The sequence below is a fragment of the Polaromonas sp. Polasp52 genome, assembly GCF_059491565.1.
On sequence record NZ_CP168513.1, the window covers coordinates 4,067,909 to 4,178,622 of the forward strand.

105 protein-coding genes, 1 tRNA gene and 1 pseudogene (2 of these 107 running past the window's edge) are annotated in these 110,714 nt (G+C 64.8%); 41 read left to right on the forward strand and 66 right to left on the reverse strand.

Annotation, left to right across the window (positions count from 1 at the left end; genetic code table 11):
- The 3 genes from katG to ACEN9P_RS19090 form a co-directional block, all read left to right on the forward strand.
- Positions 1-1,384: the 3' portion of a catalase/peroxidase HPI gene (katG, locus tag ACEN9P_RS19080; protein ID WP_495620154.1), read on the forward strand. The gene continues 827 nt to the left of window position 1, outside the view; only the last 1,384 of its 2,211 coding nucleotides appear in the window; its start codon lies beyond the left edge, outside the window; it ends in the stop codon at positions 1,382-1,384.
- Positions 1,385-1,547: 163 nt separating this feature from the next.
- Positions 1,548-1,877, forward strand: a complete 330-nt coding sequence (locus ACEN9P_RS19085; protein WP_495622197.1) for a carboxymuconolactone decarboxylase family protein — start codon at positions 1,548-1,550, stop codon at positions 1,875-1,877.
- Positions 1,874-2,371 carry a GNAT family N-acetyltransferase gene (locus tag ACEN9P_RS19090; RefSeq protein ID WP_495620155.1) on the forward strand — a complete coding sequence of 166 codons (498 nt, stop codon included), beginning with the start codon at positions 1,874-1,876 and terminating at the stop codon, positions 2,369-2,371. The genes ACEN9P_RS19085 and ACEN9P_RS19090 overlap by 4 nt, the downstream gene beginning before the upstream one ends.
- Before the next feature lie 797 nt (positions 2,372-3,168).
- Here the strand turns inward: ACEN9P_RS19090 and ACEN9P_RS19095 are convergent.
- Positions 3,169-4,194 (reverse strand): zinc-binding alcohol dehydrogenase family protein, encoded by a 1,026-nt coding sequence (locus ACEN9P_RS19095; protein WP_495620156.1) that lies wholly within the window; start codon positions 4,192-4,194, stop codon positions 3,169-3,171.
- Between the two features lie 123 nt (positions 4,195-4,317).
- Here ACEN9P_RS19095 and ACEN9P_RS19100 point away from each other — a divergent pair, with 123 nt between their 5' ends.
- Positions 4,318-5,220 (forward strand): LysR family transcriptional regulator, encoded by a 903-nt coding sequence (locus tag ACEN9P_RS19100; protein ID WP_495620157.1) that lies wholly within the window; start codon positions 4,318-4,320, stop codon positions 5,218-5,220.
- Positions 5,221-5,408: 188 nt separating this feature from the next.
- Positions 5,409-5,777 (forward strand): HPF/RaiA family ribosome-associated protein, encoded by a 369-nt coding sequence (locus ACEN9P_RS19105; RefSeq protein WP_495620158.1) that lies wholly within the window; start codon positions 5,409-5,411, stop codon positions 5,775-5,777.
- Between the two features lie 6 nt (positions 5,778-5,783).
- Here ACEN9P_RS19105 and ACEN9P_RS19110 read toward each other — a convergent pair whose 3' ends face one another.
- The 3 genes from ACEN9P_RS19110 to ACEN9P_RS19120 form a co-directional block, all read right to left on the reverse strand.
- On the reverse strand, positions 5,784-6,263 hold the full coding sequence (locus ACEN9P_RS19110; protein ID WP_495620159.1) for a GNAT family N-acetyltransferase: 480 nt from the start codon (positions 6,261-6,263) through the stop codon (positions 5,784-5,786).
- Between the two features lies 1 nt (position 6,264).
- Complete coding sequence (locus ACEN9P_RS19115; RefSeq protein WP_495620160.1) at positions 6,265-6,813, reverse strand: hypothetical protein; 549 nt, start codon at positions 6,811-6,813, stop codon at positions 6,265-6,267.
- Between the two features lie 87 nt (positions 6,814-6,900).
- Complete coding sequence (locus ACEN9P_RS19120) at positions 6,901-7,407, reverse strand: DUF1993 domain-containing protein (RefSeq protein ID WP_495620161.1); 507 nt, start codon at positions 7,405-7,407, stop codon at positions 6,901-6,903.
- A gap of 164 nt (positions 7,408-7,571) precedes the next feature.
- Between ACEN9P_RS19120 and ACEN9P_RS19125 the strand changes: the two genes are divergently transcribed.
- Positions 7,572-8,324 carry a metallophosphoesterase family protein gene (locus tag ACEN9P_RS19125; protein ID WP_495620162.1) on the forward strand — a complete coding sequence of 251 codons (753 nt, stop codon included), beginning with the start codon at positions 7,572-7,574 and terminating at the stop codon, positions 8,322-8,324.
- Positions 8,321-9,763 carry a protein kinase domain-containing protein gene (locus tag ACEN9P_RS19130; protein WP_495620163.1) on the forward strand — a complete coding sequence of 481 codons (1,443 nt, stop codon included), beginning with the start codon at positions 8,321-8,323 and terminating at the stop codon, positions 9,761-9,763. Before ACEN9P_RS19125 ends, ACEN9P_RS19130 begins: the two co-directional genes overlap by 4 nt.
- Here ACEN9P_RS19130 and ACEN9P_RS19135 read toward each other — a convergent pair.
- Positions 9,760-10,317 carry a PAS and helix-turn-helix domain-containing protein gene (locus ACEN9P_RS19135; protein WP_074575460.1) on the reverse strand — a complete coding sequence of 186 codons (558 nt, stop codon included), beginning with the start codon at positions 10,315-10,317 and terminating at the stop codon, positions 9,760-9,762. The two genes, ACEN9P_RS19130 and ACEN9P_RS19135, sit on opposite strands and share 4 nt — an antisense overlap.
- Before the next feature lie 79 nt (positions 10,318-10,396).
- On the opposite strand from ACEN9P_RS19135, the gene ACEN9P_RS19140 reads away from it, so the two are divergent.
- Together ACEN9P_RS19140 and ACEN9P_RS19145 are read left to right on the forward strand one after the other, a co-directional pair.
- A complete protein-coding gene (locus ACEN9P_RS19140) occupies positions 10,397-11,104 on the forward strand; it encodes a CoA transferase subunit A (RefSeq protein WP_477663591.1) in 708 nt (235 codons plus the stop codon).
- 2 nt (positions 11,105-11,106) lie between these two features.
- Positions 11,107-11,742, forward strand: a complete 636-nt coding sequence (locus ACEN9P_RS19145; RefSeq protein ID WP_007868823.1) for a 3-oxoacid CoA-transferase subunit B — start codon at positions 11,107-11,109, stop codon at positions 11,740-11,742.
- An 80-nt stretch (positions 11,743-11,822) separates the two neighbouring features.
- Here the strand turns inward: ACEN9P_RS19145 and ACEN9P_RS19150 are convergent, their stop codons facing one another.
- From ACEN9P_RS19150 to ACEN9P_RS19160, 3 genes are read right to left on the reverse strand one after another with little or no spacing between them, the layout of a single operon-like run.
- Positions 11,823-12,404 (reverse strand): MarR family winged helix-turn-helix transcriptional regulator, encoded by a 582-nt coding sequence (locus tag ACEN9P_RS19150; RefSeq protein ID WP_495620164.1) that lies wholly within the window; start codon positions 12,402-12,404, stop codon positions 11,823-11,825.
- Positions 12,401-13,600: a Gfo/Idh/MocA family protein gene (locus ACEN9P_RS19155; RefSeq protein WP_495620165.1), complete on the reverse strand. Its 1,200-nt coding sequence runs from the start codon at positions 13,598-13,600 to the stop codon at positions 12,401-12,403. Before ACEN9P_RS19155 ends, ACEN9P_RS19150 begins: the two co-directional genes overlap by 4 nt.
- Positions 13,597-14,583, reverse strand: coding sequence for a PDR/VanB family oxidoreductase (locus tag ACEN9P_RS19160; RefSeq protein WP_495620166.1), 987 nt, complete (start codon positions 14,581-14,583; stop codon positions 13,597-13,599). The genes ACEN9P_RS19155 and ACEN9P_RS19160 overlap by 4 nt, the downstream gene beginning before the upstream one ends.
- Before the next feature lie 165 nt (positions 14,584-14,748).
- Between ACEN9P_RS19160 and ACEN9P_RS19165 the strand changes: the two genes are divergently transcribed.
- The 4 genes from ACEN9P_RS19165 (at position 14,749) to ACEN9P_RS19180 (ending at position 19,284) form a co-directional block, all read left to right on the forward strand.
- Complete coding sequence (locus ACEN9P_RS19165; RefSeq protein WP_495620167.1) at positions 14,749-16,056, forward strand: Rieske 2Fe-2S domain-containing protein; 1,308 nt, start codon at positions 14,749-14,751, stop codon at positions 16,054-16,056.
- 65 nt (positions 16,057-16,121) lie between these two features.
- Entirely contained in the window at positions 16,122-17,102 is a 981-nt protein-coding gene (locus ACEN9P_RS19170) for a Bug family tripartite tricarboxylate transporter substrate binding protein (protein ID WP_495620168.1), read from the forward strand.
- A gap of 149 nt (positions 17,103-17,251) precedes the next feature.
- The gene (locus ACEN9P_RS19175; RefSeq protein WP_495620169.1) at positions 17,252-18,244 is read left to right on the forward strand and encodes a substrate-binding domain-containing protein; all 993 of its coding nucleotides are present in this window, start codon (positions 17,252-17,254) and stop codon (positions 18,242-18,244) included.
- A gap of 53 nt (positions 18,245-18,297) precedes the next feature.
- Positions 18,298-19,284, forward strand: a complete 987-nt coding sequence (locus ACEN9P_RS19180) for a DMT family transporter (protein WP_495620170.1) — start codon at positions 18,298-18,300, stop codon at positions 19,282-19,284.
- Between the two features lie 98 nt (positions 19,285-19,382).
- On the opposite strand, the gene ACEN9P_RS19185 is transcribed toward ACEN9P_RS19180, so the two are convergent.
- The gene (locus tag ACEN9P_RS19185) at positions 19,383-20,390 is read right to left on the reverse strand and encodes a zinc-dependent alcohol dehydrogenase family protein (RefSeq protein WP_495620171.1); all 1,008 of its coding nucleotides are present in this window, start codon (positions 20,388-20,390) and stop codon (positions 19,383-19,385) included.
- A 96-nt stretch (positions 20,391-20,486) separates the two neighbouring features.
- On the opposite strand from ACEN9P_RS19185, the gene ACEN9P_RS19190 reads away from it, so the two are divergent.
- The gene (locus ACEN9P_RS19190; protein ID WP_495620172.1) at positions 20,487-21,389 is read left to right on the forward strand and encodes a LysR family transcriptional regulator; all 903 of its coding nucleotides are present in this window, start codon (positions 20,487-20,489) and stop codon (positions 21,387-21,389) included.
- A gap of 166 nt (positions 21,390-21,555) precedes the next feature.
- On the opposite strand, the gene ACEN9P_RS19195 is transcribed toward ACEN9P_RS19190, so the two are convergent.
- Positions 21,556-22,173, reverse strand: a complete 618-nt coding sequence (locus tag ACEN9P_RS19195) for a TetR/AcrR family transcriptional regulator (protein WP_495620173.1) — start codon at positions 22,171-22,173, stop codon at positions 21,556-21,558.
- A 122-nt stretch (positions 22,174-22,295) separates the two neighbouring features.
- Between ACEN9P_RS19195 and ACEN9P_RS19200 the strand changes: the two genes are divergently transcribed.
- The 8 genes from ACEN9P_RS19200 to ACEN9P_RS19235 are packed head-to-tail and all read left to right on the forward strand — an operon-like array spanning position 22,296 to position 29,391.
- Positions 22,296-23,594, forward strand: coding sequence for an NAD(P)/FAD-dependent oxidoreductase (locus tag ACEN9P_RS19200; RefSeq protein ID WP_495622198.1), 1,299 nt, complete (start codon positions 22,296-22,298; stop codon positions 23,592-23,594).
- Positions 23,591-24,391 carry a DUF1365 domain-containing protein gene (locus ACEN9P_RS19205; RefSeq protein ID WP_495620174.1) on the forward strand — a complete coding sequence of 267 codons (801 nt, stop codon included), beginning with the start codon at positions 23,591-23,593 and terminating at the stop codon, positions 24,389-24,391. Before ACEN9P_RS19200 ends, ACEN9P_RS19205 begins: the two co-directional genes overlap by 4 nt.
- A 40-nt stretch (positions 24,392-24,431) precedes the next feature.
- On the forward strand, positions 24,432-25,715 hold the full coding sequence (locus ACEN9P_RS19210) for a class I SAM-dependent methyltransferase (protein ID WP_495620175.1): 1,284 nt from the start codon (positions 24,432-24,434) through the stop codon (positions 25,713-25,715).
- A 5-nt stretch (positions 25,716-25,720) separates the two neighbouring features.
- On the forward strand, positions 25,721-26,296 hold the full coding sequence (locus tag ACEN9P_RS19215) for a chalcone isomerase family protein (RefSeq protein ID WP_495620176.1): 576 nt from the start codon (positions 25,721-25,723) through the stop codon (positions 26,294-26,296).
- Entirely contained in the window at positions 26,293-27,600 is a 1,308-nt protein-coding gene (locus ACEN9P_RS19220) for an MFS transporter (protein ID WP_495620177.1), read from the forward strand. The genes ACEN9P_RS19215 and ACEN9P_RS19220 overlap by 4 nt, the downstream gene beginning before the upstream one ends.
- Positions 27,597-28,145: a DUF3833 domain-containing protein gene (locus ACEN9P_RS19225; protein WP_477663348.1), complete on the forward strand. Its 549-nt coding sequence runs from the start codon at positions 27,597-27,599 to the stop codon at positions 28,143-28,145. Before ACEN9P_RS19220 ends, ACEN9P_RS19225 begins: the two co-directional genes overlap by 4 nt.
- 6 nt (positions 28,146-28,151) lie before the next feature.
- Positions 28,152-28,943, forward strand: coding sequence for an SDR family NAD(P)-dependent oxidoreductase (locus ACEN9P_RS19230; RefSeq protein ID WP_495620178.1), 792 nt, complete (start codon positions 28,152-28,154; stop codon positions 28,941-28,943).
- 7 nt (positions 28,944-28,950) lie between these two features.
- On the forward strand, positions 28,951-29,391 hold the full coding sequence (locus tag ACEN9P_RS19235; RefSeq protein ID WP_495620179.1) for a nuclear transport factor 2 family protein: 441 nt from the start codon (positions 28,951-28,953) through the stop codon (positions 29,389-29,391).
- Positions 29,392-29,400: 9 nt separating this feature from the next.
- On the opposite strand, the gene ACEN9P_RS19240 is transcribed toward ACEN9P_RS19235, so the two are convergent.
- On the reverse strand, positions 29,401-29,655 hold the full coding sequence (locus ACEN9P_RS19240) for a tyrosine-type recombinase/integrase (protein ID WP_477663351.1): 255 nt from the start codon (positions 29,653-29,655) through the stop codon (positions 29,401-29,403).
- Positions 29,656-29,684: 29 nt separating this feature from the next.
- Positions 29,685-30,014: a phage integrase N-terminal SAM-like domain-containing protein gene (locus ACEN9P_RS19245; RefSeq protein ID WP_495620180.1), complete on the reverse strand. Its 330-nt coding sequence runs from the start codon at positions 30,012-30,014 to the stop codon at positions 29,685-29,687.
- A gap of 151 nt (positions 30,015-30,165) precedes the next feature.
- On the opposite strand from ACEN9P_RS19245, the gene ACEN9P_RS19250 reads away from it, so the two are divergent.
- From ACEN9P_RS19250 to ACEN9P_RS19275, 6 genes are all read left to right on the forward strand, one after another.
- Positions 30,166-30,639: a lysozyme inhibitor LprI family protein gene (locus ACEN9P_RS19250; RefSeq protein ID WP_495620181.1), complete on the forward strand. Its 474-nt coding sequence runs from the start codon at positions 30,166-30,168 to the stop codon at positions 30,637-30,639.
- Positions 30,640-30,740: 101 nt separating this feature from the next.
- Positions 30,741-31,196: a hypothetical protein gene (locus ACEN9P_RS19255; RefSeq protein WP_495620182.1), complete on the forward strand. Its 456-nt coding sequence runs from the start codon at positions 30,741-30,743 to the stop codon at positions 31,194-31,196.
- Between the two features lie 146 nt (positions 31,197-31,342).
- Positions 31,343-31,570, forward strand: coding sequence for a hypothetical protein (locus ACEN9P_RS19260; RefSeq protein WP_495620183.1), 228 nt, complete (start codon positions 31,343-31,345; stop codon positions 31,568-31,570).
- Between the two features lie 423 nt (positions 31,571-31,993).
- Positions 31,994-32,407: a hypothetical protein gene (locus tag ACEN9P_RS19265; protein ID WP_477663356.1), complete on the forward strand. Its 414-nt coding sequence runs from the start codon at positions 31,994-31,996 to the stop codon at positions 32,405-32,407.
- Positions 32,408-32,628: 221 nt separating this feature from the next.
- Complete coding sequence (locus ACEN9P_RS19270) at positions 32,629-33,231, forward strand: cytochrome c oxidase assembly factor Coa1 family protein (RefSeq protein ID WP_477663357.1); 603 nt, start codon at positions 32,629-32,631, stop codon at positions 33,229-33,231.
- A 68-nt stretch (positions 33,232-33,299) separates the two neighbouring features.
- Complete coding sequence (locus ACEN9P_RS19275) at positions 33,300-33,584, forward strand: hypothetical protein (RefSeq protein ID WP_477663358.1); 285 nt, start codon at positions 33,300-33,302, stop codon at positions 33,582-33,584.
- A gap of 77 nt (positions 33,585-33,661) precedes the next feature.
- Here ACEN9P_RS19275 and ACEN9P_RS19280 read toward each other — a convergent pair.
- Both ACEN9P_RS19280 and ACEN9P_RS19285 read right to left on the reverse strand, forming a co-directional pair.
- Positions 33,662-33,735: transfer RNA gene (locus ACEN9P_RS19280), tRNA-Gly, on the reverse strand.
- A 90-nt stretch (positions 33,736-33,825) separates the two neighbouring features.
- Positions 33,826-35,313: a CYTH and CHAD domain-containing protein gene (locus ACEN9P_RS19285; protein WP_495620184.1), complete on the reverse strand. Its 1,488-nt coding sequence runs from the start codon at positions 35,311-35,313 to the stop codon at positions 33,826-33,828.
- A 193-nt stretch (positions 35,314-35,506) separates the two neighbouring features.
- Between ACEN9P_RS19285 and ACEN9P_RS19290 the strand changes: the two genes are divergently transcribed.
- Genes ACEN9P_RS19290 through ACEN9P_RS19300 form a run of 3 tightly spaced genes read left to right on the forward strand, consistent with a single transcriptional unit; the run spans position 35,507 to position 38,531 of the window.
- Positions 35,507-36,187 (forward strand): methyltransferase, encoded by a 681-nt coding sequence (locus ACEN9P_RS19290; RefSeq protein ID WP_495620185.1) that lies wholly within the window; start codon positions 35,507-35,509, stop codon positions 36,185-36,187.
- A 9-nt stretch (positions 36,188-36,196) separates the two neighbouring features.
- A complete protein-coding gene (locus ACEN9P_RS19295; RefSeq protein ID WP_495620186.1) occupies positions 36,197-37,885 on the forward strand; it encodes a transporter substrate-binding domain-containing protein in 1,689 nt (562 codons plus the stop codon).
- A complete protein-coding gene (locus ACEN9P_RS19300; protein WP_495620187.1) occupies positions 37,878-38,531 on the forward strand; it encodes an ABC transporter permease subunit in 654 nt (217 codons plus the stop codon). The genes ACEN9P_RS19295 and ACEN9P_RS19300 overlap by 8 nt, the downstream gene beginning before the upstream one ends.
- Positions 38,532-38,554: 23 nt before the next feature.
- On the opposite strand, the gene ACEN9P_RS19305 is transcribed toward ACEN9P_RS19300, so the two are convergent.
- The 14 genes from ACEN9P_RS19305 to gabT form a co-directional block, all read right to left on the reverse strand.
- Positions 38,555-38,986, reverse strand: a complete 432-nt coding sequence (locus ACEN9P_RS19305) for a DsrE family protein (RefSeq protein ID WP_495620188.1) — start codon at positions 38,984-38,986, stop codon at positions 38,555-38,557.
- A gap of 109 nt (positions 38,987-39,095) precedes the next feature.
- Complete coding sequence (locus ACEN9P_RS19310) at positions 39,096-40,670, reverse strand: tripartite tricarboxylate transporter permease (RefSeq protein WP_495620189.1); 1,575 nt, start codon at positions 40,668-40,670, stop codon at positions 39,096-39,098.
- Between the two features lies 1 nt (position 40,671).
- Positions 40,672-41,100 (reverse strand): tripartite tricarboxylate transporter TctB family protein, encoded by a 429-nt coding sequence (locus tag ACEN9P_RS19315; RefSeq protein ID WP_477663417.1) that lies wholly within the window; start codon positions 41,098-41,100, stop codon positions 40,672-40,674.
- A gap of 245 nt (positions 41,101-41,345) precedes the next feature.
- Positions 41,346-42,884, reverse strand: coding sequence for a sensor histidine kinase (locus ACEN9P_RS19320; protein ID WP_495620190.1), 1,539 nt, complete (start codon positions 42,882-42,884; stop codon positions 41,346-41,348).
- The gene (locus ACEN9P_RS19325; protein ID WP_477663419.1) at positions 42,865-43,566 is read right to left on the reverse strand and encodes a response regulator; all 702 of its coding nucleotides are present in this window, start codon (positions 43,564-43,566) and stop codon (positions 42,865-42,867) included. Before ACEN9P_RS19325 ends, ACEN9P_RS19320 begins: the two co-directional genes overlap by 20 nt.
- A 38-nt stretch (positions 43,567-43,604) precedes the next feature.
- Positions 43,605-45,083 carry an NAD-dependent succinate-semialdehyde dehydrogenase gene (locus tag ACEN9P_RS19330; protein WP_495620191.1) on the reverse strand — a complete coding sequence of 493 codons (1,479 nt, stop codon included), beginning with the start codon at positions 45,081-45,083 and terminating at the stop codon, positions 43,605-43,607.
- 214 nt (positions 45,084-45,297) lie between these two features.
- A complete protein-coding gene (locus tag ACEN9P_RS19335; RefSeq protein ID WP_477715543.1) occupies positions 45,298-46,380 on the reverse strand; it encodes an ABC transporter substrate-binding protein in 1,083 nt (360 codons plus the stop codon).
- Positions 46,381-46,397: 17 nt separating this feature from the next.
- Positions 46,398-46,679, reverse strand: a complete 282-nt coding sequence (locus ACEN9P_RS19340) for a cupin domain-containing protein (RefSeq protein WP_477664717.1) — start codon at positions 46,677-46,679, stop codon at positions 46,398-46,400.
- A complete protein-coding gene (locus ACEN9P_RS19345) occupies positions 46,676-47,071 on the reverse strand; it encodes a nuclear transport factor 2 family protein (RefSeq protein ID WP_477715542.1) in 396 nt (131 codons plus the stop codon). The genes ACEN9P_RS19340 and ACEN9P_RS19345 overlap by 4 nt, the downstream gene beginning before the upstream one ends.
- A gap of 35 nt (positions 47,072-47,106) precedes the next feature.
- On the reverse strand, positions 47,107-47,934 hold the full coding sequence (locus tag ACEN9P_RS19350) for an ABC transporter permease (RefSeq protein ID WP_477664715.1): 828 nt from the start codon (positions 47,932-47,934) through the stop codon (positions 47,107-47,109).
- A 69-nt stretch (positions 47,935-48,003) separates the two neighbouring features.
- Positions 48,004-49,257: an ABC transporter permease gene (locus ACEN9P_RS19355; protein ID WP_477664714.1), complete on the reverse strand. Its 1,254-nt coding sequence runs from the start codon at positions 49,255-49,257 to the stop codon at positions 48,004-48,006.
- 18 nt (positions 49,258-49,275) lie between these two features.
- Positions 49,276-50,313, reverse strand: coding sequence for an ABC transporter substrate-binding protein (locus ACEN9P_RS19360; RefSeq protein WP_477664713.1), 1,038 nt, complete (start codon positions 50,311-50,313; stop codon positions 49,276-49,278).
- A 71-nt stretch (positions 50,314-50,384) separates the two neighbouring features.
- Positions 50,385-51,470, reverse strand: a complete 1,086-nt coding sequence (locus tag ACEN9P_RS19365; protein ID WP_477664712.1) for an ABC transporter ATP-binding protein — start codon at positions 51,468-51,470, stop codon at positions 50,385-50,387.
- Between the two features lie 26 nt (positions 51,471-51,496).
- Positions 51,497-52,789, reverse strand: a complete 1,293-nt coding sequence (gabT, locus tag ACEN9P_RS19370) for a 4-aminobutyrate--2-oxoglutarate transaminase (RefSeq protein WP_495620192.1) — start codon at positions 52,787-52,789, stop codon at positions 51,497-51,499.
- 183 nt (positions 52,790-52,972) lie between these two features.
- Here gabT and ACEN9P_RS19375 point away from each other — a divergent pair, with 183 nt between their 5' ends.
- Positions 52,973-54,388: an aminotransferase-like domain-containing protein gene (locus ACEN9P_RS19375; RefSeq protein WP_495620193.1), complete on the forward strand. Its 1,416-nt coding sequence runs from the start codon at positions 52,973-52,975 to the stop codon at positions 54,386-54,388.
- A gap of 32 nt (positions 54,389-54,420) precedes the next feature.
- On the opposite strand, the gene ACEN9P_RS19380 is transcribed toward ACEN9P_RS19375, so the two are convergent.
- The 10 genes from ACEN9P_RS19380 to ACEN9P_RS19425 all read right to left on the reverse strand — a co-directional run bounded on the left by ACEN9P_RS19380 (position 54,421) and on the right by ACEN9P_RS19425 (position 63,636).
- A complete protein-coding gene (locus tag ACEN9P_RS19380) occupies positions 54,421-55,089 on the reverse strand; it encodes a GntR family transcriptional regulator (protein ID WP_477664709.1) in 669 nt (222 codons plus the stop codon).
- Positions 55,052-56,059 (reverse strand): branched-chain amino acid ABC transporter permease, encoded by a 1,008-nt coding sequence (locus ACEN9P_RS19385; RefSeq protein ID WP_495620194.1) that lies wholly within the window; start codon positions 56,057-56,059, stop codon positions 55,052-55,054. The genes ACEN9P_RS19380 and ACEN9P_RS19385 overlap by 38 nt, the downstream gene beginning before the upstream one ends.
- A gap of 4 nt (positions 56,060-56,063) precedes the next feature.
- Positions 56,064-56,966 (reverse strand): branched-chain amino acid ABC transporter permease, encoded by a 903-nt coding sequence (locus tag ACEN9P_RS19390; protein ID WP_477664707.1) that lies wholly within the window; start codon positions 56,964-56,966, stop codon positions 56,064-56,066.
- Positions 56,967-57,029: 63 nt separating this feature from the next.
- The gene (locus ACEN9P_RS19395; protein ID WP_495620195.1) at positions 57,030-58,232 is read right to left on the reverse strand and encodes an ABC transporter substrate-binding protein; all 1,203 of its coding nucleotides are present in this window, start codon (positions 58,230-58,232) and stop codon (positions 57,030-57,032) included.
- A gap of 59 nt (positions 58,233-58,291) precedes the next feature.
- Positions 58,292-59,017 carry an ABC transporter ATP-binding protein gene (locus ACEN9P_RS19400; RefSeq protein WP_495620196.1) on the reverse strand — a complete coding sequence of 242 codons (726 nt, stop codon included), beginning with the start codon at positions 59,015-59,017 and terminating at the stop codon, positions 58,292-58,294.
- Positions 59,010-59,768 (reverse strand): ABC transporter ATP-binding protein, encoded by a 759-nt coding sequence (locus ACEN9P_RS19405; protein WP_074575426.1) that lies wholly within the window; start codon positions 59,766-59,768, stop codon positions 59,010-59,012. The genes ACEN9P_RS19400 and ACEN9P_RS19405 overlap by 8 nt, the downstream gene beginning before the upstream one ends.
- A gap of 18 nt (positions 59,769-59,786) precedes the next feature.
- Positions 59,787-61,079: an FAD-dependent oxidoreductase gene (locus tag ACEN9P_RS19410; protein ID WP_495620197.1), complete on the reverse strand. Its 1,293-nt coding sequence runs from the start codon at positions 61,077-61,079 to the stop codon at positions 59,787-59,789.
- Complete coding sequence (locus ACEN9P_RS19415) at positions 61,076-61,357, reverse strand: 2Fe-2S iron-sulfur cluster-binding protein (RefSeq protein ID WP_477664702.1); 282 nt, start codon at positions 61,355-61,357, stop codon at positions 61,076-61,078. The genes ACEN9P_RS19410 and ACEN9P_RS19415 overlap by 4 nt, the downstream gene beginning before the upstream one ends.
- 192 nt (positions 61,358-61,549) lie before the next feature.
- Positions 61,550-62,683: a branched-chain amino acid ABC transporter substrate-binding protein gene (locus ACEN9P_RS19420; protein WP_477664701.1), complete on the reverse strand. Its 1,134-nt coding sequence runs from the start codon at positions 62,681-62,683 to the stop codon at positions 61,550-61,552.
- A 38-nt stretch (positions 62,684-62,721) separates the two neighbouring features.
- Complete coding sequence (locus ACEN9P_RS19425) at positions 62,722-63,636, reverse strand: dihydrodipicolinate synthase family protein (protein ID WP_495620198.1); 915 nt, start codon at positions 63,634-63,636, stop codon at positions 62,722-62,724.
- A gap of 369 nt (positions 63,637-64,005) precedes the next feature.
- Here ACEN9P_RS19425 and alaS point away from each other — a divergent pair, with 369 nt between their 5' ends.
- On the forward strand, positions 64,006-66,630 hold the full coding sequence (gene alaS, locus ACEN9P_RS19430; RefSeq protein ID WP_495620199.1) for an alanine--tRNA ligase: 2,625 nt from the start codon (positions 64,006-64,008) through the stop codon (positions 66,628-66,630).
- Positions 66,631-66,714: 84 nt separating this feature from the next.
- On the opposite strand, the gene egtD is transcribed toward alaS, so the two are convergent.
- Both egtD and ACEN9P_RS19440 read right to left on the reverse strand, forming a co-directional pair.
- Entirely contained in the window at positions 66,715-67,743 is a 1,029-nt protein-coding gene (gene egtD / locus ACEN9P_RS19435) for an L-histidine N(alpha)-methyltransferase (RefSeq protein WP_495620200.1), read from the reverse strand.
- 273 nt (positions 67,744-68,016) lie between these two features.
- Positions 68,017-68,529 carry a GNAT family N-acetyltransferase gene (locus tag ACEN9P_RS19440; protein WP_477664679.1) on the reverse strand — a complete coding sequence of 171 codons (513 nt, stop codon included), beginning with the start codon at positions 68,527-68,529 and terminating at the stop codon, positions 68,017-68,019.
- Positions 68,530-68,623: 94 nt separating this feature from the next.
- Here ACEN9P_RS19440 and ACEN9P_RS19445 point away from each other — a divergent pair, with 94 nt between their 5' ends.
- Together ACEN9P_RS19445 and ACEN9P_RS19450 are read left to right on the forward strand one after the other, a co-directional pair.
- Positions 68,624-69,169: a TlpA family protein disulfide reductase gene (locus tag ACEN9P_RS19445; protein ID WP_495620201.1), complete on the forward strand. Its 546-nt coding sequence runs from the start codon at positions 68,624-68,626 to the stop codon at positions 69,167-69,169.
- A gap of 102 nt (positions 69,170-69,271) precedes the next feature.
- Complete coding sequence (locus tag ACEN9P_RS19450; protein ID WP_495620202.1) at positions 69,272-70,393, forward strand: transglutaminase-like domain-containing protein; 1,122 nt, start codon at positions 69,272-69,274, stop codon at positions 70,391-70,393.
- On the opposite strand, the gene ACEN9P_RS19455 is transcribed toward ACEN9P_RS19450, so the two are convergent.
- The 12 genes and pseudogenes from ACEN9P_RS19455 to ACEN9P_RS19510 form a co-directional block, all read right to left on the reverse strand.
- Positions 70,390-71,529, reverse strand: a complete 1,140-nt coding sequence (locus ACEN9P_RS19455) for a DUF2827 domain-containing protein (protein ID WP_495620203.1) — start codon at positions 71,527-71,529, stop codon at positions 70,390-70,392. The two genes, ACEN9P_RS19450 and ACEN9P_RS19455, sit on opposite strands and share 4 nt — an antisense overlap.
- 10 nt (positions 71,530-71,539) lie before the next feature.
- Entirely contained in the window at positions 71,540-72,658 is a 1,119-nt protein-coding gene (locus tag ACEN9P_RS19460) for a DUF2827 domain-containing protein (RefSeq protein ID WP_495620204.1), read from the reverse strand.
- A 19-nt stretch (positions 72,659-72,677) separates the two neighbouring features.
- Complete coding sequence (locus ACEN9P_RS19465) at positions 72,678-73,283, reverse strand: hypothetical protein (protein ID WP_495620205.1); 606 nt, start codon at positions 73,281-73,283, stop codon at positions 72,678-72,680.
- Positions 73,283-74,437, reverse strand: a complete 1,155-nt coding sequence (locus ACEN9P_RS19470; protein ID WP_495620206.1) for a DUF2827 domain-containing protein — start codon at positions 74,435-74,437, stop codon at positions 73,283-73,285. The genes ACEN9P_RS19465 and ACEN9P_RS19470 overlap by 1 nt, the downstream gene beginning before the upstream one ends.
- Entirely contained in the window at positions 74,434-75,579 is a 1,146-nt protein-coding gene (locus ACEN9P_RS19475) for a DUF2827 domain-containing protein (protein ID WP_495620207.1), read from the reverse strand. The genes ACEN9P_RS19470 and ACEN9P_RS19475 overlap by 4 nt, the downstream gene beginning before the upstream one ends.
- 136 nt (positions 75,580-75,715) lie before the next feature.
- Positions 75,716-85,720 (reverse strand): ESPR-type extended signal peptide-containing protein, encoded by a 10,005-nt coding sequence (locus ACEN9P_RS19480; protein WP_495622199.1) that lies wholly within the window; start codon positions 85,718-85,720, stop codon positions 75,716-75,718.
- A 147-nt stretch (positions 85,721-85,867) separates the two neighbouring features.
- Positions 85,868-85,951 (reverse strand): annotated as a pseudogene (locus ACEN9P_RS19485) (ESPR domain-containing protein); the annotation flags it as partial.
- Positions 85,952-86,450: 499 nt separating this feature from the next.
- Positions 86,451-87,395 (reverse strand): RluA family pseudouridine synthase, encoded by a 945-nt coding sequence (locus ACEN9P_RS19490; RefSeq protein ID WP_495620208.1) that lies wholly within the window; start codon positions 87,393-87,395, stop codon positions 86,451-86,453.
- The gene (gene trmB / locus ACEN9P_RS19495; RefSeq protein WP_495620209.1) at positions 87,396-88,049 is read right to left on the reverse strand and encodes a tRNA (guanosine(46)-N7)-methyltransferase TrmB; all 654 of its coding nucleotides are present in this window, start codon (positions 88,047-88,049) and stop codon (positions 87,396-87,398) included.
- 97 nt (positions 88,050-88,146) lie between these two features.
- The gene (gluQRS, locus tag ACEN9P_RS19500; protein ID WP_495620210.1) at positions 88,147-89,037 is read right to left on the reverse strand and encodes a tRNA glutamyl-Q(34) synthetase GluQRS; all 891 of its coding nucleotides are present in this window, start codon (positions 89,035-89,037) and stop codon (positions 88,147-88,149) included.
- 20 nt (positions 89,038-89,057) lie between these two features.
- Positions 89,058-90,134 carry an NAD(P)/FAD-dependent oxidoreductase gene (locus tag ACEN9P_RS19505; RefSeq protein ID WP_495620211.1) on the reverse strand — a complete coding sequence of 359 codons (1,077 nt, stop codon included), beginning with the start codon at positions 90,132-90,134 and terminating at the stop codon, positions 89,058-89,060.
- Positions 90,135-90,313: 179 nt separating this feature from the next.
- The gene (locus ACEN9P_RS19510) at positions 90,314-91,267 is read right to left on the reverse strand and encodes a LysR family transcriptional regulator (RefSeq protein WP_495620212.1); all 954 of its coding nucleotides are present in this window, start codon (positions 91,265-91,267) and stop codon (positions 90,314-90,316) included.
- A 118-nt stretch (positions 91,268-91,385) separates the two neighbouring features.
- Between ACEN9P_RS19510 and ACEN9P_RS19515 the strand changes: the two genes are divergently transcribed.
- The 5 genes from ACEN9P_RS19515 to ACEN9P_RS19535 all read left to right on the forward strand — a co-directional run bounded on the left by ACEN9P_RS19515 (position 91,386) and on the right by ACEN9P_RS19535 (position 94,573).
- Positions 91,386-92,087: a pirin family protein gene (locus ACEN9P_RS19515; protein ID WP_477664019.1), complete on the forward strand. Its 702-nt coding sequence runs from the start codon at positions 91,386-91,388 to the stop codon at positions 92,085-92,087.
- A gap of 103 nt (positions 92,088-92,190) precedes the next feature.
- On the forward strand, positions 92,191-92,601 hold the full coding sequence (locus ACEN9P_RS19520; RefSeq protein WP_007872570.1) for a DoxX family protein: 411 nt from the start codon (positions 92,191-92,193) through the stop codon (positions 92,599-92,601).
- A 103-nt stretch (positions 92,602-92,704) separates the two neighbouring features.
- Entirely contained in the window at positions 92,705-93,259 is a 555-nt protein-coding gene (locus ACEN9P_RS19525) for a flavodoxin family protein (protein ID WP_477664020.1), read from the forward strand.
- A gap of 25 nt (positions 93,260-93,284) precedes the next feature.
- Positions 93,285-93,692: an OsmC family protein gene (locus tag ACEN9P_RS19530; RefSeq protein ID WP_477664021.1), complete on the forward strand. Its 408-nt coding sequence runs from the start codon at positions 93,285-93,287 to the stop codon at positions 93,690-93,692.
- Positions 93,689-94,573, forward strand: coding sequence for a pirin family protein (locus tag ACEN9P_RS19535; RefSeq protein ID WP_495620213.1), 885 nt, complete (start codon positions 93,689-93,691; stop codon positions 94,571-94,573). Before ACEN9P_RS19530 ends, ACEN9P_RS19535 begins: the two co-directional genes overlap by 4 nt.
- A 12-nt stretch (positions 94,574-94,585) precedes the next feature.
- Here the strand turns inward: ACEN9P_RS19535 and egtB are convergent, their stop codons facing one another.
- Positions 94,586-95,920 carry an ergothioneine biosynthesis protein EgtB gene (gene egtB, locus ACEN9P_RS19540; RefSeq protein ID WP_495620214.1) on the reverse strand — a complete coding sequence of 445 codons (1,335 nt, stop codon included), beginning with the start codon at positions 95,918-95,920 and terminating at the stop codon, positions 94,586-94,588.
- Positions 95,921-96,006: 86 nt separating this feature from the next.
- Complete coding sequence (locus tag ACEN9P_RS19545; RefSeq protein WP_495620215.1) at positions 96,007-96,813, reverse strand: sulfurtransferase; 807 nt, start codon at positions 96,811-96,813, stop codon at positions 96,007-96,009.
- Between the two features lie 86 nt (positions 96,814-96,899).
- Between ACEN9P_RS19545 and dnaE the strand changes: the two genes are divergently transcribed.
- Complete coding sequence (gene dnaE, locus ACEN9P_RS19550) at positions 96,900-100,382, forward strand: DNA polymerase III subunit alpha (RefSeq protein ID WP_495620216.1); 3,483 nt, start codon at positions 96,900-96,902, stop codon at positions 100,380-100,382.
- A 59-nt stretch (positions 100,383-100,441) separates the two neighbouring features.
- On the opposite strand, the gene tolA is transcribed toward dnaE, so the two are convergent.
- From tolA to ACEN9P_RS19610, 12 genes are all read right to left on the reverse strand, one after another.
- Positions 100,442-101,353, reverse strand: coding sequence for a cell envelope integrity protein TolA (gene tolA, locus ACEN9P_RS19555; RefSeq protein WP_495620217.1), 912 nt, complete (start codon positions 101,351-101,353; stop codon positions 100,442-100,444).
- 24 nt (positions 101,354-101,377) lie between these two features.
- Complete coding sequence (locus ACEN9P_RS19560; RefSeq protein WP_477664027.1) at positions 101,378-101,818, reverse strand: biopolymer transporter ExbD; 441 nt, start codon at positions 101,816-101,818, stop codon at positions 101,378-101,380.
- A 17-nt stretch (positions 101,819-101,835) separates the two neighbouring features.
- Complete coding sequence (tolQ, locus tag ACEN9P_RS19565) at positions 101,836-102,528, reverse strand: protein TolQ (protein ID WP_477664028.1); 693 nt, start codon at positions 102,526-102,528, stop codon at positions 101,836-101,838.
- The gene (gene ybgC, locus ACEN9P_RS19570) at positions 102,525-102,959 is read right to left on the reverse strand and encodes a tol-pal system-associated acyl-CoA thioesterase (protein ID WP_495622200.1); all 435 of its coding nucleotides are present in this window, start codon (positions 102,957-102,959) and stop codon (positions 102,525-102,527) included. Before ybgC ends, tolQ begins: the two co-directional genes overlap by 4 nt.
- Before the next feature lie 115 nt (positions 102,960-103,074).
- Entirely contained in the window at positions 103,075-104,271 is a 1,197-nt protein-coding gene (locus ACEN9P_RS19575; RefSeq protein WP_477664029.1) for a pyridoxal phosphate-dependent aminotransferase, read from the reverse strand.
- 10 nt (positions 104,272-104,281) lie between these two features.
- A complete protein-coding gene (gene nusB, locus ACEN9P_RS19580; protein WP_074575392.1) occupies positions 104,282-104,809 on the reverse strand; it encodes a transcription antitermination factor NusB in 528 nt (175 codons plus the stop codon).
- A gap of 59 nt (positions 104,810-104,868) precedes the next feature.
- Positions 104,869-105,333, reverse strand: a complete 465-nt coding sequence (ribH, locus tag ACEN9P_RS19585; protein WP_495620218.1) for a 6,7-dimethyl-8-ribityllumazine synthase — start codon at positions 105,331-105,333, stop codon at positions 104,869-104,871.
- A gap of 48 nt (positions 105,334-105,381) precedes the next feature.
- The gene (ribBA, locus tag ACEN9P_RS19590; RefSeq protein ID WP_495620219.1) at positions 105,382-106,488 is read right to left on the reverse strand and encodes a bifunctional 3,4-dihydroxy-2-butanone-4-phosphate synthase/GTP cyclohydrolase II; all 1,107 of its coding nucleotides are present in this window, start codon (positions 106,486-106,488) and stop codon (positions 105,382-105,384) included.
- Positions 106,489-106,491: 3 nt separating this feature from the next.
- The gene (locus ACEN9P_RS19595) at positions 106,492-107,133 is read right to left on the reverse strand and encodes a riboflavin synthase (protein WP_495620220.1); all 642 of its coding nucleotides are present in this window, start codon (positions 107,131-107,133) and stop codon (positions 106,492-106,494) included.
- 86 nt (positions 107,134-107,219) lie between these two features.
- Complete coding sequence (gene ribD / locus ACEN9P_RS19600; protein ID WP_495620221.1) at positions 107,220-108,344, reverse strand: bifunctional diaminohydroxyphosphoribosylaminopyrimidine deaminase/5-amino-6-(5-phosphoribosylamino)uracil reductase RibD; 1,125 nt, start codon at positions 108,342-108,344, stop codon at positions 107,220-107,222.
- 41 nt (positions 108,345-108,385) lie between these two features.
- The gene (locus ACEN9P_RS19605; RefSeq protein ID WP_495620222.1) at positions 108,386-108,871 is read right to left on the reverse strand and encodes a type IV pilin protein; all 486 of its coding nucleotides are present in this window, start codon (positions 108,869-108,871) and stop codon (positions 108,386-108,388) included.
- A 37-nt stretch (positions 108,872-108,908) separates the two neighbouring features.
- Positions 108,909-110,714 carry the 3' portion of a pilus assembly protein gene (locus ACEN9P_RS19610; RefSeq protein ID WP_495620223.1) on the reverse strand. The gene runs 1,893 nt beyond the window's last position, so only the last 1,806 of its 3,699 coding nucleotides appear in the window; its start codon lies off the right edge, out of view; the stop codon is at positions 108,909-108,911.

Sequence of the window (110,714 nt, forward strand, 5' to 3'; positions counted from 1 at the left end):
CAAATACGTCGGCCCTGAGCCCGAGGGCGGCAGCCTTGAGGACCAGGGCTTTGGCTGGACCAACAAGTTCGGCGGCGGCCACGGCGTGCACACCATCACCAGCGGCATCGAAGGCGCCTGGACCAACAACCCCATCAAGTGGGACAACGGCTACTTCGAGAACCTGTTCGGCTATGAGTGGGAACTGAGCAAGAGCCCCGCGGGCGCCCACCAGTGGAAGCCCAAGGATCCCGCCGCGGCGACTGCGGTGCCGGACGCCCATGATCCCGCGCAGCGCCATGCACCCATGATGACCACGGCCGACATGGCCATGCGCATGGACCCGGCTTACGAAAAAATCTCGCGGCGCTTCATGGCCAACCCGCAGGAGTTTGCGGACACTTTCGCCAAGGCCTGGTACAAACTCACGCACCGTGACATGGGGCCGGCCGCGCGCTACCTGGGCCCGCTGGTTCCCAAGGGCCAGTTGCTGTGGCAGGACCCGATTCCCTCAGTCGACCATGAACTGGTCGGGGAAAACGACATTGCCGCGCTGAAGGCCACGCTGCTCGCGTCCGGGCTTTCCATTGCCCAACTGGTCACGACGGCCTGGGCATCCGCCGCCACATTCCGCGGCAGCGACAAGCGCGGCGGTGCCAACGGTGCGCGCATTCGCCTCGCGCCGCAAAAGGACTGGGAGGTCAACCAGCCGGCCGAACTCGCAAAAGTGCTCAAGGTGCTGGAGAAGGTCCAGGCCGAATTTAACGGCGCGCAGTCCGGTGGCAAGAAGATTTCGCTGGCCGACCTGATTGTTCTGGGCGGCTGCGCCGCCGTCGAGGCGGCCGCCAAGCGGGCCGGGCATGACGTGAAAGTGCCTTTTTCGCCGGGGCGCACGGACGCTTCGCAGGAGCAGACCGATGTGCAGGCCTTCGCGGTGCTGGAACCGACCGCGGACGGTTTCCGCAACTACGGCCGCAAGGGGCAGGAGGCGAGGGCGGCCGAACTGCTGGTGGACAAGGCCAGCCTCATGACCCTGAGCGCTCCCGAGATGACGGTGCTGGTCGGCGGCATGCGTGCCCTCAATGCCAACGTCGGCCAGGCCCCGCACGGTGTCTTCACCAAGCGGCCCGGCACCTTGAGCAATGACTTCTTCGTGAACCTGCTTGACATGCGCACCAAGTGGCAGAAGTCGGCTGCTGACGCCGGCGTGCTCGAAGGCCGCGACCGCGCGAGCGGTGAGCTCAAGTGGACGGCGACCGTGAACGACCTGGTTTTTGGCTCCAACTCCCAGCTGCGCGCCATCGCCGAGGTCTATGCCTCCAGCGATGCACGGGACCTGTTCGTACGCGACTTCGTGGCCGCCTGGAACAAGGTCATGAACCTGGACCGTTACGACCTGGCCTGACCCCAGCTGAACGAAGTTGATCTTGCCCGCCCTGGTGAAAGCCCGGGCGGGCTTTTTTGTTTTCCACTACGCTTGGGCTTTCAAGAACCTGTTCCAAGGAGCTCACGTGACCGCTACATCTTCCAGCGACTTCGACAAAGGCCTGGCCACCCGCAAGCAGGTGATGGGCGAAGACTTTGTGGCCAATGCCTTCGGCAAGGCGACCGACTTTTCGATGCCCATCCAGCAGTACATCACGCGCAATGCCTGGGGCGACGTCTGGCAGCGGCCGGGGCTGGACCTGAAGACACGCAGCCTGGTCACCGTGGCCATGCTGACCGCCCTGGGCAAACAGCATGAACTCAAAGGCCATGTGCGCGGCGCGCTGAACAACGGCGTGACGCCGGAGCAGCTCCAGGAAGTGCTGCTGCACGCCAGCATCTACTGCGGCCTGCCCGCCGCGGTCGAGGCCTTCCGCACGGCGGCCGAAGTGGTGGATGCGCCCAAGCCATGAACCAGGTGCAGATACGCCGCTGCGAGGAAGCCGACTGGCCGGCCGTCTGGCCGCTGTTGCGCGCTACTTTTGAAGCCGGCGACACCTACGCCTTTTCGCCGCAAAGCACCGAAGCCGAAATCCACGCCGTATGGATGGAGGCGCCGCGCGCCACCTACGTGGTGCGCGAAGGTGAGGGGCCCGTGCTGGGCACCTATTTCATCAAGCCCAACCAGCCCGGCCTGGGCGCGCACGTCTGCAACTGCGGTTATGTGGTCGCCCCCGAGGCCCAGGGCCGGGGCCTGGCGTCGGCCATGTGCGAGCACTCGCAGCGCGAGGCGCTGACGATGGGATTCCTGGCGATGCAGTTCAACCTGGTGGTGTCGACCAATGAGCGGGCTGTCCGGTTGTGGAAACGTTTGGGGTTTGAGGTGGTGGGGATTTTGCCGAAGGCTTTTCGGCATTCGCGGTTGGGGTTGGTGGATGCTCTTGTGATGTTCAAGACTTTGGGGTGAGGCGGGTCTTGCTCCGGCCGGGCGCGCTCTTCCTCCGCTTTCCTCTTCTTAGTTCAGCTGGCCGGGTCTCGCCCCGGCGGGCGAGGCACTTTTATCGAAACCCGCAAAGCGGGTTTTCTTTGTTCGCCAAAGGCGCGCTACGCGCGCGGGGTTTGCTCACTTCGCGCAGCGAAGTTACGCAAACACCAAAAGTACCCAAAAGAAAGGCGACCCGCAGTCTGGGTCCCCTGCGCTTCGCTACGGGGCAATCTGCGGTGCTCGAGCCAAGCGGGGTCCGGCTAAACTCGCCTTCGGCTCAGACAACGCCGGCCCTGATCCGCTTGTCTCTGCGCTCCTCGGCCCAGCCAGGACGGGGCAATCGGGAGCGGGAGCCAATACAAACAAGGACACGCCATGGCGTGTCCTTGTGGATTTCTGTATTGGTATTTTTGCCCTCACCCCTTCTGGATGCGCCGAGGAGCGCAGGGCCAGACGGATCAGGGATCGCGTTGTCTGAGCGAAGCGAGTTTAGCGAGACCCCGGCTGGACCGAGCACCGCAGGTTGCCCGCAGCGAAGCGGAGGGACGCAGCAAGTAGGGTCGCCTTTTCTTTTGCTTACTTTTGGTGTTTGCATAACTTCGCTGCGCGAAGTGAGCAAACCCCACGCGCGTAGCGCGCCTTTTGGCGAACAAAAGAAAACCCGCTTTGCGGGTTTCGATAAAAGTGAGCAGCTGCCGGGCTACCCCCGGCCAGCAGAACTCAACAAAAAGCGCAAAGGCCGGAGCAAGAACCGGCCAAACCAAGCCCGACCGGCCAGGTCAAATAAACCCTTCCAACACCACCTTGCCGCGCGACTTGCCCGATTCAATCAGCGCATGCGCGCGCCGCAAATTCGCGGCATTGATGCTGCCAAAACGTTCGGTCAGTGTGGTGCGGATCAAGCCCGCATCGACCAGCTGTGCAATCTCGCTCAGCAGCCTGTGCTGCGCCACCATGTCGGCTGTGCCGAACATGGAGCGGGTGAACATGGACTCCCAGTGGATGGAGATGCTTTTGCGTTTGAACTTTGTCATGTCCACGTTCTTCGGGTCGTCGATCAGGCCGAAATGGCCTTGAGGCGCCAGCGCCTCGACGACCTGGTCCAGGTGCGAATCGGTTTGCGTGAGGCTCACCACATAGTCGACTTCAGGGATGCCTATGCGCTTGAGTTCCGCGGCAAGCGGCTGGCTGTGGTCGATGACGTGGTGGGCGCCCAGCTCCTTCACCCAGGCCTGGGTTTCGGGGCGGGAGGCCGTGCCGATCACCGTGAGGGACGTCAGGCGCACGGCCAACTGCGTCATGATGGAACCCACGCCGCCCGAGGCGCCGATGATCAGCAGTTTTTTGTGTGTGGGCTTTTTGCCCGGCTGCAGGCCGAGGCGGTCGAACAGCATTTCCCAAGCGGTGATGCTGGTCAGCGGCAGGGCGGCGGCCTGTGCGAAGTCGAGCGAGGCGGGCATGCGGCCCACGATGCGTTCGTCCACCAGGTGCAGTTCGCTGTTGGTGCCGGCGCGCGTGATGGAGCCCGCATACCAGACCTTGTCGCCGGCCTTGAACAGCGTCACGTCTGGGCCCACGGCGCGCACGATGCCGCTGGCGTCATAGCCCAGCACCTTGTAGTCCTGGCCCGCGGCGCGCGAAACACCCGCGCGCACCTTGGCGTCCACCGGGTTGACGGAAATCGCCTTGACCTCCACCAGCAGGTCGTGACCCGTGGGTGTCGGGTCGGGCAGGGTGATGTCGGCAAGGCCGGTTTGGCCTGCCTGATCGAGCGTGTGGGCTTGGGTGTAGCCGATGGCTTTCATGGGATGCTCCTTGAAGATGGTTAGGACGGAAATGAAACGAAAGTCAGGTCTTGAACTGTATGAATTTTGAAAATCAAGATAAACAAGCTGTCAATTGAAGATATTTACAAATAAAATTTGTAAATGAAAGCACTGCAAGACCTGGAAATCTTTGTCCGTACCGTGGATTCGGGCAGCTTGTCGGCCACTGCGCGCGGCCTGGACCTGACACCGGCTGCCGCCAGCGCCGCGCTCAAGCGGCTTGAGGCGGAACTGCAGGCGCCGCTGTTTGTGCGTTCCACCCGCAGCCTGCGCCTGACGCGCGAGGGCGAGGTCTTCCTCGCGCATTGCCGGCCCGCGCTGGCCGCCTTGCGCGATGCGCAGCTGGAACTGGCCAGCGGCCGGCAGCAGGTCAGCGGCATGCTGCAGCTGGCCGCGCCTTCCGACTTCGGCCGCAACCTGCTGCTGCCCTGGCTGGAGGCGTTTCAGCAACAACACCCCGGCATCCGCTACCGCCTGCATTTGTCGGATCGCGTCACCAATGTCTACAGCGACCTCGTCGATGCCGCCTTTCGCCAGGGCGAGCCGCCCGATTCCAGCATGCTGGCGCTGCCCGTGCACCTGACCAACCGCCGCGTGCTGTGCGCTTCGCCCGCCTACCTGCAGGCGCATGGCACGCCCACGACGCCGCAAGTCCTGGCCCAGCACAGCTGCCTGTGTTTCATGCTGGGTGAAGAGGTGTATGACCGCTGGAGGTTCTGGCGCAATGGCGAGGAAGTGGTGGTGCGCGCCAGCGGCGGCAATATCTCCAATGACGGCGACGTGGTGCGCCTGTGGGCGCTGGCCGGGCGCGGCATCATCTACAAATCGCGGCTGGACGTGGTGGCCGACCTGGCTGCGGGCCGGCTGGTGGCGCTGTGCACCGATTGGCAAACCGAGGCTTCGCCGATGTACATGGTGTTACCGGGGCGGCGGCAGCTGACACCGGGCCTGCGTTTGCTGCGGGAGTTTATTGAGCAACGTTGTGCAACATTGACCAAGGCCTAGTTTGCGGCCAGGCGCCTGTATTGGCAAGCGAAGCGCCCAAACCCGCCCTTACTTGAGGGTTGCGTTCAGGACTACAGACCTGGGAGCCCATCGCGCGCACAATGAATTTTCCAGCCGCCATCCGGCGGATCATCAGGCAGCCCGGCCCGCAGGCCCGCGCGCTGCAACCCCTGAAAGGAAAAACGCGCATGCAAATCCAGGTCAATTCCAATCACAGCCTGCACACCGGCGAATCTTTCGAACGCTGGGCCAGCGGCGAACTCCACCAATCGCTGGGCCGCTTCAAAGGCGACATCACACGCATCGAAATTCACATGAGCGATGAGAACAGCGACAAAACCGGCCCCGACCAGAAACGCTGCGTGATGGAGGCGCGGCTGGCGCACCACGAGCCGCTGGCCGTCAACCACAACGCGCCCAACCAGGACCAGGCTTTCCGCGGCGCGAGCGACAAACTCAAGCGCATGCTGGACCACACGCTGGGCAAGCTGCGCGACCATCACCGCGACCGCGAAACCATACGGCACGAACCCGCGCCGGAATCCGGGGCGCCGTAGCCCGCGCTAGGATTTGTCCAGGGCCTTGACCATGACAAAGCGGCGCAGTTGGGCGCCGCGCCGCTCGACGAGCTGCTCTCCCTTGACCGTGAAGCCCTGGTGCGCAAAAAACGGCTGGCCCACCAGGCTGGCCTCGGTGTAAAGCTGTGCCACGCCGATGGCGCGCAGCGCGGCCTCGGCGCGGCCCAGCAGTTGTGAGGCCACACCGCGGCGCGCCGCCAGCGGTGAGCTGAACATCAGGTCGATATGGCCGTCGTCTTCGTAGGCGACGAAACCCAGCAGCGCGTCGCTGTTTTCGGCCTCCTGCGCCAGCAGCACCTTCAGGGGCTTCAGGCGCGTTTCCCAGATGCCCAGGTCGGGCGGCTGCGGCGCCCAGGCCTTGCGTTGGGCTTCGTCGTAGTGGCTGGCTGTGAGGCCGTGCACCGCATCGGTGTAAAGCTGGGCGATGGCGGCCAGGTCTGCGTTTGTGTAGGGCCGGATGTGCATTTCAGCGAGGAGCTTCGGGCGGTTCCTGGTCTTCCGGGTCTTCGCGCGGCGCCTCAGCCACCGGAACCACGAGGTGGGCAAATGCACCTGCCTTGACAATCAGCACGACCGCCAGCAGCAACTCAAACAGGGCGACGGAGATGTCCACCTTGGCGTCCGGTGTGATCGATGAGAAGGCGGCACTGGATGCCACGAACAGAAAGCTGCGGAAGATAAGCCATACCAGGGTCGGCGCCGCCTTGGTGATCAGCCACAGGCCCAGCAGCGCCGAGCCGACCTTGGCAAGCTCATGGGGCTTGGCGGACAAACTGTTCTGGTAGTGCGTGCGGGGCAACAGCTTGTGGGCGATCGCCATGGGGAAAAACCAGAACAGCAGCGCTGCGGCCACGTAAGCCACCCCGATGGCATAGGAAACAATGCTGGGGGTGTTGCCCAGGTTGGCGGATGCCAGAAGGGTGGCGGGAATCGTCGCCCAGTAGGCCACGCTCGCGATGGCAAGCCAGACGGCGAACAAACGAACACCCAGGCCAACGAGTTGTTGAGGAGTCATGAAATTCCTGTTGTAAGGCGAGGTGTCATCCCGCCTGTCCGGCCACCGTGGCCGGGAGCGCTGGTTTTACCATGCCCTGTCCGGAATTCAAAAGCTCCCCAGGTAATCCATCTTGCCCAGCGGCACGCCCTGGTGGCGCAGGATGCCATACGCCGTGGTCAGGTGGAAGAAGAGATTGGGCAGCACGAAGTTCAGCAGGTAGGGCTCGCACTCGAAATTCATTTCCTTGCCGCGCACCTTGAGCGTTACGGTGCCGCCCGCGCGCGCATTGATTTGCGCCTCGTTCACGGTTTTGAGGAAATCCAGCGTCTTGGCGATGCGGGCCTGCAGTTCTTCAAACGTGGTTTCGGTGTCGGCAAAGCTGGGCGGGGTGACGGCGGCCAGGCGCGCCGCGCCGAACTTGGCGGCGTCGCTCGCGCCCTGGACCTGGCCCGAGAGCGGGTACATGTCGGGCGCCAGGCGGGCATTGACGTAGGTGGAGAGGTCGATGTTGTTGGCCGCAGCATGAGCCTTGGCTTTTTCAAGCACGGCCGACAGGTTGGCAAAGCCGCGGATAAAGACGGGTATGGAAGCCTGGTAAAGGGTGAGCGCCATAAAAGCTTTCGTGGGTTGAATGAGAGGGCTGTGTGGTGGGGTGATGGGGTGGCGCCAAAACGCCGGTCCCGATTTTGTTCCTGCTGCGAAAATTTTGCTGCCATCTGGTGCAAACTTGCCGGAAAGCCGTGTTTCACGGTGAATTAAAAACTGCTCCTTAGTCCATGAAAATCGCCCTGCTGTCGGATGTACACGCCAACCTGCGCGCGCTGGAGGCCTGCCTGGCCCATGCCGCCGCGCAGGGCGCCGGCAGGCTGGCCGTGCTGGGCGACCTGGTGGGCTACGGCGCGCAGCCGGCAGAGGTGGTGAGGCGCATTCGCGGACTGGCAGGCGAGGGCGCCATTGTGCTCAAGGGCAACCATGACGGGTACGCCGTGGCGCCACCCAGCCAGGCCCATTCTCTCGACCAGAGCGGCGCTGCATGGACCCACGAACGGCTGGACCCGGACGCGCTGGATTTCCTGGCGGCGCTGCCGCTGACGGCCACCGTTGATGCGGCGCTGCTGGTGCATGCCAGTGCCGACGCGCCCGAGCGCTGGTCTTATGTCGACAACGAACACCGCGCCCAAGCCTGCCTGGACGCCGCCTGCGCGAACCCGTCCGTGCGTTATGTGTTCTGCGGCCACGTGCACGAACAGGCGCTTTATTTTCGTGGCGCTGGGCAAGGACTGATGCGCTTTGCGCCCACGCCGGGTGTGCCCATCCCGGTGCCGCCGCACCGCCGCTGGCTCGCCACCGTGGGGTCGGTGGGCCAGCCGCGCGACGGCGACACCCGGGCCATGTATGCGCTGTTCGACGCAGACCGGGCCGAGCTGACATTCCACCGTGTGGCCTACGACCACCTGGCCGCCGCGGCCGATGTGCGCGCGGCGGGTTTGCCCGGCCATTTCGCCTCGCGGCTGGAGGCGGGTTTGTGAGGTTGATGGCGCCCGGCACCGTGGTCGACGGCTTTGTCGTCGGTGAATGCCTGCATGCGGGCGGCATGGCGCATATCTACCAGGTGGGCTATGCCGACCCGTCGCGGGCCGCGCCTTTTCCCATGGTGATGAAGGTGCCGCGCATGACGGCCGGCGACGGCGCTGAAAACATCGTGGGCTTTGAAGTGGAGCTGCAGCTGCTGTCGGCGCTGACCGGGCCGCATGTGCCGCGTCTGGTGGCGGCCGGAGACCTCGAGAAACTGCCCTACCTGGTGATGGAATGCGTGCCCGGCCGCACCCTGCAACAACTGCTGGACGACAGCCCGGGGCCTGTGCCCGCGCCGGAGATTGCCAGTCTGGGCGTGGCCGTGGCCCAGGCGGTGCACAGCCTGCACCTGCAGGAGGCCTGCCACCTGGACCTGAAGCCGGCGAATGTGCTGCTGCACCCCGATGGCAGCGCGGTGCTGCTGGACTTCGGGCTGTCCTGCCATGCGCATTACCCGGACCTGCTGGCCGAAGAGCTGCGCCCGGCTGTCGGTTCCCCCGCCTGGATGGCGCCCGAGCAGGTGGTCGGTGTGCGGGGCGACCCGCGCAGCGACATCTTTGCCGTCGGCGTGATGCTGTATGAGCTGGCCGTGCGCGAGCTGCCCTTTGGCAACCCGCAGACCCGGGGCGGCCTGCGCCAGCGCCTGTGGATGGACCCGGTGCCGCCGCGCGCCTTGCGGCCGGAGCTGCCCGAGTGGCTGCAGGAGGTGATCCTGCATTGCCTGCAGGGCGAAGCCGGCCGGCGTTATGCATCGGCCGCGCACCTGGCGCTGGATTTGTCGGACCCCTCGCAGATCGCCGTGACGGAGCTGGGGCGGCGCTTGCAAGCCACGGGTTTCTGGGCGCATTTCAAGCGCTGGCTGCACGCGGCGGGCAAGCACTACCGGCCCAGCCCTTTGCCTTCGCGGCAGCTTGAGGCGGCGCCCATCGTCATGGTGGCCCTGCCTTACCGGGACGTGAGCGATGCCACGCTGTATTCGCTGCGGCGCGCCGTGATGCGGGTGCTGGGCACGGCGCCCGGCGCGCGGCTGGCCTGCGTGACGGTGATTGACGCGGCAAAGGCGGCCGGCAACGACAGCGAAGCCAATGAGACCACCTTGCACCGGCGCTACCTGGGCATGCTCAGGCAATGGGCCCAGCCGCTGAACCTGGACAACCGGGCGCTGTCTTTCCACGTCATCGAATCGGGCGACGTCGCGCAGGCGCTGCTGCACTATGCCAGGGGCAACCAGGTCGGCATCATCGTCATGGGGGCGGCAACGCACGGCTTGCAGATGCAGCGCCTGCTGGCGACGGTGCCGATCAAGGTCGCCATGGCGGCGCCGTGCACGGTGATCCTGGTCAAGCAGGCGCTGTCGTTCGATCGGCTGGCGGGGGAGGGCGAAGAGAGCTAGGAACCTGCCATCAGCTTGTGCACCAGGTCGGCCGTGGTGGAGGCCTTGTATTTGCGCATCAGGCGCGCGCGGTAAATCTCGACGGTGCGGTGGCTGATGACCAGCGCGCGGCCGATTTCCTTGGAGGTCAAACCGTCCATCAGGTGGGCGGCCACTTCGCGTTCGCGCGCGGTGAGTTCGGCCGTGACGGGGCGGCGCGAACTGAGGTCTTCAAAGGTCCAGATGCCGGCCTCATGCGGCGCGCTGCGGTTGAGGGCGCGGCCGGTGACGTGGCACCAGAAGGTTTCGCCCTTGTTGCGGCCGTCCACGCGCTTCATGATGCGGTCGTCGGAGTACAGTCCCTTGGCATTCAGGATGGGAATCATGCGCGCGCCTATGCGCTCGTACTCATCCGCGCTGGGGTAGAGAATGAGGAAGGACTGGCCCGCGAGTTGCTCGCGCGTGGCGCCGAACATCTCGCATAAATGCTGGTTGCAGTCCACAATCGAGCGGTTGCGGGACAGCACCAGTCCCACCGGCGCCAGGTCGAATGCGAGCTGGTAATCCACTTCCACAGTACAAACCTTTAGGGAAAACTACGTAACTTGATAAGTAGTATCGTAATGGATTGCCTGGAACACAAGGAGATGATTTGTGAAGAAACTTTTTCCCTCCGCCGCGGAGGCCCTCAAGGGCGTGGTCAAGGACGGCCAGTTGCTGGCCGTGGGCGGCTTCGGCCTGTGCGGCATTCCCGAGGCGCTGATTGACGCGCTGCGCGATAGCCAGGTGAAGAACCTGACGGTGATCTCCAACAACGCGGGCGTTGACGGCTTCGGCCTGGGCAAGCTGCTGGAAACCCGGCAGATCAAAAAAATGATTTCCAGCTACGTGGGCGAGAACAAGGAGTTCGAGCGCCAATACCTGGCCGGCGAACTGGAGCTGGAATTCACGCCCCAGGGCACGCTGGCCGAAAAGCTGCGCGCCGGCGGCGCCGGCATCCCGGCTTTTTTCACCAAGACCGGCGTGGGCACGCAGGTCGCGGAGGGTAAGGAATTGCGCGACTTCGACGGCGAAACCTATGTGATGGAGCGCTCGCTGGTGCCCGACGTGGCCCTGGTCAAGGCGCATGTGGCCGACAAGTCCGGCAACCTGCGTTTCAACCTCACGGCGCGCAATTTCAACCCGGCCGCCGCGATGGCCGGCAAGGTCTGCATCGTCGAGGTGGAGAAGGTCGTTGAAGTCGGCGAACTGGCGCCCGACGACATCCACCTGCCGGGCATTTATGTGCACCGCATCGTGCTCAATGCGAATCCCGAAAAACGCATTGAGAAACGGACCATCACCGAGAAAGCAGGAGTTTGACCATGCCCTGGACCCAAGACCAGATGGCGGCGCGCGCCGCCCAGGAACTCGAAGACGGTTTTTACGTGAACCTCGGCATAGGCATCCCGACCCTGGTGGCCAATTTCACCGGCGACAAGGAAGTCTGGCTGCAGTCGGAAAACGGCATGCTGGGCATAGGCCCCTTCCCGACCGAAGACCAGGTCGACGCCGACCTGATCAACGCGGGCAAGCAGACCGTCACCACCATCAAGGGCTCGTCCATCTTCGGCAGCCATGACAGCTTTGCGATGATTCGCGGCGGCAAGATCAACCTGTCCATCCTGGGCGCCATGCAGGTCAGCGAAAAAGGCGACCTGGCCAACTGGATGATCCCGGGCAAGATGGTCAAGGGCATGGGCGGCGCGATGGACCTGGTGGCGGGCGTCAAGCGCGTCATCGTCCTGATGGAACACGTCGCCAAAAAGAAGGACGGCACCGAGGACCTGAAGATACTGCCCAAGTGCACCCTGCCGCTCACCGGTGTGGGCGTGGTGGACCGCATCATCACCGACCTGGCCGTGATGGACGTGACGCCGCAAGGCCTCAAGGTGGTGGAGCTGGCGCCCGGCGTGACGCGCGAAGCGCTGCAGGCCAAGACCGGCGTCACGCTGGTCTGAGGCCCTAAAAAAACAAAAGCCGCCGGCCTTTTCAGGCGGCGGCTTTGGCTTTACCGGATCTCGCGGATTTCCCCCCGGGTTTATCTGTTTCCGGATATCTTTTTTTCGGTAATTTTCACCTTTTCGGTTTTCTCCTGCGGATCGCTCCCGGCGGCGGCCTTGCGCCTGGCGGGCGCGGCCTTTTCCTGCAGCAATTCGTCCCGGGCCAGGTTCTCGATCATGGCCAGCAGCACGGTGCGCGTCATCTTGATGTGTTCGGGCTCTATGCCCTCTATGCTCACATTGTTGGTCTCTTCGGCCAGGGGCACCAGCAGCTGCTTGAGCGCGCGGCCCTTGTCGCTGAGGTAGACATACATATTCTTTTTATTGGTGGGCAGCTGTTTGCGCTCTATGTAGCCCAGCGCCTCCATGGCCTTCATGGCGGTGAAGGTGGTGGGCTCCATCACGCCGGCGCGTTCGCTGAGCTCTTTTTGCGTCAGGCCGTCGGATTCCCAGAGGATGCGCAAAAAGGTCCAGTGGCCGAAGGGCACCCCGTGCCGCGCCAGCCGCACCTGCAGCGCGCGGTGGAAGGCGCGTGAGGCATCGCGGATCAGGTGCGCGAGGCGGTCATTGGGCACGGCTTCACGCCAGTGGCGGATGATGTTTTGGGTGTCGTTGCTCATGACCCCGCATTGTGACCGACTTGGTGCGGGGGAGCGCAATCCCGGCCGCTGCGCGCGGATTCCAGCAGCGCCAGGCAGACCGCCGTGGTGGCGCGAGCCCACTCGCCGCTGTGCACCGGGGGCTTGCCATGGACTACGGCGGCATACAGCTCGTCAATCACCTCCTGGCGCGGGATCGTCGGTACAGGCAGGACTTCCATGGTTTTTTCGCTGTCGGTATAAATGCTTATTTCCGACGGCCCGGGCCGCAGGTCGGCCTTTTCGCAGCTCACGATGATGTGGCCGAAGTGCTGGTGCCGCTGGCCCGCGGGCAGGGCGCTGCCGGCCGTGTACAGGCGGCCGCCGTAGTTGCGCGCCGCCTTGAGCGCGCTTTCTTCGGCGGAGGTAGCCGCACCCTGCAGGCGCTTGCGGGCCGCGCCGTAGTCGGCCGGGTTTTTGAGCTGGCCCATCTCGCCGATGTTGCCCAGCAGCTCGTCCGAGTCGTAGTGGCCGTAGCCACTGTAGCTGGCCGAGGCAAAGGCGCCGCCCTCAAAGCCCAGCAAGGCGCTGTAGGCGCCCTCGGTGGGGCGGCTCACGTCCCAGGCGCCGGTGTGGGCGCGCACGCTGCGCACCAGGCCGCCGCCCAGCAGGCGCACGATGTCCATCTGGTGGGTGGCCTGGCTGTGGACCACGCCGCCGCCGGCGGCCGTGTCCAGTTCCTCGGGGCGGCGCGGGCGGTAGAGAAAATCGGTGAAGTTCAGCGCGTGGATCATCTTCACCGTGCCGTAGCGGCCGCTGTCAATCAGTTCGCGCGTGCGCCGTATCGGCGTGTTGAAGCTGTGGCTGTGGCCCACGATCAGGTGAACGCTCGCGCTGCGCGCCGCGTCAATCATGGCGCTGCATTCGTCCACCGTGAGCGCCATGGGTTTTTCCACCATCACATGTTTGCCGAAGGATGCGGCCAGGCGAACGTGCTCGGCGTGGAACTGGTGCGGCGAGGCGATGTAAAGCGCCTCCACCGCCGGATTGGCGCACAGGGCCTCCATGGATGCGTAGCTGGGCGCGCCGAAGTCTTTTTCGAACTGCGCGCGCGCGGCGGCGATAGGGTCGGTCGCGCCCACCAGCTTCACGCGGCCGTCGTGCACAAAGGTGGGCAGCATCAGCGTGAAAGCCCGGCCCAGGCCGACGATGCCGAGTTTGAGTGTGCGCCCAGTCATAAGTCCAGTACCAGTTCCGGCGATTTTGCGCGCGAGACGCAGACCATGATGTGATGGGCCTTTTCCTCCTCGCTCAGCACCATGTCGCGGTGCTCGGCCTCGCCTGCCAGCAGGCCTGTCTTGCAGCTGCCGCAGGTGCCGCTTTCGCAGGAGCTGGCCACGCGCACGCCGCTGCCGCGCAGGGCCTGCAGCAAGGTCTGCTCCGCGCTGACTTCCACCGTCTTGCCGCTTTGGGCCAGGCGCACGCTGAAGGGCGTGTTTTCCGCAAACACCGTGGCGTCGACGCCGAAGCTCTCGAAATGCACCTTGCCCGAGGGCCAGTGGCCCGACATGTCCGCCACGCTGTCCATCAGGCCCCTGGGGCCGCAGCAGTAGACATGGGCCGCGCCCGGCTTTTCAAACACCGGCCAGAGGTCCAGTGCTTCTTCGATGTTGCCGTTGTCGTGGTGGATCTGCACCTGGCCCGGAAATTCGGATTGCAGTTCGTTGATGAAAGCTGTGCCCGCGGCGTCGCGTGTGCAGTAATAAAGCTTGAAGCCGGCGGCGCCTGTGCGCTTGAGCTGCCGCATCATGGAAAGAATCGGTGTGATGCCTATGCCGCCCGCGATAAAAATGAAGTCGCTCGCTTGCGCGGCCAGTTCGAAATTGTTGCGCGGCGCGCTGACGGTCAGCAACTGCCCGGCCTGCACCTTGTCGGCCATGCTGATGGAGCCGCCGCGCCCGCGCCCGTCGCGCTTGACGGCGATCTGCCAGGCGCCGGTGTCGGCCGGGTCGCTGCACAGCGAGTAATTGCGGCGCACGCCGCTGGGCACTTGCACCGTGAGATGCGAGCCGGCCATGAATGCCGGCAGGGGCGCGCCTTCGGGGTGGCGCAGCTCGAACAAATAAATGCCTTGCGCGACCTCCTGCTTGCGCGCCACCGTCAGCGGGAAAAAATCCGGCTCCGCAACCGGGACGCCATCGGCCCTGGGGTTAACGCTCATTTTTGTCTCCACAAATTTTCTTGACAAACCGCCAAATCACGATAATCTTAGTCATCTAAGAATAATTGGATTGCCCCGGATTGGCAAGTTGTTTTTAAACCTGTTTTGATTGACGGCTACCGACCACGGGGCCATGACCGATAAACCGATAAAAGGACATTCGCGATGTTGACCGCCGAAGAAAATGAACTGCTCTGCCGTGTTGAGGGCCAAGCCCCCATGGGCCAGCTGATGCGCCGCCACTGGACGCCGGTCTGCCTGATCGAGGAGGTCAGCGAGCCCGACGGCACGCCCGTCAAGGCGCGCGTGTTCGGTGAAGACCTGGTGGTGTTCCGCGACACCAAGGGCCGTGTCGGCGTGATGGACGAATACTGCCCGCACCGCCGCGTCTCGCTGGTGTTCGGCCGCAATGAGGACTGCGGCCTGCGCTGCCTCTACCACGGCTGGAAGATGGACGTGGAGGGCAATGTGCTGGAGATGGTCTCCGAGCCCGCCGCCAGCGGCATGGCGCAAAAGGTCAAGCACCTGGCCTACCCGGTGAAAGAGTGGGGCGGTTTTGTCTGGGCCTATATGGGCCCCAAGGAAACCCAGCCCGAGTTCGAACCGCCGGCCTGGGCACCCACGGCCGATGCCCGGGTCACCATCGCCAAGGCGCTGATCCCCTGCAACTGGGCGCAAATCCTTGAAGGCGCGATCGATTCGGCCCACAGCTCCAGCCTGCATTCCTCGGACATGGTGCCGGCGCGCGTGGACGGCGCCGAAGCCACCGACACCAACTGGCTGCGCCCCTCCACCGACAAGGCGCCGCGCATGCAGGTGGAGCGCGGCGGCTACGGCTTCCGGTATGCCGCCATCCGCCGCCCCATCAAGAACGCGGCCGCCAACGACTACATACGTTCCACCGTGTTCGTCGCGCCGGCCACCGCGCTGATACCGCCCAACAACCTCTACAACGTGGCCAATATCAACGTGCCCATGGACGACACCAACACGGCCTTTTATTTCATCGCCTGGGGCCACCCTGAGCAGACGCCCGATACCGACACCTGGCGCAGGTTCCTGGGCCAGCAGCTGGGCCCCGACCTGGACGCCAGCTATGCGCCGCTGCGCAACCGCGCGAACAACTTCTGGCAAGACCGTGAAGCCATGAAGGCCGGCAACTTCACCGGCATCACCGGCTTTCCCAACCAGGACATCGCGATGTGGGTCACCATGGGGCCGATCGCCGACCGCACGCACGAGCGCCTGGGCGCCAGCGACATGGCGGTGGTCGAATTCCGCAAGCAGATGCTCGAGGCCGTGCGCGCTTTCCAGGCCGGCGGGGCTGCCATAGGCACGGGCGCATTGCGCATTCCGTCCAGTGTGGTCGCTTTCCAGGCCATCGTGCCCAAGACCACCGACTGGCGCGCCTACCAGGCCTCTTATGTCTGGGACACACGCGAGCCGGCGCTGGAGCCGTCCTACTCCACCTAGGCCCGCCTTTCCGCATTGGCTTTCCGCCCGCAACGTCAGCAAAAAATTATCAGGAGACAAGTCCCATGAAATTCCCACGCCGTTCCCTTTTGCTGGCCAGCGCGATGCTGCTGGCCGGCCTGCTGCCCCAGCTCGCCGGGGCCCAGGGCGCCTACCCCAACCACGCCATCAAGTTTGTCGTGCCCTATGCGGCCGGCGGCCTGCCCGACACGGTGGCGCGCATCTACGCGCAGCGCCTGGGCGACAAACTGGGCCAGGCGGTGGTGGTCGACAACCGGCCCGGCGCCAACGGCGTGGTCGCCGCGCAGGCGCTGGCCACGGCCCCCAGGGACGGCTACACCTTTCTGGTGACCGATGGTTCGATGTTCTCCATCAACCCCGCCATCTACAAAAACCTGGGCTATGACTACAAGCGCGACTTCGTGCCGGTCTCGCTCGCGGCGCGCGCGCCGCTGTACATGGCGGTGAATCCCAAGGTGCCGGTCAACAGCTTCCAGGAATTCATCGCGCTGGCCAAGGCCAAGTCCGGCACGCTGAACTACGGCTCCTCCGGCATAGGCAGCACCCACCACCTGACCATGGAAGCCATGAAGGCAGCGCTGGGCCTGCAGATCACGCATGTGCCCTTCAAGGGCACCGGCCAGTCGGTGCCGGCCTTGATAGGCGGCCAGGTCGAGGTGCTGTTCTCGGCGCTGCCCTCGCTGTCCGGCTTTGTGAAGAGCGGGCAGGTCAAGCTGCTGGCCACCAACGCGGCACAGCGCTCCAGCCAGGAGCCCAATGTGCCGGCCATCGCCGAAACTATTCCAGGCTTTGACTTCGCGCCCATCGTCGGCGTGCTGGCCGCCACAGGCACACCGGCCAGCGCCATCGAGCGCATCAGCCACGAGATGGCGCAGATCGCCAGGATGCCGGACGTCATCGCCACGCTCAACAACGCCGGCATAGAGCCCATAGGCAGCAGCCCGGCCGATTACGGCAAAGCCATCCTCGGCGAAAACGAGCGACTGGCCAAGGCTATCGCCGCCTCGGGAATCAAGCCCGAATAGGAGCCGTCCACAAAACCCTCCTGGCGTTGTTGGGCCGCCTTGCCGTGCTGGTGCACTGTCTGCGGCGGCCCGCCTAGCCAGGACCGCTTCGCTGGGTTTTGTGAACGGCTCTGCCTCCATCCACTCTCCCTCAAGGAATACACCCCCACATGTCAAAACTGAAACTGAGCTTCGGCTGCTGGAACTACGACCGCACCCGCGCCCTGATGGACGGGAGCGTGCAGCCCGACGGCATAGACCTGAACTACCTCAACATGCCGGTGGAGGAAACCTTCTTTCGCATGCTGCGGCACCGGGAGTTCGACGTCGCGGAAATGTCGCTCTCCTCGTACACGGTCTCCCTGTTCAAGGAGCCGCGGCCCTTTGTGGCGATCCCGGTGTTCCCCTCGCGCTTTTTCCGCCATTCCTGCATTTATGTGAATGCCAACGCCGGCATCCGCGAAGCCAAAGACCTGATAGGCAAGCGCGTCGGCAACCCCGAGTACCAGATGACGGCACCGGTGTGGATACGCGGCATCCTGTCCGACCATTACGGCGTGCCCGTCGACAGCGTGACCTACTTCACCGGCGGCGAGGAAGAACCCGGCCGCTCCGAAAAAATCCAGCTCGACCTGCCGCCCAACATCAAGGTCCAGCGCATAGGCCCGGACCAGACCCTGGCGCAAATGCTGCTCGACGGCGAGATCGACGCGCTCTACACCGCGCGCATGCCCTCGAGCTTCCTCAAGGGCGGCGGCAAGGTGCTGCGCCTGTTCGAGGACTACGAACAGGTCGAGCGCAACTACTTCAAAGAGACGGGCATCTTTCCCATCATGCACACGGTGGCGATACGCCGCGAGGTCTACGAGGCCAACCGCTGGGTGGCGCGCTCCATGATGAAGGCGCTCGAAGAGTCGCAGCGCCGCACCTATGAAGACCTCTACGAAACCGCGGCCCTCAAGGCCATGCTGCCCTGGCTGACCTCGCACGTCGAGCAGGTCAGGCGCGAGATGGGCGAAGACTTCTGGCCTTACGGCTTCGAGAAAAACCAGGCCACGCTGCAGACCTTTCTGCGCTACTCTTTCGAGCAGGGCTTGTCCAAGCGGCTGCTCAAGCCCGAGGAGCTGTTCGCACCCGAATCGCTGGAGGCCTTCAAGATCTAGGCGTGTTTGCAAGGCGCGCGCTTTTTCCGCAAAAGACCACAAGATGAGGCTGGATGTCTGACACCTACCTGGGCTACTTGGGCTACATCCTGGCCGGCGCCGCCTTGCTGCTCTTCACCGCGTCCATCCTGCTCACCAAGCTGGCTTCCCACAGGCTGGATCTCGGCCTGGGCTTTCTGGTCGCCACCACCGCCAACGTCGTTTTCTCCGCCCTGGCCTTTGCGGTGCAGATGGGCTTGCGCGGCGACGCGCTGCTGTGGAACGCCCAGGCCTTCTGGCTGTTCGCCGCGGCGGGCGCCTTCGCCACCTACTTGGGGCGTTTCTTTTTTTATGAGTCCGTCGTGCGCTTCGGCCCGGCCAAGGCCAGCATCTTCCAGATCAGCAGCCCGCTGTTCACCGCCCTGATGGCCTGGCTGCTGCTAGGCGAGCGCCTTAGCGTGCTGGCGGCGCTGGGCATGCTGATGACCATCGCCGGCCTGATGCTGGTGAGCTACAAGCCCGGTTTCTTCTCGCGCCGCAATGCGGTGGTCGTGATGCCGCCCGACGGCGGCCCCGCGCCTGCGGCCCTCAAGTCCAGCGTGATGCAGCGGGCGATGGGGCGTGTGATGCAGTCGGTGTTTCTGCTGGGCGTGGGCAGCTCCATGGCCTATGCCATCGGCAATGTGCTCAGGGGCTCGGCCGTGCGCGGCTGGAACGAACCCGTGCTGGGCGCGCTGGTCGGGGCGCTCAGCGGCCTGGCGCTGCACCTGCTGTTCAGCACCGGCAAGCGCGAGATCATGCAGCGCCTGCGCACGGCCGATCGCGGCGGCCTGGCGCTGTTCGCACTGATAGGCGTCTCGACGATTTCCGCGCAGATCTGCGTGATAGGCGCCATGCGCTACATACCGCTGTCCGTGGCCACGCTGGTGACGCTGTGCACGCCCATCCTGGTGTTTCCGCTCAGCCACCTGCTGTTCAAAAACCAGGACAAGATCACGGCGGTGACGCTGGCCGGCAGCGGGCTGACACTGCTTGGCATCGCCATCATCGTGATGCGGTAACAGGCCCTAAGTCGCCGACCCACTGCCCCCGATTTTTAGAACAATCGGGATAAATTCTGGTGGCAAGGTCGCAAATTGGCTTGCCTGAACGAAATGTCTCAGAAAGACAAAATGACCTTGCCAAAGTGTTTTCCCGAATGAAGGCGCTGAAGCGCCTCCGCGGCATTTGTCCAGTGGGTGACGGAATCAATCATCGGTTTTGTCTTCGTCGATGCCATCGCTTGGACCAGTTCTTGCAGCATTCGGCGTGAACCGACCGGAATTCCTCGAACGGTCGCCTGCTTGCGGAAAATATCCAGGGGATTGATCCCCCCATCGACGCCGCCCAGATAGCCGATCACGTTAACTTGGCCTCCTGGGCGAATCGATTTCAGTGAATGTTCGAAGCTTTGGGGGCCGCCGACCTCGAGAACGTGATCGACACCCCGGCCGTTCGTCAGTTTGAGAACCTCAACTGACCAGTTGGGATATCTCTTGTAATTTACTTTCCCCAATATGCCCGGCGTGGTCAGTTTCTCCAACTTCTCATCGCTGCCGGAAGTAATCACAACCTGAGCACCCGCCATCGCGGCGAATTGCATGGCAAACAAGGACACCCCGCCGGTTCCCTGCACCAGTACCACCTCGCCCGGCTTTACGCCTCCAGAAGTGACAAGGGCATTCCACGCCGTGGATGCAGCGCAAGGAAGGCTTGCCGCCTCGATGTCGCTAATTTCCGGTGGCACGACCACAAGCCTGTCTTCGCTTGTCAGAAACTGCTCGCTCAAAACACCGTCTGAGGGGCCGCCCAGCGGCGCTCCCGCGACACTCGCATCAAAGGAACCGTCGTGCCACCTTTCCCAAAATGCCACAACGGCCCGGTCGCCCTTTTTCACGCGCGTGACGTCCTTCCCGACCTCGATCACCTCCCCCAAGCAGTCCGACATCGGCACGAGCGGAAACTTGAAGGGTGTGTGATAGGAGCCGAGCACTATTTCAACGTCGCGGTAATTCAGCCCGACCGCCCTGACACGCAAAAGAACTTGCCGAGGCCCTGGCAGGGGGGCTTCCTGGCTGATCAACTTCAGTCCGTCAAAGCCATTCTTTTCGATCACTATGGATTTCATGCTTTCTCCTGTTGGTTTTGTCCAGGCGATGCACTATCCTTCAGTGATTGACATTAATCAAATTCATTATTTTGATAATTTTTATTCCAAAGGTGCATGATGCTTGCCGAGTTAAAGGCCTTTGTTCTTCTTGCTGAAACCGGCTCAATTCAAGCGGTCGCAAATCGCATTCCGTTGACGCAGCCAGCTGTCACGCGGCAATTGCAGCGCCTGGAAGAAGTACTCGGCACCACGCTGCTGGATCGTCGCGCAAAACCGGCGCGTCTAACCTCCGCTGGTCTGGCCGTGTTGGGGCACGCCAGAAAGGTTCTTGCCGCGTTTGAGGAACTGAAGAACGCTGCCGCTGTTGATGCAAGCCCCGCCGGGGATTTCAGAGTTGGAATAGCGCATGCCCTGGCGGAATCCGGCGTGGTAAACAGCCTTCAATATCTGAAGCAAAATTTTCCGGACCTGAACCTGCGATTGACTGCGGGATGGACAAACGAACTCATTCCAAAAGTGGACAAAGGCGAGCTGGACGCCGCCCTTGTCATGGTGGCGGGAGCGAGAGACAGCTTGGCCATGTTGCCCGGCCCGGTATTGGCGCGCGACGACCTTATCTTTCTTGCCTCGCGCAACCTGGCTCTGCCAAGAACGCCCTCCCTTGGCGAGCTAAATAGATTCGGCTGGATTCTCACACCGGATACCCTGTGCGGGTCGCGCGCCTCTTTGCGTGGCGCAGTAGAGAAGAATGGCGCGCAATTTCGTATCTCGGCGGAGGTCCACGACATGGCCCTGCAGGCATCGCTTATCGAAAGAGGCCTGGGTATCGGAATGCTTCCTAAACGCAAGGCAACAAGGTTGAAGCGCTCCGGGTTACGCGCCATCAGCGTGCGCGGCCTGGATTTACAGATGCAGATCGCACTCGTCAGGGCGCCATACCTGGGAAGACTTCAAGCTGTGGTGGACGGCCTGCAAGAAAGCCTGGCGGTTGAATTTCGTCGAAATCAGAGCCGTTAGAGCGCTCATTCCGCTGACCCCGTAAGTGCGCCCCTCCTGGGCGCCAGATATGCGACAAGACGCCTGCAGATCTCTTCAACGGCATCGAGAGATGGCCAGCGCTGGCCATAACACTTTTCGGTGACCCGCTTGCTGATCTTGCGATCCGGCACGCGTGACGGTGCCCTTACCTGGTTTCAAGACCCTCAAAGCAGGTGCTAAGTACGAAAGCGATGATCTGATCGTTGGTGTAGAGCTCGCCCATTTTCAGGAACTCCAGAACCGGATCGCAGGCGCGGGCGTATAGCGTGTACAGCACGACGACGGGCGGGAGCTTGGGGTTCAGGGCGCCTTGGGCCTGGGCCGCCTCAATCCAGGCGCCCAGGCGGTCGCTCACGTCCATGAGCCCGTCCATATAGTCTTTGTTGGCCATCAGCGCGGCGCGCAGGCTGGAGTTCTGGCTGGGCAGCGAAGGCATTTCACCCGCCAGCTTCAGGTCCATGGTCCACGCCACGACTCTGCGCAGCTTGTCCACGGCGGACAGCTCAGTGGGCAATGTGTCCAGAAAGGCCTGCGCCCGGCGCATGACCGACACCATGGCCGCCGCCGCCAGGTCTTCCTTGCTGGGGAAGTGCTTGTAGAGGCTGGCCTTGGCAATGCCCACGTCGGCGGCCACTTCGTCCACCGTCATGGATTCAAAGCCTTTTTCAGCCAGCAAACGGTTTACCGACTGGATGATGGCGTCTTCACGCGCCAGCAGCATTTGCGCCTTGAAGGAGGCCTTAGGGGGGAGGGTGCTCGTCATGGCTTGATTTTAGCCAGTTTGGTTTGAAAAAAGAATTGCGAGGAAATATTAATACTGAATGGTATTAATAAATACCATGTAGTATATAATTGACCTGAGCAATTCAAGGAGTGCCGGTGTCGATCAAAGTAGCCATCGTGGGTTCGGGTATTTCAGGCCTGGCGGCCGCCCATGCCCTCAGGGGCAAGGCGGACATCGCGCTGCTGGAGGCGGGCGCCTGGTTTGGCGGGCACACCCACACCGTTGACGTGACGCTTCCCACGCCGCGCGGTGAGGTCACCCACGGGGTGGACACGGGGTTTCTTGTCCTTAACGAGCGGACCTACCCGCAACTGATCGGTCTGCTGGCGGAACTGAACGTGGCGACCGTCAAGTCAGAGATGTCGTTTTCGGTGCGGGCCCAGGATGTCGCCAGCGGCCATGTCCTGGAGTGGAGCGGCTCCAGCCTGAACACCGTGTTTGCGCAACGCGCCAACCTGCTGAACCCGCGCTTTTGGGGCATGCTGCGCGACCTGCTGCGCTTCAACACCCTGACCACCCGCATGGCTCAAGACGCAAGCGACGTGCAACTGCGCCAGCCGTTGGGCGCGTTTCTGGACGAGCACGGCTTCAGCACCGCGTTTCGCGACTGGTATTTCCTGCCCATGATGGCCTGCATCTGGAGCTGTCCCACCGCGCAGATGCTGCAGTTCCCGGTCGCTACCATGGTGCGCTTTTGCCACAACCACGGCCTGCTGCAAATCACCAACCGCCCGCAGTGGTGGACCGTGCAGGGCGGCGCCCGGCACTATGTCGAAAAAATCACCGCTGGCATTGCGGACAAGCGGCTGAACACCCCGGTGCGCCGTATCGAGCACCTGGACGGCACGCCGGACGGCAGAGGCGGCGTGCGCATCCACACCGATGCGGGCGTCGAGCTGTTTGACAAGGTCATCATCGCCACCCATTCCGACCAGGCCCTGCACATGCTGGCCGCGCCAACGGTGCGGGAGCGTGAAACGCTGGGCGCCATCCACTACCAGTCCAACAAGGCTGTGCTGCACACGGATGCCTCCGTCTTGCCGGCATGCAGGGCGGCATGGGCGGCCTGGAACTATGAGCGCTCGGCGCTGCCCCGGCAGGAGGGCGCGCGCGTGTGCCTGCACTACCTGCTCAACCGTTTGCAGCTCCTGCCTTGGGAGCAGCCGGTGATCGTGTCCCTGAACCCGGTGCGCCCCATCGCACAGGACCGCATCATCGGCGAGTACGACTATGCCCATCCGGTGTTTGACCCGGTCGCCGTGGCTGCACAGCACTGCATGCCGGCATTGCAGGGAAAACACCATCGCTACTTTGCGGGCGCCTGGATGGGCTACGGCTTTCATGAAGACGGCCTCAAGGCCGGGCTGGCTGCCGCGGCGCAGCTGTTGGCGGACGCATGAGCCAGCCCGTGCCGCTCATCGGTTTTGGCCAGGTGCGCCACAGCCGCCTGCGCCCGCGGCGCCACGCATTTGTTTACCCCACCTACTTCCTGATGCTGCCACTGCGCAGCCTGCACAGGCAGGCGCCCCAGCCCGGCCAGTGGGACATCAACCGCGGGGGCCCGCTGAGCTTTTTCGAGACAGACCACGGCGACGGGCGCGCGCCGGAGCAGGGCGGCGCCATCGCGTGGCTGGACGAAGTGCTCAAGCGCGAGGGCATTCATGACGCGACCGGCGAGGCCTGGCTGCACACTTATCCGCGCGTGCTGGGCTACACCTTCAAGCCGGTGAGCTTCTGGTATTGCCACCGCGCGGCGGGCGACCAGGACGGCAGCCTGCGCGCCATCGTGGTGGAAGTCAACAACACGTTTGGCGAGCGGCATTGCTATGTGCTGGACGCGCCCCGCTACGGCGTGGAGCAGCGTGCGGACAAGGTATTTCATGTCTCGCCCTTCAACCCCGTGCAGGGCCACTACCGTTTTCGCTTTATGCGCAGCGAACAAGGCGAACAGGCTCGCATTGTCGCCCGCGTTGATTTTTACGACGACATCGTTGCCGACGCCGCCGTGCTGCAAACCAGTGTGAGCGGCACGCTGCGGCCCATCACGCCGGCCGTCCTGCGCAGTGCCGTGTGGCGCTATCCCGCGATGACCCTGGGTGTGGTGCTGCACATCCATGTCCAGGCGCTGCGCCTGTGGCTGAAAAAAGTGCCTTTCTTTCGAAAACCCCCGCCGCCGCAAACCTTTGTCTCGCGCTAGATGCCCAGCGCGGGAGATATGCCCCATTGAGGAGTCCGACATGAACGCCGTTACCCGCACCGCCCAAGGCCTCGCGTTTCCAGAGAATGCGCCGGCCGCCGCCCGAAGCGCGCTGCGCCTGCTGCAAAACTTGCGCCACGGCGCGCTGACCTTGCACCTGCCCGACGGCTCGCAGCGCCGCTTTGGTGAGCACCCGCAGCAGCATGACATGCACATGCCTGGGCACCCCAGTGCCAGCATCACGCTGCACAACTGGAAGGTGTTCGGTGCCGCGCTCAAGTCCGGCGACATCGGCTTTGCCGAGAGCTATATCGCCGGCGACTGGAGCACGCCCAACCTGACCGAACTGCTCAAGCTGTTCTCCGCCAATCGCCGGGAGATCGATGCCATGATCTTCGGCACATGGTTCGGGCGGCTGCTGTACCGCGCCCGGCACCTGCTGCACCACAACAGCCGGGCCAACAGCCGCAAGAACATCCACGCCCACTACGACCTGGGCAACGCGTTTTACAGGCTGTGGCTGGATGAGACCATGAACTACTCCGGCGCCTGGTTCGACGGCGACCTGTCCCGCCCCTTGCCCGAGGCGCAAAACGCCAAGGTGCGCCGCGCGCTCGACATGGCCGGCGTGAAGCCCGGCGACCGTGTGCTGGAAATCGGCTGCGGCTGGGGCGCGCTGGCCGAGCAAGCCGCCATTGAACGGGGCGCGACCGTGGTGGGCGTGACATTGAGCACGGAGCAGCTGGCCTATGCCGACGAGCGCATGCGACGCCTGGGCGTGAGCACCGGCGCGGGCGGGCGCGCCGATCTGCGCCTGCAGGACTACCGCGACATCCCGGACGCGCCGTTTGACGCGATCTGCTCCATCGAGATGGTGGAGGCCGTGGGGCAAGCCTATTGGCCCACCTACTTTGCCGCCGTGAGCCGCCTGCTCAAACCCGGCGCGCGGGCCTGCGTGCAAAGCATCGTCATCAACGACGCGCTGTTCGACCGTTATGTGAGGTCGACCGACTTCATCCAGCAGTACATCTTCCCCGGCGGCTGCCTGCCCTGCCCGCGGGAGTTTCGCCGCCAGGCCCAGGCCGCGGGGCTGGAGGTGGTGGACGAATTTGCCTTCGGCGCGGACTACGCCGAGACCCTGCGCCGCTGGCGCGACGCCTTCATGGCGCGCAATGCCGAGGTGGCGGCGCTCGGCTTTGACGAGCGCTTCATGCGGATCTGGGCGTTTTACCTGGCCTACTGCGAGGCCGCCTTTGACACCGGTGACATCAACCTGATGCAGTTCACCTTGCGCAAGCCCGCCGCGCTTTCGCCTCCGGCATGACTGGCATGAAAAACGCGGCTGCCTGCGCGGTATTGGCGGCTGCCGGCTGCCTGCCTGGCGTGTCCGCCCAGGCCTTGCCGCAGGAACTGCGACCCAGCCTGCCCTCGGCCAGCCTGTCCGGCCAGGCCAGGTTCAGGTTCTGGGGCTTTGAGGTCTACCAGGCCACCCTCTGGGTCGCCCCCGGGTTTGCCGGGTTGGGTTATGAGCAAAGTCCGTTTGCGTTGGAGCTGGCCTACCTGCGTGACTTCAAGGGTGCGGACATCGCCAAACGGTCCATTGCGGAGATGCGCCGCCAGGCGAGCATCACCCCCATGACCTCGGCGCAGGAAACCGCCTGGGAAAACCAGATGCGTGCGCTGTTTCCCGATGTCAGCGCCGGCGATCGTATCACCGGTTTGAACCAGCCCGCCACGGGCGCGGTGTTCTGGAGCAACGGCCGCCTGATCGGTGAAGTGCGCGACCCGCTGTTTGCCAAACTCTTCTTCGGCATCTGGCTGTCACCGCAAACCTCCGAGCCGCAGTTGCGCCGCGCGCTGCTGGCGCAGGAAAAATCACCGGTCCCGGCGGGCGCCGCACCATGAATCTCCGCGCGGCAGTCCAAACCGAAACGACACCCCAGGCCTGGAGTGTGGGTGACGGCGTGCGCTACGGCCTGCTGGGTGTGCCCCTGGCGTTTTGCGCACTGCCCCTTTATGTCTTGATGCCCAATCTGTATGCGCGCCATTGGGGGGTGTCGCTGGCGGCTTTGGGCGCCGTGCTGCTGGGCGCGCGCCTGCTCGATGCGGTCATTGATCCGCTGCTGGGCCGTTTATGTGATCGCTTGTATGCCGCCTCGCTGCGCGCGGTGCTGGCAATGGGCGCGGTGGCGGCCGCCGTGCTGGCCGTGGGATTTTCTTTTTTGTTTGTGCCGCTGGTGAGTGAACCCGGGGTCTTGCTTTGGTGGGCAGGGTTCTGGCTGGTGGTGACCTATGCGGCCTACAGCGCCTTGTCGGTCGCGCATCAGTCCTGGGGCGCCATGCTCGGCGGTGACGCGCTCTACCGCAGCCGGGTGGTGGCCTGGCGCGAAGGGCTGGGCCTGGCCGGGGTGCTGCTCGCGTCGGTCACTCCCGCGCTCCTGGGCCTGCCCGCCATGCTGGCCCTGCTGTTCTTCGGCCTGGCCGGGGGCTGGTGGGCCTGGCGCGCAGCGCCTCAGCCAGCGCGGCATCGCCATGCGACCATGACCGCGGCACCCCACACGCTCTGGCACCCGTGGCGCAACCCCGGCTTTCGCCGGCTCCTGGGCGTCTACCTGCTCAACGGCATTGCCAGCGCCATCCCGGCGACGCTGGTGCTGTTCTTCCTGCAGGACCGCCTGCAGGCCAGCGGGGCCATGCAGTCCGCCGCGCTGGCGGTGTACTTTGTGTGCGGCGCGCTGTCCATGCCGCTATGGCTGCGCGGGGTCAAGCGCTGGGGGCTGGTGCACAGCTGGCGCTTCGGCATGCTGCTGTCCATTGCCGTTTTTCTGGGCGCGAGCCGGCTGGGCGCGGGCGATGCACCCTGGTTTTTGCTGGTGTGCGCCTTGTCGGGCGCGGCTTTGGGCAGCGACCTGGTCCTTCCCGGCGCATTGCTGGCAGGTGTCATCGCCAGGGCCGGTGACCGCGGCCGCGCCGAAGGCGCTTACTTTGGCTGGTGGAACTTCGCCACCAAACTGAACCTGGCGCTGGCCGCCGGCCTGGCCCTGCCTTTGCTGGGCTGGCTGGGTTATGTGCCCGGTGTGCGGGATGCCAACGCGTCCGCCTTGCTCACCGCCGCCTACTGCCTCCTGCCCTGCGCGCTCAAGGCTCTTGCGGCCGGCGCGCTCCATTTTTTCATCCTCCCACCGACGGCCCAGCCGCAAACCCCATGACACAACGCAGCTTCTTCCACCGCCCACTTCTTCTTGCCGCCCTGGTGTGCGCCGCCTTGCTGGGCGCATGCAGCACGCCGCAAGTCCAGGACTACGCCAAAGAAACCCCGGTGCTGGAACTGCGCGACTACTTCAACGGCACGCTCGATGCGTACGGCATCTTCACCGACCGCTCGGGCAAGGTGGTCAAGCGTTTTACCGTGGTGATGACATGCACCTGGAAGGGCGACGCCGGCGTGCTCGACGAAGCCTTCAGCTATTCCGACGGAACCACCCAGCGGCGCATCTGGCGCCTGACGCGCCACGCCGACGGCCGCTACAGCGGCCAGGCGGACGACGTGGTGGGCACGGCCGAGGGCCGGCAAAGCGGCAACGCCTTCAACTGGGCCTACACCCTGGCCTTGCCGGTGGACGGCCGGGTCATCAACGTGCAGTTTGATGACTGGATGTACCTCATGAACGACAAAGTCATGCTCAACAAAGCCGCCATGCGCAAGTGGGGTGTGGGCCTGGGCGAAGTGACACTCTCCTTCATCAAGCGGTAAAACGCCATGGCCCTCAACTCTCGCATGGAAGACTGGCACGGCCGCTCGGTCTGGCTGGTGGGCGCGTCCACCGGCATAGGCCGGGCCACCGCATCGGCGCTGCACGCCCAGGGCGCCAGGGTGGTGGTTTCGGCCCGCGGCGCGGATGCCCTCAACGCCTTTGTCGAAGCCCACCCCGGCGCCCTGGCCCTGCCGCTGGACGTCACCGACGCGCGCGCCGTCAAGGCCGCGGCTGCGGACCTGGCCGTGCGGGATGCGCTCGATTGCGTCGTGTACTGCGCGGGCCACTACCACGCCATGGACGCCGCCCACATGGACCTGGGCGACCTGCTGCGCCACAACGAAGTGAATTACCTGGGCGCGCTCTACCTGCTGGATGCCGTGGTGCCGCAGCTGCTGGCGCGGCCGCCCCATACGCGCACCGGCCAGCGCGGCCACATCAGCTTGATGGGCAGCGTGGCCGGCTATCGGGGCCTGCCCAACAGCCTGGCCTACGGCCCGACCAAGGCCGCTCTCATCAACCTTGCCGAGACCCTGTACCTGGACCTGCATGCACAGGGTGTGGGCGTGTCCATCATCAACCCCGGCTTTGTGAACACGCCGCTAACGCAACAGAACCAGTTCAAAATGCCCGCCTTGATCACGCCCGAACAGGCGGCACGCGAAATCCTGAAAGGCTGGGCATGCGGAGAATTTGAAATCCACTTCCCCAAACGTTTCACCCGCTGGATGAAAGCCCTGCGGCTTTTGCCTTACCCTGTGTTTTTCGCGGCGACACGCCGCCTCAGACAGGCCTAGAAATTCCATGAACCCCGCCGACTCCGCTGTCGACCGAATCGTCGACGCCTTCCAGACCCTCACGCCCGCCGGCGTGGAAACCCTGGGCGCCCTCTACGCGCCCGATGCGCGCTTCAAGGACCCCTTCAACGACGTGCAGGGCCTGGCCGAAATCCAGCGCATTTTTCGCCACATGTACGTGAGCCTGGAGAGCCCGCGCTTTGTCATCACCGGGCGTATCGTGCAAGGCGAGCAATGCTTCCTGACCTGGGAATTCCACTTTGCCTTCAAGCGGTTCCAGCGGGGAAAGGCCCAGTGCATTCTGGGGGGCTCGCACCTGGTGCTGGATGGCGAAGGCCGCATCACGCTGCACCGGGACTATTGGGATGCGGCTGAAGAACTGTACGAGAAGTTGCCTGTGGTCGGCGGCTTGATGAGATGGTTGAAGCGGCGTGGCGGTTCGTCATAGATGACTGCCTCACCGCAAAGCAGACATTCCTTGCTCACCAGTGATCGAATCCAGCGGACTCATTGTCTGCCTGGCCTCAACCTTCAGCACATGCGTGTAAATCATGGTGGTGCTCACATCAGAGTGGCCCAGCAGTTCCTGTACCGTGCGGATGTCGGTGCCCGCCTGCAGGAGATGGGTGGCGAAGCTGTGGTGCAGCGTGTGCGCCGATACCGGCCTGACGATGCCGGCAAGCTTGAACGCCTGCTTCAGGCTGCGCTGCAATCGCTCTTCATACAGATGATGACGGCGCTCTATGCCACTGCGCGGGTCGGTCGGTTGATGTTGTCGAGCCAGGGCAGATCGACGCCAAGCACCTCCCGGTATAAGAACAGCAACGCGCTCAGGGCCTGGTTGTGTGTGGATGCTGAAACCTTGCGTTCCGTGGCCAACATAGTCAGAAAGTCCTCAATCTCCTTCGCCCCCATGTCGCGCGGATGCTTCAAACCATGCCAGCGGATGAAAAAACGTACCCAGTACACATAGAGCTTCTCGGTGCTGAAGCTATAGTGAAGACAGCGAATCCGCTCCCTGACCTGGTCGAGCAAGCAGGTCGATTGCAGCGCTGGGTTGCCGGGTTTCATGGAAGTATTTATACCTGTATGAAAATACAAAATATTTGCCAAAACCCCAATAAACAAGAGGCTTTCGGACGATTTTTATGGCCAAGTTAAACCTCAGCCGCCAAGTTAAGCCACAGGTTTTGCGGTCTAAATTACGTTAGGCGCCTAGAGCATGACTACGCATTACCGGCATTTGTTGCCACTTCTCTTTCTGATCATTTCGTGCGGTTCAAAAGCTGGAGACGAGACTACCGATCACGAACTGATCTCGAAGATCGCTAAACGGGAAGGTACGACCGTTGAAGAGGTCAAGAAATCGCTCGAGGAGGGCTGCAGTAGCGGAGTAACTCCGTACATGCGGCAATGCGCATACCTCAATGCGGTTGGCGAAGACATCAAACTCAACGAGACGTATCAGAAGCTGCTGCGCAGTCTGGAAACTCCCGCTGCAAAGCAAAAGTTGATAAAGGCTCAGAGAGCTTGGCTCAGCTTCCGCGACGCCACGTGCGAGTACGAAGCCATCGCTTGGACGGGCGGCACCGGCTATGGCGTAGTCCATTCAGGATGTTTGGCAACAATGACCAGCCGCAGAAACCAAGACTTGCAGTCCTATGCATCCTGCGACGGCTCGGGTTGCCCTCGATGATTCCACTTGCTTCAAGCGAAGAGGCGCTTAACCCTTCCATCGAGAGGACGCTTTCCAGCCTTCGGCCTCCGAGCGCCTCTCATGTCAAACGTTAGCCATCTATGAACACCGCACTCGCCAAGCTCAATCACCAATTCTGCGAGCAGGATTTCATCGACTTTCCGGTGTGGGCGACCTACTACGAGCCCGATGACATTGATGCCTTTGTCGACTTCGGATACAACCGTCAAGAAGTCGAACAGCTCGTCTTGCTCATCAGGAACAACGACGAATACTCTTTCCCACTTCCTCCGCTGGCCGTGACTTCTCCATTCAACTACCTATACCTCGGTGTTCGAGCAACCACGCGAGGTGGCAAGAGCCTTGTGGGTTACATCACCGGGCCATGCTTCGGTGTCTTTCATAGCGGAAAGTCCTACCAGTTCAACAGCGCCCTTCATGCTTTGGCTTTGCAGGCTGCCAAAGAGCTCTCAGCGGCCCTCGGTGAGCAGGCCGTGTTCCCCATGCAAGTTGAGGTCATGGCAACTGGTGAGCGCAAAGAGGAAGACCTGTGGTGAACGGGCAGATGGCTAACCCCTCCGTCAAGGGGCATCTTGCGCGTATGCGCAATCCGCCCCTTACGTCGAACGTTAGAGCCTTTGGCAGACACTCTCGGCTTCTTGTGTGATACGGCCAGTTCACAACCTTTTCTGTAGGAGGAATTATGAGAAATCAGATCGCCGGTGGAGGCGCAGTCTTAATTGGCATTGCTATCGTACTTGTCGTCCTGCTCAGTGACGGACCTGTACCGGTTAAACCTCTATTGAGTGGGCTTGCATTCATCGGTGTCGGAGCGTACTACCTCTTAGTGGGAAAAAAAGCCGCATCGCTGAAGGAATTCGTAGTGGACGGAAAGATGGTGACCGATGAAACCGACGGCAAGAAGCTCTAACTGGTCGCTCGACACGGAAACGCACCTGCGGGGGGGGCGCTGCGCGGCATGCGTTGCGTTCCGGTCAGCTTCGACGTTAGGCCTCACATGTAAGACAACCCGAACGCCGCCGCCGTGAATGCACTGTTAGCCGAGTTGAGCTCTGTTTTGGGCTTCAGTAAGGCTGCGAGAGATAGCGGGAGCTTCATCACCTTAGCGAAGGACGTCGATGGGTTTACTGACAGAGTGTTCGTTACGGAGGGAATGGACCCTCGCGGCGATTCAGCGCTTAGAGAAAAGGTAAGGGCGCGTGTTTCAAGGCGTCTTGGCTCCGAGGACTAAGGTGTGAGTCTTAACATTTCAATCGACACGGACCCACAACAGCAGGAGCCGGCTTCGCCGCAACTGTTGGTGGTCCGGTCATTTCTACGTTAGGGTGCCCACATGCAAGTTGCAAAGATTCTCGCGTGCACGTTGATCAGCCTTCTGGCGGAAGCTGCCATGGCTTGCTCGCCACCGCCGCCAAAAATTGGTCCGGATGGCAAAATGATGGTTGACCCCTACAAGTACAACTATGTTGCCGAGGTCGTTGGCTTACGCGAGGTCATCCTTCCATTTGGGCGAGAGCGCGTGCCTCAGGCCATGCTGGCTCTTGAATTGAACGTGATAGCGAGTTCGAGCGCGGAGGTCGCCGTCGGGTCTCGCCAGTTGGTGGTTTATCCTGGCGTTGGCTCAGACTGTTCATCTGAGCCACGCTCTTATGATGCCGGTCGTCGGTGGGAGAACTTTCCAGTTGGAGCCAAAGTGTCTGTCCGTGGCAATAGGCTTGATGCCGCGTTTGTCGAGAATGCGCCCTAACTGGTCAGTCAACACGGACGCCCAGAGGCGTCTGGCCGCTGCGCGGCCACCTTGGGTGGGCGCCGGTTCCCTCCGACGTTAGAGCTCATGGGAAGATTCGGCCCTCAACTCCGCGTGTTCCGTCTATGGAATCACATCGCCATGGCGGCTCTCGCGGCAGGTTTGCCCCGGCAAGCCTTTCATCTCCAACGTTAGATCACTCGATGCGCGAGGAGGCGCCAATGGAAAACACATCAGGCCAAGGAGCGTTAGCGAACGTTCCCGCAGAGATCGATCGCTGGAACTGGGGAGCATTCCTGCTGAATTGGATCTGGGGTATAGGAAACAGCACATTCATCGCGTTGCTGGTGTTCGTTCCGTTTGTAGGCTTCGTCATGCTCTTTGTACTTGGCGCCAAAGGCAGTTCCTGGGCGTGGCGAAACAAGCGCTGGGAGAGCATCGAACACTTCAAGGCAACCCAAAGAAAGTGGGCTAGGTGGGGCGCCATAGCCTTTTTCGCTTTCATCGCTTTGTTCATCGCTCTCTTCTTTGTAATCGCAGCGTCGATAAAGAGTAGTGATGCATTTCAGCTGTCTCTGTCTAGGCTGCAGGCAAGCCCGGAAGGCGTTCAACAGATCGGCCGCCCGGTGGAGACCGGTTTTCCTATGGGGAGCATGCAGGTTTCGGGTCCGCGAGGAAACGCAAGTCTCTCCTACAGCGTTAGCGGTCCAAACGGGAAGGGAACAGTGTTTGTAGAAGCCACGAAAGACATGGGGCAATGGAAGATCGATCGTATGGTCCTAGAGCAAGAAGGAACTGGCCGCCGTACCGAGATCAACCAGTGACCTAACCCTTTAATCGAGAGGACGTGCCCCGGCGAGCCGGGCCACGCCTCTCATCTCCAACGTTAAACATGATCTATCGAGCCGTTCTCGTATGCGACGGTGTTCCGAAGGATGCTGGCTCGGAGGCTGCCATCGACATCGCGAAGGAGTTTGCGGAACATCGCAAATGGCACGCGAACCTTACATGCGCCTGGGACGGTTCGCGACTCACACTTGCCGCCGAGAACGACCACGACCCGAAAGGGTTGGCGCTCCTCGACGAGTTCTCAGATTGTTTGTCTGCGTACATGGCTGGCAGATTTGACGGTGATCTGAAAGTCAAATCGATCGATGAAGTGAGCGATCATGTCTAACAGGCTCGTCGAATGGACCCGCAACGGCGGCCAGCGCGGTCGCCATTCTTGAAAGAAATCAATCAATGACAGAGATATGGAGCGGGTGAAGGGAATCGAACCCTCGTATGAAGCTTGGGAAGCTGCCGTTCTACCATTGAACTACACCCGCGTTTGGGTGGCTGCTGACGAACCACTTAAGCGCTGGAGCCGCGCCGTGGGCGGGCTCGCGGCGATTTTACACCCCGGTTTTGGCGTTCATTCAAGCGCGCCAGTACGGCCCGGGCAAGTCCGGCAGCGAAAGCTCAGGCTGCTCCCGCTCCCGCAGCGCCGCCTGCAGGCTGTGCTGCAGCTTGCTGGGCTGCTCCATGCCGGCGCACAGGGTTTCGATGTGCGCCCGCGCCGTCACGCGGTCGTTGTGCAGGCCAAAAACAGTTTGCGCTTTTTTGAGCCAGTCCAGCCAGGCTTCGGTGGCTTGCGGCTCGTAACGGCCGGCGATGAACTCGGTGAGGTAGCGCAGCTTTTTGGCGGTGATGCGCAGGCGATGCAGGCGCGTGGGGCTTAGCTGTTCCAGCCTGGGCAGGGCCTGCCGCAGCCTGTGGGCGAGTTTTGCCAGCCGTGCCGTGAGCGCGTCAAAGGGCACGGGCTCGCCGTCGCCGTCCGGCTGCGCGAGGCAGCGGCCCAGCTGCAGCAACAGGCGCTGGGTCTCGCGTTCTTCCAGGGCGGCCTGGGCCTGCAGGTGCGCCGTGGCCTGCTGCAGGGCGGCGGCCTCCTGCAGCTTCTGGCGCAGGGCGGCATCGTGCAGGCTGTCCGCCAGCGCCGGCCAGGTTTCTTCCATAAAGACATCCCAGTCGCGCGCCGCGCCCAGGCGCTGGCCCAGGGCGCGCAGGCTGTCGTGCAAGGGCGCCAGCGTTTCCTGCCGCCATTGGGCTGCATCGGCCAGCGGGCCGCAGGCCACCCGCAGCCGCCGCACCGCGACGCGCAGCTGGTGCAGGTATTCGCTGTCGTAGTGCCCGCCCTGGGGCTGGGCGATAAAGCCGGCTTCATTGGCCTGCCAGTGGGCCAGGGCGGCTTCCAGCGCCGCGCGCACGGCGGCGCGTGCGTCCCTGCCCGGCGGCTCAGCCATTGCGGCCGCCTTGGCGGGCGGCGCCGGCGGCCGGCCCTGGGCCAGGCGGTCGCCGCGCTCGGCCTTGCTGCGGCTGTCCAGCACCAGCGGGTGGCGTTCCACCAGCAGCAGGGCCAGCGCGAAGAGTTCGTCCACAGGCCCGTCCAGCAGTTCAAGCTCGAGCTCGCACAGCGGCTCGCGGCGTTCCCGGGCCAGGATCTCGCCCTGGTCGATGGCGACTTCAATCACGCCGCCAGCGGGGCCGGTGACTCGGCGAATCTCGCGCTTGAAGCGGGTCTGGAACTGCGGCTGCAACCGGTCCTTGAGGGGCTCCAGCACGGGCGCAAAAGCCGTGCCCGCCAGCGGCCCCCATTCGAGCGCCGGGCCGGCGACCGCGAACTCGATTTCCTCGCGCTGGTGCAGGCCGGCGCGGCTGCTGCCGCCGCCCTTGGCGGTCTGCAACCAGTGCTTGCCGTCGCTGCGCAGGCGCAGGCCTATGCCGGCGCTGGCCAGCGCGCGCTGCGGCGTGTCAAAGTAGATATTGTCCAGCTGCTTGTGCGTGGCATGGGTGCCAGCCCACAGCGGGTCGGCGCGCAGCGCGGCCAGCGCCTCAGGGGGCAGCCTGAGCTTGAGTTCGATTTCCATGGTGCTTGCTTGGTGCGGTGATGCCTCGCGGCGCGGCCAGCCATGGTACTGCGCGCCTGCCTGCCTGGCGAGGCGGCGGCCGGCCCGGATGTAGTCACAAAGGTGTATCCATAGGTTACTATCGCTCGAGCCGTGCCTCCAGCCGGCCGCATCACTTGCGATGCCCGCGGTTTTGGGATTCAAGAAGGCTCATTTGAACGACCATAACTTATTCAGTCCTAGCGAGTACACCGCCGCCTTGCTGCTTTACCTGCGCAAGAACCCGGCGCGCGTGCTGTCGTCCCGGGCGCTGGAGATGGGGCCGGGCAGCGGCGTGGTGATGGCGACGCTGCTGGCGCTGGGGGCGCAAAGCGCGGTCGGCATTGAACTCGAAGCCCTTGCTGTGCGGGCGGCGCAGGGGCTGCTGGACCAGGAAGGCCTGCGGGCCAGGGCCAGCCTGGTCCAGGGCGATATGTGGTCGGCCTGCGGGGACGACTGTTATGACCTGGTGGTCACCAACCTGCCGCAGTTCGCGGCCGAGCACATCGAAGGCGACGGCCGCCTGCCGAGCTGGAGCGCGGGCGGCATAGACGGCCGCCGCAGTGTGGACCCGTTTTTGCAGGGCCTGGGCCGCCACCTGGCGCCCGGCGGCCTGGCCGTGATGACGCACAACGTGTTTCTCGATTTCAGCAAGACCGAGGCCATGGCCGATGCGCTGGGCTTGCGGGCCCGTATTGCCTATTGCGCTTCGGCGCCTTTGCCCGCGCACAAGCTGGCCTGCCTGAGCCCTCAGGTGCGGGCGCGTTTTGAAGGGCGGGGCATTCACAGGGTCGGCGACTACTGGTTTGTCGACTTCGACCTGGTGGAAATCAGCTGGAAGCATGATGAGGCATAAGGAAGCTTGATGGCGATCTGCAGCGTGGATCAAGGCAGCCCCGCCCTGCAAGCCGGGGTGCTGCTGCGCCGCTCGATGGTCCTGGCCCTGGCGCTGCTGCTGAGTTTTGGCGCCGCCGGCCAGGACAGCCGGCCGCCGCAATCACCGCCGGCACAGGCCGCCGCATCAAAAGCCAAAAAATGCGACGACGCGGTGGACGTGCTCGCGCGCGTGCTGTGCAGCAAAACCCTGAGGGTGGGTGTGCGCACCGGCTACCCGCCGTTCGCGTTTGAGGACGCCACCGGCGCGCTGCAGGGGTTTGAAATCGACCTGGCGCACCAGCTGGCGGGCTCGCTCGGTGTGGAGCCCGTGCTGGTGGTGGTCACGCCGGCGAATCGCCTGGCCTTGCTCGGTGAGGGCCGGGTCGACCTGGTCATCGCCACCATGGGCCACACCTTGCAGCGGGACCGCGAAGCGCTGTTTGTGCGGCCGCATTATTACCAGTCGCAAACCATTGTGCTGGGCCGCAAGGAGCTGCAAATCGGCGGCCTGGTCAAGCTGCGCGGCAACACCGTCTGCGTGACGGTGGGCAACAGCACCAATGCCGAACTGTCGGTCAACGGCGCGCGCCTCAAGCTGTTTGACAAAGCCTCCAGCCTGGTCGACGAGCTGCGCCTGGGCGGCTGCTCGCTGGTCGCGCAGGACGACAGTTTTTTTGCGTCCTACCTGCAGCAGCCCGCATTTGCCGCGGCCTATGACAGCAAGTTCGGTTTCGCGCCGCTGCCCTGGGGCGTGGCCGTGGCCCGTGACGGCGGCGAACGCCTGGCCGACGTGCTGGCGCTGTCGATGCAGCAGCTGCACATCTCGGGCGCCTTGCAGGCCCTGGCCCAGAAACACGGTGTGGACTCGCCCTTCCTGGCGCAGCAGCGCAAGCTCTGGTCCAGCAGCACCTGCGCGCAGATCAGCGCCCTGAACGACCCGGCCTGCGTGAAAGCGCCGCTGGACAACCAGCTGCCGCCCACTTCCTTCGCCGCCAAGGTCGACCAGCTTGAACACTTGATCTACCAGGCCACCGGTACGCGGGTCACCCTGGCCATGTTCAAGACCTGGGTGGCGCTGGACCTCCTGCTGGAAGGTGTGTGGTTTTCCCTGCTGCTGGTGGTGGGCTCCGTCTTCGCGACCTGGGCTTTCGCGCTGGCCTTCGGCGCAGGCCTGACCTCGCACACGCCGTGGCTACGCTGGTCCATGCGCTGCGTGCTGTGGCCCATGCAATCGACGCCGCTGATCCTGCTCATGATCCTGGCCGGTGCGGTGGTCGGCGCCATGGGCGCGACCTCGCCGCTGGTGGCGCTGGCCGCGGCCGTGCTGGTGCTGGGCCTGTTCAACGGCAGCAATGCCGGGCAGGCCGTCGCCGAGGCCATGCTCACCTTGCGCGAGGAGCGCGCGCCGGCCCAGCCCGCGCTGAGCGCCGCGGTCTACCGGGCCAGGGCGCAAATGGTGGCCTTTGTCGTGAACGCCACCCGGGGCAGCCCGGCCGCGTCGGTGATGGGTGTGCCCGAGCTGCTGGCCGCGCTGACCGACGTCGCCTCGTTCTCGAGCGAGCGCATCACCACCTACACCTTCTTGCTGGTCTTCTACATGCTGCTGGTCGCCGTGGTGCACCGCCTGGCCGACATCTGGCAGTCGCGCCTGGCCCTGAGCGGGGGCGCCTATGCTTGAGCTGCTCCCGCACTTCTTGCCGGATTTCCTGCGCGGCCTGCTGGTGAACTTCCAGATCGCGATCTGCGCCTTGCTGGGCGGCATGCTGCTGGGCGCGCCGCTGGCGGCCGCGCGCTTTCACAACGGCCTGGCCGCCACGCCGGCCGCCTGGCTGGTCGCGCTGCTGCGGACCGTGCCCACTTTTGTGGTGATGTTCTTCCTGGTCAATGTGGTGCCGGACTTTCACGTCGGCCAGCGGCAGCTCGCCATGACGCCCTGGCTGGCGGTGGTGCTTTCACTGACGCTGTATGCGGCGGCCTATGTATCCGACCACGCGGTCGAGGCCATGCGCCAGCTGCGCAGCGGCTCGCCGGTCGCGGCCATGCTGTTTGTGATGGGCCTGGTGCGCGCCTTTTTTGTCATGGTGCTGTCCTCGGGCTTTGGCGCCGCCGTGGGTGTGGTCGAGGCCACCACTGTCACGCTGCGTGCCATCGAAACCCTGCCCAAGGCCGGCGACAGGCTGCTGCTGATTGCCCTGGTGATCGTCATCTTCACCGTGTGTTTCCAGCTGATCTACCACCTGATCAACCACTGGCGCGGCAAGCTCAACCAGCGCTTTCACCGGCCCGTGCAGGCGGCGCGGCTGGAAGGGGCTGAGCAGCCCTGAGGCTTGTGTGCGGGCCGTAGGCCTTAAGGCCGCAGGTAAGCCCAGCCTTCGTGCTGCTTCTTCATGATTTCAGTCACGCCCGCGGGCACGTAGCTGATGCCGGCCAGCATGTCGTCCTTGGTCAGCTTCTGGGCGCGCATGGTGTTTTCGCAGGCGCTGATCTTGACGCCGGCCTTGGCGGCATCGGCGATGCGCGAGCCGGTGGGCGACTCGAGCTTGAGCATGCCTATGCCGGGGCCGTAGGCGACGATCTCGATCTCGACATTGGCCGCGCCCACGTCGTCCTGCAGGTTTTTGGCGTTGTTGAGCGCCAGGTTCCATTTGGCCGGGTCGTTGTCGCTGACCTGGATCACGATGCCCTGGCGTTTGGCGCCCGCGGACTGGGCGAGGGCGAGCGGCAGGAAGAGGGCGAGGGCCGCCGTGGCGCCGGCCTGGACGAAGAGTCTGCGGTTCATGTTCTAAGGTCTCCTCAAAGAGAGGCTTATTTCAACACAACGGCCGCATGAAACAAGCCCCCGGAACCGCCGCAAGGGCAGTTTCGGGGGCTTGTGGTGGGGGAGGGCCTTATTCGCCGGAAGCCAGCGACCCGGAGGTGGCCGCCGCCGCGACAGGCGTGGGGGCCTTGGCGCTCTCGTTGTCCGAGTGGATGTGGTGGTCGGGCGACTTGATCAGCTTGCGGATAAACACCACCGTCTGCCACACGACCAGGATGCCGATGACGCTCAGCAGGGTGCCGCTGATGGGGCGGTTCACGAAGACGTTGAAGCTGCCGCGGCTCAGCAGCATGGCGCGGCGGAAGTTCTCCTCCAGCATGGGGCCCAGGATAAAGCCCAGCAGCAGCGGCGCGGCCTCCATGTCCAGGCGCAGGAAGAGGTAGCCGATGAAGCCGAACACGGCGGTGGTGTAGATGTCGTCCAGGCTGTTGTTGATGCTGTAAGTGCCTATGCAGCAGAAGAACAGGATGGCCGGGAACAGCACGGTGTAGGGGATCTTGAAGACCGACAGCCAGTAGCGCACCAGGGGCACGTTGAGGACCAGCAGGAAGCAGTTGCCTATCCACATGCTGGCCACCAGGCCCCAGAACAGGTCGGGGTGGGTGGCGATCATGTTGGGGCCGGGCTGTATGCCCTTGACCACAAAGGCCGCCATCATCAGCGCCATGACGGCGTTTTCGGGAATGCCGATGGCCATCAGCGGGATGAAGCTGGTGCGCGCGGCGGCCTCGTCGGCGGCGGCCTGGCCGGCCACGCCTTCGATGCAACCGGTGCCGATTTCGTGCTTGTACTTGCTGAGCTTCTTGTCGGCGGCATAGGCGGCGAACTGGGCGATGGTGGGGCCGCCGCCGGGCAGTATGCCCAGGATGGAGCCGATCACGCTGCCGCGCAGCGCGCTGGGGATGATGCGCTTGAACTCGGGCCAGGTGGGCATGAGCTTGATCTTGCCGTTAAAGGGCGTGAGCACGTTTTTGTTGTCGAGGTTTTTCACGACCTCGGCAATGCCGAAGCAGCCCAGCGCGATGCTGATCAGGCCTATGCCGTCCATCAGGAAGGGCAGGTTCATGGTGTAGCGCGCCACGCCGCTGTTGACGTCGGTGCCGACCATGCCCAGCAGCACGCCGACCATGGCCATGGCAAGGCCGTTGAGCAGGCTGCCGCTGCTGACAAAACTCACGCAGAAGAAACCCAGCAGCATCAGCGCGCAGTAGTCGGCCGGCCCGAACAGGAAACCGACCTCGCCCAGCGCGGGCGCCATGGTCGACAGCACCACGATGGCGACCGTGCCGCCAATGAAGCTGGAGACGCCGGCGGTGAAGAGCGCCAGGCCGGTCTTGCCTTTAAGCGTCATCTGGTAGCCGTCTATGCAGGCCACGATGCTGCTGGCATGCGGGATCTTCATGGTGATGGCGCTCACGCTGTCGCCGTATTGCGCGCCGTAGTAAATGCCGGCCAGCATGATGAGGGCGCCGCCGGTGGGGATGGAGTAGGTCAGCGGCAGCAGCAGGCTGATGGTGGACAGGGGGCCCAGGCCGGGCAGCAGCCCGATCAGCGTGCCCACCGTGCAGCCCAGGGCGCAATACAGCAGGTTTTGCAGCGTCAGCGCGTGTTCGAAACCGAACGAGAGGTTGTGAAGGACTTCCATATCAGTACAGCGGCAGGCTCAGGCCGAGAAATTGTTTGAAGGCAAAGGCCACGGCGACCAGGCCGATGGAGATCTTGACGTTGCGCACCAGCGAATACGAGGTGCCGGCCAGCGTGGAGCAGAACACCAGGAAGACGATGCCCAGGATCATGTTGACGAACTGGGAGATCACCGAGAAGCCGACCAGGCTCACCAGGATGATGGCGATGTTCTTGACGCTGTAGTCCAGCGGCACGGGGTCGACAAAGTGCGAGCGCACCACGGTGAGCACGCCGATGACGAACAGGAAGGAGCTCACCAGCAGCGGAAACAGGCCGGGCCCGGAGCGGCTCAGCTCGCCCAGCGTGTAGTTGAAGGACACCCCGCCAAAGACCAGGGCGATGGCCATGAGGCACAGGCCCCGTACGAAATTGCGGTTGTTGAAGTTCATCGTGGGGCGCTCCATGGCTGGGCCGCGAAGGGCCTTGTCGCAAACGGGGGGTGTGTCATCCGTGTCTCCTTGGGGTGATGTCCCGGCCCCGGGCCGCTCGGGAAATGCGGCCTGGGGGCGTTCGGGCTGGAGGGGATGTTAGGAAGCGAGGCTTCCAATCGGCTTTCGTTTTGCGCGGCCGGGGCCAAAATACGTGTTATCACTAACGGGTAGGAACCCGCTGGTGCGGCCCCCGGCGCGGGCTGTCAGCGCTGCGGCGAGGGCGCCAGCGGCAGGCGCAGGACGGCGCGCAGCCCGGTACCGGAGGCCGGGTCGGCCAGCTCGATGTCGCCGCCGTTGCGCCTGGCGTAGGCGCGCGCGATGGACAGGCCCAGTCCGGCGCCGCGCGAGCCTTTGCCGGCGCCCGGACCGGCCGAATGAAAGCGCTCAAATACCTGGTGGCGGCGCGCCTGGGCAATGCCGGGGCCGTTGTCGCGAACCTCGGCCAGCGCCATGCCGTCCCGGCTGCCCGCCATCACGGTGATCTGGCCGCCGGGCGGCGTGTAGGCGATGGCGTTGTGCACCAAATTGGAAAGCGCCTCGTGCAGCTCGGGCTCCCGCGCCAGCACCGGGACCGCGGCCACCGGCGCATCGTCCGCCGCCGCCGTGTCCGCTGAATCCCCGCGGGCGTCCACCCAGCCCAGGTCCAGGTTTTTTTCATGGGCCAGCGCCAGGTGCTGCAGCACCACCTCGCGGGCGACGGCGTTCAGGTCGACCAGGGTGGGCGTGCCGGCGGGCGGGGCACTCTCGCTCGCGTGGGCCAGCGAGAGCAGCTGCTCGCACAGGCGCCGGCTGCGCGCGATCTGGGCGACCATGGCGCGCAAGGTGGTGTGAATCTGCTCGGTATCCTTCTCGCGCAGCGCCACGCCGGCCTGGGTCAGCATGATGGCCAGCGGTGTGCGCAGCTGGTGCGAGGCATCGGCCAGGAACTGCGACTGCTGCTCGAGCAACTCGCGGTAGCTGGCCAGGTGCTGGTTCAGGGCCTCGACCAGCGGCGCCACCTCATGCGGCACGCCGCTGGTGTCCAGCGGCTTGAGCTCGTCTCCCTTGCCCTGCAGCACCGACTTGCGCAGGCGCTCCAGCGGCTGCAGCGACCAGGTCACGCCCAGCCAGACCAGCAGCACCATCACCAGCACCATGCGCGCGTCGCGTATCAGCTCCTGCCGCAAGGTGGCGTCCTGCGCGCGGTCGCGCGGGACCGTGCTTTCGGCAACCTGGACCAGCAGGCTGAAGGGCCGGCCCTGCCCATCCCGCACCTGGCTGCGCAGCGCCACCATACGCACCGCATGGCCCGCGTGGAAGCTGTCGTACCAGACGGGCGAGCCCGCGGCGGGGGCGTCGGCCCCGGGTGTTGACAGTTCGGGCGGCGGCGCCGGCAGCTCTGTTCCGCCCAGCAGGGTGAGTCCAGGTGGGTTGGTGTTGCCGGCCTGTGCCGGCGCCTGGGGCAGGGGCACCAGGCTCACCTGCAGGTATTTTTGCAGGGGATAGTCCGCGCCGAATATGGCTTGCACCCCGGCCGGCGTGTTCAGCCGCAGCGAGCCGTCCCGCGCCGGTGTCACGCTGCTTTGCAGCGCGTGCGCGGCCTCCAGCATGCTCTGGTCGTAGGCCTCCTGCACCTGGTTTCTGAGGGCGCTGTAGTCGTTCCAGCTGTCCAGGGCCAGCAGGCCCAGGATGGCCGGCAGCAGCAACGTGAGCAGGCGCGCGCGTATGCCGAAGCGGTCGGGGTCAGTGCGCAGTATCTTCATGCGCGGCGCTCTCTGGCGCGATGGCCTCCAGCATGTAGCCCAGGCCGCGCACGGTGACGATGCGCACGTCGCCGCCTTCAAGCTTGCGGCGCAGCCGGTGCAGCACCAGCTCGATGGCATCGGGGCCGGCGTTGCTGTCGGCCGGGAAGACCTTGCCCGAGAGCTGCGATTTTTCCACCGGCGTGCCGCTGCGCGCCAGCAGCACGGCCAGGGCCGCGCTTTCGCGCGGCGTGAGCTGCAGCAGTGTGCCGCCCAGCGTGAAGGCGCGGCTGTCATGCGGGCACGAGAGGGACCCGCACTGCAGCGGCGCGTGGGAACGGCCGCGGCTGCGCCGCACCAGCGCGGCGAGGCGGGCCTCGAGTTCCTCGATGGCAAAAGGCTTGCTCAGGAAGTCGTCGGCCCCGACGTTCAGGCCCTTGACCCTGTCCTGCAGCGAGCCCTGGGCGGTCAGCACCAGCACGGGTGTGCGGTTGCCGTCCTTGCGCAGCTCGGCCAGCAGTGCCAGCCCGTGTTTGTCGGGCAGGCGCAGGTCAAGCACCACGGCGTCATAGTCGTTGCCGGCCAGCAGCGACTCGGCGGTGGCGGCGTCGGGCGCGTGGTCGGACACATAGCCGCTTTGCTTGAAGGCGCGCAACAGCCACGCCGCCATTTCGGCTTCGTCTTCAACAAGCAGCAATCGCATAGGGGCGTGGTGGGCGGGCGAGTGTAGGGGGAACCAGTTTAGCGCTGGATGTCGCCCAGGCACAGGTACTTCATCTCGAGGTACTCGTCCATGCCGTGGCGTGAGCCCTCGCGGCCCAGGCCCGACTGCTTGACGCCGCCGAAAGGTACGTGCTCGGTCGCGATCACACCCGCGTTGATGCCCACCATGCCGTATTCCAGCGCCTCGGCGACGCGGTAGATGCGGCCTATGTCGCGGCTGTAGAAATAGCTGGCCAGGCCGAACTCGGTGTTGTTGGCCGCGTCAATGGCTTCCTGGTCGTTCTTGAAGCGGAACACCGGCGCGAAGGGGCCGAAAGTTTCTTCCCTGGCGCAGAGCATGTCGGCGGTGGCTTCGGAGATAACGGTCGGCTCGAAGAACTGGCCCTTGATCTTGTGGCCGCCGGCCAGCAGCTTGCCGCCCTTGGCGAGGGCGTCGGCCACGTGGCGCTGCACCTTCTCGACGGCGGCGTCCTCGATCAGCGGGCCTTGCACCACGCCGTCCTCAAAGCCGTTGCCGACCTTGAGGCCCTTGACCTTGGCAGCGAATTTCTCGACGAACTGGTCGTACACGCCGTCCTGCACATAGATGCGGTTGGCGCAGACGCAGGTCTGGCCGGCGTTGCGGTATTTGCTGGCCATGGCGCCTTCGACGGCGGAGTCCACATCGGCGTCGTCGAACACGATGAAGGGCGCGTTGCCGCCCAGTTCCAGCGCGAGCTTCTTGACGCTGGGCGCGCTTTGCGCCATCAGGATGCGGCCGACTTCGGTGGAGCCGGTGAAGCTGATGTGGCGCACCACGTCACTGGCGCAGAACACCTTGCCCACGGCGATGCTGTTGGCGCTGTCGGCCGTGAGCACATTGAGCACACCGGCCGGGATGCCGGCGCGCACGGCCAGCTCGGCGGCGGCCAGGGCGGTCAGCGGCGTGAGCTCGGCCGGCTTGATGACCACCGGGCAGCCGGCGGCCAGGGCCGGGGCCACCTTGCGGGTAATCATGGCCAGCGGGAAGTTCCAGGGCGTGATGGCGGCGCACACGCCGATAGGCTGCTTGATGACCATCAGGCGGCGGTTGTTGTCGAACTGCGGCAGGGTTTCGCCGTTGACGCGTTTGGCTTCCTCGGCAAACCACTCGACAAAACTCGCGCCGTAGGCGATTTCGCCCTTGGCCTCGGCAAAGGGCTTGCCCTGCTCGGCCGTCATGATGCGGCCCAGGTCTTCCTGGTTGGCCATCAGCAGCTGGAACCACTTGAGCAGGATGGCGTGGCGCTCCTTGCCGGTCTTGCTGCGCCAGGCGGGCCAGGCGGCGTTGGCGGCGGCGATGGCGGCTTTCGCGTCCTGCGAGCCCAGGTTGGCCACGTCGGCCAGCTTGCGGCCGGTGGCCGGGTCGTTCACGTCGAACCGGGCCTTGCCCGCAACCCATTGGCCGTTGATCAGCGCATCGGTCTTGAGGAGGCTGGGGTCTTTGAGCAGGGAAATGGGGGAAGTTTTCATGTCCATGAGCGGGAATCCTTAAAGCGGGGGAGGAAAGAAGGAGGAATGCAGAAGGAGAGCGGAAAGCCGAAGCGAAAAGAGAGGGAGCTATTGGATGATTTTGACAGCATTCGAGTGGAAGCTGCGGGCGGCAGGCGTGTATGCGACCCGGGGAAAGGGTTTCAGCGCGTAGGGCGCTCGAAGAGCGCCAGGAGTGTCAAAGGCCTCCTGGCGTGCGGCGCTATTTCATGTTCTGGGCAAACTGCTTTTCCAGCGCCGCCCCGCCGGAGCGTGTCCAGAAGGCGGGGTCAAAGGCCAGCGAACGGCGCATGTTGCCGGGTGCCGAGGGCAGGTCGCTGCCTGCCATGGACAGGTCCGTGACCGGTGCGCTGGCAGCCGGGCGGCTGCGGCCGGTGTCATAACGCAGGATGGCGTTGAAGTGTGTGGGGCCGTAGGGAATCTCGCGCGAAAAGGCCAGTTGCGCTTCTTCCGAGGTGGCGAAGCTGATGAAGGCGCGTGCCAGATCCAGCCTGGGCGTGCCCTTGATGATGACCCAGTAATCCAGCTCGTACACGGCGTCGGCCCATGAGATGGCCAGCGGGCTGAGGCGTTCGCGGTTGGCCGCGGCGATTCGGCCGTTGAAGGCGGTGGACATTGTGGTCTCGCCGGAGGCCAGGCGCTGGGGCGGCTGGGAGCCCGACTCCCACCAGATGATATGGGGCTTGAGCTGCTCGAGCTTGGCCAGGGCGCGCCTGGCGCCCGCTTCGGTGGCCAGCAGGGTGTACACGTCGCGGCGATGCACCCCGTCGGCCATCAGTGCGATTTCCATGTTGTAGCGCGCGCCCTTGCGCAGGCCCCGCTTGCCGGGAAAGCGCTTCACATCCCAGAAGTCCTGCCAGTTTCGTGGCGCTTCCTTGAAGCGGCCCGGTTCGTAGGCCATGACGGTGGCCCACACAAAAGCGCCGACGCCGCACTCCTGCACCGTGCCCGGCAGCAGCATGCCGGCGTGCGGAATGGTGCCGCGGTCCATGCGTTCGAACAGGCCGGCATCGCATCCTGCTTTCAGGTCGGCGGATTCCACTTCGGCCACGTCCCACTCGTTCTTGCGTTCCTTGACCATGTTGCGAATGGCCGGGAGGTCGCCGGGATATTCAACCCCTCTGGCTTCGGTTTTGTAGGCCGCCTTGAAAGGCTGGATGAAGGCCGCGTCCTGCGCCTTGCCGTTGGCCCCGCCGAAGTTGGCGACGGTCAGTCCTTGCGCCGGCGTTTGAGCGGGGGTCTGGGCTTGTGCCGGCAGCACCAGGCTGAAGGCTGCAACAAGCATGGATAGATGATGCGCTTTCATGGGAGCATGCCTTTCAATTCGATTTCCACAAACCGGAATTCGTTCGTGCCTGTGTTGATGACGTTGTGCGCCACGCCCGCGGGCCGCGCATACGCTTGTCCCGCGCACAGGGTGACGTCTGACCCGCCTATGCCCAGGGTGCCGTTCGTCAGTGGTACCACCACGTAGGGACGGGTGTGGACGTGATGGCCCGTCTCGGCGCCCGGCGCAAAGCGCCATTCGGTCACGACGACCCGCTCATCGTCGACATGCATGAGTGCGGTGGCTTGGAGCGTCATGGTGCGCTGCCCTCCAGGTAGAAGGCCTTGGAGGTGATGCGCCAGCCCTCATCGGTGCGAAGGTAGCCCAGGTGGTCGACAAACACTTTCTGGTTGATGCGCACTCGCACCTTGACCATGGCCTGCCGGCTCGACACCACGTCGATCAGCAGGATTTCCTGCTCCCGCGGCGCGCCTGAATTCATCGGAGAGATGCGGGTCGCCAGAATCTCCCGGTAGGCTGAGGTGGGCCATACCACCAGCGCATCATCCGTGAAGCCATGGAGTTGCGCCGTGGGATGAAAGACGTTGTCGAACTGCGCGAGGTCGCAGTCGTACATGAGTTGGAAATATCGCTCGACTGCGGCGGGCAGGTTGCCGATGACCTCGGCCCGGGTGTTGTGTTGCTGCATGCTTATCCTTTCATGAAGAAGAGGCCGCAGTGCGGTCAGCGGCGCCGCCCGCGCAGCCACTCCAGCAGCAACAGGAGGGTGGTCGTGAAAATGATCAGCAAGGTGGCCACCGCCGCGATCGTTGGGGAGATGTTTTCCCGGATGCCGTTGAACATCTGGCGGGGCAGGGTAGCCTGGTCCGTGCCGGCCAGGAACAGCGTGACCACCACTTCGTCAAAAGAGGTGGCAAATGCGAACAGCGCGCCGGAGATCACGCCCGGAGCGATGACCGGCAGTGTGATCCTGAAGAAGGTCCGCAAGGGCGTTTCGCCAAGGCTCAGTGATGCCCTGACCAGGTTGTGGTTGAAACCCGCAAGCGTTGCCAGCACGGTGGTGAGCACGAAAGGCGTGCCCAGCGCCGCGTGCACGGCGATCAGGCCCAGGTAGCTGTCGGCCAGGCCGAGCGGCGCGAAGTAGAGATAGGTTGCCACCCCCACCACCACAATGGGCACCACCATGGGCGCGATGAGGATGCCCATGAGCAGGCTCTTGAAGCGAAAGTGCGTGCGCGACAGGCCCACTGCGGCCATCGTGCCGAGCGTGGTGGCGATCAGCGTGGCGGCGGGCGCCACGATGAAGCTGTTTTTCGCGGCGCGGGCCCATTCGGGTGAATCCATCAGGTTGCGGTACCACTTCAGGGACCAGCCCGGGATGGGATAGGCCAGGAAGGAACTGTCGGAAAACGACAGCGGCACCACGACCAGGATAGGCGCCAGCAAAAAAGCCAGTATGGCCACGCAAGCCGCGCGCACCAGCCACCAGCCGGCTTTGTCGGCCGTGGTGGCATAGCGCGGGAAGGCGGGGCCGGTGATGATTTTGGGCATGGTGGATAAAGGTGCGAAGAGGTACGAAAAGATGCGGGACGGAGCTGAAGGTTGCGTCGTGAAAAGGCATCAACCCATGCTGAGCTCGGCCTTGCCGATGCGCCGGTAGACGCCGTAAAGAACCATGGTGGCGGTCAGCAGCAGCGCGCCCAGCGCGCAGGCCATGCCCCAGTTGACCTGCACATTGGTGTACCGCGCGATGTAGTAGCTCAGCATCTGGTCGTCCGCACCGCCCAGCAGGGCAGGGGTCACGTAGTAGCCGATGGACAGGATGAACACCAGCAATGCCCCGGCGCTGATGCCCGGGTAGGTTTGCGGCACGTAGACGCGAAAGAATGCGGCCAGGGGCGCGCTGCCCAGTGAAACGGCGGCGCGCACGTAGGTCGGCGGCACGTTTTTCATCACGCTGTACAGCGGCAGGATCATGAAGGGCAGCAGGATGTGCACCATGGCGATCACCACGCCGGCGCGGTTGAACAGCAGCGGCAGCGGGCTGTCTATGAGGCCCATGCCCATCAGCCCGCGATTGACCAGGCCCTCGGACTGCAGCAGCACGATCCAGGCAGCTACCCGGACCAGGATGGAAGTCCAGAAGGGCACCAGCACCAGGATCATCAGCAGGTTCGCCTTGCGCGCCGGAAGCGAAGCCAGCCACCAGGCCAGGGGGTAGCCCAGCGCCAGGCAGAAGAGCGTGACGATAAAACTGATCTGGAAGGTGCGAAGCAGGATGGGGCCGAAGGCGCGCAGCTCGGGCGGCATGCGCTCGATATCGCCCTGGCTGCCCCGCCGCAGGTCCACCGATGCCAGCAGGTAGTCGGGCGTCCAGCGGGAACCGTTTTTGGCGATCGCTTGCCAGAAGGGCGGGTCTGCCCAGCGCGGATCGAGCTGAAGCAGCCTGTCCCGGATTTCCTCGGCTGAACCTGTGATGGGCAAGGCGCGAAACGCGCCCATGACCAAGGAGCGAGCGCCGGGCACTTCAGAGTTGAGCCTTCGCGCAAGCGCACCGGCATCGGAGCTGTCTGAAAGGTGGCCCAGGTCTTGCACCAGCGCCGCATAGCTTGCGGCGGCCGGTGGCGCCTCGGGGTTCCAGCCCTCAAGGCTTTTCACCGTCCGGGGCAGCGCTGTCGCCACCTCCGGGTTTTCAACGGCGCGCTGAAGCAGCGCCGCGATAGGAATGAGCAAGGTCAGCAGAAGAAACACCAGCAGGGGCACTGTCAGGGCGAAGGCGCGCCATTTGCGCCGCGCCTCGGCCCGCGACAGCGCCTGGCGCAGCGCGCGGGCGTCTTCGCCCGTCAGGGCTGCTTTGCTGGTGGAACTGGTCATGCTGGCTTGCTCCGGGTTTTACTGCGTGGCCCAGGCGGCGAAACGTTTTTCCAGCGCTTCGCCCTGGTCAGCCCAGAAGCCGACGTTCATCTGGATGGCTTCTTTGGCGTTGGCCTGCGAGGTCGGCAGGTCGTCCAGCACCTTTTTGTCCAGTTTGGCCAGGGCCTTGGTATTGACCGGGCCGTAGGCGATGTTCTGCGCGTACACGGCTTGCGTGGCGGGCTGGCTGGCGAAGGCGATGAATTTCATCGAGGCGTCCTTGTTCGGTGCGCCTTTGGGGATGACCCAGTAGTCCAGGTCGTAAATGCCACCGGGCCAGTAGATCTTCAGGTTGCGGCCTTCGCGGTTGGCGGCGTCGATGCGGCCGTTGTAGACCGTGCTCAGGGCGACGTCACCGGCCACCAGGAATTGCGCGGGCTGGGCGCCGGCTTCCCACCACTGGATGCTGGGCTTGAGTTCGGTCAGCTTGCGGAAAGCGCGATCCGCGCCATCCTTGGTGGCCAGGACCTTGTAGACATCGGCCGGCTTGACGCCGTCGGCCATCAGTGCGAACTCCAGGTTGTAGCGCGCGCCCTTGCGCATGCCGCGCTTGCCGGGAATCTTTTTGGTGTCCCAGAAATCAGCCCAGCTGGTGGGGGCGGACTTGACCTTGTCGGCGTTCCAGGCCATCACGGTGGACCAGACAAAAACGCCGACGCCGCAGTCGTGCACGGCGGCGGGAAGGAAGTCCGCCTTGGCGCCGATCTTGCTGAAGTCGATCTTTTCGAACAGGCCTTCGTCGCAGCCACGCTGCACGTCGGGCGACTCGACCTCGACCACGTCCCAGGTGACCTTCTTGGTCTCGACCATGGCCTTGATCTTGGCCTGCTCGCCGTTGTATTCGCCGGCGATGACTTTGGTGCCCGTCTTTTCGTAAGGCTCGTAATACGCCTTCTTTTGCGCGTTGGCGTTGGCGCCGCCGAAGTTGATGACGGTGATCTGCTGCTGCGCCAGGGCTGGCAGGGCCAGGCAAGAAGCCGCCGTGATGGCGATGATGTTTTTCTTCAGGGTAGTCATGGGGTGAGTCCTCGGTGGTTGATGAAAGAAACGCGTGAAAAAGAAAGGCAAAAAGTGTGGTGCGGGTGCGGTCAGGTGCCGTAAATCCGCGTGAATGCCGCGGGGAATTCCAGGTGAACGGCCTCCCCGGGCTGCGGCGACGCCAGGCCGTCCAGCGCGATCAGGGGCAGCTTCACCGTGGCTTCCGCCTGGCCTTCGCCAAGGTCGCAGAGCAGGCGCAGGTGGTCACCGAAATAGATGACCCGCGCGACGCGCGCGGCGAGCACGTTCGCCAGCGCGGGCAGGGGCTGGCGGTGCAGCACGATGCGCTCGGGCCGGATGTAGGCCTCAACCTGCGCACCGGCAGGCGCCTGGTTGACGTTGATGCCGCCCAGGACGCGGCCGTCCGGCAATTCGATGCCGGCGGTGCCGGCTTTGCCCTTGAGTACCGTGCTGTCACCGACGAAGCCGGCGACAAAACGGTTGGAGGGCGTCTCGTACAGCGCCTCCACAGGGGCCAGTTGCTGGATCACACCATCGTTGAACACCGCCACGCGGTCGCTCATGGTCAGCGCTTCGCCCTGGTCGTGGGTGACGTAGACAAAGGTCACGCCCAGCTGCTTGTGCAGCTCTTTCAGCTCGATCTGCATGTGCTCGCGCAGCTGCTTGTCGAGTGCGCCCAGGGGCTCGTCCATCAGCACGAGCTGGGGCTCGAACACCAGTGCGCGCGCCAGGGCCACGCGTTGCTGCTGGCCGCCGGAAAGCTGGCCGGGCAGGCGGTCGGACATGCCCGACAGGCGGACCATGTCGAGCGCGCGCTGCACGCGGCTTGCCTGGTCGGCCTTGGAGACCTTGCGCACCGTGAGCGGGTAGGCCACGTTCTGTCCCACGGTGAGGTGCGGGAAGAGGGCGTAATTCTGGAACACCATGCCGAAGTTGCGCTTGTGCGGCGGGGTACCCGTGATCTGCGCGCCGCCCAGGAAAATCTCGCCGGCCGTGGGGGACTCGAAGCCGGCAAGCATCATCAAGGTCGTGGTTTTCCCGGAGCCCGAAGGGCCCAGCAGGCTCAGGAACTCCCCGCGATGGATGTCGAGGTCAAGCTGCTGCACGACAAGCTGCTCGCCGTCATAGGTTTTCTGCACGCCTGCAAAGCGTACGAGGACATCGTGATCAGTCATCGTTTTTCCTGAGCTGGTCACGGAGATCAACGCGTTGCGGCGAAGCTGTCGGCCAGGATTTTCAGGCCTTCGTCGAGCAGCGCGTCGGGCGCCGTGAGGGGAACGAGAATGCGGATCACATTACCGTAGGTGCCGCAAGAGAGCAATATCAGCCCGCGCCGGGCGGCCTCGGCCACCACGCGCTTGGTCAGTGCCGCGTCAGGGCGGGCGAGGTCCCCGTTTTCGAAGAGCTCTATGGCGATCATGGCGCCCAGCCCGCGCACGTCGCCTATGGACTTTTCCGTTTCGGCGATGGCGCGCAGGCCTTTGACCAGGTGGGCGCCCAGAGTTTTGCTGCGATCCAGCAGCTTTTCTTCCTGAAAGGCCTTGAGCACGGCAAGCGCCGCGGCGCAACCTACGGGGCTGCCGGCATAGGTGCCACCCAGGCCGCCGGGGCCGGGGGCATCCATCACCTCGGCGCGGCCAACCAGGCCCGAGATGGGGAAACCGCCGGCCATCGATTTGGCGATGGCGATCAGGTCGGGGGCCACCGGCCACTGTTCGCTGGCGAACCAGGTGCCTGTGCGTCCCGCGCCGGTCTGGACCTCATCGGCGATCAGCAGGATGCCGTGGCGGTCGGCCAGCGCCTTCAGGCGGCTGATGAATTCGGGCGGGGCGACGTAAAAACCGCCTTCGCCCTGCACCGGTTCAATGATGAAGGCCGCCACGCGCTCGGGTTCGACGTCGTTCTTGAGGATCTGCTCCACCGAATGCAGCGCCTGGTCGATGCTCACGCCGTGCAGGGCGTTGGGGAATTCGGCGTGGAAGACTTCGCCGGGGAAGGGGCCAAAGCCCAGCTTGTAAGGCGCCACCTTGCCGGTCATGCCCAATGTCATGTTGGTGCGGCCGTGGTAGCCGCCGGTGAAGGCGACGACGCCGGGGCGCTTGGTGTAGGCCCGCGCCACCTTGACCGCGTTCTCGACCGCCTCGGCGCCGGTGCTCAGCAGCAAGGTTTTTTTGGCGAAGTTGCCGGGCGCCAGGGCATTGAGCTTTTCCGCCAGTTCGACATAGGGCTCATAGGCGACGACCTGGAAGCAGGTGTGCGTGTAGAGGTCGAGCTGGGCCTTGACCGCGGCGATGACTTCGGGATGCAGGTGGCCGGTGTTGAGCACGGCGATGCCGCCGGCGAAGTCGATATAGCGGCGGCCTTCCACGTCCCACAGTTCGGCGTTTTTCGCCCGGCTGGCAAAAATCTCGTGTGCCTGGCCGACGCCGCGCGTCACGGCGGCTTGGCGGCGCGCCATCAGGGCGGCGTTGGTGGTAGTCTGGTTTGGCTGCATGATGAAGGTGGTTTCAAGGTTTAAGTAGGGAACGGGGTGGACTTTAAAATTCGGCGCCAGCCCAGTCCATGTACAGCTTTGCGTGCTTTTCAACACACTGTGCGGGTCTAGAATCCTGTACATGGATTCCCCAACCCGGTGCATGAGGATTGCGATGCACAATCTGCCTTTTTTGGTTTTTTGATGCTCACACTGCGCCCGGAACTACAGACGCCCCTGGTGAGCCAGATCGTTGACGGCCTGCGCGGCATGATTGCCGGGCAGGCGTTGAAACCGGGGGTCAAGCTGCCTTCCATACGCGGTTTTGCCGCCATGCATGGCGTCAGCGTCTTCACGGTGGTGGAGGCCTACGACCGCCTGGTAGCCCAGGGATGGCTTGTTTCCCGGGCCAATGCCGGGTTTTTCGTCAAGCGCCGGGGTGACGAGGGGGCATCGGGCACGCCCTATGCGCAGCCCCCGCAGCCGAAATTCGACGCGCGCTGGTACCTCAAGCAGATATTCGAAAACCGCAACCTGCCGATGAAACCCGGCTGCGGCTGGCTGCCCCACGATTTCCTGTTCGGGGACGCGCTGCGCCGCAGCATGCGGCAGCTGTCGGTGGACGGCTCTTCCCTGGAGGGTTACGGCCTGCCCCATGGGCATATGGCGCTGCGCATGGTCATCGCGGAGGCCCTGGCCGAAAACCAGATACCGGTTGAGGTGAGCCAGGTGCTGCTGACGCAGGGCTCCAGCCAGGCGCTGGACCTGGTGGCCCGGCAGCTCCTCAAGCCGGGCGACACCGTGCTGGTGGACAACCCGGGTTATCCCAACCTGATGTTCATGCTGCGTTTCCTGGGGGTCCATCTGGTGGGCGTGCCGCGCACCCCCACGGGCTACGACCTCGCCGCGCTGGAGGCGCTGCTGGCCGAGCACAAGCCCAAGGCCTTTTTCACGCAGCCCCGCCTGCAGAGCCCGACCTGCTCGATCGCCTCGGCGGCCCATCTGCACCGCCTGCTGCAGCTGGCCGAGGCGCATGATTTCACGCTGGTGGAAAACGATATCTACGCCGACATGGACCCGACCTCGCGCTCCACGCTGGCCAGCCTGGACCAGCTGCAGCGCGTGGTGTATATCGGCAGCTTTTCCAAAACCATTTCCCCGAATCTGCGCGTGGGCTACCTGCTGGCGCGGGGCGACCTGATCGAGGACCTGGCCCAGCTCAAGATGATTTCCGGGCTGACGTCCTCGGACATCGCCGAGCGGCTGACCTTCGGGGTGGTCACCGACGGCCGCTGGCGCAAGCACCTCAAGTCGCTTCGGGAAAAGCTGGCCCTGGCGCATCGCAAGACCGAAAAGAATCTAACCAGCCTGGGATTCGAGCTGTTCCATGAGCCGGGGGCCGGCATGTACCTGTGGGCCCGGCATCCGGACCTTCCGGACGGCGCCGTGCTGTCCAAGGAGGCGACGCCAGAGGGCATCATGCTCGGCCCGGGGCAGCTGTTCCTGCTGGAGCCCCATCCCACGGGGTGGCTGCGCTTTAACGTGGCTTTCAGCGACGACGAGCGCATATGGCGCTTTTTGGCCCAGCGCATCGAGCTGGGCCAGCAAGCCGCCCAGTAGCCGGCCGGTAGCCGCCTGGCGGCCGGGGGCCGTCAGATCTCGATGACGCGGCGGGCAAAGCCCTCAAGATAGTCCATGAGCTTGTTGGCGCCCAGCACCGCGGCGGCCTCGTCGCCCGTGGCGATGCCCTGGGCCAGCTCCATGTGAAAGCGCGCGCCTTCGGCGATCTCGCCCTCATGCTGGTAGGCGTACCAGAAGCGGCGGCATTGCACGATCAGCGGCACCACGCTCTTGACGGCCGAGCTGTTGCGGCAGGCCTCGTGGTTGACCAGGTCCAGCTCGTGGTCGGCCGCCATATAGGCCTCGAGGTTGGCGCGCTCGGCGGCCTTGACCATCTTGGCCGCGCAGCCGACGATGGCCTTGCGCTGGGCCGCCGTGGCGCGGCGCGCCGAACACGCGGCGATCACGCCCTCGAGCACGCGCCGCGTGAGGATCACGTCCAGGTGGTCGGCCAGGTCGATGTTGGAGACCAGCAGGCCGCGCCGGGGCTGCTGCACGATCAGGCCTATGGAGACCATGCGCAGCAGCGCCTCGCGCACCGGGGTGCGGCCCAGCTGGGTGCGCTGGGCCAGGTCGGCCTCGACCACGGGCGCGCCGGGTTGCAGCTGCAAGGTGGCGATCATGGCTTCGATCGCGTCATAGGCGACGTCGGCGGCCCGGCGTTTAGGGGCGGTTGGCGGTGCGGTCGTGGACAGGGACATGGTGTTGTTGGGCATCTCGGCGTTGCAGCAGGGCCTGCCATTCGCCGACCAGGCCGCGCCGGAAGAACGATACACAGACGATGAAGGTCAGGCCTATGAGCACGGTTACCACGCCGCCCAGGGCGGCGAGGTGGTTCTGCAGGCTGACCACCAGTGTGGAGCCTACCACGGGCCCCCAGCTGGTGCCTAGCCCTCCGAGCAGCGTCATCAGCAGCACTTCGGTCGAGGTGCTCAGCATCACGTCGTTGAGCGCCGACAGCTGCAGCACCAGCGCCTTGAGCGAGCCGGCCAGCCCGGCCAGCGCGGCCGACAGCATGAAGGCGTAAAGCTTGCAGCGGTCGGTGTCGTAGCCCAGCGAGACGGCGCGCGGCGCGTTGTCGCGCAGCGCCTTGAGCGCCTGGCCGAAGGGCGAATGCACGATGCGGTGTATGGTCAGGAAGGCCGCCACGAACACCGCCAGCGTGAAGTAGTACATGTTGTTGTCCACCGAGAGGTCGACCAGGCCCAGCAGCTTGCCGCGCGGTATGCCCTGCATGCCGTCCTCGCCGCCGGTCCAGGGAATCTGCACCGCCAGGAAGTAGGCCACCTGCGAGAGTGCCAGGGTGATCATGGCGAAGTAGATGCCGGTGCGGCGTATCGCCAGCGTGCCGATCAGCCAGCCTATGGCGGTGGCCACGGCCATGCCCGCCAGGATGGCCAGCTCGACGGGAAAGCCGGCCGCGCCGAAGCGGATCATCAGGATGCCCGTGGTGTAGCCGGCCCAGCCGAAGAAGGCCGCGTGGCCGAAGGACACCAGCCCGGTGAAACCGATCAGCAGGTTGAAGGCCAGCGCGAACAGCGCGTAGCACAGCACCTTCATGATAAAGACCGGGTAGGCGATTTCGGGGAAGGCCGGCACCAGCAGCGCGGGCAGCAGCAGCGCCAGCAGGATGCGCACGGGCATGGGGATGTGGGTGAGCAGGGATTTCATGGCTTCAGTGCTCCTTGCCGAACAGGCCGGCGGGGCGCGTGAGCAGCACCACCGCCATGATGACGAACACTACCACGGTGGAGGCCTCGGGGTAAAACACCTTGGTCAGGCCCTCGAGCAGGCCCAGGGCCAGGCCGCTGACCACGGCGCCCAGGATGGAGCCCAGCCCGCCTATCACCACCACCGCGAACACGATGTTGAGCAGGTTGGCGCCCATCAGCGGGTTGACCTGCATGATGGGTGTGGCCAGCACGCCGGCGATGCCGGCCAGGCCCACGCCGAAGCCGTAGGTCAGCGTGATCATCAGCGGGATGTTGACGCCGAAGGCCTGCAGTAGCTTGGGGTTCTCGGTGCCGGCGCGCAGCAGGGCACCCAGCCGGGTTTTCTCGAACAGGAACCAGGTGCAGCCGCAGATCAGTATCGAGGCCACCACCACGAAGCCGCGGTACAGCGGCAGGTACATAAAACCCAGGTCGACGCCGCCCTGCAGCAGCGCGGGCGGGTCATAGCTGGCGCCCGAGATGCCGTAGAAATGGCGGAACACGCCTTCGAGCACCAGCGAGACGCCGAAGGTCAGCAGCAGGCCGTAAAGGTGGTCCAGGTGGTAGAGCCGCTTGAGCAGGGTTTTTTCAAGCAGCACCCCCAGGCCGCCGACGATGATGGGCGCCAGCACCAGCGCCGCCCAGAAGTTGATCTTGAACTCCGGGCCCAGCAGCAGCGGCAGCTGCGAAAAACCCATCCAGGCCAGGAAGGCGGCCACCATGAACTGCGCACCGTGCGCGAAGTTGATGATGTTGAGCAGGCCGAAGATGATCGCCAGGCCCATGCTCAGCATGGCGTAGAAGCAGCCGTTGATCAGGCCCACCAGCAACTGGGCCAGCAGGGACTGCATCGGGATGTCAAACATGATGTGTGTTTCGTCGGTGGCGCGGCGGCCGCCCCCTGGCATGCCGCCGCGCGCGGGATGGAATTACTTGCCGGCCTGGCAGGCGGGGTTGATGGGCGGGAACACGTCGGCGCCCTTGAGCACGGACTTGACCTTGTAGTAGTCCCAGGGCGCCTTGGACTCGGCCGGCGTCTTGACCTGCAGCAGCAGCATGTCGTGCACCAGCGCGCCGTCCTCGCGCAGCTTGCCCTTGCGGATCACCGCGTCGTCGATGGTCATCTTGCGCAGCTGCGCCATGACGGCCTTGGCCTCGTCGGTGCCGGCGGCCTGCACGGCCTTGAGGTAGCTCAGCGTGGCCGAGTAGACGCCGGCCTGGGCGGCGGTAGGCATGCGTTTTTGTATCTCGAAGAACTTCCGGGACCAGGCGCGCGAGCGCTCGTCGTAGTCCCAGTAAAAGGCTTCGCTCAAATACATGCCCTGCGCCTTGTCCAGGCCTATGCTGTGCACGTCGGAGATATAGGTCAGCAGCGGCGCGACCACCTGCTTGCGTGTGATGCCGTATTCATTGGCCTGCTTGATGGCGTTGACCGTGTCGTTGCCGGCATTGGCCAGCGCGATGACGTCGGCCTTGGAGGCCTGGGCCTTGAGCAGGAAGGACGAAAAATCGTTGCCGGGGAAGGGGTGGCGCGAGCTGCCGACCACGCTGCCGCCGTCGGCCTTGATGACCTCGGTCGCGTCTTTTTCGAGCGAATGGCCGAAAGTGTAGTCGGCGGTGACGAAGTACCAGGTCTTCTTGCCTTCCTTGACCAGCGCGCGCGCCGTGCCGGCCGCCAGCGCGTAGGTGTTGGTGGTCCACTGCGCGGTCAGCGGCGTGCATTTTTCGCCGAGGATGGCGGTGGCCAGGCCCGAGGAGGGCATGACCACGCGGTTTTTCTGCCGGGCGATTTCCATCACGGCCAGCGCGGTGGAGGTGGTGGGGAAGTCCGTCACCATGTCGACCTTGCCCTGGTCGAACCAGCCGCGCGCCAGGTTGGCCGCCACGTCGGGCTTGTTCTGGTGGTCGGCGAAGACCAGCTCGACCGGCTTGCCCAGCACCTTGCCGCCCATCTCCTCGATGGCCATGCGCGCCGCCGTGACCGAGCCCTGGCCGGACAGGTCGGAATAAATGCCCGAGAGGTCGTTGAGCACGCCTATCTTCACGACGTCATCGCTGACCTGGGCGTGGACGGAGAAAGACGAAAGGGCCGCGCAGGCCGCCAGGCAGACGGAGAGTTTGCGAAATTGCATAAAGGGCTCCATGGGTTAAGGAAAAAAGCAAAGGGAAGGGGAGGGGCGGGGTGAAAAACTCAGATGCCAAGCAGTTCGTCCAGCCGGCTTTGCCGGGATTCGACCTCGCGCTGCGCCATGACTTCGACGACCTGTCCGTGCTCGATCACGTAGTGGCGGTCCGCCAGGTGTTTGGCGAAACGGAAGTTCTGCTCCACCAGCACGATGGTGAAGCCGCGCGCCTTCAGTTCGCGTATCACCTGGCCGAGCTTTTGCACGATCACGGGCGCCAGGCCTTCGGTGATCTCGTCGAGCAGCAGCAGCTGGGCGCCGGTGCGCAGGATGCGCGCCATCGCGAGCATCTGCTGCTCGCCGCCCGACAGCCGCGTGCCGGGGCTGTTGGCGCGCTCTTTGAGGTTTGGAAACATGGCGTAGATCTGCTCCAGCGACATACCGCCTTCGCCGACCTTGGGCAGCAGCAAGAGGTTTTCCTCGGCGGTCAGCGAGGCATAGATGCCGCGCTCCTCGGGGCAGTAACCGAGGCCCAGGCGGGCGATGCGGTGCGGCGGCAGGCCGATGGTTTCCTTGCCCGCCACGCGTATCGAGCCGGTGCGCTTGCCGACCAGCCCGAGGATGGCGCGCAGCGTGGAGGTGCGGCCCGCGCCGTTGCGGCCCAGCAGGGTGATGCATTCGCCGGCCTTGACGTCCAGGTTGATGCCCTGCAGCACATGCGATTCGCCGTACCAGGCGTGCAGGTCGCGGATGGCGAGCATGGCCTCGCCGGTGGGGTGGAGGGGTTCAGGCATCTTCTTCGACTCCCATATAGGCTTCACGCACGGCCGGGTTGGCCGAGACCTCGGCATAAGGGCCCTCGGCCAGCACCTCGCCGCGCTGCAGCACGGTGATGGTGTCGCTGATGTCGGCCACCACCTTCATGTTGTGCTCCACCATCAGCACGGTGCGCTGCGCGGAGACCTGCTTGATCAGTTGTTTGATGCGGTCCACGTCCTCATGGCCCATGCCCTGCGTGGGCTCGTCGAGCAGCAGCAGTTCCGGGTCCAGCGCCAGCGTGGTGGCGATTTCCAGCGTGCGCTTGCGGCCGTAGGGCAGGTCGCCGGCGAGCAGCGCGGCAAAACGCGCCAGGCCCACCTGCTCGAGCAGGGCCATGGCCGGCGCGTCGAGCTTGCGCATGGCCGCGATCGACTGCCAGAAGTGGTATTCCACGCCGAGCTTGCGCTGCAGCGCGATCTTGACGTTCTCCAGCACCGTGAGCTGCGGGAACACGGCCGAGATCTGGAAGGAGCGCACGATGCCGCGGCGCGCGGTCTGCGCGGGTTTTTCCTGCGTGATGTCGGTGCCGTTGAAGAGGATTTTTCCTTCGGTCGGCGTGTGGAACTTGGTCAGCAGGTTGAAGACCGTGGTCTTGCCGGCGCCGTTGGGGCCTATCAGCGCGTGTATGCTGCCGCGCCGCACGCGCAGGGCGACGTTGCGCACGGCGACAAAACCGCGGAACTCCTTGGTCAGCCCCTGCGTTTCGAGAATGATGTCCTGTGGCATGGTGGTGGGTGGGTGCTTTCAGTCAGGGGTGTGGGGACTTGCCAGCGTGGCGATGCGCGCGGGCGACAGCGGCGGCCTGGGCGCGGGCGGCGTCCAGCCGAACAGAAAATTCGCCGCCGCGCCGCAGACGCGGCCCTGGCAGGCGCCCATGCCGCAGCGCGTGTGCAGCTTGGCCTCGGTCCAGCCGCCGCAGCCGGCCAGCGCGGCCTGCGTCACGTCTTCGCAGCGGCAGACCAGGGTCTCGGGCCGCGCCAGGGTCTTGAGCGAGGGCGCCAGCGCGAAGTGCCGCTGCAGCTGCCCGGCAAAGGCTTGCCAGTGCGCGCGTTCCGCGTGGTGGCGCTGCGCGGCGGCGCTGTCCCCGATGGCGGCCAACCCGGCGATGCGGCCCTGCGCGAGCGCGCGCTCACTGCCGCCCACGCCTGTGCATTCGCCGGCCGCGTAGACACCGGCCACGCTGGTCGCCTGCAGGCCGGCGACGGCCAGGGCCTGCGCGCCGCCGCCGGCCGGCGCCAGCGCGCAGCCCAGCAACTGGCCCAGCTCGGTGTTGGGCACCAGGCCGAAACCGCAGGCCACGCGATCACAGGGAATCTGGGTCTCGTGGCCGGCATGCAGCAGGCGCGCGGACTGCACGCGGCCCTCGCCTTGCGCCGAGACCACGCGGGTGCCGGTGCGGTAGCGCGCGCTGGCCAGGCCCAGGGCTTGGGTCGCCTTGCCGGGCCAGCGCAGCAACTGCGCCGCAAAACCCGCGACGGCCGGCAGGCCGGCCTGCTCGGCGATGCGGACCACTTTGGCGCCGGCGCGCCGCGCCGTGTCGGCCGCCACCAGCAGCAGCGGGCCGCTGCCGGCGATCACGATGCGTTCACCCTCCACCGGCAGGCCGGCCTTGACCAGGGCCTGCAAACCGCCGGCGCCCGTGACGCCGGGCAGCGTCCAGCCGGGGAAAGGCAGCAGCAGCTCGCGCGCGCCCGTGCACAGGATCAATTTGTCATACGGCTGAACCCAGCCTTGTTTGGCGTCTTCCAGCAGCAGCGCGCCGCTGCCAGCCAGGCTGACCACGCGCGTGCCGCAGAGCAGGCGCACATTGGCGCAACGCGCCAGCGCCTCGCGCATGCGCAGCGCCTGCGGCGTCAGATGGGCGCCGGGGCCATCGCGCCAGATCTGGCCGCCCAGGACCGGGTTGTCGTCCAGCAGCGTGATGCGGGCGCCGCTGGGCGCGGCGGCCAGCGCGGCCGCCATGCCGGCCGGGCCCGCGCCGACGATCAGCAGCTCGCACGGGGGTGCAGGGGGTGGGGGCTTGCCAGCAGCGTTCATGGATTCTGTCCTTCCGCTTGAAGTCCGGTGTCCACGCGCAGGCCGTCGCTGCACAGGGTCTGGCAGGCCAGGCGGCGCCGGCCATCGATGTCGACGCGGCATTCCTGGCAGATGCCCATGCCGCAGAACGGCGCGCGGGCTTCGCCGTGCACGGAGCGGCGTGCCACGCCCATGCACGCGGCGTCGGCGATGCGCAGCGCCGCGGCCACAGACGTTCCCGTCTTGACCGACAGTGGCCGGCCGTTGACGTGGATCGTCACGGTGCCTGGTGTTTTCATGGCTGTGCGGTTTTGGCAAACCGCCGGACGGCATTCGGCGTGGGATCGAGGGCGGGCGTGGCACAGCGCATCTGCGCGGCCGGCCACAGGCCCTCACCCCAGGGATGGCGGCTGAGAGGAGGCAGGCTGTCGGACCTTGCGTCGCTCATGGCATTGCCCGTCATGGCCGTGTCCCGGTGGTGCGGACCGTGTTCAGTAACTCGCCAGCGCCGTGGGCTGGGCATTCCTGAACGTGAACACCGTGATGGGCGCCTGCGTCATGTTGCCCTTGTCGTCATAGGTGTAGGTGCCGGCGACGCCCTTGTAGCTGCCCTTGTAGATTTCGGCGCCGACCTTGGCCACGTCGATGGAGTCGGCCTTGCGCATGGCCTCGCCGATCAGCATCGTCTGGTCATAGAAGGAAGCGCCGTAGGCGTCCGTATCGAGGTTGAAGCGCTTTTTGTATTTGGCCTTGAAGGCCGGTCCACCTGCGGCCTTTTCCAGCATGGAGCCGCCTTGCGCGCAAAAAACCGTGTCGTTAACCGCTTCGCCGCCGAGCTTGCCCATTTCGGGGCTGCAGAGCGTGTCGCCGCCCAGCAGCTTGGCGGACAGGCCCAGCTGTTTCATCTGGCGCACCATGGGCGCGGCCTGCGGTGCGTAGCCGCCGAAGAAGATGGCTTCCGGTTTCTGCGCCTTGAGGTTGGTCAGGATGGCAAGGAAATCCACGGCCTTGTCGGTCGTGAACTCCTGCCCGACCACGGTGAGGCCCTGCTTTTTGGCTTCCTTGACGAATTCTTCCGCAACGCCCTGGCCGAACGCCGTGCGGTCGTCAATCACGCCGACCTTGCTGACCTTCAGGACCTTGGCGGCATACACCGCCATGCTGGAGCCGATCTGTGTGTCGCTGGCAATGATCCGGAACAGGTTTTTGTAGCCGCCCTGGGTGACCTTGGGGTTGGTGCCCACGGTCGACATCATGGCGCCACCTTCGCTGTATACCCGTGATGCGGGAATCGCAACGCCCGAGCAATAGGGGCCCATGATGTACTTCACTTTGCTGTCGACGAGTTTTTGGGCTGCGGCCACGCCGGCCTTGGCGTCGCACTGGTCGTCCTCCGATTGCAGTTCGAACTTGAGTGTCTTGCCACCCACCACCATTTTTTTGGCATTGAGTTCTTCGACCGCCAGGCGCACACCGTTTTCGTTGTCCTTGCCGGCGAACGCGTTCGGCCCCGAAAGCGGGCCGGTGTGGCCGATGGCCACGACCTGTTCCTGGGCCTGTGCCGCTGAGGCCAGCGCGATGGCTGCGATGCCGATCAATGAAACGATGCTGTTGCGATGTGTCATGGGTGTCTCCTCGGTGCTGGTTGCGGGGGTTGGAAAAATTAAGGGGCGGACTGGTACTGCGCCGGCCGCGTGGCCAGGGCTTTTTTGACGATGGCTTCGACGAATTCGCGCTCGGCGCCTACCAGCGGCAGGCGCGGGCGGCGCATGTGCTCGGTGCCCACGCCGACCAGCGCGTCGATGAGCTTGAGGTTTTGCACCAGCTTGGTGGAGACGTCCAGGTGCAGCATGGGCGTCATCCACTGGTAGAGCTTGAGCGCCTCGGCGAATTGGCCGGCCTTCATCAGGTCATAGAGCGCCACGGTTTCGCGCGGGAAGGCGCAGCCCACGCCGGCCAGCAGGCCGTCGCAGCCCAGCGCCAGGCCTTCATAGGCCAGGTCGTCCACGCCGAGGAAGAGCTGGTAGCGCTCGCCCACCGTGTTGCGCAGGTCGGTGATGCGGCGGATGTTGTCGGTGCTCTCTTTGATGGCGACCAGCCATTCGCAGTCGGCCAGCTCAGCCATGTGCTCGGGCTTCAAGTCCACCCGGTAGGCGACCGGGTTGTTGTAGATCATGACCGGCTTGCGCGCGGCCTCGGCCATGGTGCGCACGTTGAGCATGGCTTCGCGCGCGTCGGCCACGTAGATCACCGAGGGCATGACCATAAAGCCGTCCACGCCGAGCTCGTTGGCGCCGGCGATATAACGCAGCGCCTCGCGGGTGCTGGTTTCCGACACATTGGCCAGCACCGGGATGCGGCCCTTGCTGGCGTCCAGCGCGATCTTGGCCACCTGGAGCTTTTCTTCCAGCGTCAGCGTGCTGGCCTCGCCCAGCGAGCCGCAGGTCACCAGGCCGTGGATGCCGTTGCGGATCTGGAAGTCGATGTGCCGGGCCGTGCCTTCGGCGTCAATGCTTTCGTCGGCGTGGAATTTGGTGGTGACGGCGGGAAAAATGCCTTGCCAGCGGGGGTTGTTCAAGGGAGTGCTCCTGAGGATGGGGGATGAAAAAGGGCTTGGATGTAAATATATTAAGAAGATATTTAAATTATCTTTATAGGGTATTAAGCAGCTTGCGTGCCAGCGGATTTGGCGGTAAAGGAGGGCTGGATGCCTGGTTTTGGGGCCGCCATGCGGTGCGGCTGGCGCCTTGGCGCCGGGGCGGTGCGCCGGGCACCGCCTTGATGCGCCGGCCCTGCGCGGGGCTTGGCCTGGCGCCGGGGCTACCGAAGGGGTCCACGCCTATAATCGAATGTTCAAGTAAATCAAGCGCTTAGGTGGGTTCGACGCAGTGGGTACGACCTGAGGTCGCCGGCGGCCGGCCACCTTGGCCAGACCACAAAATCCAAGATGAGCCAGCCCACCTTCACCGTCGCCGACATCCGCAAGACCTTCCTCGATTTCTTCGCGTCCAAGGGGCACACCGTGGTGCCCTCCAGCTCGCTGGTGCCGGGCAACGACCCGACGCTGATGTTCACCAACTCCGGCATGGTGCAGTTCAAGGATGTGTTCCTGGGCACCGACAAGCGTCCTTATGTGCGCGCCGTGTCCGTCCAGGCCTGCCTGCGCGCCGGCGGCAAGCACAACGACCTGGAAAACGTGGGCTACACCGCGCGCCACCACACCTTCTTCGAGATGCTGGGCAACTGGAGCTTTGGCGACTACTTCAAGCGCGAGTCGCTCAAGTGGGCCTGGGAGCTGCTGACCGAGGTCTACAAGCTGCCGCCCGAGCGCCTGATGGCCACGGTGTATCTAGAAGACGACGAGGCCTACGACATCTGGACCAAGGAAATCGGCCTGCCGCCCGAGCGCGTGATCCGCATCGGCGACAACAAGGGCGGCCGCTACAAGTCCGACAACTTCTGGATGATGGCCGACACCGGGCCCTGCGGCCCGTGCAGCGAAATCTTTTACGACCACGGCGACCACATTCCCGGCGGCCCGCCCGGCAGTCCCGATGAAGACGGCGACCGCTTCATCGAAATCTGGAACAACGTGTTCATGCAGTTCGACATGGCGGCCGACGGCAGCGTCACCAAGCTGCCCGCGCCCTGCGTGGACACCGGCATGGGCCTGGAGCGCCTGGCCGCCATCCTGCAGCATGTGCACAGCAATTACGAGATCGATATCTTCGAGGCGCTGATCAAGGCCGCCAGCCGAGAAACCGGCGAGAAGGACCTGGGCAACAAGTCGCTGCGCGTGATCGCCGACCACATTCGCGCCACCGCCTTCCTGGTCAGTGACGGCGTCAACCCGTCCAACGAGGGCCGCGGTTATGTGCAGCGCCGCATCATTCGCCGCGCGATCCGCCATGGCTACAAGCTGGGCAAGAAGACGCCTTTCTTCCACAAGCTGGTGGCCGACCTCGCCAAACTGATGGGCGACGCCTATCCCAAGCTCAGGACCGACGAAGCCCGCATTACCGCGGTGCTCAAGGCCGAGGAAGAGCGCTTCTTTGAAACGCTGGAAATCGGCATGACCATCCTGGACACGGCGCTGGCCGGCGGCGCCAAGGTGCTGCCGGGCGAGGTGGCCTTCAAGCTGCACGACACCTACGGCTTCCCGCTGGACTTGTCGGCTGACGTCTGCCGCGAGCGCGGCGTTGAGGTCGATGAGGCCGGCTTCAAGGCCGCGATGGACAAGCAAAAGAACCAGGCGCGCGCCGCCGGCAAGTTCAAGATGGACCGCGCGCTCGAATACACCGGCAGCGGCAATACCTTTACCGGCTACGAGCTGCTCGAAGAGCCCGCAAAAGTGGTGGCGCTTTATGCCGACGGCGTGGCCGTGCAGGCCCTCAATGCCGGGCAAAGCGGTGTGGTCGTGCTGGACACCACGCCTTTTTACGCCGAAAGCGGCGGCCAGGTCGGCGACCAGGGCCGCATCACCGCGGCCGGCGCCGGCTTCGCGGTGGACGACACGCAGAAAATCCGCGCCGATGTGTTCGGCCACCACGGCACGCAGGAAGAGGGCACACTCAAGGTCGGCGATACGGTGAAGGCGCAAGTCAACACCGCCGTGCGCGCCGCCACCGTGCGCAACCACAGCGCCACCCACTTGATGCACAAGGCCCTGCGCGAAGTCCTGGGCGAGCATGTGCAGCAAAAGGGCAGCCTGGTGAACGCCGAGCGCACCCGCTTTGACTTCGCGCACGGCGCGCCGGTGACCGACGCGCAGATCCGCGAGATCGAAGCCCGCGTCAATGCCGAAATCCTCTCCAACGTGGCGACCGATGCCAGCGTGATGGACATGGAAGCCGCGCAAAAGAGCGGCGCCATGATGCTGTTCGGCGAGAAATACGGCGAGCGCGTGCGCGTGCTGACCATAGGCTCAAGCAAGGAACTCTGCGGCGGCACCCACGTGGCGCGCACCGGCGACATAGGCCTGTTCAAGATCGTCGCCGAAAGCGGTGTGGCCGCCGGCGTGCGGCGCGTGGAAGCCGTCACCGGCGAAAACGCGCTGGCCTATTTGCAGTCGCTGGAATCCACGGTGCAGGCCGCGGCCGGCTCGCTCAAGGCCAGCCCGACGGAACTGCAGGGCCGCATCGGCCAGGTGCTGGACCAGGTCAAGACGCTGGAAAAAGAGATCGCCGCGCTCAAGGGCAAGCTGGCTTCTTCGCAAGGCGATGAGCTGCTCACGCAGGCGGTGGACGTCAAGGGCCTGAAAGTGCTGGCCGCGAAACTCGAAGGCGCCGACGCCAAGACGCTGCGCGACACCATGGACAAGCTCAAGGACAAGCTCAAGACAGCCGTCATCGTGCTGGCCGCGGTCGACGGCGACAAGGTGCAGATCGCCGCGGGCGTGACGGCCGACAGCGTGGGCAAGGTCAAGGCCGGCGAACTGGTGAACTTTGTGGCCCAGCAAGTCGGCGGCAAGGGCGGCGGCAAGGCCGACATGGCCATGGCCGGCGGCACCGATGCCTCCAAGCTGGGCGATGCGCTGAAGTCGGTACAGGGCTGGGTGGGCGAGCGCGCTTGACGCGCTTACGCTTCAAGAAGCGTTTCAAAAAACAAGGTCGGTTTCCCCGAGGGGAACCGGCCTTTTTTCTTGCCTGGACAAATCCTAGACGGCAGCCCAGAACACCGCGAACCAGCTGTTGGGGTCGGTCCAGTATTCGATGTGCCTGAAGCCGGCCTGCCGCAGCAGGGCCGTCATGCCCTGGACCGTGTACTTGTAGGAGCATTCGGTGTGAATGCGCTCGCCGGCCTGGAAGCTGCGCTCATGGCCGGGCCAGCGCACCGTCAGCTCACTGGTGGCTTCCAGGTGCATCTCGATGCGCGACTCCCTGGCATTGAACAGCGCCACATGGCGCCATTGCCGCAGGTCAAAGTCCGAGCCCAGCAAGTCGTTGATATTGAGCAGCAGGTTTTTGTTGAAGGCGCCGGTCACGCCCAGCGCGTCGTCGTAGGCGGCCTCCAGGCGCGCCGTGTCCTTGACCAGGTCTATGCCCAGCAGCAGGCCGCGCGCCTTGCCCTGTTCCGGGTCGGCGATGTGCTCCAGGAACTGCAAGGCCTGGCCGGGGTGGAAATTGCCCAGGCTGGAGCCCGGGTAGAAAAACACCCGCTCATGCGCCTGGACTTCGCCCGGCAGGGCCAGCCCGGCCGAAAAATCCATGCCCAGGCCGACGATGTCGAGCGCAGGAAAGTTGTTTTGCACCTGCTCCGCCGCATCGCGCAGAAAATCGACCGAGATGTCGACCGGCACGTACTGGCGCGGCTGCAGGTGCGGTATCAAGGCCATGGCCTTGGCACAGTTGCCCGCGCCCAGGTCGATCAGGCAGGGTTGGTGGATGCCCGCCTCGGCCAGCGTGGCGGCGATGTGCGTTCTCGCCGCCTCGAAGATGCCGGCTTCGGTGCGCGTGGGATAGTACTCGTCCAGGCCGGTGATGGCCTCGAAGAGCTTGGAGCCCAGCGCGTTGTAAAAGAATTTGGGCGACACGGCGGCCGCCGGGGCCAGCAGTGCTTCCGTCAGTTCTTGCACCGTTGCATGCATGGCCTGCGCGTCGCTGTCCGGACGGTAGAGGTCAATGAATTGCGGGGACGCAGGAGGCAGCTGGAGCGAGAGGGCCGAGATGTTGAGTGGTAGGTTCAAGATTCGCCTTGGCTACGGTTATTTGGTTATAGATTTAAAAGCCGTTCGAAAAGAGTGTTTGTAGGACTGAATCGCTTTGGGTGCAAGCGGCGCCGGCCAAATGCTGTCCTATATAGGGTTCGCGCCGCCAGGCGGATTGAACGACGTGCTGTCTTTTGCAGCGCGCGCCGAACCCCTGTGGCATTTGGTCGCCCCAGGTTGTCATTTCTTACAAAAGAACTCTTACAAAGAGCCGGCACTGCTGAGCAGCGCCCTCATGCCCGCGCGGGCGGCTTATGGCGTTGGCAGGGCCTGGCTTGTGGGCTCGGTCCCCTGCGCAAACTGCCTCAGGGTGTCGCCGGCCATGCGATAGCGCACCCATTCGGCCTGCGGTTTGGCCCCCAGCGACTGGTAAAACTGGATGGCCGGCTCGTTCCAGTCCAGCACACTCCATTCGAAGCGCCCGCAGCCGCTGTCAAAAGCCAGCCGGGCCAGGTGGCGGAGCAGCCGCTTGCCGGCGCCGCTGCCCCGGTGTTGGGGCGATACGTACAAATCCTCCAGGTACATGCCCTTGCGGCCCAGCCAGGTGGAGTAGCTCAGGAAGTACACCGCATAACCCACGGGCTGGCCGTCTATCTCGCAAATCAGGGCCCGGGCGGGTGTGCCTGGCTCAAACAGGCTGCGCTCAATGTCCGCGGCGCTCGCAATGACCTCATGCTCCGCTTTTTCATAAATGGCCAGTTCGACGATGAAGTTGTGGATCAGCGCAGCGTCGCCAGCTTGCGCTTCCCGGATATCGATGTTCATGAAGCTTCCCGTGATTGATTTTTGAAGGCGCCCGCATGGATGCAGGCATCCCTGGGCTCGGTTACCCTAGCCCCATCCTACCAATGCCAGGCCCATGACGATTCCGCCCTTTTCTCGTCGCCATCTTCTGCAACAGGCGCTTGCCATCAGCGCCGGTGCCGCCGTGTTTCCGGCGAGGCCGCAGGGCTTGACCGGCCCTGCGTATGAAGTCAGCCCCTGGGCCGGCCCGGTGTCCGCCTTCGCGCTGGTCGACACCACCGGCAAGACCTGGCAAGCCGCCGACCTGCGCGGCCGGGCCGTGCTGCTGAATTTCTGGGCCAGCTGGTGCGAACCCTGCCGTGCCGAGATGCCCACGCTGCAGCAGGTCGCGGATTTTTACGGGCCCGAGAAACTGCTGGTGCTGGCCGTCAACTTCAAGGAGCCGCCCGCGCGTGCCCTGCAGTTTGCCAAGACCACGGGCGTGACGCTACCGGTGTTGCTGGACGTGGATGGCAAGGCGGCGCGGGGCTGGGGCGTCAAGGTCTTCCCGACAACCCTGATGATGGACACGGCCGGCCGGCCGCGCCTGCGCGTCAAGGGCGAAGTCGACTGGACCGGGCCTGCGGCTGCGAAGCTGATTGACGGGCTGCTCAAGCCTTGAGCATGTCCGCCGCAAGGCAGCGGCGATAATCGCAGCCTGACATCCCGCAGCATCTTTACCTGCCGCGGTGCACGTCACCCTCACCCCACCCGGAGATCCTTTATGACCACCGTACGCCGAGCCTTTCTGAAAAGCGGCGCAGCCGCCGCCATGGCCGCCGCCTTGCCATCCCTCAATTTCGCCCAGACGGCTGCCGCCCCCAGCCGCCGTCAATTCGCGCCCCAAAGCGGCGCCTGGCGCACTTTTGACGTGACCACGCGCGTGGACATCCTCAAACCGCAAGGCGTGACCAAGGTCTGGCTGCCGATCCCCTCGGTCAACAGTGACTACCAGCATTCGCTGGGCAACAGTTTCGCTAGCAACGGCAGCACGCTGCTGGCGCAGGACGGCCGCGACGGCGCGAAGATGCTGTATGCCGAATTCCCGGCCACGGAAGCCAAACCCTTTGTGGAACTGACCAGCCGCGTGCAGACCCAGGGCCGGGCCATCGACTGGTCGCAGAAAACCGCTCCAGCCGAAAGCGCCGACACGCTGCGCTATTTCACGCGCCCGACCACGCTGATCCCGACCGACGGCATCGTGCGCAAGACCGCGCTGGCCGCCACCCAAGGCGCGAAGACCGACGTCGAGAAAGCGCAAAAGATTTATGACTGGATTGTCGCCAACACCTACCGCGAACCCAAGGTGCGCGGCTGCGGCGAAGGCGACATCAAAACCATGCTGGAAATCGGCAACCTGGGCGGCAAATGCGCCGACCTGAACGCGCTGTTTGTGGGCCTGTGCCGCTCGGTGGGCCTGCCGGCGCGCGACGTCTACGGCATACGCCTGGTGCCCTCGGCTTTCGGCTACAAGGAGCTCTCGGGCAACCCGGCCAGCCTCAAGGGCGCCCAGCATTGCCGCTCCGAGGTCTACCTCAAGGGCCACGGCTGGGTGGCCATGGACCCGGCCGACGTGGCCAAGGTGATGCGCCTGGAAACGGCGGACTGGATCAAGACCACGGCCGACCCGGTGGTGGCGCCGGTGAACAAGGCGCTGTTCGGCGGCTGGGAAGGCAACTGGATGGCTTACAACACGGCGCACGACCTGGCCCTGCCGAAGTCGGCCGGCGAGAAGCTCGGTTTCTTTATGTACCCCATTGGCGAAAACGCCGCGGGGCGTTTTGACTCCTACGCGCCGGATGATTTCAAGTACCAGATCACGGCCAGGGAAGTCGCCGCCAGCTAGCCCGGCGGCGTGGCCATCAGGCGCAGCAGCAGCGCCTCGTAACGGGACACCACCTCGGCATTGGCCGGCAGGTAGCGCTTGATCAGCTCGCGCTGCCGCGCCGCGTAGCCGGCGGCCTGCTCGTCGTGGCTGTCGAAGACCTCCAGCAGGCGTGCGCAGCCCGCCTCGACGTCATTGCCCTCGTAGTAATAGCCCAGGTCGGCGCACAGGTGGGCGTTGTGCACCAGCGGATAGCCCTGCCAGCAGACCTCGAGGTAAAAGTAGTTGAGCGCGTTTTCCCACTGGTGCGAGATCACGACGTCGCTCATCTCGCTGAGAAAGGCCGGCGTTTCATACACGCCCAGGAAGGAGGCCTTGTGCTGGCGCACGATGTCGAGCTGGTTCATCAGCGCGACAAACTCCTTGCTCTCCTGCGCCAGGCGCAAGGCATTGGTGACGTGCAGCCAGGCGATGGCCTCGGGCCTGCGCCTGTAGGCTTCCTCGGCGATCAGGATGGGGTAGAGGCAGAACTTGACCACATCCAGGTTCTGCTCCATCACGCTGAGCCGTCGCGGGCCGTGCCGCGGGTGGTAGCGGCCGGCATCGGGGAGGGCCTGGCTGCGTTCCTCGATGAACACCGGGTCCCAGACAAAGGGCACCACGGTGGCCGGCCTGCGCCGCAGCGTCGAAAAATAATGCTGGCTGATGGGCGCCACCTGCGGAATCACCCAGAGGTCGTCATAACGCTGGTTGATAAAAAGGTCATAACCCCACAGCGGCCTGCCAAACAGGATGGACTCCATGGTGTGCACGTATTCAAAGCCGCAGCAGTAAGACACCAGGCGTGTTCCGCGCTGCTTGAGGTAATCGGTCTGCTCCGCGCTGACCTGGCCGCCGAGCTCGATCAGCACATCCAGCGAGTCCTTGGCGTCCTCAAAGGCGACGGTGGGCCAGCGCCGCTGGTCCCAGGGCAGGGCGGCCGTGATGCGCACGGCGGTGGTGTTGACCAAGCGTACAGAGGCCACCAGCCGCGAGTGCTTGAGGGTTTCGGCCAGGAACACCGCGTTCTGTTTGATGCCGTTGTTCCACAGCGTTTCGGCCTCCTGGTGCAGGCCAATGGTGATGCCTATGCGCAGGCCGGGGCTGGTGGGGGTCATGGCTGCGGTCTCAGCCGGTCAAAAGCCCGGCCAGCAGTTCGTCGTAGCGGGCCACCAGTTCCGGGTTGGCGGCCGTGTGCACCCGCAGCAGCTCGCGCTGCCGCGCGGCATATTCGGTGGCCGTGTCGTCATGCCGCTCCAGCACCTGCAGCAGCTGGTGCGCGCCGGCGTCCACGTCATTGCCTTCGTAGTAGTAACCCAGCGCTTTGCACATGCCGGCGTTGTGCACCAGCGGGTAGCCCAGCCAGCAGACGTCGAAGTAGAAATAATTGAGCGGGTTGTCCCACTGGTTGGAGATCACGGCATCCGCGTGTTCGCCCAGGAAATTCGCCGTGTCATAACGCCCCAGGAAGGTGGCCTTGCCGGCATTGACGATGTCGAGCTGGAACATCAGCAGCTGGAACTCGCGGCTTTGCTCGGCCAGGTGCTTGGCGCTGCAGACGTTGAGAAACTCGATCAGCTCGGGCCGCGCCCGGAAGGCCGCTTCGGCGATCAGGATGGGATAGATACAGGCCTTGACCACATCCATATTCGGCTCCATGACGGCCAGGCGCTTGGCCGCGCGGCCCGGCTGGTAGCGCGCGCCATGGGGCAGCGCCGCCACACTGGACTCCAGCCAGCGCGGGTCCCAGACAAAGGGCACGACCTTGGCCGGGCAGCGCCTGAGCGTCTGGATAAAGGACAGCGAGTTGTTGGCCACCTGGGGAATCACCCAGATCTCGTCGTAGTGGCGGTTCATGTAGACGCCGTTGGGCCAGAGCGGCCTGCCGAACAGGATGGACTCCAGCACCACCACGTACTCGCTGCCGCAGCAGTAGCTGACCAGGCGCGTGCCGGCCGCCTTCAGCTGCAGGGAATGCGCCTCGCTGATGCCGCCGCCCAGCTCGATCAGCAGGTCGAGGTCCTTCATGGCGGCCTCCAGCGTGACGACCGGGAAGGCCTGGAGGTCCCAGGGAAGCTGGCTGGTGATGGGCACGTCGGTGGTGTTGACCAGCTGCACGCGGTGGCCCAGCGGCGAGGCCTGCAGCACGCAGGCCAGGTTCAGCGCGTTCTGCTTGATGCCGTTGACCCACAGGCTTTCATCGGGCGAGCGCAGGCCTATGGTGATGCCTATGCGCAGGGCCTTCATGGCCGGTTTGCCCCGCCGTTCATCGCCTGGGCGCTTTCAGCGCAGGGTCTTTCCAGTCGTACTCGACGTGGCGGCGGATGATGAGGCAGCCGGGCGGCGAGTCGATCAGGGTCACCGAGGCGCCTGGGTCGCGCGCATCGACGTAGACGGTGAAGGTGGCCAGCAGCTGCGTGGCCTGGTAGCCGCCCAGCTCCTGCTGCGCGATGCTGCGGCAGGCAAAAGGCGCGACCGAGATGCGTTCGGCCGCGACCGAGCAGCCGCCCGTGCTGTCGGGCACCGCCGTCAGGGAAAAGGCCAGCGAGGCGTTTTTGTACTCGACGCCGCTGAGCGAGAAGAAGGGGCCGCCGTCGGGGTTCTTGCGGTCCCAGTCGACCAGCACGTCGTTGCCGGTGCTGCCGTTGACGGTCAGCGAGGACAGGCGGGTGATGGCCGGCAGGCAGCGCCTCACGCCCACATTGGTGGCTGCGGCCGTCAGCGCGTCCAGCGGTGCGCCGGCGGCGGGAGCGGCAGCTGCCGCGGGCGGGCGCTGCGGCGTGACCTGTGCCTGCGCCTGGAAAACCGGCGCGCCCAGAACCGCGGCCGCCAGCAGAGCGCGGCGCAAAAAGGAGAAGAAGGAGGTGGGCATCACGATGAAGCTGCGCGGTACAAATGGACCAGCGCCTCATTGTAGGCACGCACGTTGTCTTCGTTCTCGGGCGCCAGCGTGCGCAAAAAGGTGCGCGCGCGCTCCCGGTAGCCGGCCAGGTCGGCGTCGTGCTGGGAAAAGGCCTGCAGCAGGGCCAGGCCGCCTTCCTCGCAGTCGAAGCCGGGATAGAAGTAGCCGCAATCGGCAAGGAAGCTGGAGTTGTGGACCAGCGGGTAGCCGCCGTAAAGCGCTTCGTAATACAGGTAGTTCTGCCCGTTTTCCCAGTGGTGGCAGACCACGGCGTCGACCTGCGACGACAAACATTGGTAGACCGGAAAGCGGCCTTCGAAGACGGCCAGGCCGTGCCTGACGATGTCCAGGCTGTTGGCGAAGCCGACAAAGGTCACGTGGTCCTTCATGTGAAAGCTGTTGTAGACCCGCATCAGCTCGATCACGCGCGGGTTGGCCCGGTGCGCCATGTCGATCAGCAGCATGGGCAGGTGGCTGGTCTTGACCATGCAGATATTGGGCTCGAAGATGCCCAGCCGCCATTTCTTGCGGCCCGGCTTGTAGCCGAAGGTCTCGCCGTTGGGCAGGGTCGCGGCCGCGCGGTCTATCACGCCGGGGCTCCAGAGGTGCTGCATCAGCCGCACCGGCGCCCGCATCGCGCTGCCGAAGTAGTGCATGCAGCTGCGCTCGTATTCGGACAGGGTCCAGATTTCGTCATAGGGCGTTCCGGCGATCAGCAAGCCGTGCTGCTTGTTGAAAATCATGCGCTCGATGTCGATGACGTAATCGTTGCCGACGCGCATGGTCACGATCTTCCCGCCGCGATCGCGAAAGCCCACGGCCCAGTCCCGGCCCAGCTGTGCGCTCATCTCTATCATGATGTCGAGCTTGTCGGCCGCGGCCGCCATGTCGATGATGGGCACCGGGGAGTCGGCCATGAAGCGCTGGGCGTCGGCCGCGTCGCCGTCGCCGCCTCCGCTGACCAGGTAGGTTTCGGCCACGTTGGGCGCCTTGAGCAGCAGCATCACCAGAAACAGGCAGTTCTGGTAAATGCCGTTTTCCCACAGCGATTGCTCACCCTTGCGCACGTAAATGGAAACGCCGACCCGCAGGCGGTCAGGTGTGGTCGCTTTGGCCTGGCTCATGCGGCGGCTCCCACGCTTGCGGTATTGCTGAAAAGCGCCTGCAGCCTGCGCGCCAGGCTTTGCAGGTTGGCGTGCGCGAAGGGATCGACCGAGGCGATCACCCGCCGGGCCTGCTGGCGGTGCTGCTCCAGGCGGCTGTCGTGCTGGCTTGCGGCCAGCAGCAGCTTGCGCCCGCCTTCGGCCGTGTTGAAGTCGGGATAGTAGTAGTCGGCATACCCGGCGTCGCGTAGCCAGGGCGAGTTGTGGATCAGCGGGTAGTTGCCGTGCAGGGCGTCCAGGTAGTTGTAGTTCTGGTCGTTTTGCCACTGGTGGGCCACCACGGCGTCGGCATGCTGCACCATGTAGCCGGCAAAGTCATGGCGGCCCTGGAAAATCGCTTTTTGCTGCTTGACCAGATCCAGCGAGTTGGCCAGGTAGAGCAGCGTGGGGTGGTCCTTGAGGTGCAGGGTGTTGAGCACGTGCATGAAGCTCACCTGGGCGGGCTCGGCGCGGAAGGCCTCGTCGCAGACCAGCATGGGGATGTTGGTGCATTTGACCACCGACACATTGGGCTCGAAGATGGCCACGCGCAGGCCGGCGCCGGGCGCGCGCGGTTTGTAGCCGAAGGCATAACCCTCTTTCTCCAGTTCCCGGGCGCGCGCGTCCAGGAACTGCGGCGACCAGATATAGGGCACTTCATGCACCGGGCAGCGGTGCAGGGCGCGCAACATGGGGGCGAAGGCGGAAAAGTCCTTGGGCAGTATCCAGATCTCGTCGCAGCGGTCGGCCCGGCTGAAAAACCCCGGGCGGTCGAACACGCTGGGCTCTATCAGGCCGACATAGGGCTGGCCGGCGCAGTACCAGACCACTTTTTTGCCCTGGGCGCGCAGGTAGTCCAGCCATTTGACGTCCAGCGCGCCGGCCATCTCGATGGCCAGGTCGATGTGGTCGGTGGCTTCGTGCGCGGACATCATGCGCAGGCCCAGTGCGTCCATGTTGACCTGGGGCGGCATGCTGCTCTGGTCCCCGCCGTTGAGCAGCACGACGGACTGCACAAAGGGCAGCTTCTGGAAGGACTGGGCCAGGAAGATGACGTTTTGCCCCAGTCCGTTTTCCCAGATGTTCTGGCCGGCGTGTGTGAGGACCGAGATACCGATACGCATGCTTGTGTCTCTCCCAAAGCAATGAGCGCCGCAGGCCCTGGGGGGCCGCGCGGCGCTCACCGGGAGCCCCGGGGGCTCTTGTTTGATAGGTAGGCGCTTAGGGCATTCTACTGAGAGCGGCTCCCGGAGCCCTCTCTTAACGCCACTTCCAGCTTGCGCCGAAGTTCATGCCCCACTCCTTGCCGGTGGTGGAGACGCCGAAGCCCCATGCGCTCTTGCCGTCGTTGTTGAGCGCCTTGAAGTTCAGGCCCAGCGCGCCGTAGCCCTTGTAGTTGCCCACGCCTATGCCCAGGGCTTTTTCGCCGCCTTCGAGGTTGGGCATGTAGGTGGCGGCCATGGCCATGCTCATCGCGATGCCGGAGTAGGCCACGCGCCTGACATCGTTGAGCTGCCCGACATTGACCGCGTCGGTGGCGTAAACACCGGGGGCCACATTGGTGATGCGGCGCTCGTTGCCGGGCGAGCCCACCGACACCGTATTGGGCTGGTCGGCCACCGAGTAGGCGCCCAGCGCCACGGAGCGGTTGGCCGTGGCTTCGGCCGCAGCGCCCAGGGCCACCGAGTCGTTGCCCGAGGCCAGCGAGTTCCAGCCGACGGCGGTGGCCGGGTCGGCAATCGCCCTGGCCTGGAAGCCTATGGCCACGGAGCCTTCGTAGGTGGCCGTCGCGCGGAAGCCGATGGCGGTGGTGTTTTTGTCCTGGGCCAGCGACTGTGAGCCGTAGGCGGTGGCGCCGGTGGCCACCGTTGTGGCGGTCGCGCCGTTGACCCCGGCACGGGTGCCGGCGCTGGCGCACAAGCCGGTTGCCGTGGTGTCGGCGCCGTTGGCCACCGTGCAGTCGGAAGGCGAGGCCACGGTTTGCAGCGCCGTGCCGTTCAGGGACTTGCCCTGTGTGAGCAGCCCGGCGCCGGCGGCGCCGCCCGCTGTGGAACCTATGACCGCGCCGCCGTTGGCCGCTGCGGAATTCGCCGCATTGACCAGCGGGGCCAGGGCCGTGGTGCCCGAGGTCGCGCTCGACAGCCCGGTGGACAGCGAGGCGATGCCGTTGTTGGCAGTGCTCAAGCCGGTGGACAGCGAGGTCACGCTGTTGCCTATCGTGCTCAGGCCGGTCGACAGGGAGGTGATGCCGCTGCTGGCGGTGCTCAGGCCGGTGGAGGTCGAGGTGGACAGCGAGGTGATGTTGCTGTTGGCCGTGCTCAGGCCGGTGGACAGCGAGCTGGTGCCCGTGGAAACCGAGGTCGACAGCGAAGTCACGGTGCTGCTGACCGTGCTGAGCCCGGTGGAGACGGCGCTGAAGCCGGTCGAGAGCGAGCTGAAGCCGGTGGATGTCGAGGTCGACAGTGAACTGATACCGGTGGACAGGGAGCTGATGCCCGTGGATGCCGAGGTCGACAGCGAGTTGAGATTGCTGTTGGTGGTGCTCAGGCCGGTGGACAGCGAGCTGACGCCCGTCGACAGGGAACTGACCCCGGTGGACAGCGAACTGAGGCCGGTGGACGTCGAGGTCGACAGCGAATCAATGCTGGTCGACAGGGAAACGATGCCTGTCGAGGTCGACGTCGAGAGCGAGCTGACCCCGGTGGACAGCGAGCTGATGCCGGTGGATGTCGAGGTCGACAGTGAACTGATACCGGTGGACAGGGAGCTCACGCCGGTCGAGAGCGAACTGACGCCGGTGGACAGTGAACTCACACCGGTCGACAGCGAGCTGACACCGGTCGAGGCCGAGGTGGACAGGGACGCGACGTTGCTGTTGGTGCTGCTCAGGCCGGTGGACAGCGAACTGGCGCTCGTGGAGGTCGAGGTGGACAGCCCGTCGATGGCGGTCGACAGCGAGCTGATGCCCGTCGAGGCCGAGGTGGACAGCACCGCGACATTGCTGTTGGTGGTGCTGAGGCCCGTCGAGAGGGAGCCCACGCTGGTCGACAGCGAGATAAAGCCGGTGGACAGCGATCCAAACCCGGTGGACAGGGAGCCGAAGCCGGTCGACAGCGAACTGATGCCCGTGGAGGCTGAGGTCGACAGGGAATCCAGGCCCGTGGACAGCGAACTCACGCCGGTTGACAACGAGCTGGTGCTGGTGGAGCCCGAGGTCGACAGTGAATCAATGGCGGTGGACAGCGAGCTCACACCGGTCGAGGTGGACGTCGACAGCGAGGCGACATTGCTGTTGGTGCTGCTCAAGCCGGTGGAGAGCGAACTGAAGCCGGTCGAAGCGGAGGTCGACAGGGAGCTGAAGCCCGTCGAGATCGAACTGAAACCGGTGGACACCGTGTTGAAGCCGGTGGACAGCGAGGCCACCACACTTTCGGTGGTGCTCAGGCCGGTGGACAGGGAGTTGAAGCCGGTCGAGGTGGACGTCGACAGCGAGTTAAAGCCCGTCGAGATGGAACTGAAACCGGTGGACACCGTGTTGAAGCCGGTGGACAGCGAGGCCACCACGCTTTCGGTGGTGCTCAGGCCGGTGGACAGGGAACTGAAGCCGGTCGACGTCGAAGTCGACAGCGAGTTAAAGCCGGTCGAGATCGAGCTGAAACCCGTCGAAATGGAACTGAAGCCGGTGGAGACCGTGCCAAAACCGGTGGACAGCGAGGCCACGGCGCTGTCCGTGGTGCTCAGGCCCGTGGACAGGGAATTGAGACCCGTGGACAGGGAGCTGAAGCCTGTCGAGAGTGAACTGAAGCCGGTAGACACTGAGCTGAAACCGGTCGACAGCGAGGCCACGCCGCTCTCGGCGGTGCTCAAGCCCGTGGACAGCGAGCTAAAGCCGGTGGATGTTGAAGTCGACAGCGAGCTGAAACCGGTCGAAATGGAGCTGAAGCCGGTAGAGATGGAACCAAAGCCGGTCGAGAGCGAGGCCACGGTGCTGTCGGTGGTGCTCAGGCCCGTGGATAGCGAGCTCAAGCCCGTCGAGGTCGAGGTCGACAGCGCAGCCAGGTTGCTGTCGGTGGTGCTCAGGCCCGTGGACAGCGAACTGAAGCCGGCCGACGTGGCGGTCGAGAGCGAGCTGAAACCGGTCGATAGGGAGCTGAAGCCGGTGGACAGCGAGTTCGTCGAAGTCGACAGGGAGGCAATGCCGCTGGCGGCTGTGCTGAGTCCCGTGGAGGCCGAGGTCGACAGCGAAGTGATGCCGCTGGTCGCCGTGCTCAGGCCGGTGGACGTCGAAGTCGACAGTGAAGTGATCCGGCTGTCGGCGGTGCTCAGGCCTGTCGAGGTGGAGGTCGACAGCGAGGTCATATTGCTGTTGGTCGTGCTCAGTCCGGTGGAAACTGAGGCGATGCCGCTTGTGGCGGTGCTCAAACCGGTCGAGGTGGACGTTGACAGGGATGCCACATTGCTGTCCGTTGTGCTCAGGCCTGTGGACAAGGAGGAAATACCGCTAACGGCTGTGCTGAGTCCCGTCGAGGTGGAGCTTGACAGCGAGCTGATGCCGGTCGAAGCAGACGTCGACAGGGATGCGACATTGCTATTGGTGCTGCTCAATCCGGTGGACAGCGAGCTGAAGCCGGTTGAGGCCGAGGTCGACAGCGAAGTGATGCCGCTGGCGGCGGTGCTCAGGCCTGTTGAAGTGGAAGTCGACAGCGAGGTGACGTTGCTGTTGGTGGTGCTCAGGCCGGTGGACAGCGAGCTGGCCGAGGTCGACAAGGATCCGATGCCGGTCGAGGCCGACGTGGACAGCGCCGCGACATTGCTGTCCGTGGTGCTCAACCCCGTCGACAAGGAAGCAATGCCGCTGGTCGATGTGCTCAACCCCGAGGAGGTAGACGTCGAGAGCGACGTGATGCGGCTGTCGGCGGTGCTCAAGCCTGTCGAAGTGGAGGTCGACAGTGAGGTGACGTTGCTATTGGTGCTGCTCAGGCCGGTGGACAAGGAACTGACGCCGGTCGAAGCGGACGTCGACAAGGACGCGACATTGCTGTTCGTGGTACTGAGGCCGGTGGACAGCGAAGTGATGCCGCTGGTCGCCGTGCTCAAGCCCGTTGAAGTGGAAGTCGACAGCGAGGTGACGCTGCTGTTGGTCGTGCTCAGGCCGGTGGAGAGCGAGGAGATGCCGCTTGTGGCGGTGCTCAAACCCGTCGAAGTGGAGCTTGACAGCGAGCTGATGCCGGTCGAAGCCGACGTTGACAGCGAAGTGATGCCGCTGGCCGCGGTGCTCAATCCGGTTGACGTGGACGTGGAAAGTGAAGTGATCCGGCTGTCTGCGGTGCTCAGGCCCGTGGAAGTCGAAGTCGACAGCGATGTGGTCCTGCTATCGGCAGTGCTCAGGCCGGTGGACAGCGAGCTGGCCGAGGCCGACAAGGAGCCGATGCCGGTCGAAGCCGACGTGGACAGCGATGCGACATTGCTGTCGGTGGTGCTCAGGCCAGTCGACAGCGAAGTGATGCCGCTGGCTGCGGTGCTCAGGCCGGTAGACGTCGAGGTCGACAGCGATGTGGTCCTGCTATCGGCAGTGCTCAGGCCCGTGGAAGTGGAGGTCGACAGCGACGCAAGGTTGCTATTGGTGCTGCTGAGGCCGGTGGACAAGGAACTGACGCCGGTCGAAGCGGACGTCGACAAGGACGCGACATTGCTGTTCGTGGTACTGAGGCCGGTGGACAGCGAAGTGATGCCGCTGGTCGCCGTGCTCAATCCTGTGGAAGTAGACGTCGACAGTGAAGTGATCCGGCTGTCGGCAGTGCTCAGGCCTGTCGAAGTGGAGGTCGACAGCGAGGTGACGTTGCTATTGGTCGTGCTCAGGCCTGTAGACAGGGAGCTGGCCGAGGTCGACAGGGAACCGATGCCGGTAGAAGCGGACGTCGACAAGGACGCGACATTGCTGTTCGTGGTGCTGAGGCCGGTGGACAGCGAAGTGATGCCGCTGGCTGCGGTGCTCAGGCCGGTAGACGTCGAAGTCGACAGCGAGGTGACGTTGCTATTGGTGGTGCTCAGGCCGGTGGACAAGGAAGTGATGCCGCTGGTCGCCGTGCTCAAGCCGGTGGACGTCGAGGTCGACAGTGAGGTAATCCGGCTGTCGGCGGTGCTCAGGCCTGTCGAAGTGGAGGTCGACAGCGAGGCCACATTGCTATTGGTGGTGCTCAGGCCGGTGGACAAGGAGCTGACACCGGTCGAAGCGGACGTCGACAAGGACGTGACATTGCTGTTGGTCGTGCTCAGGCCGGTTGACAGGGAGGTGATGCCGCTGGCCGCGGTACTCAGGCCCGTGGATGCCGATGTGGACAGCGATGTGACGTTGCTGTCCGTGGTGCTGAGCCCGGTGGACAAGGAGCTGATGCCGCTGGCGGCAGTGCTCAAGCCGGTCGATGTCGAGGACGACAGCGAGGTGACGTTGCTGTTGGTGGTGCTCAGGCCTGTCGACAGGGACGTGATGCCGCTCGTCGCCGTGCTCAAACCGGTGGAGGTCGAGGATGACAGTGAAGTGATCCGGCTGTCGGCCGTGCTCAGGCCCGTTGAGGTGGATGTCGACAGCGAGGTGACGTTGCTATTGGTCGTGCTCAGGCCGGTGGACAGCGAGCTGGCAGAGGTCGACAGGGAACCCATGCCGGTCGAAGCCGAGGTGGACAGCGACGCGACATTGCTGTCGGTGGTGCTCAGGCCCGTGGACAGGGAGGTAATGCCGCTGGCGGAGGTGCTCAAACCCGTGGAGGTCGAGGTGGACAGCGAGGTGATCCGGCTGTCGGCGGTGCTCAGGCCCGTGGATGTCGAAGTCGACAACGAGGTAACGCTGCTATTGGTGGTGCTCAGGCCGGTGGACAGCGAACTGGCCGACGTTGACAGGGACGCGATGCCGCTGCTGGCCGTGCTCAAGCCGGTGGATAGCGAGGCAATGCCGCTGGCGGCGGTGCTCAGGCCCGTCGAAGCCGAAGTGGACAGGGAGCCTATCCCGGTCGATGCCGATGTGGACAGCGACGTGGTGCGGCTGTCCGCCGTGCTCAGGCCGGTGGAGGTCGAGGTCGACAGCGAGGCCAGGCCGCTGGAGACGGCGCTGACGCCGGTCGACAGGGAACTGATGCCCGTGGACAGCGAGCCGATGCCCGTCGAAGCCGACGTGGACAGCGACGTGACACTGCTGTTCGTGGTGCTCAGGCCCGTTGACAGGGACGTGATGCCGCTGGTCGCCGTGCTCAGGCCGGTTGACGCTGAGGTGGACAAGGAGCCGACCGCGGTCGAAGCGGACGTCGACAAGGACGTGACACTGCTGTTGGTGGTGCTCAGCCCGGTGGACAGGGACGTGATGCCGCTGTCGGCGGTGCTCAGGCCGGTGGAAAGCGAGCCGATACCGGTGGACGTGGACGTCGACAGCGAAGTGATACGGCTGTCGGCGGTGCTCAGGCCGGTTGACGCTGAGGTGGACAAGGAGCCGACCGCGGTCGAAGCGGACGTCGACAAGGACGTGACACTGCTGTTGGTGGTGCTCAGGCCCGTTGACAGGGACGTGATGCCACTGGCGGCGGTGCTCAGGCCGGTGGAAAGCGAGCCGATACCGGTGGACGTGGACGTCGACAGCGAAGTGATACGGCTGTCGGCGGTGCTCAAGCCGGTCGAAGTCGAGGCGGACAGCGAGGTGACGTTGCTGTTCGCCGTGCTCAAGCCGGTAGACAGCGAGCCGATACCGGTTGAGGCAGATGTCGACAAGGACGTGACGCTGCTGTTGGTGGTGCTCAGGCCTGTGGACAGCGATGTGATGCCGCTGGTAGCGGTACTCAAGCCCGTCGACGTCGACGTGGATAGCGAGGTGACACTGCTGTTGGCCGTGCTGAGTCCAGTGGACAGCGAGCTGCTGGCGGTCGACAGCGATGCCACGTTGCTGTTGGTGCTGCTCAAGCCGGTGGACAGCGATGTGATGCCGCTGGTGGCGGTGCTCAAGCCCGTCGATGTCGACGTGGACAGCGAGGTGACGCGGCTGTCAGTAGTGCTGAGGCCTGTGGATAGCGAGGTGACGCTGCTGTTGGCGGTGCTGAGCCCAGTGGACAGCGAGCTGCTGGCGGTCGACAGCGATGTGACATTGCTGTTGGTGCTGCTCAAGCCGGTGGACAGGGATGTGATGCCGCTGGTGGCGGTGCTCAAGCCCGTCGATGTCGACGTGGACAGCGAGGTGACGCGGCTGTCGGTGGTGCTGAGGCCTGTGGACAGCGAGGTGACGTTGCTGTTGGCGGTGCTGAGCCCAGTGGACAGTGAGCTGCTGGCAGTCGACAGCGATGTGACATTGCTGATGGTGCTGCTCAGGCCGGTGGACAGCGAGGTGATGCCGCTGGTCGCAGTGCTCAGGCCCGTCGATGTAGAAGTGGACAGCGAGGTGACGCTGCTGTTAACCGTGCTGAGCCCGGTAGAAAGTGAGCTATTGGCAGTCGACAGCGATGCGACATTGCTGTTGGTGCTGCTCAGACCGGTGGACAGCGAGGTGATGCCGCTGGTGGCCGTGCTCAAGCCCGTGGACGTGGAGGTCGAAAGCGAGCTGATGCCTGTCGATGCCGAGGTCGACAGCGAGGTCACGCTGCTGTTGGTGCTGCTCAGGCCGGTCGATAGGGAGGTAATCCCACTGGTGGCGGTGCTCAGCCCCGTGGACGTTGAGGTCGAGAGCGAACTGATGCCGGTCGATGCCGAAGTCGACAGCGAAGCCACGCTGCTGTTGGCGCTGCTCAGGCCGGTGGACAGTGAAGTGATGCCGCTGGTGGCGGTGCTCAAGCCCGTCGACGTCGAAGTCGACAGTGAGGTGATCCGGCTGTCTGCGGTACTGAGGCCGGTCGATGCCGATGTGGACAGGGAACTGATACCGGTCGAGGCGGATGTTGACAGCGAAGTGACGCTGCTATTCGTCGTGCTCAGGCCTGTAGAGGTCGACGTCGACAAGGACGCCACGCTGCTGTTGGTGCCGCTAAGGCCGGTCGACAGCGAGACGATCCCGCTTGTGGCTGTGCTCAAACCCGTCGAGGTGGAGGTCGACAGCGAAGTGACACTGCTGTTGGTGGTGCTCAGCCCAGTCGACAGGGAGAGGATGCCGCTGCTGGCCGTGCTGAGCCCGGTGGATAGGGAAGTGATGCCGCTGGTAGCGGTGCTCAGGCCCGTCGATGTCGACGTGGACAGCGAGGTGACGCGGCTGTCCGTGGTGCTCAGGCCGGTGGACAGCGAAGTGATGCCGCTGGTGGCCGTGCTCAGACCTGTGGATGTCGAGGTCGAGAGCGAACTGATGCCCGTCGACGCCGAAGTCGACAGCGAAACCACGCTGCTGTTGGTGCTGCTCAGGCCGGTGGAGAGTGAGGTGATACCGCTGGCGGCCGTGCTCAAGCCCGTTGACGTCGAGGTCGACAGTGAGGTGATCCGGCTGTCCGCGGTGCTGAGGCCGGTCGATGCCGAGGTGGACAGCGAACTGATACCGGTAGAGGCCGAGGTTGACAGCGAGGTCACGCTGCTGTTGGTCGTGCTGAGCCCGGTGGAGAGCGAAGTGATGCCGCTGGTAGCTGTGCTCAGGCCTGTCGACGTCGAGGTGGACAGGGAGGTGACACGGCTGTCTGTGGTGCTGAGGCCTGTGGATAGCGAGGTGGCGCTGCTGTTAACCGTGCTGAGCCCGGTGGACAGCGAACTGCTGGCAGTCGACAGCGATGTGACATTGCTGTTGGTGGCGCTCAGGCCGGTGGACAGCGAGGTGATCCCGCTGGCAGCCGTGCTCAGGCCGGTAGACAGTGAGGTGATGCCGCTGGTGGCCGTGCTCAAGCCCGTCGATGTCGACGTGGACAGCGAGGTGACGCGGCTGTCGGCGGTGCTGAGCCCGGTGGACAGTGAGCTGCTGGCGGTCGACAGTGATGTGACGTTGCTGTTGGTGCTGCTCAGGCCGGTGGATAGCGATGTGATGCCGCTGGTAGCGGTGCTCAGGCCTGTCGACGTCGAGGTGGACAGGGAGGTGACACGGCTGTCCGTGGTGCTCAAGCCCGTCGACAGCGAGTTGATGCGGCTGGTGGCGGTGCTCAGGCCGGTAGACGTAGACGTCGACAGCGAGGTGACGCTGCTGTTGGCGGTGCTCAGTCCGGTGGAGAGCGACGTAATGCCGCTGGTAGCGGTGCTCAGGCCGGTAGAGGTGGAGGTCGACAGCGAGGTGACGCTGCTGTTGGTTGTGCTCAGTCCAGTGGACAAGGAGACGATGCCGCTGTTGGCGGTGCTGAGACCGGTCGATGCCGATGTGGATAGCGAAGTGACGCTGCTATTCGTCGTGCTCAGTCCGGTGGAGAGCGACGTAATGCCACTGGTGGCGGTGCTCAGGCCGGTAGAGGTGGAGGTCGACAGCGAGGTGACGCTGCTGTTGGTTGTGCTCAGTCCAGTGGACAAGGAGACGATGCCGCTGTTGGCGGTGCTCAAGCCTGTGGACGTAGAGGTCGAGAGGGAACTGATGCCCGTAGATGCCGAAGTCGACAGCGAAGTGACGCTGCTGTTGGTCGTGCTCAGGCCGGTGGACAGCGAAGTGATGCCGCTGGTTGCAGTGCTCAAGCCTGTCGAGGTGGAGGTCGACAAAGACGCGATGCCGCTGTTTGCCGTGCTGAGACCGGTCGATGCCGATGTGGACAGCGAAGTGACGCTGCTATTCGTCGTGCTCAGTCCGGTGGACAGCGAGGTGATGCCGCTGGTTGCGGTGCTCAAGCCTGTCGAGGTGGAGGTCGACAAAGACGCGATGCCGCTGTTTGCCGTGCTGAGGCCGGTCGATGCCGATGTGGATAGCGAAGTGACGTTGCTATTCGTCGTGCTCAGTCCGGTGGACAGGGAGGTGATGCCGCTGGTTGCGGTGCTCAAACCTGTGGACGTGGAGGTCGAGAGGGAACTGATGCCCGTAGATGCCGAAGTCGACAGCGAAGCCACGCTGCTGTTGGTGGTGCTCAGGCCGGTGGACAGCGAACTGATGCCGGTGGAAGCGGAGGTCGACAGGGACGTGATGCTGCTCGTGGCGGTGCTCAGTCCGGTGGACAGGGAACTGATACCCGTCGAGGTGGAGGTGGACAGCGACGTGACGCGGCTGTCCGTGGTGCTCAGGCCCGTTGACAGCGAGTTGAGGCGGCTGGTGGCGGTACTCAGGCCCGTTGACGTCGAGGTCGACAGTGAGTCGACGTAAATGCGCGTGTTGTTGACGTAATTCACGCAGGTCGAGGCGGCGGAATACATCGTGCCGCCATTGCCCGCGGTACAGGCGGCTTCCGGCAATGTTTGCCCGTAGGCCGAACTCACGGGGCTGAGGCCCCCGCCGTTGAGGAGTCCCGCAAGCACCACGGCGCCTGCGGCGCCGACCTGGACCACCTTGGAGCCGCTGCGTTTGCCACGCGCACTCGAGATCTCCGACACGGCGACCCACGTGCCCAGAAGCTCGCTGTAGACGGTACGGTAGAACTTGTTCATGGTGGGGTGAGGACAGGCGTGTGGCCGGTAGTGTTTGCTTAAGTGCTATTTGTAAAAATATGTACAAACGATGTAACTAGTTCACAGGATTCTCCCATAGGTCACGGAAAAAGCATGCGGAAATTTCCGATGAGTCTCTTGTAAAGCATTGATTTGATTGATTTTTGAGGAAAAAATCACGTGCCGACAAGGAGATAGATATATCGGTTTCTACGTAGAGATTCCTGAAAAGTGATTCAATATGTAACTAATACGCGATTTTTCGCCTCTTTCCTGACATCTTTGGTGACCGATTTCACGAAAAACGTCACTTTCGGATTAATACCGTGATCCGGCTCACGCCCGGCCTTCCAGGGGCGTGGAGTCGGGAAAATGCGTTGGGATGAGGAGACACGGGCAGGTCGGGAGCCCGTCATCACGGCTGGCGGGCGCAGCCCGGCTGCGCGCGGGCATGGGCACCCCGCGCGCTGCGGTTTGGCTGGAAAGAGGCGAGGGGGGTTTAGCCGCCCGTTGCCGGGAGCAGGCCTGCCAGCAGGCTCAAACGGGTCTGGAAAGACCGTTGCTGAGCCGTGACCGGGTCCGTGAAATGCACGGATTTCGCGAGGAGCTGCAAGGGCCGGCTGTAGTCGTCGTCGGGTGTGGGATGCACCGGCGGGTAGATCCTGTCGTTGAGGATGGGAATACCCAGGGCATGCATATGCACCCGCAACTGGTGTTTCTTGCCGGTGACGGGGCTCAGCGCGTAGCGGGCCCAGCCGCCGCCGGCTTGCAGCACACTGATGTGGGTTTCGCTGTTGGCGGGGCCCGGCGCTTCCTGCTGCCGGAAGAAGGGCTCGCCCTGCACGATGCGGCTTTGGCGAAGCAGCGGAAAAGCAATGTCTTCACGCCATGGCGCGATGGCCTCGTAGTGTTTGGCCACCTCGTGGCGCCTGAACAGCGCCTGGTAGGCATCGCGGTCGGCGGGCCTGACCGAAAACAGCACCAGGCCGGCGGTTTCGCGGTCTATGCGGTGCAGCGGCGCCAGGCCATCCAGGCCCAGGTGATTTTTAAGGCGCACCAGCAGCGTTTCCTGCACATAGTGGCCCGAGGGCGTGACCGGCAGGAAATGGGGTTTGTCGGCCACGACCAGGTGCTCGTCCTGGTACAGCACGCTGGCCTCGAAGGGCACGCGGGGCTCGTCTTCCAGCGCGCGGTAGTAGTACACGCGCATGTGGCCGCGGTAGGGCCGCTCAGCGGTGACGGGCACGCCGAACTCGTCGGCCACCAGGCCGTCCCGCATGCGCTGCAGCCAGGTTTCACGCGTGATCGCGGGAAAGCGCTGCACCAGGAAGTCGGTGATGCTGGGCCAGTCGCCTGCCGGCAGGCCCACGCAGCTGGGGCTGACCCCGTCGCGGGTCGGCAGCCCATGGGACGGCTGGCCGTTCACGCCGGCACGGGCGGGCATTCAGACACGGGTGAACACCACGTCCCAGACGCCGTGCCCCAGCTTGATGCCGCGGTTTTCGAATTTCGTCAGGGGCCGGTAGGCCGGCTTGGGCGCGTAGCCGCCCTGGGCAGCATCCGCCGTGTTGCGCAGCAGCGGCTCGGCGCCCAGCACCTCGAGGATTTGCTCGGCATAGGGCTGCCAGTCGGTGGCGCAGTGCAGGTAGCCGCCGGGTTTGAGGCGGGCGGCCAGCTTGGCAACCAGCGGCGCCTGGATCAGGCGGCGCTTGTTGTGCCGTTTTTTGTGCCAGGGATCGGGAAAGAAGATGTGCACGCCATCCAGGCTGGCCGGCGGCAGCATGTTGTCTATCACTTCAACGGCGTCATGCTGCAGGATGCGGATGTTGGCCAGGCCCTGTTCGCTGATGCGCTTGAGCAGCGCGCCCACGCCGGGGGTGTGCACCTCGCAGCACAGAAAGTTTTTCTCGGGCATCAGCGCGGCGATGTGGGCCGTCGCCTCGCCCATGCCAAAGCCTATCTCGAGGATGGTGGGGGCCGAACGCTGGAACATGGCCTCGAAATCCGCCGGCTGCGCCGTGTAGGGCAGCAGGAACTGCGGGCCCACATCGGCAAAGGCCTTGGCCTGGCCGACGGTGGTGCGGCCGGTGCGGCGCACAAAACTGCGGATGTTGCGGGGAGCGCCCGGTTCGGCGGCCGCGCTTTCGACAGGGTCAGCGGGGAGGGGGCGGGCGGGGTGGGGGAGTTGGTATCTGTCACCGGTTGATTTTAAGGCGGGCTGCCCACAGCGGCACGGCCTGCCCCAGCCAGTCCTGCGGCGTGGCAGCACTGGCCAGCAATGGCAGGCCCAGTACCGCACCTGCCTGCCGCAGCGCGGCAAGCGGCTGGGAAGTGTCCAGCGCCTGCGCGCCGTTCTGTTTGGAGAGCTTTTCGCCGTTGGCGCCCAGCACCAGCGGCGTGTGCAGGTAGCGCGGCTGGGGCAGGCCCAGCGCGCGCTGCAGCAGGATTTGCCGCGCCGTGTTGTCGGCCAGGTCCTCGCCGCGCACGATGTCGGTAATGCCCTGGGCCGCGTCGTCGACCACCACGGCCAGCTGGTAGGCCCACAGGCCGTCGGCGCGCTTGAGCACGAAGTCGCCCACCTCATGGGCCACGTCCTGCGACTGCGGGCCCAGCAGGCGGTCCTGCCAGCGGATGGGCGCGGGGGCTCGCGTGTCCAGCCGCCAGGCGCGCGCGGTACGGCCGTGCAGGCCATTGCGGCAGGTGCCGGGGTAGACCAGTTCGCCATGGCGTTCGCGCGGCTGGCCTGAAGCCGCCAGTGCGCGCGCGATGTCCTGGCGCGTGCAGGCGCAGGGATAGGCCAGCCCGCGGGCGACCAGCGGGTCCAGCGCCTGCTGGTACAGCGCGCCGCGCTGTGATTGGTAGACGGGCGGCTCGTCCGGCAGCAGGCCGCATTGGGCCAGTTGCTCAAGAACCGTCTGGTCGGCGCCGGGCACGCAGCGCGGCGTGTCCACGTCCTCGATGCGCACCAGCCAGCGGCCCTGGTGCGCGCGGGCGTCCAGCCAGCTGGCCAGGGCGGCCACGAGTGAGCCTGCGTGCAGCGGGCCGGTCGGAGAAGGGGCGAAGCGGCCCCGGTATTCGGCCTCCACGCCGATTTCGCTCCCGGCGTTCAGGCCAGTTCAAGAGCCATTTCAAGGCCCGATATAAAGCCTTCTTCCACGCGATGCCCCAGGCACCAGTCGCCGCAGGCGCCTATGCGGGATTTGGCGTCCCATGCGTGGGTTTTGCCCAGCGGCTGCAGCGTCTGGGCGTGGCGCCAGCGGTGCACCACGGCATGGGGCGGCGCCGCGCGTATGCCGGTGACTTCGGTAAAGGCCTTGAGCAGCTTGGCCTTGACGCGTTCGGCGTCGTCCTCGAGGTGGCGCTGCGACCAGTCGGGGCTGGCCTGCACGGTCCAGCGTTCAATGGGGCTGCGGCCGGGCTTGGACGACTCGCGCGCCAGCCAGGCGATGCGGTGGTGGGTGCTGCGCGCCGCGTTCCAGTGGGGGCCCAGGTGCGCCATCGTGGGCTGCATGGCCTGGGGGAAGGCCAGCATCAGCGTCCAGCAGGGCGCCACACTGACCTTGGAGAGTGCTTCCATCAGCGGCTTGCCCTGTTGCGAGCTCAGCAGCAGGGCGTGCGCCTGCGGCGAAGGCAGGGCCAGCACCACGTCGTCAAAGCCCGAATGCACCCGGCTGCCGGCGCCCGGGCCTTCGGTCTGCAACTGCCATTGTTCGGGGTGCAGCTTGTCGCGTTCCAGCCGCAGCACCTCGGTCTCCAGCAGCAGGCGGCCCGCGGCCGCCAAGGGCTGGGCCCATTGGCGCAGCAGCGCATTCATGCCCGGCGTGGGGACCCAGTGCGCCTCCTTGGGCGGCAGTGCCGAGGCCACGACACGGCCCAGCTCGTCGAGGATGCGCACGGTGTTGGCACTCCAGGGCCGCACCAGCCCGGGGACCGTGGCCAGGGCTTTTTCGAAACGCGCGTCGCGCACGGTGAAATACTGCGCGCCGTGGTCGAAGCCGCCGAATTCGCTGTCCCGCGTGGCCATGCGCCCGCCGACTTCGCGGCTTTTCTCGAACACCGTGACCTGGTGGCCGGCCTGCGCCAGCGTGCGCGCGCAGGCAATGCCGGTGATGCCCGCGCCTATCACGGCGATGCGGCGGCCGGCCGCGGATTCAGGGAGGGGGAGGCTGGTGTTTTTTGTCATGTCTTTGTGTGCTTTTTGGATTTGATGAATGAGGCGCCTTGCCGCTTTCGCGGGCAATTCACGGCCCCCCGGCCTGGGTCATCACGTCTGAACCATAAACGAAAACGATAAGAAGCTCTAAGCACACTCTACACGCAGGCGCGGCCGCCGCGCCCGGATTGCGGGGCGACTACGGGTTTTCACAGGGACTGCTCGCGTTCCAGCAGCGCTTTTCGCGTGGCCGCGCTCTCCAATTGCTTGAGCCACCACTGCAGCGCGCGGCCCTCCTTGCCGTCGGGCGCGCGCAGCCAGGCATAACTCATGGGCACCTGGCGCGGGGCGCGCTGCATGCGTTTTTCCACCAGCCGGCCGGTGGCGACATGGGGGCGCGCCAGGTATTCCGGCAGGAAGCCGCCGCCCAGGCCGCGCAGCTGCGCCTGGAGTTTTTCCTGCATGCCGGGCACGGTGAAGATGTCCTGCCCGCCCAGCAGCCCGACCGTGACGCCGCTGCCGCGCTGCACCGAATCGGCCACGGCCACGGCGCGGTGCGGCATCAGCATGGCGTCGGTCACGGGCTCGGGGGCCTGCGCCAGCGGATGGTGGGGCGCGACCGCGTAAATGAAATGGATGCTGCCCAGGGTCTTGTGCTGCACCGCGGTATTGACGGACGGCTCTATGGCTACGCCTATGGCCAGGTCGGCCTGGCCCGAGGTGAGCGCCTCCAGCGTGCCCGACAGCGCCTCCTCGCGCAGGCGCAGCCGGGTGGGCGGGTTCAGCGCGAAAAAAGCCTCGCACAGTTCCATCACCGTGGTGCGCGAAATCACGCTGTCCACCGCCAGCGTGAGCTGCGGCTCCCAGCCGGTGGCCACGCGCTTGACCCGGTTGGCCACGGCATCGAGCTCGGCCAGCAGGCGGTTGCCCTCGCGCAGCAGCTCCTTGCCGGCCTCGGTCAGTTTGGCCTGGCGTGAGGAGCGGTCGAAGAGCAGCACGTCCAGCGCGTCTTCCACCTGGCGTATCCGGTAGGTCAGGGCGCTGGGCACCAAGCCCAGCTCGCGCGCCGCCGCCGCCATGCTGCCGGCGCCGTGGATCGCGCCTATCAGGCCCAGGGTTTCGGGCGTCAGGGCGTCACGCACCCGGTTGTTGATCGTTGCCATAAGAATGATTCAAATAATTTGAATGATGCCATCAAAGCGCAGCAATGGAAAGCCGGGGTCCCAGGCCTACATTGGAGTCATCGCCAACGCATCTCAACCAGCTCGAAAGGAGCACCTCATGATGACCTTAAGAACCTCCAGCGAACGCGGCTACGCAGACCACGGCTGGCTCAAGTCCTTCCATTCCTTTTCCTTCGCCGGTTATTACGACCCGGAGCACATGGGCTTTGGCAACCTGCGCGTCATCAATGAAGACCGCATCGCGGCCGGCCGCGGCTTCGGCACGCACGGCCACCAGAACATGGAAATCATCAGCTATGTGCTGAGCGGCGAACTCGCGCACAAGGACAGCCTGGGCAATATCAAGGGCATCCCGCCCGGCGACGTGCAGCGCATGAGTGCCGGCACGGGCGTGCAGCACAGCGAGTTCAACCATGCGGACGGCCAGACCACGCACTTCCTGCAGATCTGGATCGAGCCCAATGTGACCGGCATTCCCCCCAGCTATGAGCAAAAGACCTTTGCCGAGGCCGAAAAACGCGGCGCCCTGCGCCTGGTGGCATCACCCGACGGCGCCAAGGGCTCGGTGCTGATCCACGCCGATGCGAGGCTGTATGCGGGCCTCTTCGACGGCGCGGAAAGCGCCACGCTGGAACTGAGTGCGGCGCGCAAGACCTATGTGCACCTGGTCCGCGGGCAGCTCGAAGTCAACGGCCAGGTGCTCAAGGCCGGCGATGCCGCCATGCTGCAGTCGCAAGCCTCGCTGCAACTGGCCCATGGCCGGGACGCCGAAGTGCTGGTGTTTGACCTGGCACCGTAACCCACACCCAGGGCGAGCGCGAATGCGCATAAGCGCACGGCGCTTGCCCGGAGTGTTTTTTTCATCCATGATTTCCCCGTTAACTTACCTATAAGGACTCACCATGCTCAATTCCCTGCAAAACCCTCTCTCCCTGGTCGGCCGCGTGCTGCTGGCTTTGCTGTTTGTGCCCGCGGGCTTCAGCAAGATCGCCGGCTTCGCCGGAACGGCCGGCTACATCGCCTCCAAAGGCGTGCCGCTACCCGAAGTCGCCGCGGCTGCCGCGATTGCGATTGAGCTGGGACTGGGCCTGCTGCTGCTGGTCGGCTTCATGACGCGCTGGGCCGCGCTCGGCATCGCCTTCTTCACCGTGGTGATCACCTTCATCTTCCACAACTACTGGGGCGTGCCCGCCGAGCAGGCCATGATGCAGCAACTGATGTTCTTCAAGAACATTGCCGTGGTCGGCGGCCTGCTCACCGTGGCGGCCTGGGGTGGCGGTGCCTGGAGCGTGGACGCCAAGATCAAGGGTTAATCCTCGAAAAAACAGGGCTGCGGCGGGGGCTTTCACGCCCGGGCTGCAGCCCTTTTATTTGGCCTGGTTTCAAATTTCATTCTTCTTCCGCGAAAGATATTGAATGCCCAAAGTTGTCGTGATTTACCACTCCGGCTACGGCCACACCCAGCGCATGGCGCAGTCGGTGGCGGCAGGCGCCGGCGCCGAACTGCTGGCCATAGACGCCGACGGCAACCTGCCCGAAGGCGGCTGGGAGACGCTCGATGCCGCCGACGCCATCATCATGGGCTCGCCCACCTACATGGGCAATGTGAGCTGGCAGTTCAAGAAGTTTGCCGACGCCTCCTCCAAACCCTGGTACAGCCAGGCCTGGAAAGACAAGCTCTTCGCCGGCTTCACCAACAGTGCCGCGATGAACGGCGACAAGCTGTCCACGCTGAACTACCTGTTCACCCTGGCCATGCAGCACGGCGGCATCTGGGTCAGCCAGGGCATGCTGCCCAGCAACAGCAAGGCCGCGCTGCGCAACGATGCCAACTACCTGGGCTCCTACAGCGGCGCCATCGCGCAGTCGCCCTCCGATGCCGGCGCCGGCGAGATGTTGCCCGGCGACCTGGAAACCGCCCGCAGCTTCGGCGCGCGTGTCGCCGCCGTCGCCGCGAAATTCGCCGCCTGATTTTTTCCTTGCCCACAGGAACCCCATGACCATAGAACTCCAGCGAGACCTCGGCGCGGCCATGGCCCAGCAGGTGCATGTGCGCAGCCATGCCCTCAGCGCCGACGTCAGCGAAGCCGAAGGCGGCGCCGACACCGGCCCCAGCCCGCACGACCTCTACGACGCGGCGCTCGGCGCCTGCAAGGCCCTGACCGTGATGTGGTACGCCCGCAAAAAAGGCATCCCGGTCGAGGACATCCACACACGCATAGAGCGCGACGACTCGCAGGAACGCAGCGGTGTCTACAAACTCTCAGCCAGGCTGCAGATCAAGGGCGCCCTGAGCGACGCCCAGCTGCAGGAGCTGCACGCCGTGGCGCAGAAGTGCCCGGTGCACAAACTCATGACCACCGTCACGACTGAAATCACCACCGAACTGGAGCGCCTGCCATGAAGCTTGCCCTGAAACTCACGGGCCACCACAAAGACCTGGGCGGCGGCTTTATGGTGCGCCGACTGCTGCCCGCCGCGCAGCAGCAGTCGGTCGGCCCCTTTATCTTTTTTGACCATTTCGGCCCGGTGACCGAGCAGCCCGGCACCAACCACGACGTGCGGCCGCATCCGCACATCGGCCTGGCGACGGTGACCTATTTGTTCGAGGGCGCGATGATGCACCGCGACAGCCTGGGCTCGGCCCAGCGCATAGAGCCCGGCGCCATCAACTGGATGACGGCCGGCCGCGGCATCGTGCATTCGGAGCGCGCGCCTGAAGACCTGCGCGGCAGGTCTTACGTGAACCACGGCCTGCAGCTGTGGGCCGCGCTGCCCAAGGAGTTTGAAGAAACAGCGCCCGGCTTTTCCCACACGCCGGCAGAGGCGATTCCGGCCACCACGGTGGACGGCGCCGCGGTGCGCGTCCTGATCGGCGAGGCTTTCGGAAAGACTTCGCCGGTCAAGACTTTTTCCAGGACGCTGTACCTGGATGTGGCCCTGGCCGCCGGCGTGCCCTTCATGCTGCCGTCACTCGCGGAGCAGATGGCGATTTATTCGGTGGATGGCGACCTGATGGTGGACGGCGAGCCCCTGGCCATGCACACCCTGGCGACGCTGGCGCCCGGCGCGGCGGTGCAATTGAGCGCGGCTGTGCCAACCCGCCTGGTGGTGATAGGCGGCGATGCGCTCGATGCGCACCGCTTTATGTGGTGGAACTTTGTCTCCAGCCGCAAGGAGCGCATCGTGCAGGCCGGCGAGGACTGGGAAGCGCAGGCCATGGGCCAGGTGCCTGGCGAGACCGAATTCATTCCGCTGCCGGAACGGAAATTTTCGGCGAGCTGAGTCCGCGCCCGATCAGCTTCGCAGGTCGCGCGCCAGCCGCAGGCCGCTGAACTGCCAGCGCGCATCGGGCGGAAAGAAGTTGCGGTAGCTCGCGCGCATATGGCTTTGCGGCGTCGCGCAGGAGCCGCCGCGCAGCACAAACTGGTTGCACATGAACTTGCCGTTGTACTCGCCGACCAGGCCTTCCCAGGGCTTGTAGCCGGGGTAGGGGTTGTAGTTGGACTGCGTCCATTCCCACACGTCGCCAAACATCTGCGCGGGCAGGCCGCGGCTGCCTTCCTGCTGCGGCAGCGGGTGGAAAGCCGATGTCTCCACAAAGTTGCCTTGAGGCGCGGCGCCTGCCGGCAGGCCGCGCGCGGCGAGCTCCCATTCAAACTCGGTCGGCAGGCGGGCGCCGGCCCAGCGCGCAAAAGCGTCGGCTTCAAAATAACTGAGGTGGCAGGCCGGCGTGTGAGGGTCCACTTCAATCAGGCCTTGCAGCGTGAAGTGCTGGTAGCCGCCCTCGCCACCCTGCCAGTAAAAGGGCAGGCTGACCTTGTTTTCCGCGACCCAGTCCCAGCCCATGGACAGCCACAGCTCGGGGCGCTGGTAGCCCTTGTCGGCGATAAAGGCCATGATCTCGCCGTTGGTCACCGGCCGGCTGGCCAGCTCGAAGGCCGCAACATAGGCCTTGTGGCGCGGCGTTTCGTTGTCAAAGGCGAATTCGCCGTCGCGCGCGGCATCGTAGCCATGCTCCACCAGGCCGGCCTCATGGCGCAGCCATTCCACCGGCTGCGGGTGTATGCCGGCCAGCGGCCAGCGGCTTGCATAGGCCGGTCGCGCGGGGTTGAAGGACAACGCGTGCTTGATGTCGGTCAGCAGCAATTCCTGGTGCTGCTGCTCGTGGTGCAGGCCCAGGGTCACGAGTTCCTCGAGTTCCTGGCGCCGCGCGTTGTCGGCGCCGGCCTCGACCGCGTCAATCACCGCCAGCATCCGCTGGTTGACCTGCGCGCGGTAGGCCAGCACCTCGTCCAGCGAGGGCCGGCTGATCAGGCCGCGTTTGGGCCGCGGGTATTTGTCGCCCACGCCGTTGTAATAGCTGTTGAACAGCACACGAAAGCCGGTGTCGAAAGGCGTGAAGCCGGGCTCAAAACGTTCGAGGATGAAGGTCTCGAAAAACCAGGTCAGGTGGGCCAGATGCCATTTGGCGGGACTGGCGTCGGGCATGGACTGCAGCTGGCAGTCTTCCGGGCTCAGGGGCTGTACCAGCGCTTCGGTCTGTTGGCGCAGGGCGATAAAGCGCCTGGCGAGCGGAGACAGGGAGGTGTGGGCAGCCTGCTGGCGTGCGGGGGAAGTGTCTGTGGGCATGGTGGCTACCGTAAAAAGAGACGGCTGGCAGACGTGGGACGTTGTGGGACGCGAACGACTCAAAAGCTTCGCACGGGGTTTTGGGCTCAGCTGTCGGACAAGAGCCCGAAAACTTCGGGCCTGCGGGCAGACGGCGGTGAGTTCAAAGGCTTCATGGGCGGATTGACCTGGGGTTTGAGCGCCGGGTCCAGCGCGCGGCGTTCGTCAAACACAAAACATTCACCGTCAAAATGCGCGTGCCCGCTTTCCTCGAAGTACTTGAGGATGCCGCCGTCCAGCTGCCAGACGTTCTCCACCCCGGCTTCGCGCATCAGGATGGCGGCCTTTTCGCAGCGTATGCCGCCGGTGCAAAAGCTCACCACGGTCTTGCCGGCCAGCTCCTGTTTGTGCGCCTGCAAGGCCTCGGGAAACTCGGTGAATTTGCGGATGCGCCAGTCGATGGCGTTGCGGAAAGTGCCGACGTCGGCTTCAAAGTCGTTGCGCGTGTCCAGCGTCACCACGGGACGGCCCGTGTCGTCGTGTCCCGTGTCCAGCCAGCGCTTGAGCGTGGCGGCGTCCACCGCCGGCGCGCGGCCGGCCGCGGGTTGCACGGCCGGGTGGTTCATGCGGATGATCTCGGGCTTGACCTTGACCAGCAGCTTGCGAAAAGGCTGGGCGCCGGACCAGCTTTCCTTGGCCTGCAGGTCGGCAAAGCGCGCGTCCTGTTTCAACCATGCCAAAAAATCATGAATATCGCCAGCCGGGCCCGCCAGGAAGAGGTTGATGCCTTCTTCGGCCAGCAGCACTGTGCCCTTGATGGCATGGCCCTGCAGCCTGCCCGCCAGGCTGGCTTGCAGCGCCTCGGGCTGGGCCAGCGCGACGAATTTGTAGGCCGCAATGTTCAGGATTTGCATGATGCGATCGATTGTAGGCAGGCATGCAAGGCCTTGCACCAGCCGGTGAAGTCTCAGCGGACAGACCCGGCCCTAAAATGGCCCCTATGTTTGTTCATTTGCGTCTCCACACCGAATTTTCCGTCGTCGACGGCACCAACCGCATCGATGAAGTCGTGGCCGCAGCGGCCGCCGATGGGCAACCGGCGCTGGCCATCACCGACCTGAGCAACCTCTTCGGCACCGTCAAGTTCTACAAGGAAACCCGCGGCGCGGGCGTCAAGCCCCTGATAGGCGCCGACATCTGGGTGCAGGTGCCGGGCAAGGACGCCGGCACGCCCGCCGCCCGCCTGCTGCTGCTGGTGCAAAGCCGCCAGGGCTACCTGAACCTGTCCGAGATCCTCACGCGGGCCTGGACCAAAAACGTGGTGCGCGACCAGGCGGTGGTCAAGCTCGAATGGCTGCAGGAACTGGGCGAAGGCCTGATCGCCCTGTCGGGCGCGCAGGGCGGCTCCGTGGGGCAGGCCCTGCTGCAGGGCGACAGCGCCCGCGCCGCGGAATGCGCGCTGTATTTCGCGGGCCTGTTTCCGCACCGCTTTTACCTGGAACTGCAGCGCGCCCAGCGGCCCGATGACGAGCGCCATGTGGCCGCCGCCGTCCAGCTGGCGGCGCGGCTCAAGCTGCCCGTGGTGGCCACCCACCCTGTGCAGTTCCTGACCTACGACGACTATGAGGCGCATGAAGCGCGCGTCTGCATCTCCGAAGGCGAGATCCTGGGCAACACGCGGCGCGTGCGCAAGTTCACGCGCGAGCAGTACTTCAAGTCGGCCGAACAGATGCAGGCGCTGTTCGCCGACGTGCCCACGGCCCTGGCCAATACGCTGGAGATCGCCAAGCGCTGCAACCTCACGCTGGAGCTCGGCAAGCCCATGCTGCCGGACTACCCGACGCCGGAGGTGGGCGGCGTGCGCATGCCCATCGACGAGTATTTCCGCCAGGCCTCGTTTGATGGCCTGGAAGAGCGCCTGGCCCACCTGTACCGCGATGCGGCCGTGCGCGACCAGAAGCGGCCCGAGTACGTGAAGCGGCTGGAGTTCGAGATCAACACCATCCTCAAGATGGGTTTCCCCGGCTACTTCCTGATCGTGGGCGACTTCATCAACTGGGCCAAGAACAACGGCTGCCCGGTCGGGCCGGGCCGGGGCTCCGGCGCGGGTTCGCTGGTGGCCTATTCGCTCAAGATCACCGACCTGGACCCGCTGCAGTACAACCTGCTGTTCGAGCGCTTCCTGAACCCGGAGCGGGTGTCCATGCCCGACTTCGACATCGACTTCTGCCAGAGCAATCGCGACCGCGTGATCGATTACGTGAAGGACAAATACGGCAAGGACGCGGTGAGCCAGATCGTGACCTTCGGCACCATGGCGGCGCGCGCCGCCATCCGCGACGTGGGCCGCGTGCTGGATTTTCCCTACGGCTTTTGCGACGGCATTTCCAAGCTCATCCCCAACAAACCGGGCCAGCACATCACGATTGAACAGGCGAAAGAGCAGGAGCCCGTGCTCGCCGAGCGCGAGCGCAAGGAAGAGGACGTTCAAACCCTGCTGGCACTCGCGCAGAAACTCGAGGGCCTGACCCGCAACGTCGGCATGCATGCCGGGGGCGTGCTGATCGCGCCCAGCAAGCTGACCGATTTCTGCCCGCTTTACGCCCAGCCGGGCAGCGACTCCGCGGTGAGCCAGTTCGACAAGGACGATGTGGAGGCCATTGGCCTGGTCAAGTTCGACTTTTTGGGCCTGGCCACCCTGACCATCCTGGAGATCGCCAGGGAATTCATCATCGCGCGCCACCCGGCCCAGAAAGACTTCAAGTTCGAAGACCTGCCGCTCAACGACCGCAAGGTCTACGAACTCTTCGGCCGGGGCCAGACCGAAGCCGTGTTCCAGTTTGAAAGTATCGGCATGCAGCGCATGCTGAAAGACGCCAAGCCGGACCGCCTGGAAGACCTGATCGCGATGAATGCGCTGTATCGCCCGGGGCCCATGGAGCTGATCCCGACCTATATCGCGCGCAAGCAGGGCAAGGAAGTACCCGAATACCCGGACCCGCGCGTCAAGGCCATCCTCGAGGAGACCTACGGCATCATGGTCTACCAGGAGCAGGTGATGCAGACCGCGCAGATCCTGGGTGGCTACTCGCTGGGCGGCGCCGACTTGCTGCGCCGCGCCATGGGCAAGAAGAAAAAAGAGGAGATGGACGCGCAGCGCGCGATCTTCCGCAAGGGCGCGGGCGAGGGCGGCCTCAGCGAGGAAAAGGCCGACGAGGTCTTCGACTTGATGGAAAAGTTCGCGGGCTACGGCTTCAACAAGTCGCACTCCGCCGCCTATGCGCTGCTGGCCTACCACACGGCCTGGCTCAAGGTGCACTACACCGCCGAATTCTTCGCCGCCAACATGACGGTGGAAATGGACGACACCGACAAGCTCAAGGTGCTGTTCGGCGACGCGCAGAAGATGGGCATACAGTTCGAGTCGCCCGACATCAACCGCGGCGACTACCGCTTCGAGCCCATCAGCGCGACCTCGGTGCGTTACGGCCTGGGCGCCGTCAAGGGCACCGGCCAGCAGGCGATTGCCGCGATCGTCGCGGCGCGCAAGGAAGGCGGCCCCTTTACCTCGCTCTACGATTTTTGCGTGCGCGTGGACCGCAGCCGCCTGAACAAACGCACGGTGGAAGCCTTGATCAAGGGCGGCGCCTTCGACAACCTGCAGCTCAACCGCGCCTCGCTGCTGGCCTCGGTGGACCGTGCTTTTGAGTTCGCCGCCGCGACCGAGGCCAACGCCAACCAGGGCGGGCTGTTCGACATGAGCGACTCGCACGCCGCCAGCACCCAGGAGCCGCCGCTGGTGGAGGCCATGCCCTTCGGCGTGAAAGCGCGCCTGGTGCAGGAAAAAACCGCGATCGGCTTTTACCTCTCGGGCCATTTGTTCGACGAGGTGGAGACCGAGGTGCGCCAGTTCGCCAAACGCAAGATCGAGGACCTGATCGACTCGCGCGAGCCGCAGTTGCTGGCCGCCATCCTGAGCGACCTGCGCATCATCAACGGCAACCGCGGCAAGCTGATCATCTTCAAGCTCGACGACAAGACCGACGTGCTCGAAGCCTCGGTGGACGAGGCGCTGTTCAATGCCAACCGCAACCTGCTCAAGGACGACGAACTGGTGATCGTGCAGGGCACGTTGCAGGGCGCGTCCGAGCGCTTTGGGCGCCGCTTCAAGGTCACCCAGGTATGGGACCTGGAAACCGCGCGCTGCAAATTCGGCAAGTACCTGCGCGTGGCCGTCAACGGCAGCGCGCCCGATATCTCACGCATGGTCAGGGACTTCCCACCGCGCCGCGAAATGTCGGAGCAGGGCGAGATCAGCCGCGGCCTGCCGGTGCGCCTGAGCCTCAGGCGGCAAAACGAGGTGGGCGGCGCGACGGCCGAACTGCACCTGGGCGAAGCCGCAAAATTCTTCCCAACCGATGCGGCGCTGGCCAGCTGGATGGCGCAGGCCGACAGGGGGCTGGTGCAGATCGTTTACGAGTGAGCCGGGCCGCCCATGCCCATGGGCTCCGACAAGGCCGAGGCCTGTGTTGACGCCTGGCTCTAGTTGTGCGGCTTTATTTCCAGGATCAAGGTGGTGTCGGGTATCCGGCCGTCGACATCCTTGGGCATGACCCGGGTTCGGATGATGGCGTTGATAGCCGCCTCATCCCAGGCCTTGTTGCCGCTGGATTGAATCATGCGCTGGCTGATGATGGTGCCGTCCAGTGTCACGCGTACTTCCACCTTGGAAGTTGGATTGCCTTGAATTTCCTGTGTGAACACGATGTTTGGCATGACCACGGCCCTGACGATGGCTCCATAGGTCGTGGAACCGCCGCTGGATTTTTGCGCCGTACCCTTGGAGTCAGCATTGCCCGTGGCGCCGGCCATGCCGGTGATGCGGCGCAGGTTCTCCTGGCGCTGTTTTTCGGCGGCAGCCTGGGCCGCCTTTTGCTGGGCAGCGTCCTTGTTGTCCTTCTGGGCTTCGAGTTTTTTGGCGTCTTCCGCGGCCTTGCGTTTAGCCAGGTCTTCCTTGGCCTTCTTGTCGGCGGCTTTTTGTTTTTCCAGCTCTTTGTCTTTCTGGGCCTGCAGTTCAGCTTTCTGCTTTTCTTTCAGGCGCTCGGCCTCGGCCTGTTTTTGTTCCTGCGCGAGCTTGCGTTTCTTTTCCTGCTCCAGCGCAATGTCCACCTTGGGCGCGGGCGGCGGCGGGGGTGTCCTGGCTTCCGGGGTGGGCGTTGGCGGGGGAGGGGGCGGCGTGGGCACTTCGACCGGTTTGGGCGCGGCCTGCTGGGCCGGAACGTTGGTCCACAGCTCGGCCTGGAAGGCAACGTCGGGCGTGCTGCGTTTCCAGTTGACGCCCCAGGTCAGGGCGGCGATCAGCAGGGCATGGGCGAGCAGCGCCAGCGCGAAGGCGCGGCCCGACCCGCCGTCCCGGGGCGGGAGGAAGTCTAGGCGGTCTGCGGCGCTGGGCATGGCGGGTTGCGGGCGGCCTGCTGGCTACTTGCTGCCGGTCTGCACCGACAGGCCCACGCGCGAGACACCGGCTTTTTGCAGGTTGTCCATGACCTGGACCACGGTTTCGTATTTGATGGATTTGTCGGCGCTGATGACCACGGGCACGGCCTGCGCGCCCTCGGCCTTCACGCCCGGCTCCAGTTTCGCGATATCGGCCGCGACGTTGCGCACATTGCTGGGCACGCTGTCGGTCTTGATCTTGATCTGCACGGCTTCATCCTTGCCGATCTGGATCTGCACCGGGTTTTGCGGCTGGCTGGGCGCCCGGCCGACCTTGGGCAGCGCGATCATGCTGGGCGTGATCAGCGGCGCCGTCACCATGAAGATGATGAGCAGCACCAGCATCACGTCGATGAAGGGCACCATGTTGATCTCGCTGATGGTGCGCCGGCCGCGGCCCCGGCGGGAATTGACTGCTGGCATCGCTGTCTCCTCGTAGCTCAGTGGCCGGAAGGCGAGTGCGCGCCCAGGTTGCGCTGCAGGATGTTGGAGAACTCCTCGATGAAGGTCTCCAGCCGGTTGGCGACGCGGTCTATGTCGTGCGAGAAGCGGTTATAGGCGACGACGGCCGGAATGGCCGCGAACAGGCCGATGGCGGTGGCCACCAGTGCCTCGGCAATGCCGGGTGCCACCGTGGCCAGCGTGACCTGCTCCAGGGCCGCCAGGCCGGTGAAGGCGTGCATGATGCCCCAGACCGTGCCGAACAGGCCCACGTAAGGCGATACCGAGCCGACGGTGGCCAGGAAGGACAGGTTGGACTCGATGGCGTCGAGCTCGCGCTGGTAGCTCGCGCGCATGGCGCGGCGCGCGCCGTCCAGCAGCGTGCCGGGGTCGGTGATGTGGCGCTCGCGCAGCTTCTGGTATTCACGCATGCCGCTGGCAAAAATCCGCTCCATCGCACCCGAATGCTTGGCGTTTTGCGCGGCACCGGCGAAGAGGTCGTTCAAGCTGGTGCCCGACCAGAACTCGCGGTCGAATTCGTCGTTGAGTTTCTGCACGCGCTTGAGCGCGACGATCTTGCGGAAGATCGCGGCCCAGCTGGCGATGGACACGCCGACCAGCAGCGCCACGACGGCCTGCACGACCCAGCTGGCGTTGAGGATGAGGCTGACGATGGACAGGTCTTGGTTCATGTTGTGGCCGTATCGGTTTTTAAGCTGTCAAGAATGGAAGCCGGAATGCGCCGTGGCTGAAGGCTGGCGGCGTCGACCCAGCCGATCCTGATGGTTCCTTCGCAGAGCAAGGGTGCCTGCTCTGTTTTTAATAGCACCTGCTGGCTGATTATCATGGACGCACGGCCGGCTTCGACCAGGCTTGCCGTAACAATCAGTTCATCGTCCAGCCGGGCGGAACGATGGTAACGGATGCTGGTTTCCGCGACCACGAAGATGCCGCCCGTGCTTTCCCGCAGGCGCTGCTGTTCAATACCGAATGATCTGAGCCATTCGGTGCGCGAACGTTCAAAAAATTTCAGATAGTTTGCGTAAAAGACGATACCGCCCGCGTCGGTGTCTTCCCAATAGACCCTCAGTGGCCAGCTGAATGTGGCCCCCACGCTTTTCACTTCGTGTAATACGCTGCCCCCCGAGGGGGGCGCTGCGCCTGCGGTCTGGCGAAGCCAGTCCCGCGGCCCCTGCTTGAAAGGATTGCCGTCTTCGGTTGGCTTGATCTTCTTCTGGCTAGGCAAGGACAAGCTCCAGACGGGCCACGGCTTCCTGCAGCTGCGCCATGGAATTGGCCGTGGAAAAGCGGATGAATTGTTCGGGTGCCGCATGGCCGAAATCGCGGCCCGGCGTGACGGCCAGGTGGGCGCGCTTCATGAGTTCGAACGCGAAGTCCCAGCTGCCGCTCACGCCCAGGCGCGCGGCGGCCCGGGTGCAGTCGGCATAGGCGTAGAAGGCGCCGTCGGGCATCACCGGCACCGTCAGGCCCAGGCGATTCAGTTCGGGAATGAAGTAGTCGCGGCGCGCCTTGAATTCGGCGCGGCGGCGTTCGTATTCCCGCAGGCTTTCGGGCTCGAAGCAGGCCAGCGCCGCATGCTGGGCCACGGTGCTGGGGCAGATGAAGAGGTTTTGCGCGATGCGCTCTATCACCGGCGCCAGTGCTTCGGGCACCACCAGCCAGCCCAGGCGCCAGCCGGTCATGTTGAAGTATTTGCTGAAGCTGTTGATGCTGATCACGCTCTGGCCCAACTCGCCGGGCATGGCCAGGGCCGAATGGCCGAAATGCTCTTCGTAGCTCAGGCCCAGGTAAATCTCGTCGATCAGCGTGATGCCGCCGCGGCCGTGCACGAACTCGTGGATGCGCTGGAGTTCTTCGGGCGCGATGGAGGTGCCGGTGGGGTTGGAGGGCGAGGCCAGCAGCACGCCGCGTGTTTGCGGCTTCCAGGCGGCCTCGACCTTTTCGCGGGTGAGCTGGAAGCGTTCGGCCGCGGTGGCCGGCACCAGCACCGCATTGCCTTCGGCGGCGCTGACGAAATGCCGATTGCAGGGATAGCTGGGGTCGGGCATCAGGATTTCATCGCCGGCCTCGATCAGCGCCAGGCAGGCCAGCTGCAGCGCGGCCGAGGCGCCCGCCGTGATGATGATGCGGCCGGGCGCGACTTGAGCGCCGAAACGCGCGGCGTACCAGGCGCTGATGCGCTCGCGCAGCGCCGGCAGGCCGGTGGCCTGGGTGTACTGCGTGTTGCCCTGCGAGATCGCGCGGGCGGCGGCCTCCTGCACCAGGGGCGGCGCGGTGAAGTCGGGCTCGCCGATGTTCAGGAAGATCATGGGCCGGTCGCTGTGGGCGAATTCCTGCGCCAGCGCCGAGGCCGCCTTGGCGACCTCCATGACATAAAACGGCTCAATGCGTTGAGCCCGCCGGGCGATTTTCACGGCAGGCCTTTCACCGGGCTGCTTGTCGGGCTTTGTCGGCGGCGACTTCGGCGGCGCGAAGGGCGGGCGCCATCTTGTTAAGCACGCCGTTGACGTATTTGTGGCCGTCGGTGCCGCCGAAGGCCTTGGCCAGTTCGATGCACTCGTTGATCACGACGCGCCAGGGCACATCCAGGCAGTGGGTGAATTCGTAGGCGCCTATCCACAGCACCGCGTGCTCGATGGGCGAAATCTCGGCCATGGGCCGGTCCAGCAGGGGAACAATGCCGGCGTCCAGCGTTTTGGCGTCGGCGATGCAGCCGTGCAGCAGCGCGTCATAGTGGGCCGAATCGGCCTTGTGAAAGCCCGCGAGGTCGCGTGTGAAGGCGTCTATCGAGTCGGCCTCGTTGCGGCCCACCAGGTGCTGGTAAAGGGCCTGCAGGGCGAATTCGCGCGCGCGCGTGCGCGCCGATTTGTCGGCGGCTTTTTTGACGCCGGTATCGGTCAGGCCGGTGCGGGTCTGCGGCGGGCGTTTGGGTTTGATGATGGGTTCAGCCATGAAAAGTGCCAGTCAGGTTAAGGGGGTGGGCGCAGTGCTCGGCAAGCGGCTTGGCGCGCTCAGGCAATTTCATTGATCAGGTTGGCCATTTCGACGGCCACGCGCGCGGCGTCGCGCCCTTTTTCCTCCTGGCGGGCCTGGGCCTGCGCGAGGTTTTCGGTCGTCAGGATGGCATTGGCGATGGGCAGCTGGTAGTCCAGCGCCAGGCGCGTGACGGCGGCGCCGCTTTCATTGGCCACCAGCTCGAAGTGGTAAGTCTCGCCGCGGATGATGCTGCCCAGGGCGATCAGCGCGTCGTACTTGTCGCTTTCGGCCAGCGCCTGCAGCGCGCAGGGCACCTCCAGCGCGCCGGGCACCTTGACGTGGCGAATGTTGTCCTCGTGCACGCCCAGGGCCGCGAGTTCGTGCTTGCAGGCCTCGGCCAGAGCGTTGGTGACGCTTTCATTGAAGCGCGCCTGCACGATGCCTATGGAAAGTTTTCTGCCGTCCAGTTTGTCGGCCGTACCTTTTTCTGCTCCGAACACGGTGATTCCCTTTTGATTGATTTATAGGTTGACGGGCTGGCGAAAAGCTCAGTCCCGGGTGATGTAGCCGACGATTTCCAGGCCGTAGCCCGTCATGCTGGGCATGCGGCGCGGGTTGCCCATGAGGTTCATGCGGTGCACGCCGCATTCGCGCAAAATCTGCGCGCCCACGCCGTAGGTGCGCAGGTCCATGCGGCCGCGCTCGGGCGCCTGGCTGGCGCGCGCCGTGCCTTCGAACTGGGCCAGCAGCTGCGCGGCGCTTTCGCCGCAGTTGAGCAGCACGGCCACGCCCCGGCCTTCATCGGCGATGTGCTTGAGGCTCTGGTCCAGGCTCCAGGAGTGCATGGGGCGGCCGGTTTCCAGCACGTCCAGCACCGACAGCGGCTCGTGCACGCGCGCGGCCACGATGTCATCGGCCGACCATTCGCCTTTGACCAGGGCCAGGTGCAGGCCCTGGCTGGGTTTGTCGCGAAAGGCGTGGGCGGTGAACTCGCCGAAGGCGGTCTGCAGCGTGCGGCAGCCGATTTTTTCGACCAGGGAGTCGTTGCGGCTGCGGTGCTCGATCAGGTCGGCGATGGTGCCTATCTTGAGGCCGTGCTCGGCCGCGAAGACCAGCAGGTCGGGCAGGCGGGCCATGGTGCCGTCGTCCTTCATGATCTCGCAGATCACGGCGGCCGGCGAGCAGCCGGCCATGCCGGCCAGGTCGCAGCCGGCTTCGGTATGGCCGGCGCGCATCAGCACGCCGCCGTCCACCGCCTGCAGCGGGAAGATGTGGCCGGGTTGCACCAGATCGCTGACCTTGGCGTTTTTGGCGACGGCGGCCTGCACGGTGCGGGCCCGGTCGGCGGCGGAGATGCCGGTGGTCACGCCTTCGGCGGCTTCGATGGAGACGGTAAACGCCGTGGAATGTTTGGTGCCGTTGCGCGTCGCCATGGGCGGCAGCTGCAGCAGCTCGCAGCGTTCGCGGGTCAGGGTCAGGCAGATCAGGCCGCGGCCGAAACGCGCCATGAAATTGATGGCCTCGGGCGTGACGTGGTCGGCCGCGAGCACCAGGTCGCCTTCGTTCTCGCGGTCTTCCTCGTCGATCAGGATGACCATGCGGCCGGCGCGCATGTCGGCGACGATGTCTTCAACAGGGGAAATGGCAGTGCTCATGGTTCAGGGCTTTTTGAGTGTGTTGTTGTGGGTGTCGCCCAGCATGCGCTCGACGTAGCGCGCGATCAGGTCGATTTCGAGGTTGACCTGGGAGCCGGCGGCCAGCCGGCCCAGGGCGGTGTTCTGCACGGTATGCGGAATCAGGTTGATGCTGAGTTCCGTGCCTTCGGCCTGGTCGGTGACCCGGTTGACCGTGAGGCTCACGCCGTTGACGGTGATGGAGCCCTTGTAGGCCAGGTATTTGCCGAGTTCGCGCGGGGCCAGTATGCGCAGCTCCCAGCTTTCACCGACCTCGGCGAAATGCGTGACGCGGCCGATTCCGTCGACATGGCCCGAAACGATGTGGCCGCCCAGGCGGTCATGGGCGCGCAGGGCTTTTTCGAGGTTGACAGTGCCGGTTTCGGCCAGGCCCGTGGTTTTGGCCAGCGATTCGGCGGAAATGTCGATGGTGAAGCGGTTGAGGGGCAGGTCCAGCGTGGTGGCTGTCATGCAGGCGCCGTTGAGCGCGATGCTGTCGCCCAGGCCCACGTCGTCAAGGTAACCCGCAGGCGCCTCGATGGTGAGCCGCTTGCCGTGGTCTGAAGAGCTGCCCAGGCTTTGGATGGCGACGATGCGCCCCAAGCCGGTAATGATTCCGGTAAACATGCGCTATTTTCGCAGGGATTCAGGCCGGGGCGTGGGGAAAGGCCACTATTGCCCTGTAAAAGCGGCCCAGGCCGCATCAAACCTGGTTAGAACTGATCCCGACCCACGCCGCGGGCCAGCACGCGCAGGTCGGGGCCTACCCTCTCGGCGGACTGGAACTGCAGGGCCACGGCATCGCTGAGCTGCTCCAGGGGGCCGATGGAGGCCATGCCCATACCCGGGCCCAGCAGCCTGGGCGCGAGGTAGACCAGGAATTCGTCGACCAGCCCTTCGCGGACCAGGGAGCCGTTGAGCTTGCTGCCGGCCTCTATGTGCAAGTCGTTGATTTCGCGGCGCGCCAGGTCCTTCATCATGGCGGCCAGGTCCACTTTTCCGCGGGCGCCGGGCAGGCAGGTTATCGTGGCGCCTTTGGCCGTCAGGGCGGCCTCTTGTGGCGCACCCTGAACCGCGGTGTAAATCCACACCGGTCCGCCGGCCTCGAAAATCTTCGCGTCCAGTGGTGTCTGCAGCAGGCTGTCGACGATCACGCGAAAGGGCTGCCGTGGCGTATCCACCAGCCGGACATCCAGCCGGGGATTGTCCTGCAGCACCGTGCCTATGCCCGTCAGCACGGCGCCGGCCCGGGCGCGCCAGGCATGGCCGTCGGCCCGGGCTTCGGGCGAGGTGATCCATTGGCTTTGTCCGTTGGCCAGGGCGGTGGCGCCGTCCAGCGAGGCGGCGATTTTCATGCGCACCCAGGGGGCCCCCCGAACCATGCGGCTGAAGAAGCCGATATTCAGTTCCCTGGCCTCCGCGGCGCCCGCGCCCACTTCCACCGCGACGCCGGCTGCGCGCAGGCGCTCAAAGCCCTGGCCGGAGACCAGCGGATTGGGGTCCGCCATGGCGGCGACAACTTTGCGGATGCCCGCGGCAATCAGGGCGTCGCAGCAGGGGCCGGTGCGCCCATGGTGCGAGCAGGGCTCCAGGGTGACGTAGGCGGTGGCGCCCTGGGTGGAGTGACCCTGGGCCGCCGCATCCCGCAAGGCCATGATTTCCGCATGGGGGCCGCCGGCCTCTTGCGTGTGGCCGGTACCTATGGTTTGTCCCGCGGCGGACACCAGCACACAGCCAATGCGCGGATTGGGCGATGCGCTCAAGGGCGCCTTGGCCGCGGCCTGCAGGGCGGTCTGGATGAATTCGAGGGCGGAGGCTGTATGGATGGGCTGCTGCATTGTGTCCCGCTGCGGCCTCATCAGGGACGGGGCCTAGTGCTTTAACGCCAACATTCCGCGATCAGGGCGGCGGTCGCGCCTGCGGCGGTGATGCCTTTGGCCCCCGACTGCGTCATGGTGAAGCCGCCGCACTTGTCGTTGGCCATGCTGGCTGTGCTCAAAGGACGCATGATAAGCGTGAATGTGCTCGCAGTGGCGGTGCTGGGACCGGCGCCGGTGTTGGAGATCGCATAGAGCTGGGTACCGTCGGCCGGTGATCTCAGCAGGGCGGGCGGCATGGTGGCCCAGATGGTCTGGGCGCCCGTGCGGTCCGCGTCGTAGCGGTCGTTGGCCGCGTAGAAGCGCTGCATGTACTGGGCAGCCTGCGAGAGCGCCGATCGCGCCGCGGCACGGTTGCCGCGCGCGATGTAGCTCTGGTAGGAGGGTAGGGCGATCGCGACCAGCACGCCGACAATCGCCACCACGACCATGATCTCAATCAGCGTAAAGCCCGCCGAGCTGGAGTTTCTTTTCGATTTGGACATCATGGGTTGATTCTCTTTGTAAAAGCAGCGATTTTCAAGCTTAGTTGGCACGCGGGAACAGTTGGCGCCACGAACGGTTCAGGACGGAGCCTGGGCATTCGCCGGGGTGGGCGGCGCGGTAAGCGGCGCTGCTGCAGTTGGCTGTCGTGCATTCGCTGGGATGCGCCGCAGCGTAAGCCGCGTCGGCGCAACTGCCGCATTCCGACACGTGGGCCACCGCATAGGCCGGGTTGGTGCAGTCCTGGGGCGGGGGTGGGTTGCCGGTGCGGACCTTGATGTGGCCGCTGGAGTTCTGCACGTCCTTCACCCCGGTGTCTTCACCAATCGAGTTGAGGATGGTCAGGACCACGTCCGTACCGTCGGCCAGCGAGGTGTAGGCGCAGACATTGGCATCGCTGCCGTTGATTTGTCCGTCGGCATTGGTGTCCAGCGTGCCGCCCGCGCGGCAAGAGGCTGTCAGGGGATTGATGTAGAAGCTCAAGGCATTGCTGGTAGAGGCCAGGCAGCTCGATGAGCTGGCCTGGGGCGCGACCGTATCGATTTTGACGATATCGCCCTGTATCTGGAGCGGATAGATGTCCCGTTGGCCTGTGAACACATTGAGGGGCAGTTTCCAGCCGCGCCGTGTGGCCCAGTCAAGGCTGGTGACCGCCGGGTTGTTGAAGCTCACGGTGTAAAAGCCCGTGACGCCGCCGCCGTTGATGGTGTTGCCCGTGGTCGGGTCTATGCCGACCGTGACGGCTGTGGCCTTGAGGACCTCCAGCTGGGAGTCAAGAACGGTGTCGGTGCCCGTCGAACCGAAGGGCTTTTTGTCCCACAGGCCATAGGCCGCCTGGACGGGCGTCGTGACGGCGGGATCGCCGGCTTCAAACAGCTTGCCGGTCGCCACGGAAACCAGGTAGCTTGGCAGGAAGCTGGGTTGGTCGACCCGCTCAAGGACAGCCGGTTGGGCGGTGATGGGCAGGGGTGTGACGCCGTTCAGCGCGGTGAAGAGCGCGACGCCGCCGTTGCCCAGGCCCCAGGCGGTGCTGGTGGCGCCGCTCAGGTCGAATTTCCACAAGCGGCCTTGCAGGTCGCCGGCATAGGCGCCGATGATCTGTTGTTTGGCGTTGTACACCAGGCGCACGCCACCAAGTCCATTGGCGAGCGTGTTGTCGGTCTTGATTTCCTTGAGCAGTTTGCCGGTGCCGGTTTCGACGATGAAGAGGCTGGCTTTGGCGGATTTGCTGTCGTAGCCGTTGCCGAAGATGGTCACCCAGTCGCCGCTGACCGTGATGCCGCTCTGGGGCGTGCTCAGCACACTGCCCAGTTCCGCGAACGAGGTGGTGGAATTACCCGGCATCACCGGGAATGCCGGGTCCGGATTGAGTTCCCACAAAACCGCCTTGCCGTTCATGTTGATGGGGTCGGTGGCGTTCAGCGCGAAGACGGACTTGGCGCCGGCGCCGGTGGTGCCTATGACCAGGTTGCGCCATCCCGTCGACGTGCCGCCGGCGGTCAGGTTGGGGGTGGTCAAATAGGCGTCGACCTCGGTCAACGGGCCGTCCACCGAGTAGGTGTGGGCATAGGTGTAGCCGCTGTCGGTCAGGGCTTCCAGTTTTCCGAGCACGGAGCGTGGGACATAGGCAAAGAGTTCGCGGCCACCGACGGCGGCGCCGTTGCCTTCGCCGAAGGCGTGCAGCATGCCGTCATTGGCGCCCACAAACAGCACGCCTTCGGGGCGCGCCGCCTTGGCGGCCATGTAGGCGGCATAGGTGGTCAAGCCCGGGGTGGATGCCGGCAGCTTCTCATACTGGGGGTTGGTATTGTTCTTGATGAAGGACGGTGTCGAGTTGACGATGTCGCC

Bases quoted from the DNA above. Each gene is read 5' to 3' on its own strand.
- ACEN9P_RS19510 (WP_495620212.1), bottom strand. From the start codon at position 91,267: ATGGCAACGATCAACAACCGGGTGCGTGACGCCCTGACGCCCGAAACC.
- ACEN9P_RS19390 (WP_477664707.1), bottom strand. From the start codon at position 56,966: ATGTTTGACATCCCGATGCAGTCCCTGCTGGCCCAGTTGCTGGTGGGC.
- ACEN9P_RS19155 (WP_495620165.1), bottom strand. From the start codon at position 13,600: ATGACTGGGCGCACACTCAAACTCGGCATCGTCGGCCTGGGCCGGGCT.
- ACEN9P_RS19350 (WP_477664715.1), bottom strand. From the start codon at position 47,934: ATGCCCAAAATCATCACCGGCCCCGCCTTCCCGCGCTATGCCACCACG.
- ACEN9P_RS19180 (WP_495620170.1), top strand. From the start codon at position 18,298: ATGTCTGACACCTACCTGGGCTACTTGGGCTACATCCTGGCCGGCGCC.
- ACEN9P_RS19105 (WP_495620158.1), top strand. From the start codon at position 5,409: ATGCAAATCCAGGTCAATTCCAATCACAGCCTGCACACCGGCGAATCT.
- ACEN9P_RS19275 (WP_477663358.1), top strand. From the start codon at position 33,300: ATGATCTATCGAGCCGTTCTCGTATGCGACGGTGTTCCGAAGGATGCT.
- ACEN9P_RS19115 (WP_495620160.1), bottom strand. From the start codon at position 6,813: ATGACTCCTCAACAACTCGTTGGCCTGGGTGTTCGTTTGTTCGCCGTC.
- ACEN9P_RS19225 (WP_477663348.1), top strand. From the start codon at position 27,597: ATGACACAACGCAGCTTCTTCCACCGCCCACTTCTTCTTGCCGCCCTG.
- ACEN9P_RS19255 (WP_495620182.1), top strand. From the start codon at position 30,741: ATGAACACCGCACTCGCCAAGCTCAATCACCAATTCTGCGAGCAGGAT.
- ACEN9P_RS19340 (WP_477664717.1), bottom strand. From the start codon at position 46,679: ATGACGCTCCAAGCCACCGCACTCATGCATGTCGACGATGAGCGGGTC.
- ACEN9P_RS19335 (WP_477715543.1), bottom strand. From the start codon at position 46,380: ATGCTTGTTGCAGCCTTCAGCCTGGTGCTGCCGGCACAAGCCCAGACC.
- ACEN9P_RS19445 (WP_495620201.1), top strand. From the start codon at position 68,624: ATGACGATTCCGCCCTTTTCTCGTCGCCATCTTCTGCAACAGGCGCTT.
- ACEN9P_RS19285 (WP_495620184.1), bottom strand. From the start codon at position 35,313: ATGGAAATCGAACTCAAGCTCAGGCTGCCCCCTGAGGCGCTGGCCGCG.
- ACEN9P_RS19125 (WP_495620162.1), top strand. From the start codon at position 7,572: ATGAAAATCGCCCTGCTGTCGGATGTACACGCCAACCTGCGCGCGCTG.
- ACEN9P_RS19120 (WP_495620161.1), bottom strand. From the start codon at position 7,407: ATGGCGCTCACCCTTTACCAGGCTTCCATACCCGTCTTTATCCGCGGC.
- ACEN9P_RS19440 (WP_477664679.1), bottom strand. From the start codon at position 68,529: ATGAACATCGATATCCGGGAAGCGCAAGCTGGCGACGCTGCGCTGATC.
- ACEN9P_RS19355 (WP_477664714.1), bottom strand. From the start codon at position 49,257: ATGACCAGTTCCACCAGCAAAGCAGCCCTGACGGGCGAAGACGCCCGC.
- ACEN9P_RS19270 (WP_477663357.1), top strand. From the start codon at position 32,629: ATGGAAAACACATCAGGCCAAGGAGCGTTAGCGAACGTTCCCGCAGAG.
- ACEN9P_RS19520 (WP_007872570.1), top strand. From the start codon at position 92,191: ATGCTCAATTCCCTGCAAAACCCTCTCTCCCTGGTCGGCCGCGTGCTG.
- nusB (WP_074575392.1), bottom strand. From the start codon at position 104,809: ATGGCTGAACCCATCATCAAACCCAAACGCCCGCCGCAGACCCGCACC.
- ACEN9P_RS19460 (WP_495620204.1), bottom strand. From the start codon at position 72,658: ATGAAGGCCCTGCGCATAGGCATCACCATAGGCCTGCGCTCGCCCGAT.
- ACEN9P_RS19175 (WP_495620169.1), top strand. From the start codon at position 17,252: ATGTCAAAACTGAAACTGAGCTTCGGCTGCTGGAACTACGACCGCACC.
- ACEN9P_RS19345 (WP_477715542.1), bottom strand. From the start codon at position 47,071: ATGCAGCAACACAACACCCGGGCCGAGGTCATCGGCAACCTGCCCGCC.
- ACEN9P_RS19090 (WP_495620155.1), top strand. From the start codon at position 1,874: ATGAACCAGGTGCAGATACGCCGCTGCGAGGAAGCCGACTGGCCGGCC.
- ACEN9P_RS19215 (WP_495620176.1), top strand. From the start codon at position 25,721: ATGAAAAACGCGGCTGCCTGCGCGGTATTGGCGGCTGCCGGCTGCCTG.
- ACEN9P_RS19300 (WP_495620187.1), top strand. From the start codon at position 37,878: ATGCTTGAGCTGCTCCCGCACTTCTTGCCGGATTTCCTGCGCGGCCTG.
- ACEN9P_RS19315 (WP_477663417.1), bottom strand. From the start codon at position 41,100: ATGAACTTCAACAACCGCAATTTCGTACGGGGCCTGTGCCTCATGGCC.
- ACEN9P_RS19490 (WP_495620208.1), bottom strand. From the start codon at position 87,395: ATGCCCGCCCGTGCCGGCGTGAACGGCCAGCCGTCCCATGGGCTGCCG.
- ACEN9P_RS19150 (WP_495620164.1), bottom strand. From the start codon at position 12,404: ATGAGCAACGACACCCAAAACATCATCCGCCACTGGCGTGAAGCCGTG.
- ACEN9P_RS19165 (WP_495620167.1), top strand. From the start codon at position 14,749: ATGTTGACCGCCGAAGAAAATGAACTGCTCTGCCGTGTTGAGGGCCAA.
- ACEN9P_RS19560 (WP_477664027.1), bottom strand. From the start codon at position 101,818: ATGCCAGCAGTCAATTCCCGCCGGGGCCGCGGCCGGCGCACCATCAGC.
- ribD (WP_495620221.1), bottom strand. From the start codon at position 108,344: ATGCAGCAGCCCATCCATACAGCCTCCGCCCTCGAATTCATCCAGACC.
- ACEN9P_RS19325 (WP_477663419.1), bottom strand. From the start codon at position 43,566: ATGCGATTGCTGCTTGTTGAAGACGAAGCCGAAATGGCGGCGTGGCTG.
- ACEN9P_RS19505 (WP_495620211.1), bottom strand. From the start codon at position 90,134: ATGACAAAAAACACCAGCCTCCCCCTCCCTGAATCCGCGGCCGGCCGC.
- ACEN9P_RS19380 (WP_477664709.1), bottom strand. From the start codon at position 55,089: ATGTCCCTGTCCACGACCGCACCGCCAACCGCCCCTAAACGCCGGGCC.
- ACEN9P_RS19330 (WP_495620191.1), bottom strand. From the start codon at position 45,083: ATGGACATGAAAACTTCCCCCATTTCCCTGCTCAAAGACCCCAGCCTC.
- ACEN9P_RS19395 (WP_495620195.1), bottom strand. From the start codon at position 58,232: ATGCAATTTCGCAAACTCTCCGTCTGCCTGGCGGCCTGCGCGGCCCTT.
- ACEN9P_RS19450 (WP_495620202.1), top strand. From the start codon at position 69,272: ATGACCACCGTACGCCGAGCCTTTCTGAAAAGCGGCGCAGCCGCCGCC.
- ACEN9P_RS19480 (WP_495622199.1), bottom strand. From the start codon at position 85,720: ATGTATTCCGCCGCCTCGACCTGCGTGAATTACGTCAACAACACGCGC.
- ACEN9P_RS19095 (WP_495620156.1), bottom strand. From the start codon at position 4,194: ATGAAAGCCATCGGCTACACCCAAGCCCACACGCTCGATCAGGCAGGC.
- ACEN9P_RS19320 (WP_495620190.1), bottom strand. From the start codon at position 42,884: ATGAAGATACTGCGCACTGACCCCGACCGCTTCGGCATACGCGCGCGC.
- ACEN9P_RS19530 (WP_477664021.1), top strand. From the start codon at position 93,285: ATGACCATAGAACTCCAGCGAGACCTCGGCGCGGCCATGGCCCAGCAG.
- ACEN9P_RS19100 (WP_495620157.1), top strand. From the start codon at position 4,318: ATGAAAGCACTGCAAGACCTGGAAATCTTTGTCCGTACCGTGGATTCG.
- ACEN9P_RS19595 (WP_495620220.1), bottom strand. From the start codon at position 107,133: ATGTTTACCGGAATCATTACCGGCTTGGGGCGCATCGTCGCCATCCAA.
- ACEN9P_RS19170 (WP_495620168.1), top strand. From the start codon at position 16,122: ATGAAATTCCCACGCCGTTCCCTTTTGCTGGCCAGCGCGATGCTGCTG.
- ACEN9P_RS19535 (WP_495620213.1), top strand. From the start codon at position 93,689: ATGAAGCTTGCCCTGAAACTCACGGGCCACCACAAAGACCTGGGCGGC.
- ACEN9P_RS19405 (WP_074575426.1), bottom strand. From the start codon at position 59,768: ATGCCACAGGACATCATTCTCGAAACGCAGGGGCTGACCAAGGAGTTC.
- alaS (WP_495620199.1), top strand. From the start codon at position 64,006: ATGAGCCAGCCCACCTTCACCGTCGCCGACATCCGCAAGACCTTCCTC.
- ACEN9P_RS19385 (WP_495620194.1), bottom strand. From the start codon at position 56,059: ATGAAATCCCTGCTCACCCACATCCCCATGCCCGTGCGCATCCTGCTG.
- ACEN9P_RS19210 (WP_495620175.1), top strand. From the start codon at position 24,432: ATGAACGCCGTTACCCGCACCGCCCAAGGCCTCGCGTTTCCAGAGAAT.
- ACEN9P_RS19515 (WP_477664019.1), top strand. From the start codon at position 91,386: ATGATGACCTTAAGAACCTCCAGCGAACGCGGCTACGCAGACCACGGC.
- ACEN9P_RS19235 (WP_495620179.1), top strand. From the start codon at position 28,951: ATGAACCCCGCCGACTCCGCTGTCGACCGAATCGTCGACGCCTTCCAG.
- ACEN9P_RS19160 (WP_495620166.1), bottom strand. From the start codon at position 14,583: ATGAGCGTTAACCCCAGGGCCGATGGCGTCCCGGTTGCGGAGCCGGAT.
- ACEN9P_RS19400 (WP_495620196.1), bottom strand. From the start codon at position 59,017: ATGCCTGAACCCCTCCACCCCACCGGCGAGGCCATGCTCGCCATCCGC.
- ACEN9P_RS19295 (WP_495620186.1), top strand. From the start codon at position 36,197: ATGGCGATCTGCAGCGTGGATCAAGGCAGCCCCGCCCTGCAAGCCGGG.
- ACEN9P_RS19470 (WP_495620206.1), bottom strand. From the start codon at position 74,437: ATGAGCCAGGCCAAAGCGACCACACCTGACCGCCTGCGGGTCGGCGTT.
- dnaE (WP_495620216.1), top strand. From the start codon at position 96,900: ATGTTTGTTCATTTGCGTCTCCACACCGAATTTTCCGTCGTCGACGGC.
- ribBA (WP_495620219.1), bottom strand. From the start codon at position 106,488: ATGAGCACTGCCATTTCCCCTGTTGAAGACATCGTCGCCGACATGCGC.
- gabT (WP_495620192.1), bottom strand. From the start codon at position 52,789: ATGCAGCCAAACCAGACTACCACCAACGCCGCCCTGATGGCGCGCCGC.
- ACEN9P_RS19455 (WP_495620203.1), bottom strand. From the start codon at position 71,529: ATGACCCCCACCAGCCCCGGCCTGCGCATAGGCATCACCATTGGCCTG.
- tolQ (WP_477664028.1), bottom strand. From the start codon at position 102,528: ATGAACCAAGACCTGTCCATCGTCAGCCTCATCCTCAACGCCAGCTGG.
- ACEN9P_RS19185 (WP_495620171.1), bottom strand. From the start codon at position 20,390: ATGAAATCCATAGTGATCGAAAAGAATGGCTTTGACGGACTGAAGTTG.
- ACEN9P_RS19230 (WP_495620178.1), top strand. From the start codon at position 28,152: ATGGCCCTCAACTCTCGCATGGAAGACTGGCACGGCCGCTCGGTCTGG.
- ACEN9P_RS19465 (WP_495620205.1), bottom strand. From the start codon at position 73,283: ATGCCCACCTCCTTCTTCTCCTTTTTGCGCCGCGCTCTGCTGGCGGCC.
- ACEN9P_RS19190 (WP_495620172.1), top strand. From the start codon at position 20,487: ATGATGCTTGCCGAGTTAAAGGCCTTTGTTCTTCTTGCTGAAACCGGC.
- ACEN9P_RS19365 (WP_477664712.1), bottom strand. From the start codon at position 51,470: ATGACTGATCACGATGTCCTCGTACGCTTTGCAGGCGTGCAGAAAACC.
- ACEN9P_RS19265 (WP_477663356.1), top strand. From the start codon at position 31,994: ATGCAAGTTGCAAAGATTCTCGCGTGCACGTTGATCAGCCTTCTGGCG.
- ACEN9P_RS19220 (WP_495620177.1), top strand. From the start codon at position 26,293: ATGAATCTCCGCGCGGCAGTCCAAACCGAAACGACACCCCAGGCCTGG.
- ACEN9P_RS19525 (WP_477664020.1), top strand. From the start codon at position 92,705: ATGCCCAAAGTTGTCGTGATTTACCACTCCGGCTACGGCCACACCCAG.
- ACEN9P_RS19250 (WP_495620181.1), top strand. From the start codon at position 30,166: ATGACTACGCATTACCGGCATTTGTTGCCACTTCTCTTTCTGATCATT.
- ACEN9P_RS19415 (WP_477664702.1), bottom strand. From the start codon at position 61,357: ATGAAAACACCAGGCACCGTGACGATCCACGTCAACGGCCGGCCACTG.
- tolA (WP_495620217.1), bottom strand. From the start codon at position 101,353: ATGCCCAGCGCCGCAGACCGCCTAGACTTCCTCCCGCCCCGGGACGGC.
- ACEN9P_RS19205 (WP_495620174.1), top strand. From the start codon at position 23,591: ATGAGCCAGCCCGTGCCGCTCATCGGTTTTGGCCAGGTGCGCCACAGC.
- ACEN9P_RS19605 (WP_495620222.1), bottom strand. From the start codon at position 108,871: ATGATGTCCAAATCGAAAAGAAACTCCAGCTCGGCGGGCTTTACGCTG.
- egtB (WP_495620214.1), bottom strand. From the start codon at position 95,920: ATGCCCACAGACACTTCCCCCGCACGCCAGCAGGCTGCCCACACCTCC.
- ACEN9P_RS19310 (WP_495620189.1), bottom strand. From the start codon at position 40,670: ATGGAAGTCCTTCACAACCTCTCGTTCGGTTTCGAACACGCGCTGACG.
- ACEN9P_RS19410 (WP_495620197.1), bottom strand. From the start codon at position 61,079: ATGAACGCTGCTGGCAAGCCCCCACCCCCTGCACCCCCGTGCGAGCTG.
- ACEN9P_RS19260 (WP_495620183.1), top strand. From the start codon at position 31,343: ATGAGAAATCAGATCGCCGGTGGAGGCGCAGTCTTAATTGGCATTGCT.
- ACEN9P_RS19245 (WP_495620180.1), bottom strand. From the start codon at position 30,014: ATGAAACCCGGCAACCCAGCGCTGCAATCGACCTGCTTGCTCGACCAG.
- ACEN9P_RS19145 (WP_007868823.1), top strand. From the start codon at position 11,107: ATGCCCTGGACCCAAGACCAGATGGCGGCGCGCGCCGCCCAGGAACTC.
- ACEN9P_RS19475 (WP_495620207.1), bottom strand. From the start codon at position 75,579: ATGCGTATCGGTATCTCGGTCCTCACACACGCCGGCCAGAACATCTGG.
- ACEN9P_RS19195 (WP_495620173.1), bottom strand. From the start codon at position 22,173: ATGACGAGCACCCTCCCCCCTAAGGCCTCCTTCAAGGCGCAAATGCTG.
- ACEN9P_RS19375 (WP_495620193.1), top strand. From the start codon at position 52,973: ATGCTCACACTGCGCCCGGAACTACAGACGCCCCTGGTGAGCCAGATC.
- ACEN9P_RS19305 (WP_495620188.1), bottom strand. From the start codon at position 38,986: ATGAACCGCAGACTCTTCGTCCAGGCCGGCGCCACGGCGGCCCTCGCC.
- ACEN9P_RS19420 (WP_477664701.1), bottom strand. From the start codon at position 62,683: ATGACACATCGCAACAGCATCGTTTCATTGATCGGCATCGCAGCCATC.
- ACEN9P_RS19085 (WP_495622197.1), top strand. From the start codon at position 1,548: ATGGGCGAAGACTTTGTGGCCAATGCCTTCGGCAAGGCGACCGACTTT.
- ACEN9P_RS19360 (WP_477664713.1), bottom strand. From the start codon at position 50,313: ATGACTACCCTGAAGAAAAACATCATCGCCATCACGGCGGCTTCTTGC.
- ACEN9P_RS19110 (WP_495620159.1), bottom strand. From the start codon at position 6,263: ATGCACATCCGGCCCTACACAAACGCAGACCTGGCCGCCATCGCCCAG.
- ACEN9P_RS19545 (WP_495620215.1), bottom strand. From the start codon at position 96,813: ATGCAAATCCTGAACATTGCGGCCTACAAATTCGTCGCGCTGGCCCAG.